Origin of the sequence: Streptomyces sp. NBC_00459, assembly GCF_036013955.1 — a bacterium.
Lineage (GTDB): Bacteria > Actinomycetota > Actinomycetes > Streptomycetales > Streptomycetaceae > Streptomyces.
Map to the genome: position 1 here is coordinate 3490513 of NZ_CP107903.1, position 115343 is coordinate 3605855.

Below are 115343 nucleotides of genomic sequence, written 5' to 3' on the forward strand. Positions count from 1 at the left end.
GAGCTGCTCCTCGTACGCCTTGCGGATGTCGGCCAAGGAGGCGCCGGGGGTGGTGAGTTGGTCGGTGCCGACACCGCAGGCGATGAGCCCGCCCACCGACTTGGCCTCGGCGGCCGACCGGCGGATCAGCTCGGCCGCGCCCGCCCAGTCGAGGCCCATGCCGCGCTGGGCGGTGTCCATGGCCTCCGCGACACCGAGGCCGTGGGACCAGAGGTGGCGACGGAAGGCGAGGGTCGAGTCCCAGTCGACGGCGGCCGGGGAGTCCGGGGAGACGTCGGCGTACGGGTCGGCGACGACGTGGGCCGCCGAGTAGACCGTACGGGAGGTGAAGGGGGTGCCGGGGCTGAGGGCGAGAGGGGTGGCGCGTGGCTCGTACACCGTCAACGTTCCTGTGGCGTCCGGGAGTTGGATGGTCACAGCGAGATCTCCGGAACGTCGAGACGGACGCCCTCCGCCGAGGACTTCAGGCCCAGTTCGGCGAGCTGGACACCGCGGGCGCCGGCCAGCAGGTCCCACTGGTAGGGCGCGTCGGCGTAGACGTGCTTCAGGAACAGCTCCCACTGGGCCTTGAAGCCGTTGTCGAACTCGGCGTTGTCCGGGATCTCCTGCCACTGGTCGCGGAAGGAGTAGGTCGCCGGGATGTCCGGGTTCCAGACCGGCTTGGGCGTCGAACTGCGGTGCTGGACGCGGCAGTTGCGCAGACCGGCGACGGCCGAGCCCTCCGTGCCGTCGACCTGGAACTCCACCAGCTCGTCGCGGTTGACGCGCACGGTCCAGGAGGAGTTGATCTGGGCGATCGCGCCGCCCTCCAGCTCGAAGATGCCGTAGGCGGCGTCGTCGGCCGTGGCGTCGTACGGCTTGTCGTTCTCGTCCCAGCGCTGCGGGATGTGGGTGGCGGTGAGTGCCTGGACGGACTTCACCCGGCCGAAGAGCTCGTGCAGCACGTACTCCCAGTGCGGGAACATGTCGACAACGATGCCACCGCCGTCCTCGGAGCGGTAGTTCCAGGAAGGACGCTGGGCGGTCTGCCAGTCCCCCTCGAAGACCCAGTAGCCGAACTCGCCCCGGATGGAGAGGATGCGGCCGAAGAAGCCGCCGTCGATGAGCCGCTTGAGCTTCAGCAGGCCCGGGAGGAACAGCTTGTCCTGGACGACGCCGTGGCGCACTCCGGCCGCGTTCGCCAGCCGGGCCAGCTCCAGCGCGCCCTCCAGGCCGGTGGCGGTGGGCTTCTCCGTGTAGATGTGCTTGCCCGCCGCGATCGCCTTCCGGATCGACTCCTCGCGCGCGGAGGTGACCTGGGCGTCGAAGTAGATGTCGACGGTCGGGTCGGCGAGGACCTCGTCCACGTCGGTGGAGATGTTCTGCGGGTCCAGGCCGTGCTGCTCGGCGAGCGCCTTCAGCGCGTGCTCGCGGCGGCCGACCAGGATCGGTTCCGGCCACAGCACGGTGCCGTCGCCGAGGTCGAGACCGCCCTGCTCACGCAGCGCGAGGATCGAGCGGACCAGGTGCTGGCGATAGCCCATGCGCCCGGTCACGCCGTTCATGGCGATACGCACCGTCTTGCGTGTCACGTCTTTCCCTTCGTAGGTGCCACAGGGGCGGGGTACGCGGTATGCGCGCCGCGTACGCCCGGTGGAAGAGCAGCCCCCCGGCAGCCCTACTGGCAAGCGTTACAGCAAGCGCTTTCTATCTAGGGAGAAGCTAGCCTCTGTGCAGCGGTCTGGACAAGAGCACAGAGACGCCGAATTGTTCGAGGGGACGAACAAGAGGGGCCGAAGAGCGGTCGTGGGGCGGCCGAAGGTCATAGGGTCTGCATCGGTATGGACGCGAAGACGCAAAATACGACAACTTACAGCGACGCGATAGACGACAAGTCGACAGACGACGAGTCGCGCGACCGGAGGACGACGAGATGACGGTGACCCTGGCGGACGTGGCGGCCCGCGCGCAGGTCTCGCCCGCGACGGTGTCGCGCGTACTGAACGGGAACTACCCCGTGGCCGCATCCACCCGTGAGCGGGTGCTGCGGGCTGTGGACGACCTGGACTACGTGCTCAACGGCCCGGCGAGCGCACTCGCCGCGGCCACCTCCGACCTGGTCGGAATTCTGGTCAACGACATCGCCGACCCCTTCTTCGGGATCATGGCGAGCGCGATCCAGTCGGAGGTCTCGGGCCCGGGCGGGCGCGCTGGCGGCGAACGGCTGGCGGTCGTGTGCAACACGGGCGGCTCTCCGGAGCGCGAGCTGACGTACCTCACCCTGCTGCAGCGGCAGCGCGCGGCGGCGGTCGTACTGACCGGCGGCGCGGTGGAGAACCCGCCGCACCTCGCGGCCGTATCGGCGAAGCTGCGGCGGCTCGCGGAGGCGGGGACGAGGGTGGTGCTGTGCGGGCGCCCGCCGGCGCCGGACACGTCCGCCATCGCACTGACGTTCGACAACCGGGGTGGCGGTCAGGAGCTGACCGAGCACCTGATCGGGCTCGGGCACCGGCGGCTGGGATACATCGCGGGGCCGGAGGAGCGGACGACGACCCGGCACCGGCTGGAGGGGCACCGGGCGGCACTGGCGGTCCACGGGATCGAGGAGGACCCCCGGTGGACCGTCTACGGGCGGTACGACCGCCGGTCGGGGTACGAGGCCACGCTGGAGCTGCTGCGCCGGGACCCGTCGCTGACGGCCGTCGTCGCCGCGAACGACTCCGTCGCGATCGGCGCGTGTGCGGCGCTGCGGGAGTCGGGGCGGCGGATCCCGGACGACGTGTCCGTCGCGGGGTTCGACGATCTGCCGTTCAGTGTGGACGCGTGGCCTTCGCTGACGACGGTGCGGTTGCCGTTGTCGGAGGCGGGGGCCCGGGCGGGACGGATCGCCATGGGGCGCGAGGAGCCGCCACCCGGGGGGATCGCGACGGCTCGGGGGGAGCTGATGGTTCGGGGGTCCTCGGGGGTGCCGCGGAGGTAGGGGGTCGCGCGGGCGGGGGCTGTTTCCCGCGTGGGTTCGGGGTGTCGCCGAGTTGGGCCCTCAAAGGGAAACGTCTCGACTCGGCGGCGGGTTGCCGCCTTCCCGAGGCTCCTCGCTCCGCCAGGTGAAGCCGTCCAGAGAGCCACGTGACGTTTCCTCGGCCTTCACCGGCGGATGCCGCCACCACGTGACCAGCGACACCCCCGAGACCAGGATCCAGCCCGCCAGGATCATCACGACCAGGCACCCCAGAACCAGCCCCGCCATCCCCAGGAACCCGAACTTCGCCAGCATCCAGGGGATCTGGTCCTCACCACAGCCACAGGCCAGCCGGCCGTCCGCCAAAGTGGTCGTCATAGGGGCAGCGTGCCCACACCCCCACACCGCGATTACACACGGCGTGGAACCGTCGCCCGACGGTTACGGTTTCGAGATCCCGGGTCCGGGCGATGACCTCTTGGACGTTCCGCTCCGCTCCGGCACGCTGCGCCGGAGCGATCAAACGGCTTGAACAACAGCCCGGCCAAAGGGAGTTGCCGCGCTTCTTCGTCCCGTCGTTCCCCTCCTGCCCGCGCTGTTGTGACACACGGCGGCCGTGTCCTGCAGCGACTCCGGCTCACCCGGGGACGACTGCCACCGAGTGTTCCGCAGGCCCGGCTCCCGACCTGCGTGCCGCCCCGAACCCGAGGACAATGGGCCCCGTCGGTCGGACATCGCCCACACACCGAAAGGTGGCGATCACCATGACTGAGCACCCGCACGCAGCCCTCGTACGCAAGGGGTACGACGCCTTCTCGCGCGGTGACATGGACACCATGCGCACCCTGCTGGCGGGGGACGCCACACACCACGTGCCCGGGAGTCATCCCCTCTCCGGGGACTTCAAGGGGCAGGACGCGATCATCGACCTGTACCGCCGGCTCGGCGAGGAGACGGACGGGACCATGCGCGTCGCGGTGTTGAACGTTCTCGTCGACGGCCGGGGGCACGCGGTTTCCGTGCACCGTTTCACCGCCGAGCGCCAAGGCAGGCTGATCGACGAGACCGGTGGCCTCGTCTTCCGGATCGTCGGGGAGAAGATCACCGACCTCGACGAGTGCGTCGAGGACATCGAGCGCAGCAACGAGTTCTGGGGCTGAGGCACGGCCTCGGGACCGTCCAGATCCTTCCGCGGGGTGCCCCGGGTCGCTCCGGGTACCCCGCGCTTCACACGTCGTCCCCTGTTCGGGCTCGCACCTCGTCGGCATGATCCGAGTGGCCGGCCACAGCCCTGAGCACCGGTCGCGGCCACGCTCACCCAGAAGCGGCGGAAGCCTGCGGAACTGTGTCACTGACGCTGCCTCAGCCCCCTTCGTCGCGCCGGAACCCGGATCCCACGAGCCCGGCCACACTACCAAGCCGCGAAGTTATTGACCGTCAACTTCCTTGCATGACTGCGTAGTTACCGTACGGTTCGGTAATTCCCGGTAGTGACTCCTCGGTAGCGTTTCGTTCATTGAGTCCCTTCGCGCACGATCTTGACGGCCGACCCGCGTGGCTGCATGATCGGCGCTGAACCAGAGCCGAATAGCACCGAAGAAGCCTCCCCGCAGGACTTGACCAGTCCAAAATGCCGCTTCTTCACATCACGAACGGGGCGCGAGGTCTTCGGACGGGGCACCAAAAAAGTGCTGCCCTCCCTCGATGCTGCGCTTCTCCTCTTTCACCCTTCCGTGCGCATACGGAATCACCTCCAAAGACCCCCCACCTTTTTGGAGCCGCACATCACCCGCTCCTGACCTGCGCCTCATTGGCGCCACCTCTTCCTTTTCACCGCTTTCCCTTTCCTTCCCTTTCCTTCCCTCTGCTCATTTTCGCGACCTCTTTTTCACCTTCCTGCTATTTCCATGAAGGGGCGAAAGGGGCGCTCAAGCCTGCCCGAAAACAGAATTCACTTGACATTTAAAGAAGTCACCCTCAAACGGTTCCTGAAGTATTGACTTCACATCCGGACGCCTCCATATTGATTGCCACCACCCCCCAACCTCGAATTCGGATCTCGCTGGAGATCCGTTTTCTTGGACAGTCAGGAGACAAAGTGACAGTCAAACTCCCGTTCACCCGTAAGGCGGTCCTGGCCGCGCTAGTGATCACAGCGGCGGCGACCACCACGGTCACGCTGCCCGGAACGGCGGAAGCCCAGTCGGGCTCCCGTATCTGCGGGAACTACTGGGAAGCCCGGGCCAACGGGAAGACGGTCGGGATCATCGCGAAGGTCCTGGAGGTGCCCAAGGTCGACTTCGGTATCTGCCTCCGCGTCATCGACAAGACGAACAGCATCAACGGCCGGAGCCTGCCTGGCTACAAGGGCACCGTGACGTGGAACCCGCGTCAGGCCATACGGTCCTGGACCTGCGAGGACTTCGGCGATCTGTTCAACGACACGTACGGGAACGACCCCTGCCTCGACATGAACCGGGTGGACCTCATCGGTCAGGTGGCGAACCGCACGCCCCGCGAGTTGTCGCAGGTGTACTGAGCATGCGCAGATCCGCATGGCTCAATCGCGTTCTGATGTGCGGGGCTCTCGCCGTCGCGACGCTGGCCACCACCGAGGGCACGGCGAGCGCCGCCACTCAGTGCTTCACCCAGAGCTATTCCGACGGAGCCAATGTCGTCCCCGGAACCGGCGGCGGAAACGTGACCCGGGCGATCACCCGGCAGCGGGCCGGCAACACCTGGGACGACTGGGTGTGGCGCGGCACCGAATTCCAGTGCCCCCGGGGCCGGACCTGCGAATACGCGTGGGAGAAATCGAAGACGACGACCACCGGCTGGGCCATCGGCGGCGGAACCGACCTCGGTAACGCCAGCTCGCCCTCCAAGAAGTGGTACAACACCGTGCTTTCCTTCGTCGGCGGCTACCAGAAAACCACGCAGCTGACCACTGCGTTCACCTGGACCGTTCATCTCAACGGCGGCGACGTGGCACAGCCCGTCCAGGTAGCGGTCCGCCGCTGGACCCAGGGCGACTTCGCCGGCGGCTGGGTACGGACAAACCGCGGCTGCCAGGGCGGCACCACCTACGAATGGAACGGAAACACCAGGTTCGGCGACTGGACCCGAAACGTCTTCGAGAAGGAAAAGGTCGGCTACGCCGTCAACGGCCGCATGTGACACGGCGCATCGACCTACCGACGTATCGCGTATCTCTCGATGCGCTCAGAGGTCGCTCAGAAGCCACTCAGGGAATTCCCTTTCCAGGAAAGGACACAACCATGCGCAGTAGAACCTGGTTGAATCGCGTTCTGATGTGCGGGGCTCTCGCCGTCGCAACGCTGGCCACTACCGAGGGCACGGCGAGCGCCGCCACTCAGTGCTTCACCCAGAGCTATTCCGACGGAGCCAATGTCGTCCCCGGAACCGGCGGCGGAAACGTGACCCGGGCGATCACCCGGCAGCGGGCCGGCAACACCTGGGACGACTGGGTATGGCGCGGCACCGAATTCCAGTGCCCCCGGGGCCGGACCTGCGACTACGCGTGGACGAAGTCGAAGACGACGACCACCGGGTGGGCCATCGGCGGCGGAGTCGACCTCGGTAACGCCACTTCGCCGTCGAAGAAGTGGTACAACACCGTGGTTTCTCTCGTCGGCGGCTACCAGAAGAGCACCGAGATCAGCACCAACTTCACCTGGACCGTTCATCTCAACGGCGGCGACGTGGCACAGCCCGTCCAGGTCGCCGTCCGCCGCTGGACCCAGGGCGACTTCGCCGGCGGCTGGGTACGGACAAACCGCGGCTGCCAGGGCGGCACCACCTACGAATGGAACGGAAACACCAGGTTCGGCGACTGGACCCGAAACGTCTTCGAGAAGGAAAAGGTCGGCTACGCCGTCAACGGCCGTATGTGACACGGCAGTTCACTCCCCCCACGCACCCCCACTCTCCATCCCCCTTTCTCCCTCTCCCTTTCTCCCTCTCCCCCCGGAGGTACGCATGAAGGTCAAGCTCTTGAAGCGGCGCACGGCGACGATGGTGGCCACCGCCTTCGCGGCCGGAGCACTGTTCGCGGTCGCGGTCCCCGGCACTGCCGAGGCCCAGTCGGGCTCCCGTATCTGCGGGAACTACTGGAAGGGCTACTACAACAACGGCCAGAAGGAAGTCACCTGGTCCCGGGTGATCGAGGTCCCCAAGAGTGACGGCGTCTCCTGCGACGTCGCCATCAACCGGACCGACAGGGTCGGGAACCCTCCGCAGGAGACCGTGAACCTCGGTGTGAAGTGGGGTGCTCGGCAGCGACTGCAGAACGTGACCTGCGAGTACTTCTCCCAGGAGATCCTCGACTCCAAGCACGGTGACGACGTCTGCAACAGCATGCTGCGCGCCGACAACGTGTTCCAGGTCAAGAACCGCACCATAAGCCAGTTCTACGTCAAGGCCTGATCCTGCGGCCCCGGTTGCCCGACTCCCGCCCCACCGGGAGTCGGGCAACCGGCATGCGCATCGGCACGTACGGGACGCCGGAGCCGCGTACTGCCGTCCGGCCGCCGGGTCTTGAGGAACGTGTCGCCGGGGCTCTACCCTCATGACAGCGATATCTCTGACTGAGTCAACTGTCCGCAGTCGCAGTCGCCCCATGAGGTGGTCCATGACCGTGCAGGACATCCGTTCCTTCAACCGCTTCTACACGAACGTCATCGGCGCCCTCGACTACAGCAGCCGCCTCTACGCCCCCTACACCCTCACCGAGGCCCGCGTCCTCTACGAGCTCGCGCACTCCGCCCGTACCGACGCCGCCGATCTCCGTGCCGAACTCACCCTGGATGCCGGGTACTTGAGCCGTATCCTCAACAAGTTCGAGCAGGACGAGCTGATCGAGCGGGCGCCCTCCGAGCGGGATACCCGGCGGCGGCACGTCACGCTCACCGTGCGCGGGCGCGAGACCGCCCACCTGTTGGACGAGCGGTCCACGGAGGCCATCGCCGCCCTGCTCGCCACCGTGCCGGACGCCGACCGGCCCCGGCTCGCGGAGGCGCTGCACACCGTCCGCTCGCTCCTCTCCGACGGTCGGCCACCGCGCCGCGAGGACGTCGTGCTGCGCGAGCCCCACCCCGGCGACCTCGGCTGGATCGTGCAGCGCAACGCGGCGCTGTACGCGGCGGAGTACGGCTTCAACACCGACTACGAGGGGCTGGTGGCAAGGATCGTCGCCGACTTCGGCGAGGACCACGACCCGCACCTCGAACGGGTGTGGATCGCCGAGTTGGACGGGCGGCCCGTCGGGTGCGTGATGTGCGTACGGGACGAGGCGCCGGGGACGGCCCGGCTGCGGCTGCTGCTCGTCGAGCCCCAGGCGCGCGGGCTCGGTGTCGGTGACAGGCTCGTCACGGCCGTCGTCGGCTTCGCGCGCGAGGTCGGCTACCGCGACCTCGTCCTGTGGACCCAGGACCTGCTCACCGCCGCCCGCCACATCTACCGGCGCCACGGCTTCGTCCTCGCCACCGAGAAGCCCCACCGCTCCTTCGGCAAGGACCTGGTCGGTCAGGACTGGCGGCTGGATCTCCACGCGGCGACGGAAACGATGGAAACGACTGAAAGGTGGAGCGACGGATAGGGTCCCTCGTATGAAACTGGCGTTCTCCACCCTCGGCGTGCCCGGTCTCCCCATCCCCGATGTCCTGCGGCTCGCGACCACCCACGGCTATCACGGCGTCGAACTGCGCACGCATCCCGAAGAACCCGTCCACCTCGGTCTCGCCCTCGCCGAACGGGCCGATGTGGCCGCCGAGTTCAAGGCGTCCGGCGTCGAGATCCTCGGCCTCGCCGGGTATGTGCGCGTCGCGGCCCCCGGCGACGACGAGCCCGTGCTCACGGAGTTCCGCGCGCTCCTCGAACTCGCCCGCGACCTGGGCGCCCCCTTCGTCAGGGTTTTCCCGGGCGGAGGCACCGACCAGAGCCCCGAGGAAGCGGACGCGACGGCGGCCCGGAGGCTCGGCAGGGCCGCCGAGTGGGCCGCGGACTACGGCGTACGCATCCTCCTGGAGACCCACGACTCGCATCGCACGGGCGCCGACGCGATCCGCATCCTGGGCCCGGTCGGCCACCGTCAGGCGGGCGCGCTGTGGGACGTCATGCACACCTGGCTCGGCGGTGAGCAGCCGACGGACAGCTTCGCGGCCCTCTCCCCTCACCTCGGATATGTGCAGGTCAAGGACATCGCCTCGATCGAGGACACCACCCCGGTGGCACTGGGCGCCGGGGTTCTGCCGCTCGGCGAGTGCGTCGAGGTCCTCTCCCGGCACAGCTGGGACGGCTGGCTGTGCTGGGAGTACGAGAAGCGGTGGTACGAGGCCGCCGCACCCCTGGAGGGCCTGCTCGGCGCCGGCCGCGAACACCTCGCCCGGCTGCTCAACGAGTCGGCCTAGGCCCTATCCGAGTACGTCCCTCAGCTCTCCGAACGCCTCGTGGAACCCGGGGAACGTCTTCCGTACGCACCCCGGGTCGTCGAAGGTGATCCCGGGGGTGCGCAGGCCGGTCACCGCGAAGGACATGACGATGCGGTGGTCGCCGTACGACTTGATGTCCGTGTCGTGGGCCGGGGCCGTGCCGGGCGGGCAGGGGTGGATCTCGATCCAGTCGGGGCCGGTCTGCACCCGTACTCCCAGCCGCCGGAGGTTCTCCGCGCAGGCGTCGATGCGGTCGCACTCCTTCACGCGGGTGTTGGCCACGTCCTCGATGCGTACGGGGCCGGAGGCGAAGGGGGCGAGGGCCGCCAGGGTGGGCATGGTGTCGGAGATGTCCCGCATGTTGACCGTCAGGCCGCGCAGTTCGCCGGTGCCCGTGACGGTTGTGCGGTCCGCGGCGATCTCCACCCGCGCGCCCATCCGGCGCAGTACGTCGACGAAGCCCAGGTCGCCCTGGAGCGCGCCGGTGCCGAGGCCGGGGACCGTCACCTCGCCGCCGGTGAGGGCCGCCGCCGCGAAGAAGTAGCTCGCGGTGGAGGCGTCGGGCTCTACGGCGTAGGTGGTGGCCCGGTAGCCGCCCGGCGGGACCACGAAGACGTCGCCCTCCTTGCGCACCTCCGCGCCGAACGCCCGCATCATCGCGATGGTGATCTCCACGTAGGGCGCCGAGACGAGGTCGGTGACATGGATGCGCAGGCCCTTGCGTGTGAGGGGGCCCAGGAGGAGCAGTGCGGTGAGGTACTGGGAGGACTGTCCGGCGTCGAGGGTGACGTCACCGCCCTCCACTCCCGCCGCGACGATGCTCAGCGGGTGATGTCCCTCCGCCTCCTCGTGCCGCAGGTCCACGCCCAGGTCGCGCAGGGCCCGGGTGAGGGGGGCGAGGGGGCGGCGGCGCATCTGGGGGGAGGCGTCGAAGCGGTAGGTGCCGTGCCCTGCGGCGGCGAGGGTCGGCAGGAAGCGGGAGGTCGTGGCGCCGTCGCGGCAGTAGATGTCGGCCTCGGTGGCCGCCGGGCCCTGCGGGCGGCCGTCGATCTGCCAGGCGCCGGGGGTCCGTCCGACCCGGTAGCCGAGAGCGACCAGGCCCTCGGCGAAGCCCTCCGAGTCGTCCGAGCGCAGGGGGCGTACGAGGGTGGTGACCCCGTCGGCTGCCGCGGCGAGGAAGAGGGCGCGCGCGGTGATGGACTTGGAACCGGGAATCTCTACGACGGCCATGGCCCTATGCTCGCCCGGCCCGCGACCCACGCGCCGGAACGTCCGCGAAATGGACCGTGAACGCTCAGCGCTCCGCGAGGGGGGCGGTTGTCGGTGTCGGTTGTCGGTGTCGGTTGTCGGTTTGCTGCGGCGCCGTCGTGGCTTGTCGCGCAGTTCCCCGCGCCCCTTGGGGGGCGTTGCCCCATCGTTCACTCCCGTACCAACTTTCCGGAACGGGCCGCTGTCCGGGAACCCACCTCCGCCCCGGCCCGTCCAACCGGCACGACTGCCGGATGAGTCACCGCTGTGCGGTGTCGGCCTCGCTGCTGGCTGCGAACGCTGACCTACCCTCTCCAAACCGCCTGCGGCCGGCAGCGAGCCGTCACCGGTGCGCCCCCCTCCGATGCGCCGGTGACGGCCCCTTTCCGGGGGCATTCGGCCATCTCGCGTTAGCGTGCGCACTCTTGACTGGAAGAAACTTCCCGGTTATTCGTGACTTCTCGGAAGTTTCCTTCACGAGGGAAGGAGCGCACCCGTGCGCGACCAAGCTGAGCAGAACGCCGAGCCGAACGGGACCACTGCCCGCCCTTCCAGACGCGCTCTCCTCGCCGCGACCGCCGGCACCGGTGCGGCGCTCACCCTCGGCGGTGAGGCGCATCCGTCCGACCGTCACGACAGCGACGCGCGACTTCGCCGGATCATCTCCCGTATGACCCTGGAGGAGAAGGTCGGTCAGCTGTTCGTCATGCGGGTGTACGGGCACTCCGCCACCGCGCCCGACCAGGCCGACATCGACGCCAACCTCACGGAGATCGGCGTACGGACGGCGGCCGAACTCGTCGCCAAGTACCGGGTCGGCGGGATCATCTACTTCTCCTGGGCGCACAACACCCGCGATCCGCATCAGATCGCCGACCTCAGCAACGGCATCCAGAAAGCCTCGCTCGCCCTTCCCCGTGGACTGCCGGTCGTCATCGCCACCGACCAGGAGCACGGCATCGTCGCCCGCGTCGGCCGGCCCGCCACTCTCCTGCCCGGGGCCATGGCCCTCGGCGCGAACGGCTCACGCACCGACGCGCTGACCGCCGGCCGTATCGGCGGCGCCGAACTGCGCGCCCTCGGCATCCGCCAGGACTACGCGCCGGTGGCCGACGTGAACGTCAACCCCGCCAATCCGGTGATCGGCGTACGGTCGTTCGGCGCCGATCCGAAGGCCGTCGCGGGGCTGGTCGCCGCGCAGGTCATGGGGTATCAGCGGTCCTCCGTCGCCGCCACCGCCAAGCACTTCCCGGGGCACGGGGACACCGCCGTCGACAGCCACTACGGCTTCCCCGTCATCGAGCACACGCGCGAGCAGTGGAGCAGCATCGACGCGCCGCCGTTCCGCGCCGCGATCCGCGCCGGCATCGACTCGATCATGACGGCGCACATCATGGTCCCGGCCCTCGACGACTCGGGCGACCCCGCCACCCTGTCCCGTCCGATCCTCACCGGGATCCTGCGCGGGGAACTCGGCTACGACGGAGTCGTGGTCACCGACTCGCTGGGCATGCAGGGCGTACGGGAGAAGTACGGCGACGACCGTGTTCCGGTGCTCGCGCTGAAGGCCGGGGTCGACCAGTTGCTCAACCCGCCGTCGCTCGACATCGCCTGGAACGCGGTCCTGACGGCGGTCCGGCAGGGGGAGTTGACCGAGGCGCGGCTCGACACCTCCCTGTTGCGCATCCTCCGGCTCAAGAACCGGCTCGGGCTGCTCGACCGCCCGTACGTCACTCGTGCGGGGGTCGACCGGGCCGTCGGCGTCCGGGGCCACCTCCTGGCCGCCGACCGGATCGCCGAGCGGACCACCACCCTCCTCGTCAACGAGGGGAAGGTGCTGCCCCTTTCCCGGGAGACCCACAAGAGGGTGCTCGTCGTCGGGGCCGATCCCGCGTCGCCGTCCGGGACCACCGGTCCGCCGACCACCGTGCTGGCGAACGCCCTCACCGAACTGGGCTTCACCGCCACCGCCCTGTCGACCGGCACCGCCCCCTCCGCCGCCGTCATCGCCCGGGCCGTCGCCGCCGCCGGCGAGGTGGACGCGGTGCTCGTCGGGACGTACAACCTCGGCGGCACGAGCAGCCAGCGGACCCTCGTCACCCAACTGCTCGCCACCGGGCGGCCCGTGGTGTGCGTCGCCGTCCGCAATCCCTACGATGTGGCCCAACTGCCCGCCGCACAGGCCTACTTGGCCACCTACTCCTGGACCGACGTCGAACTCCGGGCCGCCGCACGGGTGATCGCGGGACGGGTCCGGCCGCGCGGAAAACTGCCGGTGCCGGTGCTGCGCGCGGACGATCCGACGCGGGTTCTGTATCCGATCGGTCACGGACTGTCGTACTAGCGGCGGGAGCCGAGGGGGCGTACACGTCGTACGTCGCACAACCGGCGCACCACCCCCAATAGGCGCAAATCCGCTGAACTTCCGGCGTGGCTCTGGCGTCGCGGGCCACGCTGGGCGCGGGTACTCGGGGGGATGCGATGCGCGAAGTGCGTTCTGTGGGGTCCATGGGGCCCGTGGGAGTGGTGTGCGGGCGGCTGATCACCTGTGCGCTGCTGATACTGGTCGCGGTGTTCACGGCGACCGGGTGCCAGTTGTCGTCGGACGGCCCGGCGGGCGGTTCGGCGGGCGACTCGTCGCAGGGAGCGGCCTCGGGGGCCGCCGAGGGTACGGCTGTCGACCAGCGGCCCGCGGCGCCCCGGCCCACCGGCTACGGCACCGTCTTCCTCTCCATCGACGAGTGCAGTTCCTTCGGCATCACCAGCTTCACCGAGGTGCCCTGCACCAGCGAGCGGGCGGCGGCCCGGGTCGTGGCCCGCTACGACGGCAGGGTGACCGACGGTCCGTCCTGCCCGGCGACCACCGACTTCGTGCTGCACATCAGCGAACAGCGGCCCGCCGCCGACGAGGACGGCGACGGGACCGTCCCACAGGGCTACGCCTGTATGCGCAACCTCCAGGCCCCGCACCCCGGGGACCCGGGCGGCGGCGGAGGCCCGCGCACGATCGTCGGCGACTGTGTGTACAGCGCCGGGCGCGGGGAGGTGCGCGAGACGGCGTGCGACGGGAAGGGGGAGAGGAAGCCGGAGTACCGGGTGACCGAGGCCGTCGGCAAACGCTTCAACTGCCCGACTTCCACCGCCCTTTACGTGCAGTTGGGCGGGGAACGGCCGGTGGGATGCGCCAAACCGGTATGAAGGATTCCATTTCCTCGACTTCATCGGCCGCGTAACGAGTCGTTCCCATTCACCGGAACATCTGTTGTGATGAATTCGTGAATCGGTAGGCTCCCCCCTGTCATGGCGCGGACCACTTATTTTCGGACAGTCCGTCAGCACTCACAGGCCGGGAACCTCTGTGGCACTCCACGCACGCACGGCGCGACAGCCGAAGGACCGGGCTCCGAAGCGCCAGTTGTCCGTACGGACCATGCTCCTTGTCCTGGCTCTGGTGCCCTGTCTGGCCCTGGTCGCTCTGGGCGGTATGGACTCGAACCACCTCTACGGCGACTGGCGGACCGTCCACGACCGCAACGCCGAGGCGAAACGCTTCGGCCCCCCGCTCGTCACCGTCTTCTTCAACCTCCAGGAGGAGCGGCGGCTCAGCGCGGCGATGCTCGCGGACTCCGGGGCCGACCGGTCCGACCTGACGCGTCAGCGTGAACTCACCGACAGGTCCGTACGGAACCTCACCGCGGTCGGCGCCGCCCCGAGCGCTCTTCGCGAGCCCTTCCAGGAGGTCACCCGAGGGCTGAAGAAGCTGCCGGGCTACCGGGACGCCGTGGACCGGCGGTCGACCTACCAGCAGCAGACGTTCGACGCGTACACCGACGTGATCGCGTCGAGCATGGAGCTGTTCGAGAACTTCAGCAACGTCGGCTTCGGCGAGACGGCCGTCCTCACCCGGCCGGCGCTCGACGCCCAGTGGGGCCAGGAGATGATCTCGCGCGAGGACGCGATCATCACCGCCGGAACGGCGGGCGGCAGGCTCACCGGTGAACAGCGCTTCCAGATCGCCGAGATGATCGGCAGCCAGCGGCACATCTACAGCGACAAGGTCGTCCCCCAGCTCTCCGACACCCGGGCCGAGACCTACCGGGCGGTGCTGACCAGCGCCGACTGGAAGCGGAAGACCGCGGTCGAGCAGAGCATCCTCAACACCGAGGGCACCGGCGCCGACGACCGGACCACCGTCTCCGCCTCGCTCGGCAAGAAGTGGCGGCAGAGCATCACGGGGATCACCCCGCAGCTGCTGGGGGCCAGTGACGAGTACTCCGAGGACCTCGTCGCCGCCACCGAGGACGAACTCGACGACCTGATGACCCACATGATCGTCAACAGCGCGGTGAGCACGGCGGCCGTGGCGCTGATGCTGTTCCTCTCCCTGCGCCTGACCGGAACGCTGCGCCGCCGGATCTTCGGCCTGCGTGCCGAGGCCCTCGAACTCCAGGAGCGGCTGCCCGACATCGTGGAGCGGCTACGCAAGGGCGAGAAGGTCGACACCGACGCCGAACTGCCCGAGATCCGCCACGGCGACGACGAACTCGGCCAGCTCGGCCAGGCACTGAACCAGGCCCGCGGCTCGGCACTGGAGACCGCCGTACGGGAGGTCGAGCTGTACCGCGGCTTCGAGCGGCTGCTGCAACGCATCGCCCGGCGCACCCAGTTGCTGATCGGCATGCAGCTGAAACGTCTCGGCGAGATGCAGCGGCGGCACGAGGACCCCGAGGTCCTGGAAGGCCTCTTCGACCTCGACCATCTGGCGGCCCGGCTGCGCCGCTACGAGGAGAACCTGGTGATCCTCGGCAGCGGAACACCGCAACGCCGCTGGCGCAGGCCCGTCCTCCTGCTGGACATCCTGCGCTCCGCCCAGGGCGAGGTGCAGGACTACCGGCGCATCCGGATCGACACCGACGGCGAGACCTGGCTGTCGGAGCGTGCCGTCGGCCCCATGGTCCACCTCCTCGCGGAGCTCATGGAGAACGCGGTGTCCTTCTCCCGGCCGCCGACCCCGGTCGAGGTGACCGCCTCCCAGGTGGGGCGCGGGGTCGCGATCGAGATCGAGGACCGCGGCATGGGCATGGACCCGGAGCAGTACGCCGAGGCCAACGCGCTGATGGCCGCTCCGCCCCGCATGGACGTGATGTCCCGCGCCGACGACGCCCGTCTCGGCCTGTACGTCGTGGCCCGGCTCGCCGCCAACCTGGGTCTCCAGGTCGAGTTGCGGCCCTCGTCGTTCGGGGGCACCCGGGTCGTCGTGCTGGTTCCGGCTGAGCTGATCTCCGCCGGTCAGCCGGTGCAGGGGCAGCCGGTCGCCCTTCCGGCGGCCCCGGAGCACATGACTCCCCCGGCCGCCCCCCTCCCGGACCGGCTCGCGCTGCGCTCGGCGACCTCCCGCACGGGACGGGCGGACACCACTCGCCCGGCATCCCCGGCTGCGCCCGTCCCGGCCCCCCTCACGCCCCGCGCAGCAACGGGCCACGGCGGACCGGCGGACACCGACACCCGCGCCGTACCCCGGTCGCGCGCCGCGCACGCCGCCGACCAGGAGGGGTACGCGCGTCCGCTCATCGGCCCCTGGATCGCACCGTCGACACCGCCGGCCCGCCCGGCCCCCGCACAGGCATCCGCGCCGGCTCCCACCACAAGCCAGAACCCCCTGCCCCGGCGTGTCCGGCAGGCCAGTCTCGCCAGCGAACTCCGGGAGGCTCCCCCCTCGTACGACACCGAACTGCCGCGCGCCGGATCCGGCACCTCGGCTCAGCCGCTCCCCCGCCGGACGGGTGCCCGATCCGGGGCCACCGTCGGTGCTTTCCAGCGCCAGTCCAGGGCCGCCCGGCTCAGGCCCGACGCCGAACACCAGCCCAGCCACCAGCCCACCAATCCCTCACCGGGACCCGACGGGGCCCGGAAGGAAGACGGACGATGACTCTGCGAACCACTGCCACCAACTCCGACCTCGACTGGCTGCTCGACCGCCTGGTCGACCAGGTTCCGGGCACCCGGGCCGCCATCGTGCTGTCCGACGACGGGCTGGTGGTGAGCCAGTCCAGCAGCGTCGCCCGGGTCGACGCGGAACGCCTGGCCGCCATCGCCACCGGTCAGCAGAGCCTGGCCCGTGGAGTGGGCGAGGTCTTCGGTGGCGGGGCCGTACGCCAGGTCATCATCGAGCTCGACGAGCTGTGGCTGTTCGTCAGCACGGCCGGCCGGGGCACGCATCTGGCGGTCGTGGCGGACCAGGAGGTCGACGCCGAGGTGATGGCCGTGGCCATGGACACCCTCGTCCAGCAGGTGGGACAGCGGCTGGGCACCGAGGTACGGGTCCAGCGGCTGGAGGGCGGGGGGCGTGAGTGAGCCACTGGGCGGACGAGTCGCCGGACGACGATGAGGCCGAGGAAAGCCTCGTCAGGCCGTACACGATCACCCATGGACGTACGGCCTCGGTGCGCGACGACCTCACCCTCATCACGGTGATCGTCGCCGTCGCGCCCCACGAACGGCACAGCGACCGGGGTCTGCAGCCCGAGCACCGCGTGATCCTCCGGCAGTGCCGTGCGCCGGTGGCCCTCGCCGAGGTCGCCGCCGGGCTGAACCTGCCCGTGGCGGTGACGAAGATCCTCGTCGGCGATCTCATCGCGCTCGACCGGGTGACGGCCCGGCCGCCGCTCGCGGTCGCGGCCGGCCAGGAACCCGACATGACTCTTCTTCAGGCGGTGAAGGATGCCCTACTCAGACTCTGACGAACAGACCGGGTCACAGGTGTCCGTGGCCGGGACGCCCACCGCGCCCGCCGCGGTCAAGATACTGATCGCGGGCGGCTTCGGCGTCGGCAAGACCACCATGGTCGGCTCCGTGAGCGAGATCCCGCCCCTGCACACCGAGGAGCAGCTGACCGTCGCGGGGCTGGACGTGGACGACCTCGACGGGGTCGAGCGGAAGACCACGACGACCGTGGCACTGGACTTCGGCCGGATCACGGTGAACAGCCGACTCGTCCTGTACCTGTTCGGCACTCCGGGCCAGGAACGCTTCTGGTTCATGTGGAACGACCTGGTGCACGGGGCGCTCGGCGCGGTCGTCCTCGCGGACACCCGGCGGCTGGAGAGCAGTTTCGCGTCGATCGACTTCTTCGAGAGCCGTGGCGTCCCCTTCGTGGTCGGCGTCAACTGCTTCCACGGGCTGCGGGACCGCACGGTGGACGAGGTGCGGGACGCGCTCGATCTCGACCCGAGCATCCCGGTCGTCATGGGCGACCTCCGGGAGCGGCTCGACAGCCGGGACCTGCTGGTGGCTCTGGTCAACCGGCTGATGGCGGACGGTATCTGACATCACGAGGCTGAGGCCCGGTGGCAGCTGCCACCGGGCCTCACCTTGATCAACCACCCATACTCTCCACGGCTGTTACGGCCGCAGGGCGGGCTCCCGCTCGATGTCGCGCTTGTCGAGCCTGGCGTCGTACGTCGCCAGCGGCTTGGCCACCGACGGGTTGGACCGGACGGCGGTCGAGGCGACGCCCGCCCACTCCAGGATGCGGGCCGTGGCGAGCGCCTTCTGCTCGGGGACCAGACCCGCGACGTTCGCGCCGTGGTTCAGGCCGGGGGCGGTGAAGACGTACGAGTCCTTCGCGCCCTTGCCGAGGCGGAACGGCTCGGCACCCCACGGGTCGTTCTGCCCGTACACGAACAGCATGTGCTGGGCACGGTGCTGGACCCAGTTGTCGACGTCACGCATCGCCCGCGGCTGGAACTTCATCGAGATGTCCCGGGGGACGAAGTTGCGCGGCGGCTGGTAGCCGTAGCGGATGTACTTCTTCTCGATGTGCGGGAACTTGATGGTGGGCGCGCCGAGTTGGGTGCCCGCCTGGTAGTAGTACGGCGTGTACGGCTCCAGGCCCTGGTCGGTGTAGTTGACGAACCCGGAGATCGTGTCGATCGAGGTCCAGATGTCGTCGTCGGTCGCGTTCTTCGCGTCCGCCGGGATGGACTCGCAGTCGGCGAGCAGGCTGTACTGCCAGAAGCCCCAGACGTAGTCGAGGACGACGGCCTCGTACGCGCGGTCCAGGCTGCCGATGGTGGTGAAGGTGAAGCCCTCGGCGGCGGCGACCTCCGTGTACCTCTTCTCCAGCGGCTCCCGGCGGACGAGCGCCTCGCGCTGGACGGCGTTCAGCCGGTCGCGGCACTCCTTGGTGCCGACGGTGGCGAAGAACCGGTCGTACGCCGAGTCCTCCTTGTTCACGACGTCGTTGGGGGCGACGTACGCGACGACGCCGTCCATGTCGCGCGGGTAGAAGCGCTCGTAGTACGTGGCGGTCATGCCGCCCTTGGAACCGCCCGTGGACAGCCACTTCTTGGCGTAGATCTTCTTCAGCGCCGTGAAGACGCGGTGCTGGTCACTGGCCGCCTGCCAGATGTCCAGCTTGGACCAGTTGGCCGGGTCGGGCCGGGACGGGGTGAAGAAGCGGTACTCCAGGGAGACCTGGTTGCCGTCGACGATCCGCGTCGGCTCACTGCGACCGGGGTTCGTGTTGACGAAGTACCCGCTGGTGAAGAAGACCGTCGGGCGCGAGACGTCCTTGTGCAGGACGGTGATGCGCTGCTGGAACGTGCCCTTGGACGGGTGCCGGTGGTCGATCGGCTGGGTGTAGTTGAGGACGAAGTACCGGTAGCCGGTGTACGGCTTCTCCTGGATCAGGCTCATGCCCGGTATCGCGAGGAGCTGGTCCTTGATGTCCGAACTGGCAGTGCTGGTACTGCTCCTGGTGCCGGACATGGCTTCCGGCGAAGCGGCGGTCGCCGCCCCCGCCGTACTCGCCGTGCCTATGAGCACGGCCAGCGCGAGCAGCCATCTGAGCGCCTTGCGCATGCACCCTCCCCTATGAAACATCTGTGCGCCGGAAGCTATCGGAGCAACTGGCGACGCACCAGGGGACATAGGGGAATCCCTCGGGCCGGGGATCGGAGAATAGGGTTCGGGAAGGAGTTCGGGAAGGAGTTCGGGAAAGGGCTCAGCACCGAATCCAGCCAGAACTGACCGATCCGCGCCCGACCTCGCCCTCGATCCACACCTGCCGTCGTCCCGCGTGCACGGTCACCGGTCCGGCCCGCTTCGAGAAGTTCCCCGCGTCGACGACCGGCCGCCCGCCCCGCGCCCGTACGCTCACCGACATCCACTGACGGGCGCCCGGCCGCTTGGGCACGGTCACGGCGCAGACGTAGCCGCTGCGCCGGTAGATGCGCACCTCACCGGTGGAGAAGGTCAGCGTGCGCACCTTGCGGCCCGAGCACGCGGTGGCACCGGAGGCCGCCGAGGCCGCGTCGGCCGTACCGGGGCTCGCGAGGGACAGCATCCCGGACGCGGTCAGCACGGCCAGCCCGAGCGCGATCCGTCGCCGTACCGAACCAGCGCTCACCGTCTCCCCTCCCGTTTCCCGTTACCGCGCAATACCGTACTGATGTACGGACGCGCGGCACCTGTCGAACGGTTGCGTGGATTTTCGGCGGGGCGTTCAGGGGCGGGCCGAGGTGACCGGTTCCTCCTGCTCCGGGGCGCCCACGAAGGTCCGCCACAGTTCGGCGTACCGGCCGTCCAGGGCGAGCAGTTCCTCGTGGGTGCCGTCCTCCGCGACCCGGCCGTGGTCCATGAGCACGACCCGGTCGGCGCGGGCCGCCGTGGTCAGCCTGTGGGCGACCACGAGGGTCGTACGGCGGCCCGCGAGGCGGTCGGTGGCCTGGTTGACCTGGGCCTCGGTGGCCAGGTCCAGTGCGGCCGTCGCCTCGTCGAGAAGCAGGATGTCCGGGTCGACCAGTTCCGCGCGGGCCAGTGCGATCAGCTGGCGTTGCCCCGCCGAGAGGTTGCGTCCGCGCTCGGCGACCTCGTGCAGGTAGCCGCCCTCCAGCGTGGCGATCATGTCGTGCGCCCCGACCGCCCGGGCCGCCGCCTCCACCTCGGCGTCGGTGGCGTCCGGCCGCCCGTAGGCGATGGCGTCCCGCACGGTCCCCTGGAACAGGTACGCCTCCTGCGGCACGACCCCGAGGCGATGCCGGTACGAGGTGATGTCGAGGGCGCGCAGATCGGTGCCGTCGACGGTGACCCGGCCGCCGGTCGGGTCGTAGAAGCGGGCGACCAGCTTCACGAGCGTCGACTTGCCGGCGCCCGTCTCCCCGACGAAGGCGACGGTCTGCCCGGCCGGAATCGTCAACCGGACGCCGCTCAGGGCCTCTTCGGCGTCGTCGCCGGACCCGTACGCGAAGTCCACGTCCTCGAAGGCGATGTCCCCGCGCAGGGAGAGCACCTCCAGCGGCTCCTCGGCGGCCTGGGTCGAGGTCCGCTCCTGGAGCAGCTCCTGGATACGGCCGAGCGATACCGTCGCCTGCTGGTACCCGTCGAAGACCTGCGAGAGCTGCTGCACGGGAGCGAAGAACAGGTCGATGTAGAGGAGGTAGGCGACCAGCGCACCGGCCGTCAGCGTCCCGTTCTCGATCCGCCCCGCTCCCACGACCAGTACCGCGGCGGCCGCGACCGAGGCCAGCAGCTGCACGAAGGGGAAGTACACGGAGATCAGCCACTGCCCGCGCACCCGGGCCCGGCGATAACTGTCGCTGCCCTCGGCGAACCGCTCGGCGCCCGTCCGTTCGCCCCGGAAGGCCTGCACGATCCGCAGTCCGGCCACCGACTCCTGGAGGTCGGCGTTGACCACGGACACACGCTCACGGGCGAGTTCGTACGCCTTCACGCTCGCCCGGCGGAAGTAGAACGTGCCGACGACCAGCACCGGGATGGTGACGAAGACGACGAGCGCGAGCTGTACGTCGATCACCAGCAGGGCGACCATGATGCCGAAGAAGGTGACGACGGAGACGAACGCGGTGACCAGTCCGGTCTGCAGGAACGTGGAGAGGGCGTCGACGTCGGTCGTCATCCTCGTCATGATCCGGCCGGTCAATTCCCGTTCGTAGTAGTCGAGTCCGAGGCGTTGCAGCTGGGCGAAGATCTTCAACCGGAGTGCGTACAGCACGCGTTCACCGGTCCGGCCCGTCATCCGCATCTCGCCGATCTGCGCCGCCCACTGGACGACGACGGACACCAGGGCGAGTCCGGCGGCCACCCACACGGCGCCCAGGGCGAGTTGGGAGACACCCGAGTCGATGCCGTGCCGGATCAGGATCGGCAGGAGCAGCCCCATCCCGGCGTCGACGGCGACCAGCCCGAGGCTCAACAGCAGCGGCTTCCCGAAGCCGCGCAGCAGCCGCTTCAGGCCGTACGACTCCTCGGGCGTGACCGCGCGTGCCTCGTCGATGCCCGGGGTGTCGGCGGCCGGGGGCAACGCCTCGACCTGGGCGAGGAGTTCGGGCGTGGCGGGCATCCCGGCGAACGCGGTGTCCTTGGGCTCGCGGTCGCCGTTCCACAGCCTGGGCGTGACTCCGCGTTCGGCGTCGAACTCGGCGTCCAGCTCGTCCCGTACGGAGGTGTCCTCGGGCGGACAGGAGGGCAGGGCGCGGCCGGGTGAGACGCCGCCCAGCTCGTCCGGGTCGGTCAGCAGCCGCCGGTACAGGGCGGAACGGGCCTGGAGTTCGTCGTGGGTGCCGAGGTCGGCGAGGCGTCCGCCGTCGAGGACGGCGATGCGGTCGGCGAGGCCGAGGGTGGAGCGGCGGTGGGCGATGAGGAGAGTCGTCCGGCCCTCCATGACGTGCTTCAGCGCCTCGTGGATCTCGTGCTCGACGCGCGCGTCCACGGCGGAGGTGGCGTCGTCGAGGACGAGGAGCCGGGGGTCGGTGAGAATCGCGCGGGCGAGCGCGACGCGCTGCCGCTGGCCGCCGGAGAGGGTGAGGCCGTGCTCACCGACCTTGGTGTCGTAGCCGTTCGGCAGCTCGGCGATGAAACGGTCCGCCTGGGCGGCGCGCGCGGCGGTGAGGATCTGTTCGTCGGTGGCGTCCGGGCGACCGTACGCGATGTTGTTGCGGACGGTGTCGGAGAAGAGGAACGAGTCCTCGGGGACGAGCCCGATCGCGGACCGGAGCGAGTCGAGGGTCAGTTCGCGGACATCGTGCCCGCCGATCAGCACGGCCCCGCGCGTCACGTCGTAGAAGCGCGGCAGGAGGAGGGAGACGGTCGACTTGCCGGACCCGGAGGAGCCGACGACGGCGAGGGTCTCGCCGGGCCGGATCTCGAAGCTGAGCCCGGAGAGTACGGGCCGGTCCTCGTCGTACCCGAAGGAGACGTCGTCGAACTCGACGGTGGCGGGGGCGTCGGCGGGCAGGTCCTTGTGGCCGTCGGCGAGGGAGGGCCGGGTGTCGATGAGCTCCAGGACGCGCTCGGTGCCTGCCCGCGCCTGCTGCCCGACGGTCAGCACCATGGCGAGCATGCGGACAGGGCCGACGAGCTGGGCGAGATAGGTGGAGAAGGCGACGAACGTACCGAGCGTGATGTGCCCGCCCACGGCCAGCCAGCCGCCCACGGCGAGCATGGCGACCTGCCCGAGCACGGGCACGGCCTGCAGTACCGGGGTGTAGACGGAGTTGAACCGGATGGTCCGCAGCCGCCCCGCGAAGAGCCGCCGCCCGACCTCCCGGAGCTTCCCGGTCTCCTGCTCCTCCTGCCCGAACCCCTTCACCACGCGTACGCCGGTCACGGCGCCGTCCACGACACCGGCGACGGCGGCGGCCTGGGCCTGCGCGTACCAGGTGGCCGGGTGGAGCTTCGTACGGCTGCGCTTGGCGATGATCCAGAGGGCGGGGGCGACGGCGAGGGCGACCAGGGTGAGCGGGAGCGACAGCCAGGCCATGATCGCCAGGGAGATCACGAAGAGCAGCACGTTCCCGAGGGTCATCGGGAGCATGTAGAAGAGGCTCTGGATCAGCTGGAGGTCGCTGGTGGCCCGCCCGACGATCTGGCCGGTCGACAGCTCGTCCTGGCGGCGCCCGTCGAGCCGGGTGATCGTCTCGAACATCTCCGTCCGCAGGTCGTACTGGACGTCGAGGGCGAGCCGTCCGCCGTAGTAGCGGCGGATGTAGGTGAGGACGTAGACGAGGACGGCCGCGACGACGAGCGCGCCCGCCCAGGGGGCCATGGAGCGGCTCTTGTCGCCGATGACGTCGTCGATGATCACCTTGGTGATCAGCGGGACCAGCGCCATGAGGGCCATACCGCCGAGGGACGCGCCCAGGGACAGCACGACGTCCTTCGGATACCGCCAGGCGTATCCGACCAGCCGCCGCGCCCATCCCGATACAGGTACCGGTACCTCTTCCACCTCTTCCGGTACCGGTACCTGTTCCGGTTCGTGTCCCGGCTTCCGCCCCCGCTGCTCTGCCACTCCGGCGCCTTCCGTAGATCCGCACTCCGCCGGTAAGCACCAACACGGGCGGAAGGGGATTTCATCCCTCCGCAACAACTCCGGCTACGCCTGGCTACGGCGTCCGGACCCGCAGGAAGTAGAGGCGGGTCGTCTGTACGGCGTTCTGGTTGTCGTCGCTGACCAGCAGGACACGCAGGCCCCCGTGGGTACGGCCGGTGACGACCATGCCCTCGATGTTGTCGAGGAGGGGGTTGGGCTGGGGCTGCTTGGCGGTCGCTCCCAGTGACGGGCAGTTCACGATGTCGGCGAGGAGGGTCTTCCTGACCAGGCGTACGCCGCCCTGCCCGGTGAGGTTCTCGACGCCGCTCGTGTCGGTGGCGCGGCGCGGGTCGGCCAGGTAGAGGCGGACGGTGTTGCCGACGCCGGCGGTGAAACCGCGCTCCAGGACGAGGAGGCGTCCGTCGGGGGTGGCCGCGACCTCGGGGACGCCGAGGTCGGTGTCGGTCCGGTAGGCGTACTGGGCGCCGAGGACGAAGGGGCTGGAGTGGCCGCCCTTCCGCTCCCAGGTCTGCCAGCGGACGATGCCCGTGGAGTCGCCGGAGATCGCGTACTCCATGGAGGCGAGGAGCGTACGGCCGCCGGGGAGGAGGGTGAGCCCCTCGAAGGTCTGGTTGGCGGTGGCGCGACCGGCCGGGGTGACCCTGAGCGCGTCCGGCACCGGGAGACGGTCGAGGATGCGTCCGTCGCGGGAGTAGCGGCGTACGGAGGGTTCGGTCTCGGAGGTGACGAGGCGGGTGCCGTCCCGGTCGACGACCAGGCCCTCGGAGTCGAGCGCGGCGCCGGTCTCGTCGGCGAGGGGGACGACGCTCGTCGGGCTCAGGGTCCGCCGGTCCAGGGTGAACAGGGACGAGCGGTCGGAGAGGGCGGCGAGGTCGCCGTCGCGGTCCACGGCGAGCGCGGAGAGGTTGCCGACGAAGGTGCCGTCGTACGTCGTCTTGTCGAGCGCGTCGGAGAAGCGGGCGAGGGAGACGGTGGGGGAACAGGCGTTGCCGGCGGCGGCACCGACGGAACCGGCGTCACGCGCAAGGGAGTTGGCGTTCGCCGGACCGGCAGCGGTCAGACAGCCGGCCGCCGCCAGGCAGGCGGTGACGGTGGTGAGCAGGGTTCGCAGAGGTCGCAGGCGCATGGCCGTCACCGTAGATCGGGTCGGTGACGGCCGGGAGGCGCTGCGGTGAAGTCGGCTCGCGGTCGGCCGGAGATCTGGCGGCGATCAGCTCGCGGCGAGGTCCCGGTGGACGACCTTGGCGACACCCTCGATGGTCGCGATGCCGTAGTTCCAGGTGCTGTTGCCCTGCGTGAGCACCGTGATCATGTAGTCGTGGCCGCCGCCATTGAACGTGCCGACGCTGTGCACGCGCCAGCCGTTCGTCGCGCGTTCCAGCCAGCCGTTCTTGACGTGGACCGAGACACCCGAGGGCGCGCCCTTCGGTGTGCCCCAGCGCTGGGAAGCGATGACCTGGCTCATCAACAGCTGTATGTACGCACGGGAGTTGTCGGTCAGGATCGTGTTGGTGATGGTGGTGAGCGCAAGGAGCTTCTGCTCGTCGCGGGCGGTGATCTGGGTGAGACCCCAGTAGCCGTTCGCACCGGGTTTGGTCTGCGTCATGCCGGCGGCCGCGACGAAGGCCTTGATCTTCGTCAGGCCCAGCTGGTTCCACAGCTTCGTGGTCGACGCGTTGTCCGACTTGGTGATCATGGCCTTCGCGAGACTCTTCTCGGTGGCCGTCAGGGCGCGCTGGGTCTTCTGGGCGTCCCAGAGCAGCGTCGCCAGAACGGTCACCTTGACGACGCTCGCGGAGTCGTAGGCGGTCTGCGCCCGGTACACACAGGTCGTCTTCGTGGACCGGTCGAAGACACCGACGCTGATGGAGCCTCGACGTCCGGAGAGGGCCGTGGTGATGTCCCGCTTCAGCTTGGTGGCGAGGGCCGGCTTGGCGGACGTACAACTGACTGCCGCCGCAGCCGCACTGGCGGGCGTGGCGGTGGCCACGAGCGACAGCACGATCGCGGCGCAGACGGCGGCGCCGCCGAGTACGCGGGTGCGCGCGAATCTGGATATGTGGTGAGTCATGGAGGTTTCCCATCCCCGTGAAGGACATCAACGCGCCCCCGGCACGCTGGTGTTCTTCTGACTCACATGTACATGCGAATGGTTGTACGTCGGTCGCACTTTTTTTCGAGAATTTGTTGGAGGCCCATACGGAGGCTTGCGGGGAGGCCTGCTTGGGGGAAGCCCGTGCCGCGCGTAACGCACTGTTGCCCTGATTCACAGCTGGCCCCCAGTCGCGCCACAGCGCGCACCCACCCCCCGTCCGGACGATTCGATGGTGACATCTGCCACCGACCCGAACCCCCACGCCCCGGAGACCCCCGCCGCCGCCGATCCCGCGGCCCCCGAGGCTCCACCGGCCCCCGCAGCTTCAGGCACGCCCGAGAAGGCGCCGCGCTGGTCGCTGCCCGCGCTGCTCGCGATCATGTTGCTGGCCGGGGTCCTGTACTCCTGGAACCTCTCCTCCTCCAGCCTCAACAGCTTCTACAGCGCGGCGATCTACAGCGGTACACAGAGCTGGAAGGCCTGGTTCTTCGGCTCGCTCGACGCGGGCAACTTCATCACCGTCGACAAGCCACCGTTCGCGATGATGCTCATGGGCCTGTCGTGCCGTGTCTTCGGCTTCGGGACCTGGCAGATGATGGTGCCCGAGGTCGCGGCCGGCGTCGGCACGATCTGGATCCTGCACTCCTCCGTGAAGCGGGTCTTCGGGCACGTGGCCGCCACGATCGCCGCGCTCGTCCTCGCGCTCACCCCGATCACCGTCGCGATCAACCGCGACAACAACCCCGACACCATCCTCGTCCTGCTGATGGTCGGCGGTGCGGCCCTCGCCCTGCGCGCGGTGCACAACGACAAGCTGCTGTCGCTCATCGGCTCCGCGGTCCTCTTCGGGCTCGCCTTCAACACCAAGATGCTCCAGGGCTACATCGCCCTGCCCGCCGTCTTCGCCGTGTACGTGTACGCGTCCAAGCTCGGCTGGAAGAAGAAGGTCGTCAACCTGGCCCTGGCCGCGGTCGCCCTGGCCGTCTCCAGTTTCTGGTGGGCCACGGCGGTCTCGCTCGTCCCGGCCGACGACCGCCCGTACATCGGCGGCTCGACCGACGGCTCCGCCTGGAACCTGATCATGGGCTACAACGGCCTCGGCCGCGTCCTCGGCGGCGAGGGCAACGGCGGAGGCGGCGGAGGCGGGGGCGGCACCTTCGCCGGCACCGCGGGCATCGGCCGGATGTTCAACGACGTTCTCGGCGGCCAGATCTCCTGGCTGATCCCCTTCGCGTTCCTCGCGCTCGCCGCCGGCCTGGTGCTGTGCGGACGGGCCCCGCGCACCGACGTGACGCGCGCCGCGCTCGTCCTGTGGGGCGGCTGGCTGGCGCTGCACTACGTGACCTTCGCCATGGCCGAGGGCACCATGCACCCGTACTACACAACCGCGCTCGCCCCCGGCATCGCGGCGCTGACCGGCGCCGGCGGTGTCATGCTGTGGCGCGCCTTCCGCAGCGGTGACGCCCGCTGGTCCTGGGTCCTGCCGGCCGGCCTCGCGGTCACCGGTGTCTGGGCGATCGTGGTGCTGCGCCGGGCAACCGGCTGGAACACCTGGCTGTGGCCGACGGTCGCCGTACTCATGCTCCTCGCGATCGCGGGCCTGTTCGTCCTGCGGACCGCGAGCTCCGGTACGAGGGTCCGGCTGCTGGGCGCCTCCGTTGTCGCGGCGACAGTGGCGGCCCTCGCGGGTCCGACGGCCTACGCCGTCTCGCCCGCCTTCTCCTCCAGCGGCGGCGGCATGAGCGGCGTCAACCCGACCGCGGGTCCGTCGAGCGGCGGCGGTATGGGCGGTCCCGGCGGCGGAGGCCGGGGCGGCTTCGGCGGCAACGGCGGCGGCCCCGGGGCCGGGCAGGGCGGTACGCAGCAAGGCGGCCAGGCGAGCGGGGAACTCCCCGGCGGCGGTAACGGCCAGATGCAGCCGGGTGGCGGCAACGGTGAGCTCCCGCAGGGCGGCGGCGCACCCGGCGGCACGAACGGAGGGTTCCCGGGCGGCGGCACGGCTCCCGGCGGCGGGACCACCGGCCAGAACGGTGGGACCGGTACGGCTCCCGGCGGCAACGGCGGCACGAGCGGCGGCCCCGGTGGCGGTATGGGCGGTGGCGGCGGTATGGGCGGTGGCGGCGGTATGGGCGGCAGCGTCAGCAACGAGCTGATCTCGTACCTGGAGAAGCACCAGGACGGCGCCAAGTGGCTGCTCGCGGTGTCCAACTCGCAGGGCGCCGGCCAGATGATCCTCAGCACCGGCAAGCCCGTCATCTCGATGTTCGGCTTCACCGGTCAGGACAAGGCGATGACCTTGGCCAGGCTCAAGGAGTTGGTGAAGAAGGGCGAGCTGCACTACATCCAGCTCGGCGGTGGCATGGGCGGCGGTATGGGTGGCGGCGACCAGGAACTCACCACCTGGGTGCAGAAGTACGGCACGGCGGTCAAGGAGAGCGAGTACAGCAGCAGCGCGGCGACGGAGTCCGCCAACTCGTCCGGCTCATCCGACTCGACGGCGGAGGAGAGCGGTTCGAGCACATCGAGCACACAGTCCACGTCGACGATCTACCGTCTGGACGCGTCGGACGTCAGCTGAGCCCGACCGGCACCGGTTGACACCGAGTGGCCCCCGACCGGAACGCGGAACGCCGGTCGGGGGCCACGCCCGTTTCCAGACCACCTCATGGCCTCCTCTTGGCTCTACGCGCGTCAAATCACGCCGAAATCAACCAAGTTGCCGGTTTAAGTCACCCAACAGACACGCGCAGTTCATTGCCTGAAACGCATGTCCATGTCACGCTCCCGGATGTCTCCCCCATTCGACACGCGTAGAACGGACACCCCCGATGCCCGCGACGCTGATACGCACCCGCCGTTGGAAGACCGTGGCGCTCGCCACGTCGACCGTCCTGGCGGCCCTCGCCATCCCCACGATGACCGCCACCCCGGCCGGCGCGACCACGACCGCGTACGACGCCACGTACTACAAGAACGCGGTCGGCAAGACGGGTACGAGCCTCAAGTCCTCGCTGCACACCATCATCAGCAGCCAGACGAAGATCTCGTACTCCGCGGTCTGGAACGCGCTCAAGGTCACCGACCAGGACCCGAACAACAGCAGCAACGTGATCCTGCTGTACAGCGGCGTCTCGCGCAGCAAGACCCTCAACGGCGGTGACGTCGGCGACTGGAACCGCGAGCACACGTGGGCCAAGTCCCACGGCGACTTCGGCGAGGCGATCGGCCCCGGCACCGACCTGCACCACCTGCGCGCCTGCGACGTCCAGGTCAACAGCACCCGCGGCAACCTGGACTTCGACAACGGCGGCAGCACGGTCACCAACGGCGGCGGCAGCACCGTCGACTCCGACTCGTTCGCGCCGCGCGCCGCGGACCGGGGCGACGTGGCCCGCATGATCCTCTACATGGCCGTGCGCTACGAGGGTGACGACGGCTGGGCCGACCTGGAGCCCAACGAGAAGGTCGGCAACGGCAGCAACCCGTACATGGGCAAGCTCGCCGTCCTGAAGGCGTGGAACGAGGCGGACCCGCCCAACGCCTTCGAGGAGCGCCGCAACGACCTCATCTACACCAACTACCAGGGCAACCGGAACCCGTTCATCGACCACCCGGAGTGGGTCGAGGCGATCTGGTAGCAGGTCCGGCAGCGGGCGCACGTTCTGCCCTGCCCTGAACTCCCCGTGATTTTAAGGGAGTTCAGGGCATCTGCTATTTCCGGCGGAGATTCGCGGCGATAGCCAGGAAGAGATGGAGATTCGCGACGCCACTGACCGCGACGTTGGACCAGGGAGGACCGGACTCGCCGGCCTTCCTGACGTAGACGCGACCGCCCCTGACGTCGATCTCCTGGACCTCGGACCACGGAAGAACACGTTTCCCGGTACCGGTCACGCCGTTGCCGGAGACCGAGAGAGCGCCGAAGTCGACCGTCCCGCCCTCCAGCACCGCTTCCATGACCTTCTGCCCCTGGGCACGGAGTACCGCCTCCTGCATCCAGGGACCCCACGTCTCAGGTCTCTCGTAGAACTCGGTGACCTCGGCACCACCGAAGCTCGGGGCGACCACGGAGTAGACGTACTTGGCGGGGGTGGGGGAACCGTTGACGATCAGCTGGGTGATGTCCTGGTACACCCTCGCGGAGTCCCAGCGGAAGGCGGTCATGCCGTCCCCGGACTGCGGTTGCACGATCATCCCGTGCTCGAACAGATGGAGGCGCTTGGCGGCCTGCTTCCTGCTGAAGTTGGGGAAGCGCCGCAGCCACCAGAAGAACAGCACCCCGGGAACCAGAAAGAACGCCGAGAGAACGAAGACCGCGTGGAGGTAGACGAGGAACATCGGTACGCCGAGCCGCTTGGGAGCGAACGAGCCCTCAAGCGCGCCGAGTTGGTGACGTACGGCAAGCGCGGCGGCCTCGGGCGACGGGGGCACGGGTGTGGTCATGGGCCTCTGCTTCACGAAGGAGTGACGGGGATCGGGCGAGCTACTGCCTTGTCCGGGCGACGAGTTCAGCTAGCAGTCGGGTACGGGGCACCATCGTTGCGATCATGACATGCTCGGTGTCCGCATGGGCGCCCCTGCCGACGCCGCCCAGACCGTCCAGTGTCGGACAGCCCACGGCAGCCGTGTAGTTGCCGTCCGAGGCGCCGCCGACGGCGACCCCGTGCAGCGGTTCCTGGCCCAGGTCCGACGCGATGCGGGAGGCCAGGGCGAACAGTCCGGCGGAGGAACCGGGCTCCATGGGCGGCCGTTTCCTCCCGCCCAGTACGGTCAGCCGGGCGCCCGGTGTCCGGGCGGTGAGCCCGCGCATGAGCTCGTCGGTACGGTCCTGCGCCGCCAGGGTCGGTACGCGTACGTCCACCGCGATCCTCGCCTGCGCGGGCACGGTGTTGAGCGTGCTGCCGGCCGACAGCAGGGTGGGCGTGACGGTCGGGGCTCCCAGCACCGAAGGGGTTCCACCGACGACTCCGCCGGCACCGAGCGAGGCCCCGAGACCGACGATGGCCAGCACCTGGTGAGCGGCCTCGACCGCGGCGTTGATCCCCCGGTGCGGTTCCAGTCCCGCGTGGGCGGCCTTGCCGTGCACCACGACCTCGTACCGTGAGGTGCCCTTGCGGGCGGTCTTGAGTGCGCCCGTCTCGTCCGCGGACGCCTCCAGCACAAAGGCGGCGGCGAGACCGCGCGCCGCCTCCTCGATCAGTTCCCGGGAGGTGGGGGAACCGACCTCCTCGTCCCCGGTGACCAGCACGCACACACCGTCCCTGGACGGCAGCGACGCCAGCGCGTGGAACATCTGCACCAGCCCGGCCTTCATGTCCAGGACCCCGGGTCCACGGGCGATCCCGTCGGCCACCGACCAGGGGTGGGTCTCCAGCGAACCCCCGGGCCACACCGTGTCGTGGTGACCCACCAGCAGGACACGCGGTGTGCCGAAGGTCCACCGCAGATGGGTCACACCGTCGACCACGATCGTCTCCGGGACCGCGCCCAACAGCCGCGCGCCGAGGGCGCCGACCACCTGGGCGCTGCGGGCCACGGCGGCATGGTCGGCGGAGAAGGACTCGCAGAGGACGAGTTCCTCAAGATCGGTGAGCATCTCGGGCAGAGCGATCACGGTTCCCCCTCGGGTTGCGGATGGCGAGGTGCGGGTCGCGGGTTGCGGATCGGCGACATCAAGAGACGTTACGAAGAGGCTGGACATTCCACCAGCGACTGGATTGCATGGAACCCATGCACTGAAGGAATGCGAGTGGAGGGGAATGTGTTCGAGACCGACGCACTGCGTCTGCTGGTGACCGTGGCCGACACGGGGTCGTTCACCGCTGCGGCGATCCAGCTCAACTACACGCAGTCGGCGGTGTCCCGGCGGATCGCCACCCTCGAACAGCAGGCAGGCGGCCCGCTGTTCGAACGGCTCCCTCGGGGAGTACGCCTGAACCCGGCCGGCCATGCGCTGCACCGCCACGCCGTGGACGTACTGGAACGCCTGTCGCGGGCGGAGCAGGAGCTGACCGTGATCCACGCGGGCCACGGCGGCATGCTCCGCGTCGGAGCTTTCGCGACCGCCAACATCTCACTGGTACCGGCCGCCCTGCGGGAGTTCAGACGGGCCAGACCGGACGTGGAGATCGTCGCCGTGGAGGGCCGGAGCGCCATGCTGATGGAGCGCCTCGCGGCGGGCGCGCTCGACCTGGCCGTGGTCAGCGACTACCCGTCGGGCCTCCCCTCGGCCGACGGCACCACGACGACCGTACTGCTGGAGGACGAGCTGTTCGTGGCCCTCCACCGCGAACACCCCCTGGCCGAAGCCGGGTCGATCGACCTGCGCGACCTGCGCGAGGAGGCCTGGCTCCAGGACGCGTACGGCGACCGCCCGACCATGCTCGCCGACGCCTGCGCCCGGGCCGGCTTCGCCCCACGCAAGATCATCAGAATCGCGGAGTGGACCGGCAAGTTCGGCTACGTCGCCGCCGGCCTGGGCGTGGCCCTGGTCCCGTCCCTGGCCACCTGGGCGATCCCGGCCGAGCTGGCCCTGTGCCGCGTGGCCGACCCGGCCCTGCGCCGGACGGTCCATCTGGCGCTGCCCGCCACACCGCTTCCGGCAGCACTGAAGCTGGGGGACCTGTTGCGCGGTGACGTTGGCTGAACCGGCCTGTGCTGCGGTCGGGCAGGAATGACAGTGCGGGTGTGCCCGGAAATCCGGGCACACCCGCTACCGCCGCGCCTGTGCCGACGCGCACAGTGGTGAGCGGCCGGAGCGCTGAGACCTGACGGGGCTAGACCTTCTGCAGCCGCAGCTGCATCTGGCAGCCGCCGGAGCGCCCGTCGGTGTCGATGCCGATGGTCACCGGTGAGCCCGCGAACGCCGTGTGGTTCTGGTCCGAGGGCAGGGAGTTCAGGCACTGACTGCCGTCACCGTCCGCGAAGTACCTCACTTCGAGGATGACGTCGGAGCGGCCCGAGACGGTGAAGGTGAGGTTGCAGAAGCCCGGCCGATTGTCGGTGTCGACCCGGACCTGGGACCCGAAGGTCCGGAACCGCTGGATCGGCATCTGGTACGTGCCCGGGTTTCCGCACTGCCCCGCGTCGCCACCGGCACTGGCCCGGAAGCCGTAGGTGATGGACGCGCCCGAGAGCGTGTTGTTCGGGTCGAAGATGCCGAAGGACAACTGACAGCCGCCCGAACGGTTGTCGGTGTCGAACCGGATCGCCCGGGTGAAGTCCGGGTCGACGCCCCACTGCTGCCCCGACAGGCCACCGCACTGCCCGGCATCGCCGTCCGGGTTGAACCGGATACCGATCTCCGCCGGGGCCGCGGTCACGGCGTTCTCCGATGCCTGCGCCGTCGAACCGGACAGACCGGCGATGAGCGCGCCGGCGGCAAGGACACCGGAGAGCGCTCTCAGGCGTGAGTTCCTCATACTGTTTCCCCTCCCAGGGCATCGTGGGCACACGTCGGCCACAAAGTGGCGTGAGTGAACGCGATGGCCGCGTGAACCTCGGCGGCGCCTGGTCAGTGGCGCCGCGTTTCCTGCGTTGCGTTGCGGTTCAGGACGTAACAAGAGCCCCCGTTGTTGCGCGGACTCAGTATGAGTTACCCAAGGCCAAAGCAGCACTGACAGTAACGAGCCAATCTGCGGAGCGTGAGCACCGAACGGGCCAAACCGGTCGGCTGGTACGTCAGCTCTGCGGCGTACTGGCAGCTCAGAGCCCACAGGTAGCGCACGGTCAACTTTCGTACAGCGGCGCCATATTCGTCCGGCACAGTCCATTCACCACCCCAAGCGGGAAGCGAAAGGGCTTGCACTGATCTTGACGGCCTGGCCGACAGTCCATGGGCCGGTCGACCACGATCGGACCCAGGATTCCCACGGGTACGCGTGTACGCCGGTACGTGCGCGAGTCAACCGGCTCGTACGCCACGCCGCACCCCGGCATCCCCCGAGTGCGCACGCCGAAGGGGACGAGCAGACGGGCAGACGGGCAGACGAATGACCTCAACTCGTCGACCGAGGCCGGATAGTGGCCCTATGACGGCTGCGCGGACGACCGAGCCGCGCCCTGAGCTGCTCGCCGTCGGCTCCGGCGTCGGCTAAACGGCGACGAGACGCACCCTGTCGCCACAGAGCTTCGCCATGTCGTCAGTGTCCGAGGTGAGCATGACGACCGGACGGCGCTGCCGCAGCGCCATCTCGGCCACGGCGGCGTCGATGGCGTGTTTGTGGCCATGAAGCCCAGCATTGATCAGCATGGCCGAGGCAGCCTTGGCCTCCTCGTCACCGACGTGCACGATCCGCACACCGGACAGGACCCAGGCGAGCCGCGCCTTGTCGGTCCGGCGATGCACCGCTTCGATGATGGTGAGCGCGCCGATGACGACTTCCATGCCCCGCCTGCGGGCTTCCGCGACAAGGGCGACGACAGGCTCATGATCACTGACGAACTTCGCCAGGCCCTCACAGTCGAGTACGAGGGTGCCTTCGTGGCTCACCTTGCGGCGGGCCACTGCCCCTCCTCGGCGAACACCTCGTCGAAGACCTGGCGTGCCCGCTCCTGCTCCTGCTCGGAGATCGGTCCCTGGCGCCGTTCGTAGTCGGCCAGGTACTCGTCCAGGATCTGGCCGCGCAGCTCACGCTCGACCGCTGAGGTGATGAACGCGGAGAACTCACGCTTGCCGACCCGCCGACGGATCGCCTCCGCCGTCCCCTCGGGAAGGGAGAGGCTGACCCTGGTGGCCGGCCCCTCGCCGACGCTGTACGGAATCTCGCCCATGGGACCGATATTATCAAACAAGTAGGAATCGAGCCTGAGTGCCCGCGCGAGCATCACCCCGCCGAGGATGTCCATCTGCCACAACTGCATCGGCGCATCCCGCTGCCAGCGCTTGCAGTCCGACCGCTTCCGGCGCCGCACCCCGGCTCCACGAGCCCATGACGGACTGGATCCGATACACCGTCATCCGCGACGGCACCGACGTCACCGCCCCGGACCGCTCCAGCACATGAGCGATCCGCCGCAGACCCCACATCGGATGCTTACGCCGCAGCTCGCACACGGCCGCCTCCACCTCGCCAGACGCCTGATGCGGACACGACGCAGGCCTACGCGAACGGTCCGCCAGTCCCGCCAGGCCCGAGGCCTCATAGCGCGACTTCCACCCGCTCACCGTCTGCCGCGACACCCCGAGCGACGCAGCCACCTCGGTCACCCCGCGCCCGCCAGCACCGCCCGGTATCTCTGCTCGACAACCGACAACTCCACCAGAGCCAATCCCGGCCTCCCGCCACACGCCGCAACGACGCGCACAGCAAAGCCGATCACGGCCACCGTCAACCATCAGCTGGGATCGAACTGTCAGGCATCTACCGGGATCGGACACTGGTCTAGAGGCAGTCGCAACAGTTCTCCGCCTACCCCTTCCATCATCTTCACAGCAGAGTCGGGATTGACTTCGTCGTCACCGCAGCGCTCAAGGAACCAAGCGACGTCGACGACCAGCCCGGCGAGGGCTGGCACAAGCGGATCCCTGGCAGTCATCCCCGCAACCTAGCCGACCCCTCCGGCAGAGATGCCGGTTGCGTCCAGGGAAGTGGTGTACGGGTTCGACCTGATCCGGGGGTTTGCTCCGGCTTCTGGCTGATGCCCGCATAGATGAACGGCCACCGGCTGATCTTCGAAGTGTCGAAGCCTCGAAGGAGATCAGCACGATGACCGCACCTGACAGTCTGCCCCTGCACGCCCTCGCCGAGGACAATCTCGCCGCGGCGAGTCCCGATCTGCTGCGCGCGATGGTCAAGACGTTCGCCGACGCACTCATGTCCGCGGAGGCCGACGCCCTCTGCAATGCCGAATACGGGCAGGTCAGCGACGAACGCGTCAACCACCGCAACGGCTACCGCCCACGCGAGTGGGACACGAGGGCCGGCACCGTCGAACTGGCCGTCCCCAAACTGCGGCAAGGCAGTTACTTCCCGCACTGGCTCCTGGAACGCCGCCGCCGGGCCGAGCAGGCCCTGATCTCGGTGGTCGCGACCGCCTATCTGCTGGGCGTCTCCACGCGCCGGGTCGAGAAGCTCGCCGAGTCCCTCGGGGTCACCCAGCTGTCGAAGTCCCAGGTCAGTGCGATGGCCAAGCACCTGGACGAGCAGGTCGCCGCGTTCCGCAACCGGCCGCTCGACGCCGGGCCTTATGCGTTCGTCTGGGTCGACGCACTGACCCAGAAGGTCCGCGAGGGCGGCCGGATCATCAACGTCCACGCGCTGATCGCGGTCGGCGTGAACGCCGACGGGCACCGCGAGATCCTCGGCATCGACATCGCCACCTGCGAGGACGGCGCCGGCTGGCTCGCCTTCCTGCGCTCGCTGACCGCCCGCGGCCTGTCCGGGGTTCAGCTGGTCGTCTCCGACGCGCACACCGGCCTGGTGAACGCGATCGGTGCGGTCCTGCCCGGGGCTTCGTGGCAGCGATGCCGCACGCATTACGCCCGAAATCTGCTCTGCCAGGTCCCGAAATCGGCCCAGCCGTGGGTGGCCACGCTGCTGCGGACCGTCTTCGAACAGCCCGACAGCAATGCTGTCCAGGCCCAGATGCGGCACGTCCTGGACGCATTGGAAGCCAAGTTCCCCAAGGCCGCAGCCCACTTGGACGCCGCCCAGCACGAACTGCTGGCGTTCACCGCGTTCCCGCGCGAGATCTGGCGGCAGATCTGGTCGAACAACCCGCAGGAACGCCTGAACAAGGAGATCCGCCGCCGCACCGACGTGGTCGGGATCTTCCCCGACCGCACCGCCCTGATCCGGCTGGTCGGCGCGGTGCTGGCCGAGCAGAACGACGAATGGACCGAAGCCCGCCGCTACATGGGACTCGACCTGCTGGCCAAGGCCCGCCTCCACCCGATCGAGTCAGAAAACGACGAGACCGCCCTGCCCACCGAACTCACCGCATAGCCTCAAAAACGAGATCACCGAGTGGCCGTCAATACACCACTCCAGCGGACGTGACCGGGATCTACCACCGCAACCCGCAGAGGCCGAGCCCTGTCGGCCTCTGCGGGTTGCGGTGGAGGGGATCGTGGGTGTAGCTGGGGTGATCAGGGCTGAACCGCCGGCGTCGCACCGTTCAGCTCTCTGGTTCCGGCTTCCACCACCAGCCGGGAGTTCTGCGGCGTTGTTCCCAGACCGATGGAGCCTCGTGCAGGCTGCTCCCGAGACTCTCGCTCAGTCGCGATACCGCCCCCCGTAGGCGTTCAAGCTCTCCGGGGATTTTCTCTTCATACATCCATGCGAACTTCTGTGCATGCTCGGCCTCTTCGTCGCTTCGTGAGGAAAGGCGCCGGTGAAGGGACTGGCGGGACACCTCACGGCGACCGGCCATGGCGTCCCATGACATGCCAGCCTGACGCAGGACAGCACAAGCGAGTGCTTCCAATCGGGCGGATCGATAGGCCATCCCTGAGCCGTAGTTGAGGACGTATGACGGCCCGTGCAGTGGATCGGCAACGGCTACCGCGTCCTCTGCCAGCTCCAGGGCTGCGTGGGCTAGGGCCACGAGAAGATTGCGCATGCGTTCGTCAGAAGGTGACTGCATACCAGTATGTTGCCTGCTCCTTGTCAGCAAAGTGCTGACAAACGGTTAGGCCCCCGAAGCTCATCCTGGAAGCGAGAAGGGCGGCTGCCTGTTTGCCCAGGAGCCGCCCATAGCCATCGTGTCCAGAGGAGACCCAGTGACCAACACCAAGGCTACCGAACCCGGGGTGATCGACCAGAAGGGCGGAAGGGCGGCACAACCCAAGAGGCGGCGCAAAGTCATCCCCTTCCAGAGCTGGGGGATCGTAGTGATCGCCGTCGCTGTCGTGATCAAGGTTCCCGCAGATCAGCTACCGGCAGCCCTGCCCAGCCTGGCGGGACTGGTGGCCCTGCTCATGGGAGGTAGCAGTACGGCGACGAGGTACAGCAACCGCGTGAACCGCAGGTGACCTTTCGTACCCGTCGACGACTTGGTAACCGAGCGCAGAGATTTCAGCGACTGTCCTGCCCGTAATTCGCATCGAGGAGCGCAACCAACAAGGGGTTGACGCGAGCCGAAGAAGCGCACGCGTGGGCGGCTCGCGCGACTGTGGTGGTGCCCCTGATGTTGGCGCTCAGTCTCAACGGCAGTCTCATCCGTGGCAGTTCGCGCACGTTCAGAGCCGTGTCAGCAGAAGGCGGCACGCAGGATCTGAACGGCCCTGAACCACCAGGAACGGCGACCAGCAGAGTTGGAAAGCGTGTTGGGGCATTGGGGTTGACTGTACGGCGCACCAAAGCTGGCGCCGCGTGATCAGCTTGGGGTGTGGAGACCATCATCGCCAGCGCCATAGCCGTTCTGGGAACTCTGCTCGGTTCGGGGGTCACTCTGGCGTTCCAGCAGCGCACCACCGACAGGAGCCACCAGTTCACTCGACGCGAGAAGCTCCGACAGGAGCGACTCGACGCCTACTCCGCTTACGCCGGCACGTTGATCAACTATCGCCGCTGCCTGGTCCACCTCTGGTTTTGCGAACACGAGCAGCCGCCACCGGAAGATGCCGACACGGTGCGTATCCGAGCCTACGACTTGCGCTCCAGCGCCCAGGAGGCCCTGTTCCGGGTGCAGATGCTCACGGATGACGAGAGGTTGAGCCGGACCGCGGAGGAAGTGCTTGCCAACATCACGACGCTGCCCAAGGCCAGCAGCAGAGTCGAGCTCGACACTCTCAGAGTGCAGACTCGTGACGACATCAGCCAGCTGGTCAGCACGGGCAAGCAGCACCTCTGAGCCGCTTGCAGAGGCACTGGCCTGCAGGGCCACCAGACCGACCCGAACGCCAACGATGACCGCACCATAAGCGCACCAGTTGGAGCGGGGAACAGCGGGGAATCACGGTGAAAGCCAGCGAGCCCGTCGAGGCCGCGTCCCGACCGTTCGCCCAGGTCAGCAACCGAACCAACCGCAAATGCCCGCAGCTTCCCAAGCTGGTGGCTTGGGAAGCGCACTTCAGGCAGGCCAACGCGACTGATGACAGCCGACAGCGTGGCCGAGACCGACGGAAGTGCACCGAGGCGAACTCGAGGTCGGTCGGGGCCCTCCGTCAGCCAGCCTGCAGACCAGGACAGTCCTCACGCCCGCAACGCCAGGCGTCTTCGCGGAGCGGCGAATCCTGCGCTTCAACCAGGGCTACGAGCCCTCGACCGCGAACCGTTCCACCCCAGCGAGAAACGACAGCCATGCCACGGCCCCGACAGCAACGGCAGTGCCAGGCAGGTTCTTCGAGTCTCGGATGTCGATACCGGCCGTCCGGAGGCGGACTTCTACGCATTCGCCGTTCTGCTGGCTGTAGCTGCTCTTGAACCACTCGGATGCAAGCGACGACGGCATCTGCTCTCTTTCTTAGACGCGGGCCAACCCCCTAGCCGCCCGCATGATGGCCGACTCCGACTCCAGTGGACTCAGCGCTGTGGCCCGGACGTGGTCGAAGACGCTGTTGTAGTGCGTCGTGTCCTCGGCTGATTCCAGGTACGCGTGGCTCGTGAAGTTCTCCAGGAGAACCACTTCCAACTCCGCGGGAGCCGGGAAGCTGTAGAGCAGGAAGGGGAGCATCCCGCCCTTGCAAGCTCCTGCTGTGAAGGGTAGTACCTGCAGAGTTACGTTCGGAAGCTGTGCCAACTCGGCAAGATGTAGCAACTGGTCGCGCAACACATCGGCTCCGCCGATGCACTGCCGTAGCGCCGCCTCCCCCAGGACCATCCAGACGTCCAGAGGGGCCGGTTCCTGACGCGTCAACGCCTTCTGCCGCTCAAGCCGGATCCGGACCTTGGTCTTTTGCTCCTCGGTCAACGAGCCGGCCAGGCCGCCCTGAATGACCGCGGTCGCGTACGCCTCGGTCTGGAACAGACCGGGGACGATGCTGGGCTGAAACCCACGGCACCGGGAGACGTCCTCCTCCAGGCCGATCAAGTCGAGGAAATCACGCGGAAGTTGATCCTCCAACGCCCGCCACCACCGCTGCCGGCGCGCCTCCCGGGCCAACGAGAGCCATCCTTCGCGTTCAGCGGAGTCGCGGATTCCGTAGAGGTCGAGGAGCACCCTCAAGTCGAGTTGGCGGATGCCACTGCGCCCCGCCTCGATCCGGCTGACCTTCGCGGCGTGGCAACTCAGGTGCTCCGCAGCGTCTTCAAGCAGGAGCCCCTGTTTCTCCCGCAGCCGCCGCAGATTGGCGCCCAACACACGGCGCCGCACCGTCGGATGCTGTTCAACCGCCATTCCTGACCCCTTGGTCGTGAGCTGTGAGACACCCACAGTAGCCAGCCATGACACGGTGCACTGAACTTTAAGTGTTTCACTTGCACTATCGACAAGATGCACCTCAAGCTACAGAGAGCGAGGTGATGCACACGCATCGCACTTGAGGAAGCGAGGGACCTCATGCCCGAAAGCACCCCCAACTCCCCTGCCACCGAAGCCACCTGGCAGCTCCCCCACACCCCGCGCAGCGCCCCCCGAGCCCGCGAACTGCTCCGCACCCAGCTCTCCGACTGGAAGATCGACGGCGAAGTGGCCGAAACGGCGGAACTGTTGCTCTCAGAGCTGGTCACCAACTCCCTGCGGCACGCCTCCACCCCGCCCGGCCGGGAGATCGGCCTGCGCTTCGCCACGTACGACGGACGCCTGCGCGTGGAGGTCGCCGACGCGAACACCCGTCGGCCCGCGCCCCGACAAGCCAGCCCCGAGGACGAGGGCGGCCGCGGCCTCACCCTCGTACAGGCCCTCGCGGAACGCTGGGGCTGCTGCCCCCGCCGGCACGGCATCGGAAAGGCGACATGGGTGGAACTGGCGCTTCCGCGATGAGCGCCGCCCGTGCGACGGGCGTGCCAGAATCGCCCCCCACCACACACACATCACACCGGACAGCGCACCCGAGGAGATGCCCCGTGACCGTCACCGTCGGGTTCCCAGGAAGCGAAGCCCAAGTCTTACGTACCTTGGCGCTCTTGGAAGGGCGCACCCTGGAAGAAGTGGCGCTCGATCGCATGGTGCGAGGCATTTCGCTGTCCTTCTCGACCCCCCTGAGCGAAGACTCCTAGGCGATGGCCGCGCTCGCGCGTGCGATGTTCGACGGGCCCTCCGACCTGGCATCCAGCGCCCGGTAGCGCCTGCCCGTCACCCCAAATGCGTCGCAGCGAACATCCGCAGCACCACCGGAAGCACCACCACCGACGGCCCCGGCTCCCCCAGCGCCTTCGCGAGGTCCGTCTCCAGCGTCTCCGCCGACGTCCGCACCCCCGGCACCCCGAACGACTCCGCCAGCGCCACGAAATCCGGTCGCGCCAGCTCCGTCCCCGTAGCCGCTCCGAACGCGTCCGTCATGTACTCGCGCAGGATGCCGTAACCCCCGTCGTCGACGATCAGCCACGTCACGTTCAGGTCGTACTGCCGGGCCGTCGCCAGTTCCGCGATGCCGTACAACGCACCCCCGTCGCCCGAGACCGCGAGGACCGGGTACGTCGGGTCGGCCACCGCCGCTCCCAGGGCCGCCGGGAAGGCGTAGCCGAGGCCGCCCGCGCCCTGGGCCGAGTGCATGGTGTTGGCGCCGCGCGGGTCGAAGGCCGACCATGCCCAGTAGGACAGGATCGTCATGTCCCAGAAGGAGGGGGAACGGGAGGGAAGCGCCGCCCGGATCGAGCCCAAGATGCCCTGTTCCAGATCGAGTTGCTGCACATCGAGGCGCTCCCGCACCCGGTCCAGCACCCCTCGGACCCGGTCCCCCGCCGTCTCGTCCTCCCTCGCCGTCGGCACCGTCTCCAGCAGCGCCTGCAGCGCCAACCGTGCGTCCGCGTGGATGCCCAGCGCCGGGTGGTTGGACTCCAACTTGCCCAGGTCCGCCTCGACTTGGATGACCCGGCCGCGCGGCTTGAACGTGTGGTAGTTGGAGGAGAGTTCGCCCAGGCCCGAGCCGACCACCAACAACACGTCCGCGTCCTCCAGGAAGTCGGTCATGTGCCGGTCCTCCAGCCAGGACTGGAGCGAGAGCGGGTGCGTCCACGGGAACGCGCCCTTTCCGCCGTACGTCGTCACCACCGGCGCCTGGAGACGCTCCGCCAGCGCCCTCAGCTTGCCCGACGCGTCCGACCGTACGACTCCGCCGCCCGCGATGATCGCCGGGCGCTCGGCGTTCGACAGCAAGTGGGCTGCCAGCGCCGTCAGTTCGGGGCGCGGGAGCAGTTCCTCGGGGAAGGCGTCGCCGACCGTCACCACGGGAATCGGGGTTTCCGCCATCAGTACGTCCTGCGGGATCTCCACCCACACCGGGCCGTGCGGGGCCGTGAGCGCCGACTTCCAGGCGTCGGCGATCGCCGAGGGGATCTGGGACTGCGTACGGACCGTGTGGACCGACTTGACCACACCCCTGAACGACGCCTGCTGGTCCGGGAGTTCGTGGAGGTAGCCGTGTCGGCCGCCGCCCAGTCCGGCAGTTGGGATCTGGCTGCTGATCGCGAGTACCGGGGCCGAGGCCGCCGCCGCCTCCTGGAGCGCCGCCAGTGACGTCAGCGCGCCCGGGCCCGTCGACAGCAGCAGTGGCGCCGCCTCGCCCGTCATCCTGCCGTACGCGTCCGCCGCGAAACCCGCGTTGTTCTCCACCCGGAGGCCGATGTACCGGAGGTCCGAGCGGCGCAGGGCGTCGAACATGCCCAGGGCGTGCTGGCCGGGCAGGCCGAAGACCGTCGTCGTGCCGAGGCCGGCCAGGGTCTCCACGACCAGGTCTCCGCCGTTGCGGCCGGGGGGCGGATTGAGCGCGGCCTCCGTCTGAGCGGTGGTCGGCTTCAGCACCAGGTCGTGGTCGTGGGTCACTTCGCTGCCTTTTCCTGCTTCTTCTGTGCGATCTGGCGGGACATGATCGTCGTCAGTTCGTACGCCGTGTGCGACGCCGCGACCGACGTGATCTCGGCGTGATCGTACGCGGGGGCGACTTCCACGACGTCCGCCGAGACCAGGTTGCAGGACGCCAGGCCCCGCAGGATCTCCAGCAGTTCGCGCGATGTCATGCCGCCGGCCTCGGGCGTGCCCGTGCCGGGGGCGAACGCCGGGTCGAGGCAGTCGATGTCGATGGAGATGTAGAGCGGGCGGTCGCCGATGCGCTGGCGGAGCTGGTCGGCGACCTCGTCGACACCGCGCCGCATCACGTCCGCCGACGTCACGATGCCGAAGCCCATCTTCGCGTCGTCGTCCAGGTCCTGCTTGCCGTACAGCGGGCCGCGCGTGCCGACGTGCGAGAGGGCGGAGGTGTCCAGGATGCCTTCCTCCACCGCCCGCCGGAACGGCGTCCCGTGCGTGTACTCGGCGCCGAAGTAGGTGTCCCAGGTGTCGAGGTGCGCGTCGAAGTGGAGCAGGGCCACCGGGCCGTGCTTCTTCGCCACCGACCGGAGCAGGGGCAGCGCGATCGTGTGGTCGCCGCCGAGGGTCATCAACCTCGCCCCCGTGCCCAGCAGTTCGTCGGCTGCCGCCTCCACCGTCTCCACGGCCTCGTTGATGTCGAACGGGTTGACGGCGATGTCTCCGGCGTCCGCGACCTGGGCGAGTGCGAACGGGGACGCGTCCTGCGCCGGGTTGTACGGCCGCAGCAGCCGCGACGCCTCACGGATCGCGTTGCCGCCGAAGCGGGCGCCCGGCCGGTACGAGACACCCGAGTCGAACGGCACCCCGACGACCGCGACATCCGCACGTCCGCCGACCTCGTCGAGGCGCGGCAGCCGCGCGAAGGTCGCGGGACCGGCGTACCTCGGAATGCGCGACGAGTCGACGGGGCCGCGAGGCGTCTCGAACGCCTCGTAACTGCTGGTCATACCGTTCCGCCCTCTCTCTGCGCCGGGTGTGACCGGCGAGCCGCTCGCGCCAGACTAGGTGGCCGGAACGGACCCGAGAAGTGTACTTTTCATCCATCCTCAGCGCCTCATACGGATGGAACATCCACCATGTCCATCGTGTCCGCCATGCCGGAGCCCTCCGTGCCGCCCGCACTTCCCGCCCCGCCCACTCCCCCGGTACCGCTCTCCGCCCTTCTCGCCGATGAGGACCTGGGCCTGCGCCGGATCGCGGGTCCGACCGCACCCGATCCGGCGATCCACTGGGCGCATGTGTCGGAGATGGCGGACCCGTACCCGTATCTGCTCGGCGGTGAGCTGCTGCTGACCGCCGGGTTGCACATCCCGGAGGCGGCCGGCTCGGAGACGGATGCGGATGCGTACTTCGACGGCTATGTGGCCCGGATCGTGGCGGGCGGCGGCTCGGCGCTCGGTTTCGGGGTGGCGCCGGTGCACGACAGGGTGCCGCGGGCGCTGGTCGCGGCCTGCGATGCGCAGGGACTGCCGCTCGTCGAGGTCCCGCCGCGGACCACGTTCTCGGGCGTGGCCCGTGCGGTCTGGCAGCTCATGGCCGAGGCCCGGCTGGCCGAGCTCCGCCGGGTGACGGAGGCCCAGCAGAGCCTGGCCGCCGCCGCTTCCCGCCCGGACCCGGTACCGTCCGTGCTGCGCCGGCTGGCCCAGCGGGTGGGCGGCCGGGCGGTGCTGTACGGGCCGGACGGGACGGAGATCGCGGCGGCGGGGCGGGAGACGGGCGCCCACGAGTCGCTGGCCGCGCTCGCGGCCGTCGTCCGGGCCGACCCCGGCCCGGCCTCCGCCGCCGACGCCACCGCCGGCGTCCACCTCGCCGCCTACGCGCTCGGCCCCGGCCGGGGCTTCACGCTCGGCGTCGCGACTCCCGAACGTACGTCCGGCGATCACACGATCGCCTCCGTGGCGGCCGTGCTCCTCACCCTCCTCACCGGCGAACACCAGAGCGGCTCGGGCGCCGCCCGCTCCTCGGCCCTCGTACGGCTGCTGCTGGGGGCCGCCCCGGAGACGGTCGCGCCACTGCTGGGCGGGGGCGGGAGCGGGGACGAGCGCTGGGCGGTGCTGCACGCGCGGCCTGAGGCGCCCGACGGGCCGGCGCCCGATCCGGTGGCGGCCTCGGCGCTCGCCACGGCGTTCGGTTCACCGCTGGTCGACATCGACGAGGACGTCGTACGGATCCTGCTGCCCGCCGATCGCGAAGTCACCCCGCAACCCGGCTGGACCTGCGGGATGAGCGCCCCGGCCGGTCCGCGCGAGTGGCCGGCCGCCGACGTCCAGGCCGCCCGCGCACTGGCCCGCGCCCGGGCCACCCGCAGCCCGCTGGTCCGCCACGGCGAGCGGCCCGCGCTGTCGGACCTCGTCCCCGAGGCGGACGCGACGGCCCACTCCCGTGCGCTCCTCGCACCGATCGCCGCGACACCGGCGCTGGTCGAGACGTTGCGCACCTGGCTCTCCCTGCACGGGAGTTGGGACCGTACGGCGGTCGCCCTGGCCGTGCACCGCAACACCGTGCGGCAACGGATCGCGCGCTGCGCGACCCTGCTCGCCACGGACCTCGACGATCCGGACGTACGGATGGAGTTGTGGTTCGCGCTGAAGCAGGAGTGAAGGAGCGCTGACGCAGTACTGAGGTGGTAGTCCCCGATGGTCAGGCGGCGTGACCTGCGTCCCAGCGGTCGGGACGTCCGGGTGCTCGCGGTGTCGCCTGCCTCACAATGGGAGGCATGCCGATACCCGGGATTCCCAGCCGCGCCGAGCTTGTCGATCACCTTGTGAGAACCCGCATCGCGGGTGATGTCGCCACGCCCCGCGAGAACAACCTCTCCCACTACCGCAAGCTGGCGAACGGCGAACGGCACTACTGGCTCGGGCTGGAGCTGGGCGACCGCTGGGCCGACGAGCAGGACGTGCTCGCGGTGATGGCCGAACGGGTCGGCGTGAACGACGATCCCGAACACCGGTACGGCCAGGACACCATCGACCCCGAACTGACGGTCGCCGCGCTGGAGCGGCTGGCGGCCCGGCTGCGCAAGGCGGCCGACGGGCAGCAGCGGGTGCTGTTCGCGACCGGCCACCCGGGCGGCCTGCTCGACGTGCACCGCGCCACCGCCGACGCGTTGCGGGCCGCCGGCTGCGAGATCGTCGTCATCCCGGACGGTCTGACGACGGACGAGGGGTACGTGTTCCAGTTCGCGGACGTGGCGGTGCTGGAGCACGGGGCCTCGCTGTGGCACACGCACTCCGGCGAGCCGATGCGGGCGATCCTGACGGGCCTTGAGCGCGCGGGCCGCCCGCTGCCCGACCTGGTCGTCGCCGACCACGGCTGGGCGGGGTACGCGGCGCAGCACGGCATCGACTCCGTCGGTTACGCCGACTGCAACGACCCGGCGCTGTTCCTGGCCGAGGCGGAAGGCACCCTCCAGGTGGCCGTTCCGCTCGACGACCATGTGACGAGCCCGCGCTTCTACGATCCGCTGACGGCGTTCCTGCTGAACGAGGCCGAACTTCTCGGCGAGTAAAAAAGATGAAACTCCTGATCAGGGCGTGCGGGGGACCCTGATCACGCCCTCCTGGATGACCGTGATGGCCAGCCGCCCGTCCTGTGTGTAGATGCGGCCCTGGCCGAGGCCGCGCCCGCCGGACGCCGACGGCGACTCCTGGTCGTACAGCAGCCATTCGTCGGCGCGGAACGGGCGGTGGAACCACATCGCGTGGTCCAGGGACGCGCCGACCACGTCGCCCACGGCCCAGCCGCCCCTTCCGTGCGCGAGCAGGATGGAGTCGAGCAGCGTCATGTCGGAGACGTATGTGGCGAGGCAGACATGGAGCAGCGGTTCGTCTACGGCGCCGCCGAGCTTGCCGTTCGTACGGAACCAGACCTGGGAGCGCGGTTCGCGGGGCTCGCCGAACCTGCCGTAGGGCGGGTCGTCGACGTAGCGGAGGTCGACGGCTTCGCGGGACTGGAGGAACTTCTCGACGACCGCCGGGTTCAGATGCGTGTACCGCGGGAGCTGTTCCTCGGCCGTGGGGACGGTCGCCGGGTCGGGGGCGGCGGGCATCGGGGCCTGGTGGTCGAGGCCCTCCTCGTGCCGCTGGAAGGACGCGGAGAGGTGGAAGATCGGCTGCCCGTGCTGGACCGCGACGACGCGGCGGGTGGTGAAGGAACGGCCGTCCCGGATGCGGTCGACGGTGTAGACGATCGGCACACCGGGGTCGCCGGGGCGCAGGAAGTACGAGTGGAGCGAGTGGGCGGGGCGGTCCGCGGGGACCGTCCGCCCTGCGGCGACGAGCGCCTGGGCCGCGACCTGCCCGCCGAAGACGCGCGGGACGATGGCGGGCCGGGACCGGCCGCGGAAGATGTTCTCCTCGATCTGCTCAAGGTCGAGCAGATCGAGGAGAGACTGAAGTGCCTGACTCATACAGTCATTTCTACGGAACAGTAATTTCCGGGACCTTGCGGGCCCATGTCCTTACGAACCCAGGTCCTTACAGGCCCATGTCCTTCGCGATGATCGACTTCATGATCTCGCTGGTGCCGCCGTAGATCCGGTTGACGCGGTTGTCGGCGTACAGGCGGGCGATCGGGTACTCGTTCATGAAGCCGTAGCCGCCGTGCAGCTGGAGGCAGCGGTCGATGACGCGGTGCGCGACCTCGGTGCAGAACAGCTTGGCGCTGGCGGCCTCGGCCGGGGTCAGCTCGCCGGCGTCCAGCGCCTCCGTGGCGCGGTCGGCCACGGCCTCGGCGGCGTCCACCTCGGCCTTGCAGGCGGCCAGCTCGAACTTGGTGTTCTGGAAGTGCGCGACCGGCTTGCCGAAGACGACGCGCTCCTGGACGTACTGCTGGGCGAACCGGACGGCCGCCTTGGCCTGCGCGTACGCGCCGTAGGCGATGCCCCAGCGCTCGGAGGCGAGGTTGTGGCCGAGGTAGTAGAAGCCCTTGTTCTCCTCACCGAGGAGGTTCTCGACGGGCACCTTGACGTCGACGAACGCCAGCTCGGCGGTGTCGGAGGTCTTCAGGCCGAGCTTGTCCAGCTTGCGGCCGATGGAGTAGCCCTCGGACTTGGTGTCCACCACGAGCAGGGATATGCCGTGGCGGCGGTCCTCGGCGCTGGGCGCGTCGGTGCGGGCACAGACGATCATCTGGTCGGCGTGGACACCACCGGTGATGAAGGTCTTGGAGCCGTTGAGGACGTAGTGCGTGCCGTCCTCGCTCAGCTTGGCGGTGGTCTTCATGCCCGCGAGGTCGGAGCCGGTGCCCGGCTCGGTCATCGCGATCGCCCACATCTCCTCACCGGAGACGAACTTCGGCAGGTAACGCTTCTTCTGCTCGTCGGTGGCGAGCAGCTTCACGTACGGCAGACCGAGCAGCACGTGCACACCGGAGCCGCCGAAGGAGACACCCGCGCGCGCGGTCTCCTCGTACAGGATGGCCTCGAACTTGTACGAGTCGATGCCGGCGCCGCCGTACTCCTCGTCGACGCGGATGCCGAAGACGCCCAGCTCGGCGAGCTTGTAGTAGAACTCGCGCGGCGCCTGGCCGGCGGCGAACCACTCGTCGTAGACGGGAACGACCTCGGCCTCGATGAAGGCGCGAATGGTCTCCCGGAACGCCTCGTGGTCCTCGTTGAACACAGTACGGCGCACCGCCGCCTCCTCGACTCGAACACCTAAGCGCTTGCTCAGATCAACCGTACCGGCGAGTACGAAGCCGCGTCCAGTGGAGTTGGGCCGTAACGCTCGTCACGCTCCCGGCTCACCCGCCGCCGCGAAGGCGCCCCTCGCCATCCGGTGCAACAGGCCTGCCGTGACACCCCGGCCCGGCAGCGCGCCCGGGCGGCCCAGGTGCGGGGTCGAGTTCAGGAGGCCGAAGACGGAGTGGACGGCCGAGCGCGCGGTCGGTTCCGTCAGCTCCGGGTAGACCTCCCGGACCACCTCCACCCACAGCTCGACGTACTGCCGCTGGAGCTGGCGCACCAGCTTGCGGTCGCTGTCGCGCAGGCGGTCCAGTTCGCGGTCGTGGAGGGTGATCAGTGGACGGTCGTCGAGGGCGAAGTCGATGTGCCCCTCGATGAGGGAGTCGAGGAGCGCCTCCGGGTTCCCGTCCGCCTCCGACACCCGCCGCTTGCCGCCGGTCAGGAGCTGGCCGCTGATGCCCACCAGCAGCTCGGCGAGCATCGCGTCCTTGCCCGGGAAGTGGCGGTAGAGGCCGGGGCCACTGATGCCCACGGCCGCCCCTATCTCGTCCACGCCCACGCCGTGGAAACCGCGCTCGGCGAACAGCCTCGCGGCCTCCTTGAGGATCTGCTCGCGGCGGGTCGGGGCGTCGGTTCTGGTGGCCATGCAAATGATTCTAGACAGGGACGTTAGCGGTCGTTAACCTGAGGGAAATACGTTAACGCTCATTAACCGGTCGACCGTCGCCTGATCACTGGACGACCACTGGCCGACCACTGGGTTAGGGGACCGCAGAATGCAGGAGGCACCGGAGCTCCACAGCGCGGCGGACCCCGCGTCGGAGGCCTGGCGGACCAACGAGGCGGCCCATCGCGCGCTGGTCGGGGAACTGCACGACAAGCTGGCCGCGGCTCGGCTGGGCGGGGGCGAGAAGGCCCGGCAGAGGCACACCGCGCGCGGGAAGCTGCTTCCCCGGGAGCGCGTCGACCGGCTCCTCGACCCCGGGTCGCCCTTCCTGGAGATCGCCCCCCTCGCCGCCGACGGGATGTACGAGGGGCAGGCGCCGGCCGCCGGTGTCATCGCCGGGATCGGGCGGGTCAGCGGGCGTGAGTGCGTGATCGTCGCCAACGACGCCACCGTCAAGGGCGGCACGTACTACCCGATGACCGTCAAGAAGCATCTGCGCGCACAGGAGATCGCCCTCGACAACCGGCTTCCGTGCGTCTACCTGGTGGACTCCGGGGGCGCCTTCCTGCCCATGCAGGACGAGGTCTTCCCCGACCGTGACCACTTCGGGCGGATCTTCTTCAACCAGGCGCGGATGTCCGGCGCCGGGATCCCGCAGATCGCCGCCGTGCTCGGATCGTGCACCGCGGGCGGCGCCTACGTCCCGGCCATGAGCGACGAGGCCGTCATCGTCCGCAACCAGGGGACCATCTTCCTGGGCGGCCCCCCGCTGGTGAAGGCCGCCACGGGTGAGGTCGTGACCGCCGAGGAACTGGGCGGAGGGGACGTCCACGCGCGCGTGTCGGGCGTCACCGACCACCTCGCCGAGGACGACGCGCACGCCCTGCGCATCGTCCGCAACATCGCCGCCACCCTCCCCGCGCGCGGGCCGCTGCCCTGGGACGTCCAGCCCTCCGTCGAGCCCAAGGTCGACCCCCACGGGCTCTACGGCGCGGTACCCGTCGACTCCCGCACCCCCTATGACGTACGGGAGATCATCGCGCGCGTGGTCGACGGCTCCCGGTTCTCGGAGTTCAAGGCCGAGTTCGGGCAGACCCTGGTCACCGGCTTCGCCCGCATCCACGGCCACCCGGTCGGGATCATCGGCAACAACGGCATCCTGTTCTCCGAATCCGCCCAGAAGGGCGCCCACTTCATCGAACTCTGCGACCAGCGCGGCATCCCTCTCCTGTTCCTCCAGAACATCTCCGGCTTCATGGTGGGCCGGGACTACGAGGCGGGTGGCATCGCCAAGCACGGCGCCAAGATGGTCACGGCCGTGGCCTGCACGCGCGTGCCCAAGCTGACGGTCGTGGTCGGCGGGTCCTACGGCGCGGGGAACTACTCGATGTGCGGCCGGGCGTATTCGCCGCGGTTCCTGTGGATGTGGCCCGGCGCCAAGATCTCGGTCATGGGCGGCGAGCAGGCGGCCTCCGTCCTCGCGACCGTCAAGCGGGACCAGCTTGAGGGGCGTGGGGAGTCCTGGCCGGCGGCGGACGAGGACGCCTTCAAGGACCCGATCCGCGCGCAGTACGAGCGCCAGGGCAACGCCTACTACGCGACCGCCCGACTCTGGGACGACGGGGTCATCGACCCCCTCGAAACCCGCCAGGTCCTCGGTCTCGCGCTCACCGCCTGCGCCAACGCGCCACTGGGCGAACCCCAGTTCGGCGTCTTCCGGATGTGAGGGGCTGGACGATGACGGGCTCCAAGACGATGAGGGGCTTCACCACGATGTTCGACACAGTCCTTGTGGCCAACCGGGGCGAGATCGCCGTACGTGTCATCCGTACGCTGCGCTCCCTCGGTGTGCGCTCGGTCGCCGTGTACTCCGACGCCGACGCGGACGCCAGGCACGTCCGGGAGGCCGACACGGCGGTACGGATCGGACCGGCGGCAGCGGCGGAGAGCTATCTGTCCGTCCCCCGCATCCTCGAAGCCGCCGCCCGCACGGGCGCGCAGGCGGTGCACCCCGGGTACGGCTTCCTCGCCGAGAACGCGTCCTTCGCGCGCGCGTGCACCGAGGCGGGGCTGGCGTTCATCGGCCCCCCGGCGGACGCGATCTCCCTCATGGGCGACAAGATCCGCGCCAAGGAGACGGTCCGCGCGGCCGGTGTCCCGGTGGTCCCCGGGTCGAGCGGCAGCGGGCTCACCGACGCGGAACTGGCCCACGCGGCACGGGAGATCGGCATGCCGGTGCTGCTCAAGCCGAGCGCGGGCGGGGGCGGCAAGGGCATGCGGCTGGTGCGGGACGAGGCCGATCTGGCGGAGGAGATCGCCGCCGCGCGGCGCGAGGCCCGCGCCTCCTTCGGCGACGACACACTCCTCGTCGAACGGTGGGTCGACCGGCCTCGGCACATCGAGATCCAGGTCCTGGCCGACGCCCACGGCAACGTCGTACACCTGGGCGAGCGCGAGTGTTCGCTCCAGCGGCGCCACCAGAAGCTCATCGAGGAGGCGCCCAGCGTGCTCCTCGACGAGCGGACCCGGGCCGCGATGGGCGAGGCGGCGGTCCAGGCGGCACGCTCCTGCGGCTACGAGGGCGCTGGCACTGTCGAGTTCATCGTCCCGGGCGGCGACCCGTCCTCGTACTACTTCATGGAGATGAACACCCGCCTCCAGGTGGAGCACCCGGTGACGGAGCTGGTCACCGGCCTCGACCTGGTGGAGTGGCAGCTGCGGGTGGCGGCGGGCGAGCCGCTCGGCTTCGGCCAGGAGGACGTGCGGCTGACCGGGCACGCGGTCGAGGCCCGTATCTGCGCGGAGACGGTGTCCGTGCGGGCGGGTGCGCGCGGGTTCCTGCCGTCCGGCGGCACGGTGCTCGCCCTGCGCGAGCCCTCCGGTGACGGCGTACGCACCGACTCGGGGCTGACCGAGGGCACGGAGGTCGGTTCGCTGTACGACCCGATGCTGTCCAAGGTGATCGCGTACGGCCCGGACCGCCCGACCGCGCTCAGGAAGCTCCGGGCGGCCCTCGCGGAGACGGTCACGCTGGGCGTGCCGACCAACGCGGGGTTCCTGCGTCGGCTGCTGGCCCATCCGGCAGTCGTGGCGGGCGAGTTGGACACAGGACTGGTGGAACGCGAGGTCGACTCCCTCGTACCCGACGGGGTGCCGGAGGAGGTCTACGAGGCGGCGGCGGCCGTACGGCTGGAGGCGCTGCGGCCGAGGGCCGAGGCGGAGGGCGGCTGGACGGATCCCTTCTCCGTGCCCAGCGGTTGGCGGCTGGGAGGCACACCGAAGCCACTGCCCTTCGACCTACGGGTGACGGGACTCGACCCCGTCACCCACTTCCTCCAGGGCACGCACACGGTCACCGACGACCAGGTGTCCGTGGTCGTCGACGGCGTCCGCCACACCTTCCACCGCGCCGACGACTGGCTGGGCCGCGACGGCGACGCCTGGCAGGTGCGCGACCACGACCCGGTGGCGGCCTCCCTCACCGGCGCCGGCTCGGGGGGCGCCGGTTCCCTCACCGCGCCGATGCCCGGCACGGTGACCGTGGTGAAGGTGGCCGTCGGCGACGAAGTGGCCGCCGGTCAGAGCCTGTTGGTGGTCGAGGCGATGAAGATGGAGCACGTCATCGCCGCCCCGCACGCGGGCACGGTCGCCGAGCTGGACGTCACCCCGGGGACGACGGTCGCCATGGACCAGGTGCTCGCCGTGATCGCACCGCTCGAGAAGGACACGGAGGCGACGGGATGACGGTTCAAGGGCTGCCGATGGCCGTACCGGCGGCGAATCTGCCCGCGCGGGTGCGGATCCACGAGGTCGGCGCGCGGGACGGCCTCCAGAACGAGAAGACGACCGTCCCGACGGCGGTGAAGGCGGAGTTCATCCGCCGACTGGCCGCCGCCGGCCTCACGACGATCGAGGCGACCAGCTTCGTCCACCCCAAGTGGGTGCCCCAACTCGCGGACGCCGAGGCCCTGTTCCCCCAGGTCAGCGATCTTCCCGTACGACTGCCGGTGCTGGTGCCGAACGAGCGCGGCCTGGACCGCGCCCTGGCGCTCGGCGCACGGCAGGTCGCCGTCTTCGCCAGCGCGACCGAGTCGTTCGCCAAGGCCAACCTCAACCGGACGGTCGACGAGGCCCTGGCGATGTTCGAGCCGGTGGTGTCCCGGGCGAAGGCGGCAGACGCTTCGGTCCGCGGGTATCTCTCCATGTGCTTCGGCGACCCGTGGGAGGGCCCGGTCCCGGTCGGGCAGGTCGTCCGGGTGTGCAGGGCGCTACTGGACATGGGCTGCGACGAGTTGAGCCTGGGCGACACGATCGGCGTCGCGACACCGGGTCATGTGCGGCGCCTGCTCACGGAGTTGAACGAGACGGACGTACCGACGTCGACGCTCGCCGTGCACTTCCACGACACCTACGGCCAGGCACTGGCCAACACGTACGCGGCGCTGGAGCACGGCGTCACGACGGTCGACGCGTCGGCGGGCGGCCTCGGCGGCTGCCCGTTCGCCAAGTCCGCGACCGGCAACCTGGCCACCGAGGATCTGGTGTGGATGCTCCAGGGCCTCGGCATCGAGACCGGGGTCGACCTCGGCAGCCTCGTCGCCACCAGCACGTGGATGGCCGACCAGTTGGGCCGGCCGAGCCCGTCCCGCACCGTACGAGCCCTGTCCCACAAGGATTCCGCGGAATCCACGGAACCTACGGAACCCACGGAATCCCAGGAGCAGTGAAGGACCATGGACCACAAGCTCTCCCCCGAACTGGAAGAACTCCGCCGTACGGTCGAGCAGTTCGCGCACGACGTCGTGGCCCCGAAGATCGGCGACTTCTACGAGCGGCACGAGTTCCCGTACGAGATCGTCCGCGAGATGGGCAGGATGGGCCTGTTCGGACTGCCGTTCTCCGAGGAGTACGGCGGTATGGGCGGCGACTATCTGGCGCTGGGCATCGCACTTGAGGAGTTGGCGCGGGTCGACTCGTCGGTGGCGATCACGCTGGAGGCGGGTGTCTCACTGGGCGCGATGCCCATCCATCTCTTCGGCACGGAGGAGCAGAAGCGGGAGTGGCTTCCGCGGCTGTGCGCCGGCGAGATCCTGGGCGCGTTCGGCCTGACGGAACCGGACGGCGGCTCGGACGCGGGCGCGACGCGAACGACGGCCCGGCTGGACCCCGCCACCGATGAATGGGTGATCAACGGGACGAAGTGCTTCATCACCAACTCGGGTACGGACATCACGGGCTTCGTGACGGTGACGGCCGTGACGGGCCGCAAGGCGGACGGCAGGCCGCTCATCTCCGCGATCCTCGTCCCGTCCGGGACGCCGGGCTTCACGGTCGCGGCACCGTACTCGAAGGTCGGCTGGAACGCCTCGGACACCCGGGAGTTGTCCTTCGCGGACGTACGGGTCCCGGCCGCGAACCTGGTCGGCGAGGAGGGGCGCGGCTACGCCCAGTTCCTCCGCATCCTCGACGAGGGGCGCATCGCGATCGCCGCGCTGGCGACCGGACTTGCCCAGGGCTGCGTGGACGAGTCGGTGAAGTACGCGAAGGAACGGCACGCGTTCGGGCGTCCGATCGGATCGAACCAGGCGATCCAGTTCAAGATCGCGGACATGGAGATGAAGGCCCACACGTCCCGCCTGTCCTGGCGGGACGCGGCCTCCCGCCTCGTGTCGGGCGAGCCCTTCAAGAAGGAAGCTGCCCTGGCCAAGCTGTACTCCTCCACGATCGCGGTGGACAACGCCCGCGACGCGACCCAGATCCACGGCGGCTACGGCTTCATGAACGAGTACCCGGTGGCCCGGATGTGGCGCGACTCGAAGATCCTGGAGATCGGGGAGGGCACGAGCGAGGTGCAACGGATGCTCATCGCGAGGGAGTTGGGGCTGGGGATGGAGATGGGGATGGCGGGCTGAGGAGGCCCACGGACAGGGCTCCCGTGATCGCGGCGGTGTGCCGGTAGGCGACGCGGGCCGCCTCGACGACCTGTTCCTGTACTTCGGGGTCGGGGAGGGCCTTGTCCATCCGGGCGGTGAGGCGGGCCCAGCGGTCGCGGTCGCCGCTGGTGTAGTAGGCGACCCCGTCCGTGCCGGGCAGCCGGTAGGCGGCGGTGACGTACGGGTGCAGGAAGAGGGCGCCGAGCGTCGAGCCCTCCATGACGTAGAGGAACCCGAGGAGGGCCGGAAGGTCGGACTCCTCGGCCCGCTGCCGTATCTCCGCGGCGAACGCTTCCCCTTCCTCGACCGCCCACGGGCCGGGCACGGTGCCGAGGCTCGCGAAGTAGGCCAAGTCGCGCTCGATGAAGGGGAGTTTGCCGAGGTCCGCAGACCACACCGGGTCGGTGGAGGAGTCCCTTACGCGCGAGAGTTCATCTTCGAGTGCCGCCAACACCACCCGATAGGCGGCGAGTTGGCCGACAAACCGCTCTACGGGAAGCGTCCCGGCGATCATCGCGCTCGCGAAGGGGGTCGCCTCCAGGGCGTCGTGCCAGTCACGGGTGCCCGTACGCAACCGCTCAACCACCGTGGCCGGGACCGATGCCGGGATCGGGGCGGCCGTCACGCGCCGCTCCGCTGCTGGAGCGTCTCAAGGAGACGGTCGATGAGGTGACCCTTGCGTTCGATGGTGAGGTCGAAGTAGGCGGCGCTGCGGTCGGACCGGCACACCCGGTACACGCTCTCCTTGGCATCGCGCTTCAGCCGGACGGCTTCGGCGGCGAGCGCGAGGAGGGTGGGCTCAAGTTTCGGATGCCCGAGGACGTACGACTTGAGCGCCTCCCCGGAGAGTGACAGCTGGGACGACTCCGGGTCGAGCAGTTCGAGGAAGACACGGTTGCTGAGCCCGTCGTAGTCCTCGTGGATCCTGCCGCCGCCGAACTCGGGGACGAAGTCGGTGAGGTCGTTGAACAGCTGGCTGGCCAGGCCGAGTTGGCGCATGGCGGCGTCCAGGACGTACTGCTCGTCGTCGACGACACGCAGTCCTGCGAGCGCCGAGTCGAGCGGCATCCGGAAGAGTGTGCCGGTCTTGAGGGCGGCCAGCGACTCCCAGTAGGCCACGCGCTCTTCGAGGGGCGCGGCCAGCAACTCGGCGCGGGTCTCGGCCGTACGCGTGGACAGGTCGACGGCCTGCCCGGTGAAGCCGCTCTCGACGGCTCGCGCGAGGCTTTCCACGACAGCGGGGTCGGCCGCGTGGCGCAGGACGGCCGCGATCAGCCAGGAACCGGTGTTGAGCGCGAGGGGCACGCCGTGGGTGACGTGGAGCGCGGGTTCGCCGTAGCGGACGTCGCTGCCGTCCTGGATGTCGTCGATCGCGACGAAAGCTTTCAGCATGACCCGTACGGCCACTGCGGCCCGCCGGATCACGGCCATGTCCGCCGAGAGCGCCTCGCTCCCGGTCTCGTGGGGGAACCCCCGGTAGTTGCGGTAGGCCCAGTACACCATCGACGGCCGCAGCGGGGCCCGGTCGCCACCGGGCGCCCCGGCGGTCGGGGGCAGCGCTTCCTGACCCACCTTCGACCCGACGGCGTCGGCGACGGGCTCGTAGAGGGAGCGCCTCAGCGCGGACTCGTACACGGACTGCGGGGCAACCGCACCAGGAGCGGTCAACGAGCCGAGAAACTCGGCCAGGTCGTCCTCCAGCAGAGCCGCATCGCCCCGCACCACCGCCGCAACCCCGTCCAACGCTTCCCCAGCCGCGTCAACGACCCTCTCCGTGGCACCCATACCCGCCCCAGCCTCCGCTTCCGACTCCCGCCCCCGACCCCCGTCGACACGCAGAAGCGTGATCGCAACTGGCATATTTCGCAAGGGAGTTCGAGGAAAGCGTGGGAGTGGACGGGGCGGAATCCAGCCCTACGACATCGTTTGTGATGGTGGTCAACCCACCCGCAGACGCACCCCGGTGTCCTGCTAAAACAGCAATCATGACGCTCAGATTCACTGCTCGCGCAGTAGTGGCAGAGATCGACCCCGAAAATGACGTGATGCGGGCGGGCATTGCCGAGGACGAGGCCGGTGAGGGGTTCTTTCTCCTGTTCACGAGCAACATCGGCGAGCCGTCCCGTCAGAACAAGTCGCTCGGGCTCGACAGCCACTGCATCGTGACGCAAGCCCAGGGAACGGCCTATGGCTGCGTCCGGGCGATCGCGTTGTCGGGCAGACGGCTCACGATGTCACTGGATCCCGCCTCGCTGGACGATCTGGGGCTGGAAGACCCCGAGATCGAGGCAGAACTCGACGTGCCGGACGAGGACATCGAGCGGATGCGGGAGGTACTCGCGCAAGTGCTGGCGTTCGGACGGGCAGACGCCCACCCTCGGCGCGTCGACCTGTAGTTGCGCGTGCCCGGCTGCATCCGCCGGTGGCCGATGAGGATGACAGGGACGCCCACGAGGGCAAGGAATTGCTCGGTTTTTCGCTCGCCGCGGTGGTGCAGGCGTCCCCGCGCCGCCGGAACGCGGGGCGCCGAACGGTGCCTTGTAGCGTGGTTGGACCGCCCGAGATGTTGCCGGGGGGGTCATGCCTCTATGCGCAGCCATGTGTTGCCTGCGCGGAGCCAGAGGAAGCCGTCACGGCCTTGGCCACAGTGCATGACGACTCGACCAGGCAGCCACAGTCGACGGCGGCTGGTCACTGCCCAGGTGGTGCCGTCGAGTTCGGCACGTATGAGTTCAACGGACCGCTTGTTGTGGTCGCGGCGGGTGAGTACTGCCCTGTTGTCGTAGACCGCGAATCCGTCCGGGGCGGGGACGGGGCTGAGGTAGCTGGCAACGTCGCCGGTGGAAGGAGTGATCCGTGTCAGGAAGGTACCGCCTCTGCCACTGCCGGAGTACCAGACGAGCCATACCTGTTCGTTCTCGGTCGCGGCGGTGCAGCCTTCCAGCGGGTGATCGGGCAGCCGCCCCTTGGGAGCCCACGAGGTCCGGCCTTGTGTGTCCCAGCCCGCGAGACCCGCTCCCGACTCGGGGTGGCCACCGTAGATGCCCTCATCGCCGTAAGCCGTCCAGATGCCTCCGTGGACATCGGTGACCAAGGCAGGAATGTCATCACCGACGCAGAACTCGGACTCAGGTATCCCAGACGGGGAGAACACCACAGCGTTGGACACCCAAGACCCCTCGTTCGAGTTGCGGAACGTGCGCCCGCTCACCAGCAGGAATCGAGAATCCGGAAGCAGGGCCAAATGACTGGGCCGAATCCGGATGTCTTCCACCAGGATGCGCCGCTCCTCCTGTCCCGTAACAATGACCAGCTCACCCGTGAACGGAAGTTCCGGGCCCCACCCGATCCACCCCTTGATGTAGCGGGTGTGATTCAGATATCGCCGGTGGACCAACAGGACCGCAAGCTCCCCAGCAGGCCCGACGCTCCACCAAAGGGCTCGGCGCCCCCGTATCGCATCAGCAGCAGGAAGCCGCCACACGTTGTGTAGCGCGGCATCGGAACTAGCAGCCAGAGTACGGAGATTCATTGGCAGTCACTTCCCGGCGTCGCGTGAATGAGAGATGATATCCCGCCGAGTGGTGTAACAGCGATCATCTCTGCTACCCCGTCTGCACCACGATGTTGGTCGGCGACCTGCCCGTGAGCGCCAAGATCGGCCCGTTATGCCAATGCGGGGGGCGCAACCTGAATAAAGCCCTGGGACAGTGGATTGGGGTGCGGTTGAATGGCGCATGCCTGCCGTTGGCAACGCTTCCACGCTGCGGGCAGCGCAAAGAGTCCCCACCCATTCCCCACCCCTGATTTATGTGATCTTTACGAGCCCCCATATCCAACACAGTTGATCGAGAACGGTCAAGCAATTTCAAAGTGAACACATCGACGCCGCAGATGCGCGAGCCGAGCGCCAACTCACCTTCCATGGCCGCACATAGAGGCTCGAAATCGACGTTTCCCCGGGCGCACCATCCGCCAAAATAGCGTTCACCACGCCACGCTCACGCACAAGGGCGAGCGCAGATGGCTTAAACCCGACTATTAACTCAGCGCACAGCAAAGCAATCTCGACCAAGCAAAGAAAGGGCCCCGCAAGGCCCTTTCCACACCACCGCGCCCCGTTTCCGAGTTCACGCCCCAGCAGCCGCACCCCCCGAAGCCGGCCAGATCTTTCGCAGCGCGTACCCCATGAACGCCGCGTTGGCCAGAGCCGCCGCCGCGATGCCCACGAGGTAGAGGGCCAGGAACGCTCCGTCGCCCGTGCCGTTCAGCGTGCCCTCGGGGAGGAGTGTGTAGAGGAGGCTCAGCGGAGCGGTCAGGACCCACGGCACCACGCCCGACATGGAGGCGTCGGCGTGGAAGACGAAGAAGGTGTCGACGAGGAAGAAGCCCGTCGCGGCGACGACCACGGCCAGGTAGGCGCGGGAGAGCCAGTTGTCCGTGGCCAGAACGAGCAGGGTGCGGGGGCGGCGGTTGCCGTTCATCGTGTCCTCCGGTGAGTGCGCCGCGCCGTGCTGCGCGATGCCTCAACAGTGGCCCGCGCACCGCCGACCGGGCATGAGTACGCCTACTCATCCGTAACCAAGCTTCCTCGGCGCCGAGTTGACCCTCACCCCACCCTTCATCATCACGGTACAGCCATCGCCGTCACGCATGAATAGTCACCCGGATGAGCACCCAGCCTTCAATACACAGGCTTTCCACAGAAACCAGCACACCCCGGCACCGGGCCGCCCCGGTCGCCCCACTCCTCCGACCCACCCCCTGGACACCAGATAAAGTTAGGCTAACCTAACCTTCGAATTGTCCGGCGGGCCGAACCGCCCCGTTCGAAAGCAGCCATCTCATGTCCAACGCCCGTGCCATCCACCTCTCCCGCCGCGGCATGCTCGCCGCAGGCGGCGCCCTCGGCCTCGGGGCCGTCCTCGCCGCCTGTGGGGACGAAGACGCGAAAAGCGGTGGCTCGGACGCGGACGCGTCGAAGGCCGCCGCCGCTCCCGCCGGGCCCTGGACGTTCAAGGACGACCGCGGCCAGACCGCCAAGGCCGACAAGGTGCCCTCCAGCATCGTCGCCTTCACCGGTGTCGCCGCCGCGCTCCACGACTACGGTGTCGAGGTCAAGGGCGTCTTCGGCCCGACGACGACCAAGGACGGCAAGGCGGACGTCCAGGCCGGTGACCTGGACGTCACCAAGGTGACCGTCCTCGGCAACGAGTGGGGCCAGTTCAACATCGAGAAGTACGCGGCCCTAGCCCCGGACCTCCTCGTCACCACGATGTTCGACAGCGCCGGCACCCTCTGGTACGTCCCGGAGGAGTCCAAGGAGAAGATCCTCGCCGTCGGCGCCCCGACCGTCGGCATCTCCGTGTTCGACATCCAGCTGGACCAGCCGCTGCAGCGCATGCTGGAGCTGGCCAAGACCCTCGGCGCGGACACCGCCTCCGCCAAGGTGACCGCCGCGAAGAAGGCCTTCGAGGACGCCGCCGTCCGACTGCGCGCGGCCACCAAGGCCAAGCCGAACATCAAGGTGCTGGTGGGTTCCGCGAGCCAGGACATCTTCTACGTCTCCGGCTCCAACCTCTCCGTCGACCTGGAGTACTTCAAGGCCCTCGGCGTGAACTTCGTCGAGCCCTCCGCCGACGCGCTGAAGGCGAGCGGCGGCTGGTACGAGAACCTGAGCTGGGAGAACGTCGACAAGTACAAGGCCGACGTGATCATGATGGACAACCGTACGTCGGCGATCCAGCCCGGCGACATCACCGAGGCGACCTGGAAGCAGTTGCCCGCGGTGAAGGCGGGGCAGGTCATCGCCCGTAATCCCGAGCCGATTCTGTCGTACGACAAGTGCGTGCCGCTTCTCACGAGCCTTGCGGAGGCCATCGAGAACGCGAAGAAGGTCAGCTGACTCAGGCGCCCCAACTCGCGCCGTGAGTCGACTTGTTCGTGGGGAGCTGCGGGCCCGTCATGGCTGGTCGCGCAGTTCCCCGCGCCCCTTCGGGGGCGCGTCATCGCGTCCCCTGACATTCATCAGGAGTCCGAATGACAACCACCGTGGCCGCCGTTCCCTTCCGGTTCTTCGCCCTCCACGTCGTGCGGACCGCGCGGCTCGGGCCCTCGCTCGTGCGTGTCACCTTCGCCGGGGACGATCTGGCCGCCTTCCGCTCCGACGGGCTCGACCAGAGCCTCTCCCTCTTCCTCCCCCATCCGGGGCAGGACGCCCCCGCCGTGCCCGTCGAGCTGGGCGACGGATGGTGGCAGGGATGGCGTGAACTCCCGGACGACGTACGGGCGGTGATGCGCTCGTACACGCTCCGCGCGCTGCGCGCCGACGCCCACGGCCGTACGACGGAGATCGACATCGACTTCGTCCTGCACGGTGTCGAGCCGGGTGCCCTCGCCCCCGCCGGGCCAGCCTCCCTGTGGGCCTCCCGCGCCGGTGCCAGTGATCGTGTCCTTCTGCTCGGACCGGCGATCGCCGACAACCGCGCGATCCGCTTCCGCCCGCCGACCGGCACCGACCTCGTCGTCATCTGGGCCGACGAGACCGCCGTACCGGCCGCCTCCGCGATCCTCGAACAGCTCCCCGCCGGCACCCGGGCCCAGGTCTGGCTGGAGGCCGGGCACGCCGGTGACATCCAGGACCTGGAGACCGCCGCCGACGCGGAGATCACATGGCTCGTGCGCGGCGCGACCACAGCCACGGCCACGGGCGCAACCACAGGCGCAGTCGTCGGCACCGGCACCGGAACCGCCGCGCCCACCGCTCTGGAAGCCGTCCGGGGCGCCCAACTCCCCTCCGCCGAGCGGCCGTACGCCTGGATCGCGGGTGAGTCGTCCGCCGTGAAGGAGCTGCGTCGGCATCTCGTGGGTGAGCGCGGGATCGACCGCCGAGCCGTCACCTTCGTCGGCTACTGGCGGCGCGGGCTCAGCGAGGAGCAGCTGCGCGAGCAGTCCGAATGACGGCGCGGAGGCCTGGATCGCATGGATCACAGCTTGTGACTGGTGGGGCAGGAGTACCTCACAGGAACTTAGGTTAGGCTAACCTAAGTTTACCCCGTTCGACATGGCGAACACGAACCTGCCCTCTCTGTCCCCCCCGGAGGCTCCCCCGATGCGCTCGCACCTGCTCAATGACACGACAGCGGAGCGGTACCGCCGCTCCGTGACCGAAGGAGTCGAGCGGGTGGCGGCCAAACTCGCCACCACCAACCGTCCGTTCACCGGCGTCACGGTCGACGCCCTCGCCCCCCGCATCGACCGGATCGACCTGGACCGGCCCCTCCTCGACGAGGCCGCCGCCCTCGACGAGCTCGAAGAGGTCTATCTGCGCGACGCGATCTACTTCCACCACCCGCGCTACCTCGCCCACCTCAACTGCCCGGTGGTCATACCCGCGGTGCTCGGCGAGGCGATCCTCTCCGCCGTCAACTCCTCCCTCGACACCTGGGACCAGTCGGCCGGCGGCACCCTCATCGAGCGCAAACTGATCGACTGGACCAACGAGCGCATCGGCCTCGGCGCCGCCGCCGACGGCATCTTCACCAGCGGCGGCAGCCAGTCCAACCTCCAGGCGCTGCTGCTCGCCCGGGAGGAGGCCAAGAGCGAGTCCGCCGCCGACCTGCGTATCTTCGCCTCCGAGGTCAGCCACTTCAGCGTGAAGAAGTCCGCGAAGCTCCTCGGGCTGAGCCCCGACTCGGTCGTCTCCATCCCCGTCGACCACGACAAGCGGATGCGGACCGTCGCCCTGGCCCACGAGTTGGAGCGCTGCGAGCGCGACGGGCTGGTGCCCATGGCCGTCGTCGCCACCGCCGGCACCACCGACTTCGGCTCGATCGACCCGCTGCCCGAGATCGCCGAACTCTGCGCCCAATACGGCACCTGGCTGCACGTCGACGCCGCCTACGGCTGCGGACTGCTCGCCTCGGTCAGGCGCCGCGGCCTCCTCACCGGCATCGAGCGCGCCGACTCGGTCACCGTCGACTACCACAAGTCCTTCTTCCAGCCGGTGAGTTCGAGCGCCCTGCTGGTCCGGGACGCGGCCACGCTCCGCCACGCGACCTATCACGCCGAGTACCTCAACCCGCGCCGCATGGTGCTGGAGCGCATCCCCAACCAGGTCGACAAGTCCCTCCAGACGACCCGCCGTTTCGATGCTCTCAAGCTGTGGATGACCCTGCGCGTGATGGGTGCCGACGGCATCGGCGAACTCTTCGACGAGGTCTGCGACCTGGCCCAGGAGGGCTGGGAGCTGCTCGCCGCCGACCCGCGCTACGACGTCGTCGTCGAGCCCTCGCTCTCCACCCTCGTCTTCCGCTACATCCCCGCCGCCGTCACCGACCCCGCGGAGATCGACCGCGCCAACCTGTACGCCCGCAAGGCCCTGTTCGCCTCCGGTGCGGCCGTGGTCGCGGGGACGAAGGTCGGCGGACGCCACTACCTCAAGTTCACCCTGCTCAACCCCGAGACCACGACGGACGACATCACCGCCGTACTCGACCTCATCGCCGGCCATGCCGAGCAGTACCTGGGAGAGTCCGCCGACCGCGTCCCGTCCGTCACACCCGTCACGCCCGTCCCGTCCGTCACCTCCGTCGCTTCCTGAAGCCGAAGCCCTGAACAGGACCGAAGCAGTGAACAAGACCTACGACTTCATCGGGATCGGTCTCGGCCCCTTCAACCTCGGCCTCGCCTGCCTCACCGAGCCGATCGACGAACTCGACGGCGTCTTCCTGGAGTCGAAGCCCGACTTCGAGTGGCACTCGGGGATGTTCCTCGAAGGCGCCCATCTCCAGACGCCGTTCATGTCGGACCTCGTCACCCTCGCCGACCCGACCTCCCCGTACTCCTTCCTCAACTACCTGAAGGAATCGGGCCGGTTGTACTCGTTCTACATCCGCGAGAACTTCTATCCCCTGCGTGTCGAGTACGACGACTACTGCCGCTGGGCCGCGAACAAACTGCGCAGCGTCCGCTTCAACACCACGGTCGCCGAGGTGACTTACGAGTACGAGGACGAGCTGTACGTGGTCCGTACGGCCACCGGTGACCTCTACCGGGCGCGCAGGCTGGTCCTCGGCACCGGCACTCCCCCGTACATCCCGGACGCGTGTGCGGACCTGGCCGGGGACTTCATCCACAACTCCCGGTACATGCGGCACAAGCGGGAGTTGCAGGCGAAGGAGTCGATCACGCTCGTCGGCAGTGGCCAGTCCGCCGCCGAGATCTACCACGACCTCCTCAGCGAGATCGACGTCCACGGCTACCGGCTCAACTGGGTGACGCGCTCGCCGCGTTTCTTCCCGCTCGAATACACCAAGCTGACGCTGGAGATGACCTCCCCGGAGTACATCGACTACTTCCGCGCGCTGCCCGAGCGGACCCGATACCGCCTCACACAGGACCAGAAGGGCCTGTTCAAGGGCATCGACGGCGAGCTGATCAACGAGATCTTCGACCTGCTCTACCGGAAGAACCTCGGCGGCCCGGTCCCCACCCGGCTGCTCACCAACTCCGCGCTGAACACGGTGACTTACGAGGCCGGGAGCGGGACGTACACGCTCGGGCTGCGCCAGGAGGAGCAGGACAAGGAGTACACCCTGGACACCCAGGGCCTGATCCTCGCCACCGGCTACAAGTACGCCGAGCCGGAGTTCCTCAAGCCCGTCCGCGACCGCCTGCGCTACGACACCCAGGGCAACTTCGACATCGCCCGCAACTACTCGATCGACACGACCGGCCGCGGGGTCTTCCTGCAGAACGCCGGCGTCCACACCCACTCGATCACCTCGCCCGACCTGGGCATGGGCGCGTACCGCAACAGCTTCATCATCGGCGAGCTGCTCGGCAGCGAGTACTACCCGGTCGAGAAGACCATCGCCTTCCAGGAGTTCGCCGTATGACCTCCGTAACCCCCACGACCCCCACCACCTCCATGACCTTCACCCTCCGTCCGCTCGACCCCCTGAACGACGCCGAGCTGCTGCACAGTTGGCTCACGCATCCCAAGGCGGCCTACTGGATGATGCAGGACGCCCGGCTCGAAGACGTCGAGCGCGCCTACATGGAGGTGGCCGCCGACCAGCACCAGGACGCCCTCCTAGGCCTCCTCGACGGCGTGCCCGCCTTCCTGATGGAGCAGTACGACCCGGTCCACCGCGAGCTGGTCGGCCTGTACGAGCCGCAGCCCGGTGATGTCGGCATGCACTTCCTGGTGCCGGCGACCGACACACCGGTGTCCGGGTTCACCAGGTCTGTCATCACTGCCGTGATGACCCACCTCTTCGAGGACCCGCGCACCGCCCGCGTCGTCGTCGAGCCGGACGTCGGCAACAAGGCGGTGCACGCCCTGAACGAAGCCGTCGGGTTCGTGCCCGAGCGAGAGATACAGAAGCCGGAGAAGAAGGCGTTGCTGAGTTTCTGCACCCGCGAGCAGTTCGAGAGGGCGATGTCCGTATGAGCCTCACCGACGCCACCGCCCACCTCTCCCCCGAGCGCTGGGAACAGGCCAACCGCCTCCTGATCCGCAAGGCCCTCGCCGAGTTCGCCCACGAACGCCTCATCACTCCCGAGGCGGCCGACGAGAACGACAGCGATCGGTACGTCGTACTCGGCGACGACGGTCTGACCCGCTACCGATTCAGCGCCACCCGCCACGCCCTCGACCACTGGCAGGTCGACGCCGAGTCGATCACCAGGCACCGCGGCGGGTCCGAACTCCCGCTCTCCGCCCTCGACTTCTTCATCGAGCTGAAGAAATCGCTCGGCCTGAGCGACGAGGTCCTGCCCGTCTACCTGGAGGAGATCTCCTCCACCCTCTCCGGCACCTGCTACAAGCTCACCAAGCCGCAGATCCCCGTCGCCGAACTCGTAAACAGCGGCTTCCAGGCGATCGAGACCGGGATGACCGAGGGCCACCCCTGCTTCGTCGCCAACAACGGACGGCTCGGGTTCGGCGTGCACGAGTACCTCTCGTACGCGCCCGAGACCGCGAGCCCGGTCCGGCTGGTGTGGCTGGCCGCGCACCGCTCGCGCGCCGCGTTCACGGCGGGCGTCGGGATCGAGTACGAGGCCTTCCTGCGCGCGGAGTTGGGGCAGGAGACGGTCGTCCGCTTCCGTACGAAACTGTCCGACCAGGGTCTCGACCCCACCGAGTACCTCTTCATCCCGGTGCACCCCTGGCAGTGGTGGAACAAGCTCACCGTCACCTTCGCCGCCGAGATCGCCCAGCGGCACCTGGTCTGCCTGGGCGAGGGCGACGACGAGTATCTCGCCCAGCAGTCCATCCGTACCTTCTTCAACCGGACCGACCCCGAGAAGCACTACGTCAAGACGGCTCTGTCGGTCCTCAACATGGGCTTCATGCGCGGGCTTTCGGCCGCCTACATGGAGGCGACCCCTGCCATCAACGACTGGCTCGCCCAACTCATCGACAACGACCCGGTGTTGAAGTCGACAGGCCTGTCGATCATCCGCGAGCGGGCGGCCGTCGGTTACCGCCACCTGGAGTACGAGGCCGCCACCGACCGCTACTCCCCGTACCGCAAGATGCTGGCCGCGCTCTGGCGCGAGAGCCCGGTGTCGTCCCTCGAAGACGGCGAGTCGCTGGCCACCATGGCCTCACTCGTCCATGTCGACCACGAGGGGCGCTCCTTCGCCTCCGCGCTCGTCGAGCAGTCGGGCCTGCCCCCGAAGGAGTGGCTGCGCGGCTATCTGAACGCCTACTTCACCCCTCTCCTGCACAGCTTCTACGCCTACGACCTGGTCTACATGCCGCACGGCGAGAACGTGATCCTCGTCCTCAGGGACGGCACGGTCCAGCGCGCGATCTACAAGGACATCGCCGAGGAGATCGCCGTCCTGGACCCGGACGCGGTACTGCCGCCGACGGTCGAGCGGCTGCGCGTGGACGTACCGGAGGAGAAGAAGCTCCTGTCCGTCTTCACGGACGTCTTCGACTGCTTCTTCCGCTTCCTGGCCGCGAACCTCGCCACCGAAGGCGTCCTGGCGGAGGACGACTTCTGGCGGACGGTCGCCGAGGTCACCCGCGCCTACCAGGAGGCGAACCCCCAACTGGCCGACAAATTCCGCCAGTACGACATGTTCGCCCCCGAGTTCGCCCTGTCCTGCCTCAACCGGCTGCAACTGCGTAACAACAAGCAGATGGTGGATCTGGCGGACCCGGCGGGCGCCCTCCAGCTGATCGGCACCCTGAAAAATCCCGTCGCAGGGTTCTGATCAAGGCAGACGGGCTCCCCGAGTACGGTCCTCGGGGAGCCCGTCACCGTCCGCGTCGACGCCTTCGCCCTCCGTACCGCTTCCGTGTACGCGACACGGGTGCGTGAACGCACAGCTCCCGCACAGAATGCGGCACTACGGTCCTGGCCTTGCCGTGCCCGCTCCGTGGGGAGTCGAGATTCATGACCGAGCACCACGCACAGCAAGTCCCGCACCACCAGCCGTCCGTGCCCGGCGTCCCGCCGGAACACGCCCCGGCCGTCCATGCGTACGCGAACGTCTTCTGTACGAAGCCGCGCGACGCCACCGACCTGGCCGTCCAGGTGCTCGCCCGCGGCTCGCGGCAGCACGGACCCGCCCTGCGCACCGCTCTCCTCGCCGACGTGCGGCGCACCGCCGACAGTTGGCTGCGCGACGGACGGCACGGGCTGCTGCGATCGGAGTTCCGTGACTGGTCGAAACGGGCCGCCGACACCTTCGGCCCCGTCGACACACTGCACCGGGCGGAACGCGGCTCGGTTCTGCTGGCCGCCTTCGAGCAACTGCCCGACCAGCAACGGGCCGCGCTGTGGCTGTGCCTGGCCGAGCCGGAGGAAACGGCGTCGGCGGCCAGGATCCTGAACACGACCGTGGAGTTCGCCGACTCCCTGGCCCAGTCGGCCCGCAGCCGCCTGGTCGACACCTTCCTGCGCGTACGCGCCGGACGCACCGCCGACCCGCAGTGCCTCCGCTACGGCGGCATGCTCGGCGCCATCGCCCGCGGCACCCATCGTGAGGCGCCCGCGGACCTCCAACAGCACCTGGGCACCTGCCACTTCTGCTCCGTGGACCTGACGCTGCTGCGCACGCTCGCGTCGGGTGATGCCGACGACGTACGGCGGCTGCTGGTCGACCAGGTGCTGGTGTGGGGCGGGCCGGCGTACCGCAAGGCGCGCTCGGGAGACCTGACGCCGAGCGGCGAGCCCGCCACGCCGTCCGCACCGCCCCCGCCGGCCAGCGACAGGGTCAGGCGCCACAGGTCCGAGGGCCTCCGGCACAGACGGCCGGTGCTCGTGGTGGCGGTCACCGTGGCCGTCACGGCCGCTCTGACCACCGCGGTGCTGCGCCTGCTGGCCGGGTCCGGCTCCGCCGAGGGAGCCGAGCGTCCCCAGTCCGTGGCGAGCCCCTCCATCGCACCGTCCTCCGTGGCCGCCGCCACCACCGACACGATCACTCTGAAGAGCGTGTCCACCGGACGCTGCGTCACCGGCCCGGCCGTGAACGCCAGCAACGCCTCACCGGTTCCCGGGCCGCCCGTCGCCGATCCCGTCCTGGCGGCCTGCGACGGCGGACGGACGCAGGAGTGGCAGGTCGTCCCCCTGACCGAGGGGGCGGTCGCCCTGGTGAACGTCGAGTCGAGGTTCTGCCTGGACATCGCCGGCTACCGGGCCGCCGGTGACGGGATGCAGCAGCGGCCGTGCGCCTATGAGCAGGGTGCGTCCGCGCCGTTCCCGGAGGACCAGGCGTTCCTGCCGAGGGCCGCGGCCGGGGAGTCGTTCGTCCTCGTCTGTCAGGACAACCCGGACATCGCCCTCGGGGTGCGCGCCGGCAAGCTGTCGATGCGCACAACCACCTTGACCGAAAAGGCAGTTCGGTTCGCCCTGGACGACGAGGCCGCGAACGCGCTGGGGTTGTGACGGCCCGGTGCCAGAATCTCCCCATGGCGGAAATCATCCAGAAGGACGGCACATGGGTCTTCGACGGTGACGCCCTCCGGCTCACCCCGGGGCGTGACAGGAACGTCAGCCTGCTCCGCAAGGAACTGGGCGAACTCGCCGTCCCTCTGCACGCGTTGGCCGGTGTCTCGTTCGAGCAGGGCAGAAAGTCGGGGCGTCTCAGGCTGCGGCTGCGCGACGGTGCCGACCCCCTGCTCCAGGCCACCCGCGGCAAGCTGGCGGAGCCCGACGACCCGTATCAGCTGAACGTCGAGTCGGACCGGTACGGCGTCGCCGAGTACCTCGTGGACGCGGTTCGCAATGCCCTGCTGCTCGACGAGGTGCCGTCCGGTGCCGTCGACAGCTATCTGCTGCCCGGGCCCGCCGTACCGCTGTCCGTGTCGGCCGGGGACGGCACCGCGACCTTCGACGGTGAGCACATCCGGCTGGAGTGGAACTGGAAGACCGAGGACGCGAAGGCCGCCGCCGGCCCCCGTTCCCTGGCCGTCGGCGACGTCGCGGCCGTGGAGTGGCATCCGGCGGTGGGCCTGGAGAACGGCTATCTGCGCTTCGGTGTGCGGCACGCGCCGACCAAGGCCCCGCCGAAGTACGACCCCAACTCCGTCGAACTGTGGGGATTCAAGAAGGACCCGCTGATGGCGTTGGTGGCGGCGGCCGTCCAGGCCCGTCTGCCGCATCCGGCGGCGTCCGTGACGGACGTACCGCCGCGAACGCCGAAGGAGATCGCCGCACCGGCCGCCGACGGCACACCCGCCGAACACGACCACGACGCCCAGCTCCGCCGCCTGCGCGAGCTCGGTGAGCTGCACCGGACCGGCGTGCTCACGGACGACGAGTTCGCGCTCGCCAAACAGGCGGTCCTCAAGCGCATGTAGGAACACGCGCCGGAGAACCGCCTGTCGGTGTCGCTCGTACGCCCTGCCTTCGGGGCATACGCGCACGCTCAGCGTACGCGGCGCGCGACCGTGAAGCGGTCGACCTCCTCGCCGGTCTCCGCGATACCGCGCACGGTCAGGGTCGCGAGGCGGCCCTTGGCGGCGGGGGTGACGTCGACGCGGAGGAACGAGTAGTCGAGGTAGCGCACGCGCGACCAGGTGACCGTCTCGTTGACCTTGCCGTCCTTGGTGTTGATGAAGGAGGCGACGGAGTCGACCTCGTTCTCGTGGCCCTCGTAGGACAGTGGGGCGGTGAACGCGTACAGGCTGCGGCCGGCCGCGCCCGCCGTCACGTAGACGACACCCTCGGTCTCGGGGTACGAAGTCCCGCCGATCGGGAGCTTCTTGGTGACCGCGCCGCCCTTGATGACGTCGGTGCGCTCGTACTGGTGGTTGTGGCCGTTGATGACCAGGTCGACCGTGTACTTCTCGAACAGCGGCACCCACTCCTGGCGTACGCCACCCTCCGAGGCGTGCGCGGTGGAGGTGCAGTAGGCGCAGTGGTGGAAGAAGACGACGACGAAGTCGACGTTCTTCGAGGCGCGGAACTTCTTGAGCTGCGCCTCCAGCCACTTGGTCTGCGTACCGCCGGAGATCCCCAGGTTGGCCGGGATCTCGAAGGAGATGTCGTTGGCGTCCAGCGAGATGACCGCCGTGTTGCCGTAGACGAAGGAGTAGACGCCGGGGAGGTTCTTCTTGTCCGGGCCGTTGTCGGGGAGGTTCCAGCGGGCGTCCTCGCCGCCGTAGCCGTTGGGCGAGTACCAGGCCTCCATGTCGTGGTTGCCGTAGGCCGGCATCCACGGGACCGACTTGGCGACGGACTCGGTCTGCGCGAGGAACTGGTCCCACACCCGGGAGTCGAAGCCGGTGTCGGCGGTCTTGCCCGCGCCGGCCGGGTCGGCGTACGCGATGTCGCCGGCGTGCAGGTGGAAGGCCGGGTTCTGGCCGAGCAACAGGGCGTTGTTGGCGAGGCCGTGGTAGCTGACGCCCTCGTCGCCGAAGGCCGTGAAGGTGAACGGCTTCTTGTGGTCGGGGGCGGTGGTGAAGGTGCCGAGCGTGCCCAGCAGATGCGCCTCGGCCGGGTCGAAGCCGGCGTGGCCGACGCCGTAGTAGTACGTCCGGCCCGGGCGCAGGTGGGTGAGCTTGGCGTGCAGGTAGTACTGGGTGTGGTCGCCGCTGGCACCGACACCGGCCGGGGTGTACAGCGTCCGCACCTCGGCCTCGATCTTGCGGGAGAGGTCCCAGGGGTGGGCGCCGATCCGGATGAAGGGCTTCTTCACCGCGACCGGGACCTGCCAGGAGACGGTGATCTCCGTGCGGGGGTCGTTGCCCCAGGCGAGGTGACGGCCGAAGGGGGCGACGAGCGCGCCGTCGACCTTCTCGGCCTGCGAGTACGTCCGCGGCGGTACGGAGGTCCGCGTGGCGGCCTGGGCGACCGTGCCCGGCACGAACGCGCCGCCTGCGACGGCACCGACGGTGACGGCACCGCTTCTGATCATCGTGCGCCGCGAGAACTTGGCGCGAAGGTACTCGTGCTGCTCGGCCATGCTCATGCGCTCTGCGAGCTGCTCGGGTACGCCCATGCGAGGAGTGTCCATGGCTGAAAACGGTGCTGTGGACAGCCATCGCCACGCAGGACACAGGGTGAACAGGCCCCGAACAGGGTCCCATAAGAGTTTCAACAGACCGTTGCCCGATATCGGGCAGGATTCTTGCGATTGCCAGCGCTTTACCTCAGGATCGTCGGGTGCACGACGAACTCGTTGATCATCTGATGCGTACCACGCCCCTGGCACGGGGCGAGGCACTGCGGGTGATTCAGGACGTTCTCGCCTACTTCGACGAGACAACCGAGGATTATGTCCGTCGCCGCCACCGCGAACTCCAGGGCCAGGGCCTGGTGAACGCGACGATCTTCGACCGGATCGAGGCGGATCTGAAATACCGCGCGGTCGCACCACCGGAGCTCACCCTCCGGCAGCTGCGCCGCATCGTCTACGGCTAGGGACCAGGTACTCATACATGTGCGGAATCGTCGGATACATCGGCAGGCGTGACGTGGCGCCGCTGCTCCTCGAAGGCCTCCAGCGCCTGGAGTACCGCGGCTACGACTCGGCGGGCATCGTCGTGACCTCGCCGAAGGCGACAGGCCTGAAGATGGTCAAGGCCAAGGGCCGCGTCCGGGACCTGGAGGCCAAGGTCCCCAAGCGCTTCGCCGGCACCACCGGCATCGCCCACACCCGCTGGGCCACGCACGGCGCCCCCTCCGACCACAACGCCCACCCGCACATGTCGGCCGACAACAAGGTCGCCGTCGTCCACAACGGGATCATCGACAACGCCTCCGAGCTGCGCAAGAAGCTCGAAGCCGACGGTGTCGAGTTCCTCTCCGAGACGGACACCGAGGTCCTCACCCACCTCATCGCCCGCTCCCAGGCGGAGACCCTGGAGGAGAAGGTCCGCCAGTCGCTGCGCCTGATCGAGGGCACATACGGCATCGCGGTCATGCACGCCGACTTCCCCGACCGGATCGTGGCGGCCCGCAACGGCTCCCCGGTCGTCCTGGGCATCGGCGAGAAGGAGATGTTCGTCGCCTCGGACATCGCCGCGCTGGTCACCCACACGCGGCAGATAGTGACGCTGGACGACGGCGAGATGGCCACCCTCAAGGCCGACGACTTCCGCACGTACACGACGGAGGGCACCCGCACCACGGCCGAGCCCACCACCGTGGAGTGGGAGGCCGCCTCGTACGACATGGGCGGCCACGACACGTACATGCACAAGGAGATCCACGAGCAGCCCGAGGCCGTCGACCGCGTCCTGCGCGGCCGGATCGACGACCGCTTCTCCACGGTCCACCTCGGTGGCCTCAACCTGGACGCCCGCGAGGCGCGTGCCGTGCGGCGCGTGAAGATCCTCGGCTGCGGCACCTCGTACCACGCGGGCATGATCGGCGCCCAGATGATCGAGGAGCTGGCCCGCATCCCGGCCGACGCCGAGCCCGCCTCCGAGTTCCGCTACCGCAACGCGGTCGTCGACCCCGACACCCTGTACGTGGCCGTCTCCCAGTCCGGTGAGACGTACGACGTGCTGGCCGCCGTACAGGAGCTGAAGCGCAAGGGCGCGCGGGTGCTGGGCATCGTCAACGTGGTCGGTTCGGCCATCGCCCGCGAGGCGGACGGCGGCATGTACGTGCACGCGGGCCCCGAGGTCTGCGTCGTCTCGACGAAGTGCTTCACCAACACCACGGTCGCCTTCGCCCTCCTCGCCCTGCACCTGGGCCGCACCCGAGACCTGTCGGTCCGCGACGGCAAGCGGATCATCGAGGGCCTGCGCCGGCTGCCCGGGCAGATCTCCGAGATCCTGGAGCAGGAGGAGGAGATCAAGAAGCTGGCCGAGCAGTACGCCGAGGCCCGCTCGATGCTCTTCATCGGCCGTGTCCGGGGCTATCCGGTGGCCCGCGAGGCCTCCCTGAAGCTCAAGGAGGTCTCGTACATCCACGCCGAGGCCTATCCCGCCTCGGAGTTGAAGCACGGCCCGCTGGCCCTCATCGAGCCCGCCCTCCCCACGGTCGCGATCGTCCCGAACGACGACCTCCTGGAGAAGAACCGCGCCGCCCTGGAGGAGATCAAGGCCCGCAGCGGCCGCATCCTCGCGGTGGCCCACCAGAACCAGGAGAAGGCCGACGAGACGATCGTGGTCCCGAAGAACGAGGACGAGCTGGACCCGATCCTGATGGGCATCCCCCTCCAACTCCTCGCGTACCACACGGCGTTGGCCCTGGGCCGGGACATCGACAAGCCGAGGAACCTGGCGAAGTCGGTAACGGTGGAGTAGCCGGCCTCCTGGAGGGCCGCCCCGAAGGGGCGCCCGCCAGGGGCGCGGGGAACTGCGCGACCAGCCCCCACGCACCCGCAGAGGCCAACGAACAGAAGCGGACCCCCCGTGTTGCCACCAGACACGAGGGGTCCGCTCATATCGCCGGGGATCGCCCAAACCCCCAGCCTGCGCAGCTAACCGGTGGCCGTCACGCCCCGGCCGGCAGCACGTCGTGGAAGAACCGTCGGCCAGTGGGCCAGCGCCGCCGTAGCCGCGTACCAGGCCACGAGACCGCCCGCCGCGGCGAACCAGCCACCGACCTTGGCCAGACCGCCGCTCTCGCCGAACGCGGAGATGGCGAGCAGCAGCATCGCCACGAACAACAGCCCGTACGCACCCCGCGTGAGCGGAGCCGCCGCGGACGCGCCGAGCGTCAGACTGAGCGCGACGAGCGCGAACAACAGCAGGAACAGCCCTGCCGCGTTGGCCGAGACCGGGGTGTCGGCTCCGACGCCCCAGGTGAACCAGAACGCCCCGAGCGCGGCGAAGGCCGTACCGGTGAACGTGTCACGGTCGCGGAAGGCGAGCAGCCCGGCGATGAAGAGGGCGAGGCCGCCGACATAGGTGGCGAGTGAGACCGCGCTCGCGGCCGTCACTCCGTCGATCACCTCGGTGTGCCCGAGGCCGAAGGCCAACAGGGTGAGTCCGAGCGCGAGATGGCCGAGGATCGTGGTGGCGCTTCCCGCGGAGACGTCATTGTCCACGGCGGGCTCCCTTCGTGCATGTGCCCGTACAGCTTGTGCGGTGACCGATATATGCCCTTCACAAGCGCACAAACACCTCTACGCGCAAGTAGGTTTGCCCAGCGCAAAAAGGCACGCCACAAGGCGGTTCGGCGGTGCCCCGCCGGTCATCTCGCGCAGGAGAAGGGGGAGTTACGGAATGACAACGACCGGACGCTGGGCGCGCTTGGCGAGCCGCCCGGCCACCGACCCGAAGATGCGCCCGACGAGGCCGTGGGTCGAGCCGACGACGATCGCGTCGGCCTCGTACTCCCGCCCCACCTCTTCGAGTTCGTGGCAGATGTCGCCGCCGCGCTCGACGAGGATCCAGGGCACCTCGGCCAGATAGTCCGCGCACGCGAGTTCGAGCCCGAGGACCTCGGTTCTGTGGTCCGGCACGTCGACGAAGACGGGTGGCTCGCAGCCGGCCCACACCGTGGTGGGCAGCCGGTTGGCGACATGCACGATGATCAGACCCGAACCGGAGCGGTGGGCCATGCCGATGGCGTACGCGAGGGCGCGCTCACTCGACGTCGAGCCGTCGAAACCGACGACGACACCGTGCTTGAACGCGGGGTCGCAGGACTGACGTGATTCTTCCGCCGCCAAGGGCTCGGCCGCCGTGTGATCGGCGACGGGGCGCTTGCGGTCCGCGGGTTCCAGGAATTCGTGACCGGCCATGGGATTCTCGGCGTTTTGATCCTCGTGGTGGGACAACGTGATGTGGGACGACAGTGTGCGGCGGAGCTGTGTCCGGGAATCATCTTCCCAACCCCATACCCCCAAGGGTACGGCGGCACGCCTCCGTAGCCCATAGCCCGCACGTGCTCCGGACGGGTTCCAGGGAGCATGCACGAGGGGGCGCCCGTAACGCAATGGTTGCTGCCACGTACAGGCTGTTTCCACAGGGTTCGCCTACATCTCGCCTACGTCGATCACGTCTGCGCACATCTTCCGGACATCCTGGCCAGTGACCGACCGCTCGAACACGCGTTGAACCCCGTGACCCTTCGTCACAGGGAGCAGCCATGACCTCACCGAGCCAGGACTCCGCGAGCGACCTCGTCCGCTGGGCGGCCTTCAGCTGCGTTCTGGTCCCCGTGGTGCTCGTCCTGTACGGCACCTCACTCGGGGGCGCGGCCGGTACGGCACTGGGGCTGGCGGCGGTGACAGGGGTGTGCCGGGTGCTGCTGCGGCAGTCCGAGCGCGGCGCCGCCCGGCTGCCGGCCGAGGAGAGCGCCCCGCCCCGGGGACGGCACGGCAGGACCCCTTCCGGCACCTCTTCCGGCGCACATTCCGCCACCCATCGGGGCGGTCGGCACTGCGGCGGAACTACACCGGTCGACTGACCTGTTTTAGCGCACGCGCCCGATGCTTTTCAGCCAACTTCCGGCTACCGTGCACCCCTTGGCCGAACAACCCCCAAACCCCTGTTCCACCTGCACTGAAAGGGTCCCGACAGGTCCGCGCACCCTACGCGGATTGGCCACTGCGACGAGGCGCACTTCCCTGCACGCCCCACGAGTGCAACGCTTCGTGATCGAATGCTTTACGCCAAGTTGCCAAGTCGACAATCCGTCGGGTGACCAACTGGTCACCTCGGCATCATGGGACACAGTAGATTCGATCTTGACTGTCTACGGCGGGGGACTCGTGCAGGACCGAGGGGAAACGTGCAGGAGCGACACAACCGAGGAGCCGCGACCACCGAGGGGGGCTTAGCAGTATGAGCCACGACTCCACTGCCGCGCCGGAAGCCGCGGCCCGGAAACTTTCCGGGCGACGCCGCAAGGAGATCGTCGCGGTGCTGCTGTTCAGCGGCGGCCCCATCTTCGAGAGTTCCATACCACTTTCGGTGTTCGGTATCGACCGCCAGGACGCCGGAGTGCCGCGCTACCGACTGTTGGTGTGCGGAGGCGAAGAGGGACCGCTGCGGACTACCGGCGGGCTGGAACTGACCGCACCGAACGGCCTGGAGGCGATCGCACGGGCAGGCACCGTTGTCGTGCCCGCCTGGCGTTCGATCACCGCGCCGCCACCGGAAGAGGCGCTCGACGCACTGCGTCGGGCCCATGAAGAGGGTGCGCGGATCGTCGGCCTGTGCACAGGCGCGTTCGTCCTCGCGGCGGCGGGCCTGCTGGACGGCCGTCCGGCGACAACACACTGGATGTACGCACCGACGCTGGCGAAGCGCTATCCGTCGGTCCACGTCGACCCACGGGAACTCTTCGTGGACGACGGCGACGTACTGACATCCGCGGGCACGGCTGCGGGCATCGACCTGTGCCTGCACATCGTGCGGACGGACCACGGCAACGAGGCGGCCGGTGCGCTGGCCCGCCGACTGGTGGTCCCCCCGCGCCGATCGGGCGGCCAGGAGCGCTACCTCGATCGATCTTTACCAGAGGAGATCGGCGCCGACCCGCTCGCCGAGGTCGTCGCCTGGGCGCTGGAGCACCTCCACGAGCAGTTCGACGTGGAGACGCTGGCGGCACGCGCGTACATGTCACGTCGTACGTTCGACCGCCGCTTCCGCTCGCTCACGGGAAGCGCGCCACTGCAGTGGCTGATCACGCAACGCGTCCTGCAGGCCCAGCGTCTCCTGGAGACGTCGGACTACTCGGTGGACGAGGTCGCGGGTCGCTGCGGCTTCCGTTCCCCGGTGGCTCTGCGTGGCCACTTCCGCCGCCAGCTGGGCTCGTCCCCGGCCGCGTACCGCGCGGCCTACCGGGCACGCAGGCCGCAGAGTGAGCGGGTGCCGGAGCAGGACGGGTCGGTGACCGGGGCGCAGGGCGGCCCCGGCGGCATGGGTACGCCGACCACGGCGGGCCAGGGACACGGACACCACGGCCAGGGTGGCCACGACCGCACCCTCCACCAGGAGAGCCCGGTCCCGATCCAGGCCCGGCGCACGGCGAACTCGGTCGGCCTGTCGGCGGAGCATGCGCGGGACCCGTACGTCGGGAGCCGCGCGAGCCTGCCCGGGCAGCGGAGCGGTGCGTAGTTCTCGAATCATCGGACGGGCCGGGCGTACGTCGCCCGGCCCGTCCGGCGTTGACGGGCGAGGGCCGATACCGCCCAGGCCTTGTTTCCCACTGCACCCACCCGTTTCCGGTCCGTTTGCCCCGCACCCCCGAACGGCGGGCCCGCACCACTGGTTCGCCCCGCGCCACCTGCCCGTAAGGTGAGACGCATGAACGATCGCATGGTGTGGATCGACTGCGAGATGACCGGTCTCTCGTTGTCCGACGACGCTCTCATCGAGGTGGCCGCACTGGTCACCGACTCCGAGCTGAACGTACTCGGCGAGGGGGTGGACATCGTCATCCGTCCGCCCGACTCGGCGCTGGAGACGATGCCGGAGGTGGTGCGGCAGATGCACACCTCGTCCGGACTCCTCGACGAGCTGGCCGGCGGTACGACGCTGGCCGACGCCGAGGCACAGGTCCTGGCGTATGTGCGCGAGCACGTCAAGGAACCGGGCAAGGCCCCGCTGTGCGGCAACACGGTCGGCACGGACCGCGGCTTCCTGCTCCGCGACATGGGCACCCTGGAGGCGTACCTCCACTACCGGATCGTGGACGTCAGTTCGGTGAAGGAGCTGGCCCGGCGCTGGTTCCCGAGGGCGTACTTCAACAGCCCGGACAAAAACGGCAACCACCGCGCCCTCGCCGACATCCGCGAGTCGATCGCCGAGCTGCGCTACTACCGCGAGGCGATCTTCGTACCGCAGCCCGGCCCGGACTCGGAGACGGCCCGCACGATCGCGGCGAAGCACGTCGTGCCTGCGGCGCAGTAGCCCGTACGACTGTCGCACGACGGCCGTACGACAGTTGCGGGAAAGCCCTTGCGGCGGCCCCGAGGAAAGCCGGGCGCGAGCACCCCTTCGGACCCTGTACACTTTTTCTCGGCCGGTCAGGAAGACCACTCGGACTTCCCAAGCCGGTCATGGTGGGTGTAGCTCAGCTGGTAGAGCACCTGGTTGTGGTCCAGGATGCCGCGGGTTCAAGTCCCGTCACTCACCCTGATCGATCAAGGGCTGATCCGTGAGAACGGGTCAGCCCTTAGTCGTGTCCCGCCTCTCCCTCGGCTGCACCCCACCGACCGCCCGCCAGGCCCCCACGAACTCCCGCACCCCCGCGAACCGTTCCCCCGGATCGTGCCGGGTCGCCCGTTCCACCACGGCCAACTGCCCCGCCGTACCCCGCCATCGGCGCTCGTCGTCACCGGCGTCGAGCAGGAGGCGGGCAGCGCGGCCGAGGACGTACACGGTCGTACGGACGTCGATGACAGCGCCCCGTCGCCGCTCCTCCGGAGCCATGAACCGGGTGGACCCCGGGAGCCGGTCCTCCTGGAGCACGAACGGCCCCGGACGGTACTCGTCCAGGTCGACCAGTTGGACGGCGTCGCCCTCGAAGTCGTACAGGAACGCGCCGTCGTAGAGGTCGACGGCGACCTGGCCGGCGGCCTCCACGGCGAGATGGGCGTCCAGGATGCGGTCGACCACCCGGAGGACGGTCGGGACGGGCAGCGCGCGGAAGCGGGTCATGGGGGCGTCCGGGCCCGTCCGGCGCCCCTGGTACAGCACCTCGCCCGGCCGCCAGGGCAGCACCGCCGCGGTACGGCCGTCCCGCACCGCGAACCGGTGCACCTGCGGGACGATCACCGGATGGCGCACCCGGTTGTGGAACGCCCAGGCGCGGTCCAGGGAGCCCTGGGCACGTGCGGTGAGCGCCACCTTGACGAACCAGCGTTCTCCGTCCGGGAGTCGCACCCCGTAGCCGACGCACCCGGAGTCCTGGTCCCCGAACACGCGGAACACCTCCCCCGCCTTCCGCAGGTAGGGCTCGATCTCGGCGACCTCGACGGCGGACAGCAGCGGGTGGGAGTCCATTGGGCCAGGGTGGACTCTTCCGGAGGGTGCGGGCCAGAGGGCGGGCGTACCGTCGGACTGTGGGCCGCGCACAAGCAACGGCATCCGCAGTTCCAGGGGTGGGCCCGCGACACTCCGCCGCCGCCGCGTCGGCCGGCCGCCTCACGTGCTCGGCGGTTTCCCCTGTGGCGGCCTCTGACCTGGGTGATCCTGCTCTTCGACGCGCTCGTGCTGCTGTGGCTGGTCGTCGGCGTCAACGCCGCCGACAACGCCGGCGAGGACTGTCGGGGCGAGGAGCTGTGTGAGAACGCGAACGATCTCGGCACGGCCCTCGGCGCCGGATTCGTCGTCTTCCTGTGGGCCGCCGGCGCCGTGATCCTCGGTGTCGTCCGGCTCGTCGCCAACCGCTCCGGGCCTCGGCCACCGGGGCCCCGGACCCGCCCCCGCCCCGCTGGTGACCTCCGCCCGCCGTCGTCCGTTCTCCGTCCTCAGGAGGACGTGCGGGTCATCAGTTCCGTGGGGAGTACCACCCGGCGTCGCTCCAGGACCCTGGATGCCGTCGGGCGGCGGTCGGCGACCTCCTCCAGGAGGAGGTCGATCATCGCCCGGCCCATTTCCACGATCGGCTGGCGGACGCTCGTCAGTGGTGGGTCCATGTGGCGGGCTATGGCCGAGTCGTCGTAGCCGACGAGGGCCACGTCGTCGGGTATGCGGCGGCCCTGTTCGCGCAGGACCTGGCGGGCGCCCGCCGCCGTCACGTCCGAGCCGGCGAAGACCGCGTCCAGGTCGGGGCAGCGGGACAGGAGGCGGGTCATCGCCCGGCGACCGCCCTCCTCGGTGAAGTCGCCCGGTTCGATCAGGGCCTCGTCCACCTCGTAGCCGGCCGCCTCCAGTGCCTCGCGGTAGCCGTCGACGCGGCGCTGGGCGCCGTACACGTCCAGGCGGCCCGTGATGTGGGCTATCTTGCGGCGGCCCCGGGAGAGGAGGTGTTCGGCCGCCTGCCGGCCGCCGCCGTAGTTGTCGGAGTCCACCGAGGTGAGGGTCTCCGCCGCGGACCTCGGGCCGCTGATCACCGCCGGTATCTCCAGCTGGGCCAGCAGGTCGGGGAGCGGGTCGTCGGCGTGGGTCGAGACCAGCAGGACGCCGTCGACCCGGTGGGCGGCCAGGTACTGGGCGAGGCGTTCGCGTTCCCTGTCGCTGCCCGCGAAGATCAGCAGGAGCTGCATCTCCGTGTCCGAGATCGCACTCCCGACACCGCGCAGCATGTCCGAGAAGTACGGTTCCGCGAAGAAGCGGGTCTCCGGCTCGGGGACGACCAGCGCGATCGCGTCCGTGCGGTTCGCGGCGAGGGCGCGGGCCGCGGTGTTCGGGACGTAGCCGAGTTCCGCGACCGCCGCCTCGACCGCCGCGCGGGTCACGTCGCTGACCCTCGGAGAGCCGTTGATCACCCGGGAGACCGTGCCTCGGCCCACTCCGGCGCGCGCGGCAACCTCCTCCAAGGTCGGCCGGCCACCGCTGCGGCCCCGCGCTCCGTGGCTTGCCATCTGGCTCCGCCCTTCCGCTGTCATCACCCTGGCCTGGAATCTAACAGTCCCGCCCGAGTGCACCGGCCACCACCGGGGACGTCCGGGCCGCCCCGGAAGCCGGCCACCCCCGGGAGTCGCCGGGCAGGCCCCGGCGCCGGCCCGGGCCCGGCTCCCGCCCGACTCCGCACTGGCCGATCTTCACCGGTTCGCGTCCCGTTCGTACCGTCCCGCCGAATTAGTTAACAGGCAGATAACTGAAGGCACCTCCTCCCGTCATCGCCCTTGACACCCCCGCCCGGACCGACGAACCTTCAACACATCACCGATGGGAGCGCTCCCACGGTACCTGACACATACACATCCCGCACGTTCCCCGCCCGAGCCGCAGCGCTGAATCAAGACGAACTAACGGGCCCAACAATGCAGTTGGCCGGGGGGTCGGCACGTCAGGGCAACAGGAGGACGTAATGCGAGCACGTACCCGAACCGCCCGTCAGGCGGTGGTCCTCGCGGCCGTAGCATCGCTGGGCGCCGGGCTGCTGGCCGGCTGTGCCGACGACGGCAACAGCGCTTCGCCGTCGGAGAGTGGCGGTGGCGGTGGCAAGACCACCATCACCCTCGGTCTCTTCGGCACCATGGGCTTCAAAGAGGCCGGTCTCTACACCGAGTACGAGAAGCTGAACCCGAAGATCAAGATCGCCGAGAACGTCATCGAGCGGAACGAGAACTACTACCCCGCTCTCCTCAACCACCTCACCACCAACAGTGGTCTGCAGGACATCCAGGCCGTCGAGGTCGGCAACATCGCCGAGATCGTGTCCACGCAGGCGGACAAGCTCGAAGACCTCTCCAAGGCTCCCGGTGTGGACAAGAGCGCCTTCCTGGACTGGAAGTGGGCCCAGGCCACCACCGCGGACGACAAGACCATCGCGCTCGGTACGGACGTCGGTCCGATGGCCATCTGCTACCGCAAGGACATGTTCGAGGCGGCCGGGCTTCCCTCCGACCGTGACGCGGTCGGCAAGCTGTGGGCCGGGGACTGGAACAAGTTCGTCAGCGTCGGCCAGCAGTACAAGGCGAAGGCGCCCAAGGGCACCACGTTCATGGACTCCCCCGGCGGCCTCCTCAACGCGATCCTCAGCAGTGAGAAGGAGAAGTTCTACGACTCCTCGGGCGAGATCATCTACAAGACGAACCCGGCGATCAAGGCCGGCTTCGACCTGACCGCGAAGGCCGCGAAGGACGGCCTGGTCGGCGCCCAGACACAGTTCCAGGCGTCATGGGACACGACGATCGCCAACAGCAAGTTCGCCGCGATGGCCTGCCCGCCGTGGATGCTCGGCTACATCAAGGGCAAGTCGAAGCCCGAGTCGGCGGGCAAGTGGGACGTGGCCGTGGCCCCCAAGTCCGGCAACTGGGGCGGCTCCTTCCTCGCCGTGCCGAAGAGCGCCAAGCACGCGAAGGAGGCCCAGGCGCTGGCCGCCTGGCTGACCGCGCCCGCCCAGCAGGCCAAGCTGTTCGCCGTCCAGGGCAGCTTCCCGAGTGCGCAGGCCGCGTACACCTCGCCCGAGGTCACCGGCGCCAAGAACGACATGACCGGCTCCGCGCCGATCGGTGAGATCTTCGCCGAGGCCGCCAAGTCCAGCCCCGTCCAGGTGATCGGCCCGAAGGACCAGATCATCCAGCAGGGTCTGACCGACAACGGCGTCATCCTGGTGACGAAGGGCAAGTCGGCCAAGGAAGCCTGGGAGACGGCGACCAAGACCATCGACAACAACCTGGAGAAGTGACCGGTATGTCCACCCGGCACGACACCGCCGCGCCCCCCGAGAAAGAGGGGGGCGCGGCCCCGGCCGCCCGAGGCGGGGCGGCTCCGCCCACGGAGGCGGAAACCCGCCGCCGGCTCCGGCAGTCCCGCCGTTGGCAGCGGGACGTGCGCTGGAGTCCGTACGCGTTCGTCTCGCCCTTCTTCGTGCTGTTCATCGCGTTCGGTCTGTTCCCGCTGATCTACACCGGCTGGGCCTCGCTGCACACCGTGGAGCTGACCGCGCCGACCGACATGGACTGGGTGGGGCTGCGCAACTACACGCGCATCTTCGACGACGACTTCTTCTGGAACGCGGCGAAGAACACCCTGACCATCGGCATCATCTCGACGGTTCCGCAGCTGCTGATGGCGATGGGCCTCGCGCACATCCTCAACTACAAGCTGCGTGCATCGACCTTCTACCGGGTCGCGATGCTCGCGCCCTACGCCACCTCGATCGCCGCCGCCTCGCTCGTCTTCGTGCTGCTCTTCGGGCGCGACTACGGCATGATCAACTGGGCGCTCGACGCCGTCGGCATCAACCCGGTCGACTGGCAGAACGACAAGTGGCCGTCCCAGATCGCCGTTTCGTCGATCATCATCTGGCGGTGGACCGGCTACAACACGCTGATCTACCTCGCCGCGATGCAGGCCATCCCGCAGGACCTGTACGAGTCGGCGGCCCTCGACGGGGCCAGCCGCTGGCAGCAGTTCCTCCATGTCACGCTGCCGTCGCTGCGTCCGACGATCCTGTTCACCGTCGTCGTCTCCACCATCGGGGCGAGCCAGGTCTTCGGTGAGCCACTGCTGTTCGACGCCAACAAGGGCGCGTCCGGCGGCGCCGAGCACCAGTTCCAGACGCTCGGCCTCTATCTGTACGAGCAGGGCTGGATCAACCAGCACCTCGGCCGGGCCTCCGCCATCGCCTGGACCATGTTCCTGATCCTCATCATCATCGGGATCGTCAACTACGTCATCTCGCGCCGGCTGCGCGCCAGCAGTTAGGAGCCCGTCGTGACGACGACCTTGACGAAACCCCCCGCCGACGCCGTGCCCGAGCCCTCAAAGCGCTCCCGGCTGCCCAAGTCGGCGCGTGCCGGCGGGACTCTGCACGCCGGGCCCATCGCGTACATCATCCTCGCGCTGTTCACCATCGGCTCGCTGTTCCCACTGGTGTGGACCGCGATCGCCGCCTCGCGCGACAACAACCGGCTGGCGCAGACACCGCCGCCGTTCTGGTTCGGCTCGAACCTGTTCAACAACCTGGAGATCGCCTGGAAGGACGCCAACCTGGGCGAGGCGTTCTTCAACACCACGTTCGTGGCGGGGGTTTCGGCGGCCACCGTCGTCATCCTGTCGACGATCGCCGGGTTCGCCTTCGCCAAACTGCGGTTCCGCGGCCGGGGCGCGCTGATGCTGCTCGTCATCGGCACGATGATGGTGCCGCCGCAGCTGAGCGTGATCCCGCTGTACATGATGGTCGCCAAGCTCGACTGGACCGACCAGCTCCAGGCAGTGATCCTGCCGTCGCTGGTGAGCGCGTTCGGTGTGTTCTTCATGCGCCAGTACCTGATCCAGGCGCTGCCGGACGAGATCATCGAGGCGGCACGGGTGGACGGCGCGAGCAGTTGGCGCGTGGTGTGGCACATCGTGTTCCCGGCGGCCCGGCCCGCGATGGCGGTCCTGGGCATGCTGACGTTCGTACAGACCTGGAACGACTTCCTGTGGCCGTTCCTCGTCCTCACCCAGACCGGCAACCCGACCGTGCAGGTCGCGGTGGCGGGCCTGGGCCGCGGCTACACGCCCGACCAGTCGCTGATCATGGCGGGCGCGCTGCTCGGCACGCTGCCGCTGCTGATCGTCTTCGCGATCTTCGGCAAGCAGATCGTGGGCGGGATCATGCAGGGCGCCGTCAAGGGCTGAGCCGCTGCCCCGCTCATGCGCTGCTCCGCTGATGCGCCGCCCCGTTGACGCGCCGACTCGCTGACGCGCACAAGGACTTCTCCACGGGAACTTCTCTGGGGGCCGGGTCACCGCCGCCTCGGCCCCCTCGTACGTCCCCCCACTTCCCTTCCTCCTCACCCGTCGGCTCCACGACTTCCTATGGGAGCGCTTCCATGCCTGAATCCGTTACCCCTGTGACCTTTCCTCCCGCCTTCCTCTGGGGCGCGGCGACCTCCGCGTACCAGATCGAGGGGGCGGTGCGGGAGGACGGCCGCACCCCCTCGATCTGGGACACGTTCAGTCATACGCCGGGCAAGACGGCCGGCGGCGACCACGGTGACATCGCTGTCGACCACTTCCACCGCTACCGCGACGACGTGCAGATGATGGCCGACCTGGGCCTCACCGCGTATCGCTTCTCCGTCTCCTGGTCGCGGGTGCAGCCGACGGGCCGGGGGCCGGCGGTCCAGCGCGGTCTGGACTTCTACCGGCGCCTCGTCGACGATCTGCTCGCGCACAACATCAAGCCCTCGCTCACCCTCTACCACTGGGACCTGCCACAGGAGCTGGAGGACGCGGGCGGCTGGCCGGAGCGGGAGACCGCGCTGCGTTTCGCCGAGTACGCCCAGATCATGGGCGAGGCGCTGGGCGACCGTGTCGAGCAGTGGACCACGCTCAACGAGCCCTGGTGCAGCGCGTTCCTGGGCTACGCCTCGGGTGTGCACGCCCCCGGCCGGACCGAGCCGCTGGCCTCGCTGCGGGCGGCGCATCACCTCAACCTGGCGCACGGGCTGGGCACTTCGGCCCTGCGCGCGGCGATGCCGGCCCGCAACACGGTCGCGGTGAGCCTCAACTCCTCGGTGGTCAGGCCGCTTTCGCAGACCCCCGAGGACCTGGCGGCGGTCCGGAAGATCGACGACCTGGCCAACGGCGTCTTCCACGGCCCGATGCTGCACGGCGCCTACCCGGAGACCCTGTTCGCCGCGACCTCGTCGGTCACCGACTGGTCGTTCGTCCTCGACGGCGACCTTCCGCTGATCAACCAGCCGCTGGACGCGCTGGGCCTCAACTACTACACCCCGGCGCTGGTGTCGGCTGCCGCGGAGAAGCCGAGCGGTCCGCGCGCCGACGGTCACGGGGCGAGCGACTTCTCGCCGTGGCCGGGGGCGGACGAGGTCCTCTTCCACCAGTCGCCGGGCGAGCGCACGGAGATGGGCTGGTCGATCGACCCGACGGGCCTGCACGACCTGATCATGCGGTACACGAAGGAGGCTCCGGGTCTGCCGATCTACATCACCGAGAACGGCGCCGCCTACGACGACAAGCCCGAGTCCGACGGCAGCGTCCACGACCCCGAGCGGATCGCCTACCTGCACGGCCATCTGCGGGCGGTCCGGCGCGCGATCGCCGAGGGCGCGGACGTCCGCGGCTACTACCTGTGGTCCCTGATGGACAACTTCGAGTGGGCCTACGGCTACAGCAAGCGCTTCGGCGCGGTGTACGTCGACTACGCGACCCTGACCCGCACCCCGAAGTCGAGCGCCCTCTGGTACGGCCGCGCGGCCCGCAGCGGGAGCCTGCCGGCGGCCAACTCGGAATGAGCGGTTCCCTGACGGGGCGCGGCACCTGACGGGGCGCGGCACCTGAGGGGGGTGCCGCGCCCCGGCGGTCGTGTGCGTTGTCGGGTGCGGGTGCGGGTGGGGGGCTGGTCGCGCCCACGCGGCGGAGCCGCACATGTCACAGCCCCGCGCCCCTGAAGGGCAGGGGCTGCGCCCTCTGCCTTTCGGCCCGCAGGGCCGGGTCTTTCAGGGGCGCGGGGAACTGCGCGAGAAGCCCCACCGGGCGGCACCCGACAACGAACCCGGCCAGGGACCCCCCGCTCTGCGGTCCCGGTGGCCCCGCCGAACCGGCGCTCCGCCGTCCAGCTGGATCCAGATCCGTATCTCCGTCCCGCCGAGCACCGACGAGCCGATCCGTACGTCTCCGCCCGTCGACTCCGCGAGCCGGCGCACGATGTCCAGGCCGAGGCCGGTAGACCCCGCGCTGCCCGAGCCGCGCCCCCTGGCCATGGCGGCCTCGGGATCGGCGATCCCTGGCCCCGCGTCCGACACCAGCACGATCACCGCGTCGTCGCCGTTGTGCACGTCGACCGCGAAGGCGGTGCCCTCCGGGGTGTGCCGGAACACGTTGCCGAGCAGGGCGTCGAGGGCGGCGGCCAGGTCGGCGCGGGCCACGGGTATGCGCACCGGCCGTTCCACACCGGCCACCCGCACCTTCCTCCCCTCGTCCTCCGCGAGCGCCGACCAGAAGGCCATCCGCTCGCGCACGACCTCGGCCGCGTCACAGCCGGCGCCCGGTCCGGGAGCCGTCGTCCGTGGCTTGGCCTCCCGGGCGGTACGGATGATCGTGTCGACCTCCTGCTCCAGCTGGGCGACCGCGGCCCGGGTCTGCTCGGCGGCCGGCCCGTCTCCGAGCGAGGCGGCGTTCAGCCGCAGCACGGTCAGTGGCGTACGCAGCCGGTGGGACAGATCGGCGGCCAACTCCCTTTCGTTTGCGAGCAGTTGTACGACCTGGTCGGCCATCGAGTTGAACGCGACCGCCGCCAGGCGCAGTTCGGCCGGTCCTTCCTCGGGCACTCTGGCGCCCAGCTTCCCCTCCCCCAGTTCCTGCGCGCCCTCGACGAGGCGTCGGGCGGGCAGCACCATGCGTACGCCCAGCCGGTCGGCGACGGCGACCGAACCGACGACGAGGATCGCCCCGACGCCGGCGAGGACCGCCCAGGCGAGGCCGATGCCGTTGGTGACCTCGGCCTCGGGGACGTACACCTCGACGACGGCTATCTCGCCGGAGCCGATCGCGACGGGCTGAAGGAGGGTGGATCCACCGGACACCTCGGTGGTGGAGGCGCGCCCGAGCCTGCGGACCGCCTCGATGTCGGCGTCGGCGGCACGCTGGCGTCCGAGGTCGACCGCGCTCGTACCGCCGCTCGCGGGGATGTGCACGGACAGGCCCGCGTCCGATCCGGCGGAGGCGACGACGCGTTCCAGCTGGTCGCGGTCGGTGGTGATGGAGAGGGCGGGGGCGACGGCCGCGGCCTCCCGTTCGGCGTTGGAGAAGGCGCGGTCGCGGGCCATCTCCCTGATGACCAGGCCGAGCGGCACGGCGAAGGCCACCACGACCATCGTCGTGACCGCCACGCACACCTTGACCAGCGCCCACCTCATGGTGTCCACCTCACAGCGGCGGCTCCGCTCCGGGCGGCACCAACTTCACGCCGACGCCCCGCAGGGTGTGCAGATAGCGGGGTCGGGCCGCTGTCTCGCCCAGCTTCCGCCGCAACCACGACAGATGGACGTCGATGGTCTGGTCGTCGCCGTAGGACTGCTGCCACACCTCCGCGAGCAGTTCCCGGCGCGCGACGACGACACCGGGCCGACCGGCGAGGAAGGCGAGCAGGTCGAACTCGCGGCGGGTCAGGTCCAGCCGTACGCCGTCCAGTTCGGCCTGTCGGCGCAGTGGGTCGATGGCCAGTCCGCCGACGCGGAGGACCGTGGAGGGCGGGGTGTCCGCGGGTGCGGTGCGGGTCCGGCGCAGTACGGCGGCGATGCGGGCCGACAGGTGTTCGACCGAGAACGGTTTGGTGAGGTAGTCGTCCGCGCCCGCGTTCAGCAGCCGGACGATCTCCGTCTCCTCGTCGCGTGCGGTGGCGACGATCACGGGCACGTCCGTGATTCCGCGCAGCATCTTGAGGGCCTCGGACCCGTCGAGATCGGGCAGACCGAGGTCCAGGATCACCACGTCGAAACGGAAGTGGGCGACCTCGCGCAGCGCCTCAAGGGCGGTGCCGACACTGCGCACGAGGTGCGCGGCATCGGTCAGATGCCGGATGAGGGCGGAGCGCACGAACTGGTCGTCCTCGACCACGAGCACACTTGCCATGCGCCGCACCGTACGCCAATCCGACGAGTCGGGTCCGGCGCCTGTGGACAACTCCAGGACGATCGGGCCCGGACGGCGACAGGCGACACCGATGGGGCGCGTGAGGCAGTATGACCGGCGATGCGCAGAGGCCTCGTACATCTTCTGGCGTGGACGCTGGCCACGGGCGCGGCGGCCACGATGACGTGGTGGGGTGTCCACACGGTGATGGCGGGAACGGCGTACGACCCGCCCCGCGCACTCCCCATCACGGTGGCCGACACGGCCGGGCAGCAGTCGCCGGCACCGGAACCAGAACCGAAGCCGCGCGCCACGACGGCGAGCCCGGAGCCCACCCGTCCGACCCCGACCCCGGATCCGTCGCCCACCCCGGCCCCGTCATCCACGTCGGCATCCACCCCGAGTACGGCCCCCTCGAACCCCCCGTCCACGGTGAAGGCGTACGACACCGACGGCGGGCGGGCGGTCTTCGACCTCGGTTCGGACTACGCGACGCTCGTGTCGGCGACGCCCGGGGCGGGCTGGTCGATGCAGGTGTGGAAGACGGAGACGTGGATCCGGGTGGAGTTCGGCGCCGGCGCGGACCGGGTGACGGTGTTCTGTACCTGGCACGACGGCCCGCCGCACGTACAGGTCCTCAACTACTGAGATCGCCGAGGCCGGCGAGACCACTGACCAGCCGCCGGGGTCAGCGGAACACCGACGGCGGTGGTGCCGGTGAGGCGACCGCCGCCGCGTCCATGACCGGTACGGCTCCGCCGGTGAAGTCCTTGAGGGCGCGGCCGTGTTCGAGGCGGGCGGGGTGCGGGTCGGAGGCGGTCCGGCGGGTCAGCTCGGCGATGGGCAGCGGATGCGCGGAGCCGACGAGCACCGCGTTGCCGAACCGTTTCCCCCGCAGCACGGTCGGGTCGGCGATCAGGGCCAGCTCGGGGAAGACCGCCCCCGCGGTGGCGATCTGGCCGCGGAGATGGGCGAGCGGCGGCCCGTCGGCGAGGTTGGCGGCGTAGCAGCCGGCGTCGTTCACGACCCTGCGCACGTCCGTCAGGAACTCGACCGATGTCAGATGGGCCGGGGTGCGCGCCCCGCTGAACACATCGGCGATGACGAGGTCGGCCCAGCCGTCGGGGACCTTGGCGAGTCCTTCGCGGGCGTCGGTGGAGCGCACCCGGATACGGGCGTTCGGGTCCAGGGGAAGCTCGCGGCGGACCAGTTGGACGAGGGCGGCGTCCCGTTCGACGGCCTGCTGGGTGGACCGGGGTCGGGTCGCGGCGACATACCGGGCGAGGGTGAGGGCGCCGCCGCCGAGGTGCACGACCTGCACGGGCTTGCCGGGCGGGGCGACGAGGTCGATCACATGGCCGAGGCGGCGCTGGTACTCGAACGAGAGGTACGCCGGGTCGTCGAGGTCGACGTGGGACTGCGGGGCGCCGTCGATGAGCAGTGTCCAGGCGCGCGCCCGGTCCCGGTCGGGGAGCAGCTCGGCGAGCCCGCCGTCGACCGTCTCGACGACGGCCTCGGAGGCCGGCTGTCCGCGCCGCGCGTTCTTGGACTTTCCCATTCCCCCATTATCGGGGTGGGCGAACCCTTGGGGCGTACGACGGTCGTGCCAGGTCAGCGACGGTTGTCTGCGGCCTCGATCAGCCGGGCGGCCTCGCCGAGGGCCGCGCGGAGCACCGCCGGATCGGTGGCCAGGTCCGCGTCTCCGGGCGGGAGCAGCCAGTCCGAGCCCTCGACCGGGGGTACAGGATCGGGGACCGCGAGGCTCAGACCACGCCCGTTGGTCTCCGTGCAGGTGCTGCCCGGGACGTCCCAGGCGGCGGCGGTGCCCGGCGGCACCAGGAAGCCCAGGGTGTCGCAGCCGTCGTCGTGCAGTACGGGGCCGACCGCGTCGCCGGCACCCCGGCGCAGGATGTCGACCGCCTCCAGCCCCTGCCGCGCCGGAACCGTCACCAGATCGCAGATGTGCGCTGCGTTTGACGCGGACGATGCGGGCAACGCGGGTGATGTGTGCGCTCCGAACTGCGCACAAGGATCGGCGCTCTGACTGATCTCCATCCCGGCCTCCACGACGGAACCCCTCCTGAAACGAACGGGTCGGGAGTTCGGGTGGCTCTCCCGGTCCACCGGGTTCAACGCGCCAGAGCGTCAACGGCTACGGCGCAAGACCGCTGCAAAGGATGGCAGTTCATGGCAGATCGTGGATGAGATATCCGGTTTGTAGCCAAACCCCGCATGGCGGGTCGTGCACACCGGGTACGTTCTTGCCCGCCGGAAACAGGACGTCCGATGGATAACTGTTCCAACTCGTCAGGAATCCGGCACGGTTCGACGGTTCGCAGAGAGGGCCCGGCCATGACGTCGTCAACAGTGACCTCGTCGCAGTCCCCCCGGCCGCCACGGCCGAACCTCGCCTTTCGGCAGTTGCGCGGACAGCGCTCTCCGGGCGAGTTCGCCGCGGCGGTACGGCGGGCCGCCCGCGACATCGGGGAGCGGGTCAGCTGTGACGCGCGTTACGTCGGTCGGGTCGAGGCGGGTGAGATCCGCTGTCCCAACTACGCGTACGAGCGGGTGTTCCTGCACATGTTCCCCGGCCGGACACTGGCCGACCTGGGGTTCGCGCCCCGCTCGTCGGTACGCGGACGCGGGGCGCGCGAAACGGAGGACGCGCCCCCTTCGCACACCGCGGTCCCGACGTACGGCAGCGGTGAGACGCCGGGGGCGTACGAGCCGTATGAGATGCAGGACGCGCAGGACCCGTACGAAACGCACGACAACTACGAGGAGAGCGACGTGCTGCGTCGCGCATTCATGACGGGCGGTGCCACCGCGGCAGCCGTCTCCCTGAGCCCCTTCGGGTTCACGTATGAGGCTTCGGCCACGGACCGTCCCGTGCGCCGCGTCGGAGCCGGTGAGGCGGGGGCGCTGGAAGAGGCCGTCCGCCGCATCAGACTGCTCGACGACCGGCACGGCGCCGACGGCCTCTACCGGCGCGCGGCGGCACCGCTGCGGGCCGCCTACGAGCTGCTCGACGCGGGCGTCGTACGGCAGACCATCGCGGACCGCCTGCACGCGGGCGCCGGTGAACTCGCCATCTCCGTGGGCTGGCTGGCGCACGACTCGGGCCGCTTCGACGACGCGCGCTCGCACTACGCGGAGGCGCTGGCGACCGCCCGGGTGTCCGGGGACGCGGCCCTGGAGGCGCATGCCTTCTGCAACACCGCGTTCCTCGCACGCGACTCGGGGCGCCCGCGCGAGGCGGTCAGAGCGGCGCAGGCCGCGCAACGCGTGGCCCGGCCCCTGGGTTCACCCCGGCTGATGTCGCTGCTCGCGCTGCGCGAGGCGGGCGGCTGGGCCGGCCTCGCCGACCGCGCCGGCTGCGAACAGGCGCTGGCACGGGCCCAGTCGCTGTACGAACGCGGCCCCTCGGAGGCCGACCCCGAGTGGATGAGCTTCTACGGCGAGGCCGAGCTGGAGGGCCTGGAGGCGCAGTGCTGGTCGACGCTGGGCGACTGGCCCCGCGCGGCCCGGCACGCCCGCCGCGCGGCCCACCTCCAGAACCCGCACTTCACCAGGAACATCGCCCTCTACACGGCCGAACTCACCGATGACCTGGCCCGCGGCGGCCACCCGGACGAGGCGGCGGTGGCGGGCATGCGGGTACTGGATCTACTGGACGAGGTCCAGTCCTCCCGTATCCAGACGATGCTGGCGGCTACGGCGCGGGTGCTGTTGCCTCACCGGCGGGCTTCGGGGGTGTCCGCGTTCCTGGAGAGGCACGCGGGTCTGCCTCGAACGGCCTGAGCCTTCGCTGCCGGCTGCGGGCCCGTGGGGGCTGGTCGCGCAGTTCCCCGCGCCCCTGAAAGCCCACCTGACTGCGGGCACCCTGTACAGCGCCGGGCCGGGACTCGCTACCCGGCCAGGTGCCCCAGGTCGTTCCAGCTCTCGATGGCCGGCTCGTCGTAGGCCCATCCCAGGATCGACAGTGACGTCGGGTTCAGTCTGATCCGGGCCGCGAAGTCGATCGGCAGCCCCAGCCAGCGCGCCCCGATCGACCGCAGTATGTGGCCGTGCGCGAACACCAGCACGTCACGATCGGCCGACCGCGCCCACGCGACCACCTCGTCCGCGCGCGCGGTCACCGCTTCCAGGCTCTCGCCCCCCGGGACACCGTCCCGCCAGATCAGCCACCCCGGCCGCACGGCCTGGATCTGCGCCGGGGTCATTCCCTCGTACGTCCCGTAGTCCCACTCCATGAGCGTGTCCCACTCTGCCGCGCGGTCACCGAACCCGGCGATCTCGCACGTCTCACGCGCGCGTGCCAGCGGGCTCGTGCGCACCTCGACCCCGGCGAGCCCGTCGAAGGGCGCCCGGTGCAGCCGTTCCCCGAGCAGCTTGGCGCCGCGCCGCCCCTCGTCGAGGAGGGGTACGTCGGTCCTGCCGGTGTGCTTGCCGGACAGTGACCACTCCGTCTGTCCGTGCCGGGCCAGCAGGATGCGCGATGCCATGAGGACCCCTTCCAGGGGGAGACGGTAAGTGTGGCAAATCAGGTGAGAGGCGAACGAAAGGGAACGACGAAGCGAACCAGGGGTACCGAATGGTGGAAAAGCAAGGCGGAACCCCTCCATCATCGCGCACGCTGTCCGAGGGCAACCGGGGGGTCGATCTTTGCGTCTTGTGTGACGGGGGCGTCTTATGAGGCGTTCGCGTACACCGTAAAATCGGACGAACCGCAGGCCACCGACGACCGGAGGCGCAGCTCAACGGGACACAGAGTGGGAGAGACGATCGGATGCCGCGGACCGATAGTGCACGGACCGGGGCGGCCTCGCCCACCCGTCTTCGCTGGTGGACAGAGCTGCCGCTGCTCCTGCTGGTCTACGCGTGCTATTCGGCCGGACGCCTGCTGGTGCGGGGCGACGAGTCGACCGCCGTGGAGCACGGCCTGTCGATCCTCCGGTTCGAGAAGGCTCTGCGACTGAACGCCGAGCACCCGCTCAACCGCCTGTTCACCCGCGAACCCTGGATAGGCATACCGGCCGACTTCTGGTACGCGTCGCTGCACTACCTCGTCACCCCCGCCATCCTGATCTGGCTCTTCCGGTCCAAGGCCGTCCACTACCGGGCGGCCCGCGCCTGGCTGATGACCTCGACCTTCATCGGCCTCATCGGCTTCACCCTGCTGCCCACCTGCCCGCCCCGTCTGCTCGAAGCCGGCCACGGCTTCGTGGACACGATGGCCCAGTACAGCTCGTACGGCTGGTGGGGCGGCCAGGCCAGCGCCCCGCGAGGGCTCGGCGGCATGACGAACCAGTACGCGGCGATGCCCAGCCTGCACGTCGGCTGGGCCCTGTGGTGCGGAGTGATGCTCTGGCGGTACGGCGGTACGCGCACCACCAAGGTCCTGGGCGTCGCCTACCCGCTGATCACGACGATCGTGGTGATGGGCACCGCCAACCACTACTTCCTCGACGCCGCCGCGGGCGCCGCCGTGATGGGCCTCGGGCTGCTGCTGGCACCGCTCGTCATACGGAACGCGGACCGGGCGAGGGTGTGGATCACGGCTCGTGTCGCGCCCGTCGCAACGCGCTCTCACGGCGCAGAGACCTCAATTGTCAGTGGTGGATGCCAGACTTCCCCGCGTGAGCGAATTCCAAGGCAGCGCGAGTCCGTCTTCGGGCCAGGTCCCGGACCAGGGGCCGAGCCGGGTGCCGCTTCCGCGGACGCGGGGGACGGCGCTGCGGCAGCGGCTCGCTGAGCTGCGCGGTCCCGCGGTCCCGCCGAAGGCGCTGGACGCGCGTGCCCTCGCGGCCCTCGCCGCCAACCCGGGGTGCAGAAGGCGCGCGATCCTGGACGGCGCGGGGGTGAACAAGGCGACGCTGGCGAGCGCCCTGGGCTCACCGTCCGCCTTCGGACAGTCCCAGTTCGCCCTGGCTCGTGGCAACACCTTCGAGGCCCGGGTCAAGGCCGACGGCGGCGCGGAGCTGCTCCGGCTGGTGCACGAGAAGCTGGACCCGGGTGCGGTGGCGCCGACGGAGGCCGAGGTACCCGACCTCACGGCGAGCGGGCCGGAGGGCCGCACCGCACGGACGGCACTGGCCCTGCGGGACGCCACAGCGGCGGCGAGAGCCGGCTCCGGTACCAGCGGCTGGACGCTCCTCGACCACCCCATGCTCGCCCTCGACGTCGCGGGCTCGCCGGCCTTCCTGGAACCGGACGCGGTGGTCGTGCACCCGGACGGCAGCTGGTCGGTCGTGGAGATCAAGTCCTTCCCGATGCTGGACGGCTCGGCGGACCCCGCGAAGGTGGGCGCGGCGGCCCGTCAGGCCGCGGTGTACGTGCTGGCGCTGGAGGAGGTCGCCGCCCGGCTCGTCCAGGACAGCGATCCGGCACCGGTCGTGCGCCACCGCGTACTGCTGGTCTGCCCGAAGGACTTCTCCAACCTCGCGGCGGCGTCCGCAGTCGACGTCCGCAAACAGCGCGCGGTGACCGGCCGCCAGCTGTCCCGGCTGACGCGTATCGAGGACATCGCCGACGCCCTCCCCGAGGGCACCTGCTTCGCCCCGGACCTGCCCACCGCCGAACTGACCGCAGCGGTCGAATCGGTCCCCGCAGAGTACGCGCCGGAGTGCCTGTCCACGTGCGAGCTCGCCTTCCACTGCCGCGACCGTTCCCGCGCGCGGGGCGCGGTGACGTCCCTGGGCCGTTCCGTACGGGCCGAACTGGGTGCCCTGACCACGGTCGACGACGTGTTGTCGGCGGCCCACGGCCGGTCCGGTGACCCCCAGGACCCGACGGTGGCCGCACTGCGCAGAGCCGCGACCCTGCGCGCGGAGGCGCTGCGCGGCGCCGAACCCGCCTCCCCGGAGCCGCAGTTGGACCTGGAGTTCGAACCGGGCGGCGCCGTATGTCGTTGATCGCCACGCTCGCCCGTCTCGAAGCCGTCAGCAGCGGGCGCGCCCAGCCCGCGGCCACCGTCCGGCACCGCCATCTGTCCGAGCGGCCCCTCGTCCTCGTACCGCTCACCACCGCCGGTGAGGCCGGGGCCCCGCTGGGGGCGCTGGTCGGCGACGACCGGGACGCGCCGCGTCTGCTCGTCGTACCGCAGCCGCGCGACCGCGACCTCAGGTTCGCGTTCCTCGCCGAACTGGCCGACGTCGTCCTGCCGTTCATCGACTCCTACGCCGACGCCGTGGAGGCCGCGGAGCGGAGCGAGACCGACCCGGAGACCGGCAAGCGCGTCAAGGTCGAGGTCGAACTGTGCGTGGACGCACCCCAGTTGATCGTCCCGAGCCGTGCCGGCATCGACTTCGTCAGGCTGTTGGGGCGTTCGATGCGCTTCAGGCGTACGGCGGAGCAGGATCCGGAGACGCCGCATCCCGCGCCGCCCCGGGTGCCGTTGCTCGGCCGCTGGTTCACGCACTACGGGGAGCGGGCCCGGGTCCCCGGCTCCGCCCTCCTCCTGGCGCTGACGGACGTGCTGTCGCGGCACTGGGCCACCGGGCAGTCCACGCTGGAGGACCAGCACCTGGGTGCGCTGCTCGCCTGGATCGACCCGCCGGACGGCGTGTCGGGTGCCGAAGCCGCGCTGCGGGCCGAGTTGGCGCGGGACGCGAAGGGCCAGCTGCTGTGGCCGCCGGCCGGTCCGGCGACCGACCCCGCGTTCGACAACAAGCTGCTCGCGCCCGCGATCGAGAACTACAACCGTGCCCGGACCGCGCTCGCCGCCGCCGAGGACGGCGAGTCGGCGGACGACCGGTTGGGTGAGCTCACCGCCGCCGAGCGGGAGATCCGCGCCCTCGTCGAGAGCCGTACGCGGCCCACCTGGGACGCGGTGTGGCACGGCCTCGACCTGCTGCGGGAGCTGCCGGAGGGCGCCCACGCGGGCGACCGGTGGACGCGCGACCGCTGGTCGTTCACCGGCCACCGCGACCGGGTGACCGCGGGCGAGCCACCGCAGCCGCGCCGCGACGACGCGGTGACGGCGGCGAACAAGCTGGCCACGCGCGAGCGCGAACAGGCCCGTCTGGAGGCCCAGGAGGCTCTGGACGACCCGCTGGTGATGGCGGGTCGGCGGCTGTCCGGGGAGGCGTTCGCGGGCGAGGTCACGGACGTCGTCATGACGTACAGCGAGGGCAAGCGCCCGAGCCCGCGCCCATTGGTCACCGTGCGTACGGACGACCGCCCACAGCTCGGCGAGCGGGTGCGGGTGTACCGCTCGCTGGGCGGCAAGCCGCAGGCGGCGGAGTTCGTGGGCCGTGCGGAGAGCCCGGGGGAAGAGGGGAACGGCGACGAGGGGTCCGCGCTGTTCGTGTTGCGGGTGGTCGACAAGATGGGCCGCGGCAAGGAACCCGAGGCCGGGTCGGTGCCCGAGAAGGGGGACCTGGTCTGCTTCACCCTCTTCGAGCACGAGCAGCGGGGCGGCGCCAAGCTCCCCGACGCGGACCAGACACCGTGGACCCACGGCGGGCCACCGGGCGAGGAGACGGCGACGACGGTGCCGGAGGCCGACCCGGTGACCGAGGACGACGTCCTGTGACCGCCGGTGCGCGCAGGGAGATGCCGATCGCCCACGCCCCCGGGGCCCGCCCCTCCCCACGCTTCCGTCCCACCCCCGAGGAAGGCGCCCTGTGAACGCCGCTCACACCCCGCAGGCCGCCTTCGACCCCGGGGCCGCCGCCGGCCGGGCCACCGACGCGATCCTCCACGACACGCTGCACGGCGCCCACCGCGGAGTCGTCGTCGACTCACCGCCCGGGGCCGGGAAGTCCACTCTCGTGGTCCGGGCCGCGCTCGAACTGGCCGCTGCCGGGCGCCCGTTGATGGTCATCGCGCAGACGAACGCCCAGGTCGACGATCTCGTCGTCCGCCTCGCCGAGAAGAACCCCGAGCTGCCGGTGGGCCGCCTGCACAGCAGTGACTCCGACCCGTACGACAAGGCGCTGGACGAGCTGCCGAACGTACGGAAGTCCGCGAAGGCGGGAGAGCTGGCGGGCCTGGACGTGGTGATCTCCACGGCCGCCAAGTGGGCCCACGTCAAGGTCGACGAGCCATGGCGGCACGCGATCGTGGACGAGGCGTACCAGATGCGCTCGGACGCGCTGCTCGCCGTCGCCGGACTGTTCGAGCGGGCCCTGTTCGTGGGCGACCCGGGCCAGCTGGACCCCTTCTCGATCGTCGGCGCGGAGCAGTGGGCGGGACTGTCGTACGACCCGTCGGCCTCGGCGGTCACGACCCTCCTGGCCCACAACCCCGAGCTTCCCCAGCACCGCCTGCCGGTGTCCTGGCGGCTCCCGGCCTCGGCCGCGCCGCTCGTCTCGGCCGCCTTCTACCCGTACACCCCGTTCCGCAGCGGCACCGGCCACGGCGACCGGCGGCTCGCCTTCGCGGTCCCGTCGGACGGCTCGGGCCCCGACCGGGTGCTCGACGAGGCCGCCGAATCGGGCTGGGGCCTGCTGGAGCTCCCCGCCCGCCACACCCCTCGCACGGACCCCGAGGCGGTACGCGCGGTCGCCATGGTCGTCCGCCGCATGCTGGACCGTGGCGGCGCCGCCACGTCGGAACGCGGACCGGACCCGACGCCCCTCACGGCCGACCGGATCGCGGTCGGCACCGCGCACCGGGACCAGGCGGCGGCGGTCCGGGCAGCGCTCGCCGAGCTGGGGGTCGCGGACGTCACCGTGGACACGGCGAACCGGCTCCAGGGGCGGGAGTTCGACGTGACGGTGGTCCTGCACCCCCTCTCGGGCCGCCCCGACGCCACCGCCTTCCACCTGGAGACGGGCCGCCTGTGCGTCCTCGCCTCCAGACACCGGCACGCGTGCGTGGTGGTGTGCCGGGCGGGCGTGACGGACCTCCTGGACGACCATCCGTCGACGGAGCCGGTCCAGCTTGGGGTGACGGTGAAGTTCCCGGACGGGTGGGAGGCGAACCACGCGGTGCTGTCGCATCTGGCGGAGCACCGGGTCGCCTGGCGGCCGTAGGGGCAGATCAGGTGCCCTTGTCGGGCGAACCAGGGGCCCACTTGCGCGGGCAGGGGACAATGGACGGTGGCCCGGCTCGACGGAAGCGGGCCTTTCGACCGTGTGCCGTACATGCCGTGGCGCATGGAGGGTACGTACGAACGGTGCGGACCGTACGAGGAGGAGAAGACATGGCGGAGCCAACGCCGCGTCGCAACGAACCGCGGCTACGCCCCGCGCCCCTGCTCTTCGAGCCCACGCAAGTGGCCGCCGATCCCGAGCACTTCTTCGACCTGGAATCGATCGACGACCCGCGCGCGCTGCTGACCCGCGCCACGGAGCTGACCCTCGCGTTCCGCGCCGCGACCGACCGCGCGGTCGAGTTCCAGGCGATGGCGGCGGCCCAGCTCGCCGACCCGCGCCGCTTCGACCGGCTGACCACGGCCGACATCGCGGAGCAGGCGCAGTGGACCGAGGACTACGCGAAGAAGATGGTCGAGTACGGCCGTGAGCTGCTGCGTGACGGCGGGGAGAACGCCAGCGGCGGAGGCGGCGGGAACGGTAACGGCGGCCACGGTCAGGGGCGCGTCGACCCGGTCTGATCGGCCCGGTCCCACCTGGCCGGATCCGGCCTCGAAAGTCCGTGCGGCATATGCAGGAATGCAAGGTACCCCACCTCGCCCCCTCCTGTCCCGGTTTCCGGCAACCGTCGGAGACCGCGCGGTCACTGCCGGTAGACCTGGATGCATGAGCAGCACACACTCTGACGTCTCGGGAGTCACCGCGGAGGGCGCCGCCTGGCTCGCCTCCGCAGGAACGTATCCGCGCAGCACGCTCTCACTCTGGACCGAGCGGCCCGACGCCCCGCTCGTCCTGCCCTGCGGCACCGTGTTCGACGTCGTCAACGTGCCCGCCGTCTTCGGCCGCAGGATGCTCGACCGCCTCTGGGACGACGGGCCCGGCTCCGGCCCGGTGGCGGCCTACCGGGGCCGGATCCTCCTGTTCGCGGCGCTGGGTACGGCCCAGCGGCTGCCGTCACTGCTGAGGTGGGAGGAGTGGGGCTCGGCCGGCGAGGGAGGCGAGGGCGGTGCCGGGGACTCCGGACGCCGCCACTCGGTCCCGCCGTTCCTCTGCCACGGCCGCGGCGACGCCGTGACGGTCCCCGCCCTGGTGAACGACGACACCGAGTACGGCACGGGACACGGGATCACCGGCGATCCCCGGGCCGAATCCCGCTGGGTCGTCGCCCCCGACACCAGCCATCCGTGGCTTCCGGGCCCGGAAATCCTGCTCTGGGCGGCCGTACGGGCGGCCCGTTCCGCGGTCTCCGGCGGGGTGCGGATATCGATTTTTCCTCCCGCCGATCAGGGTGCTAAGGTCTACGACGTCAGCAGGCGCCGCTAGCTCAGTTGGTTAGAGCAGCTGACTCTTAATCAGCGGGTCCGGGGTTCGAGTCCCTGGCGGCGCACGTTGTCGATTGGCGAGGCTGTTCACCAACAGCCTCGCCAACGTCGTTTCCGGACCCCCTGGCCGAGCCTCTCAGCCGGCCCCCGTGATCTGCACCGTCCACGCTCCCGAGGGCGTACGGCCCTCCACCTCGACGCGGACGTTCTCGCCGGGCACCGTGAAGCTCTCACCGAGGGCGACGGGCGCGTCCGCGAGTGGCGGATAGACGGAGTCCTCCCAGCAGGCCTCGGTACGCGGATGGGCGTCGACCACCTCGACCGGGCCACCACCCGACTCGGCCCCGCCGTGCACCCGGTAGACGAGCACACCCTGCGTACAGGTCGCATTGTCGTTGCCCGCCGTCCCCCGCGCCTCGAAGGCGAGCGCCCGGTCGGCCCCGGTCCGCACGACGGCCAGCTTCACCCCGTCCCCCTGCCCGAAGACCGGCGCACCCGCCCCCGCACCCCCGCCCCCGCCGAACGCATCCGCATCCGCATCCGCATCCGCATCCGTACGGGCGTACGCAGTCGTAGCCGGATGCGCCCCCAGTGACTCCAGGGTCAGCCGGGTCGATCCTCTGCCGCGGACGCACACCACTTGGCGCGGTTCCAGCCACCCGAGTTTCCACTTGTGCCAGGCGAACAGGTCCGGCGCCAGACCGAACTGGCTGCCCATCAGGTCCCAGTCGCCGACATACGTGTCCCAGTCGCCCTTTCCGTCCACGGGCCGGTGGTAGAGATCGGGCAGGTCGAAGACATGACCCGTCTCGTGGGCGAGGACGAGCCGGTCCGGCGGGTGTTTCTCGAAGACGGTGACGACCCGGCGGATGTCCGTGCCGTCGGCACGCAGCGGGACGTCCAGGTTGACGACCTTCGTCGCGTCGGAGTCGACGCCGGGCGCGTCCGGGTCGGCCACGAAGTACACGATGTCGTAGCGCGAGAAGTCGATGTCACGGTCGGCGGCGGCGAGCGCGTCGCGCAGATAGGCGGCCCGGTGGGCGGCGCTCCAGTCCCGCTGTATGGCGTACGAGGTGGACGGCCTCGGCATCCGGATCCAGTTCCGGAGCGGGTGCGGGCGCAGTGTGAACCTGCCGTACGAGGCACGGGCGAAGAAGTCGCTGGTGGCGGGGAAGTGGTCGGCGGCCAGTTCGGCGGGGGTGGTCCGCGGGCGCGCGTCCGGGAAGGAGAGGAACACCATCACGGCGTCGAGGGCGCGGGACGGGCGCGGATAGGCGGCGTTCCAGGTGTCCAGGCCCTCCGAGTGGTGGGCTTCGGTGCGCTGGAGGGCGCAGGACTGTGCCGAGAAGGGTTCGGCGACCGAGGGGCCCGCGATGAGGGAGGTGGCGGCCAGGGCCGTCATGGTGGTGAGAACGGCGGCCGTGCTGCGCAGATGGGGGCGCGCTCCGGCGCACGCGAGCCCCTTGAATCCCGTCAGGGCGTCACGGGTGAGCCCCTTGAGGGGAAGCTGACGCGGCACGCAGACCTCCGGATGCGGTTGGGGGACACCGCAACCCAGCCTGTGTGATCTTGCGTTTGTATGCCCTGTTTGTCTGCACCAGAAGGGTGATTGAGGGGTGATCAGGCGGATGACCAGGGACGATCGAGGGCGCTCCGGTAAACGGCCAAGCATGCGAGGGCTCACCCTTCGTGGAGCGACACCCCGAAACACTCACGGAACGTCACAACCGATCGAGGGCGAAGGAACCCGTCCAGGCGCGGGCAGAAACGATCTGTCAAAACCGCCGGTCGTTCATGGACACTGGACAGTGGCTGGAAGGGCCTGGGACCAGCCTCTATGATCGGCACACTTTCCTGGCACTTCCCTGACACTTTCCTGCACGGACAAGGCCAGGGCGGCGGTTTGCCGCCCGGTCGGCCGCCCGACGGGATCCACATCAAGACCGAGTGCACTGCGGGAGCGAGCGGTGAGCGGAACGTCCCAAGGGCCGGCGCCCTCGGTAGATCTCATCCGGCCGGCCGTCACAGAGAGTAACTCCGGCACGTCTACTACGTCCCCTACCTCGTCCATGTCGTCTTCCCATGCGACCACCGGTACGGCTCTGCTGCGCGGCGCGTTCGCGGCTGCACCACTGGCGATGGCCGTGGTGGACCGCGAGGGCCTGGTCGTCGCGGCGAACGAGTCCCTGGGCGCACTGCTGGGCATCGACCCGGAAGTGCTGGCCGGGAAGGTGGCCGCCGATCTGGTGGACCTCGCGTCCGACACGCGCGCCTGGCACTCGTACCGCGAGGTGTTGCGTGGCCGGCAGGCACGGCTGCGCTGTACACGCCGTCTCAAGCACCCGGACGGGCACTCCCTCTGGGCCCAGGTCACGTTCACACCGCTGCCGACGGAGACGGCGGAGGAGGCGCACGGTTCGAAGGAGGTTCAGGGATACGGGGGCCAGGGCGTTCTGCTGTCCGTGGCCGACATCAGCGCGCGCCGTGAACTCCAGGCGCGGCTGCGGCACTTGCAGATGCATGATCCGGTGACCCGGCTGCCCAACCGCACGCTGTTCTTCGAGCGGCTCTCGGCGGCGCTGGAGGCGGAGTCGTACGAGCAGAGCGGGACCGGCCGGATCGGCCTGTGCTACCTGGACCTCGACGGTTTCAAGGCCATCAACGACACCCTCGGCCACCGCGTCGGTGACCGGCTGCTCGCCGCCGTGGCCGAACGCCTCACGCGCTGTGCGGAGGAGGCGGGCCTGGCCCGCAGGAATCCGGGCGCCGTCGCCCCGCTGGTGGCGAGACTGGGCGGCGACGAGTTCGCGCTGCTGATCGAGGACTCGACAGGCACCGACCAACTCGCCGACCTGGCCGAGTCGGTGCTGAAAGCCCTCCAGCTCCCCTTCGACCTCGCCGGTCAGCGGATGTCCGTCTCCGCCTCCATCGGCGTCGTCGAACGGCACGCGGCGGGCACGACTCCCACGGGTCTGATGCAGGCCGCGGACACGACGCTGTACTGGGCGAAGGCCGACGGGAAGTCCCGGTGGACGCTCTTCGACCCCGAGCGCAACGCCCACCGTATGACCCGCCAGGCCCTGTCCTCCATGCTCCGGCCGGCCATCGAGCGGGGCGAATTCGCCCTGGACTACCAGCCGTTGGTGGGTATGGCGGACGGCCGAGTGCACGGCGTCGAGGCGTTGGTGCGCTGGCATCACCCCCAGTTCGGCACATTGACGCCGAACCGGTTCATCGGACTGGCCGAGGAGGACGGCTCGATCGTGCAGCTGGGGCGCTGGGTCCTCGCCACCGCCTGCCGCCAGGCCCGCCGCTGGCAGCTGGAACGCCCGGACGAGCCACCGATCTTCGTGAGCGTGAACGTCGCCGTACGTCAGGTCTGGGACTCGGATCTGGTGGCGGACGTGGCGGAGATCCTCGCGGAGACCGGCCTGCCGGCGCAGCTGTTGCAGCTGGAGCTGACGGAGTCGGCGGTCATGGGCTCCGCCGGCCGGCCACTTCAGGCACTCCAGGCGCTCAGCGACATGGGTGTGGGCATCGCGATCGACGACTTCGGCACGGGGTACTCGAACCTGGCCTACCTCAGCCGGCTGCCGGTGTCAGTACTGAAACTGGACGGTTCTTTCGTGCGGGGGTTCCAGTACGAGGGTGAGGGCGTCGCGCCGAACCCGGCCGACGAGATCGTCGTCGAGGCGATGATCCAACTTGCGCACCGGCTGGGGCTGACGGTCACCGCCGAGTGCGTGGAGACGGCGGCCCAGGCCGAGCGCCTGCGCCGTATCGGGTGCGACACGGGGCAGGGGTGGCTCTATTCGCGGCCGGTGGGGGCGGATCGGATCTCTTTGCTGATGGGGGGACTGGTTGCTGCCCGTCGAGGAGTGCACACGAGGCCGGAGTAGCTCGATCGGGTGATCGTCCCGCTTGCGTCCCCGGCGTCGAGAACGCCGGGGACCTGGGGTACCCCCTCTGGAGGCGCTCCGTCAGTCCGTGTCGGCGCGGGTGGGCAATCCGTAGGCGTCTGCGACGAGTTCGTACGAGCGCAGGCGCAGGTCGCCCCGGTGCGCGTGGGAGACGAGCATCAACTCGTCGGCTCCCGTGCGCTTTTGCAGGTCGTCCAGGCCCGTGCGGACCTCGTCGGCCGTGCCGTGGATGATGTTCGTCATCCAGGAACTGACGAACTCCCTCTCCATCGGGCTGAATTCGTAGGCCTCCGCCTCCTCCGGGGACGGGAACAGACCGGGGCGGCCGGAGCGCAGGCGGGCCATGTTGAGGCCCATCGCCAGGACCTGGCGGCGGGCCTCGTTCTCGTCGTCGGTGGCGAGGGCGGAGACGCCGATGAGGGCGTAGGGGGCGTCGAGGACGTCCGAGGGCTGGAAGGACTCGCGGTAGAGGTCCAGGGCCGGGACGGTGTTCTGCGCGGAGAAGTGGTGCGCGAAGGCGAAGGGGAGGCCCAGGACGCCGGCCAGACGTGCGCTGAAGCCGGAGGAGCCGAGCAGCCAGACGGGCGGGCGGTGGGCGGACTGGACTCCGCCCGGGGACGTCGACTGGATCGGTCCGGGGATGGCGTGGATGCGGCGGTAGGGGTGGCCGTCGGGGAAGTCGTCGTCCAGGAAGCGGGTCAGCTCGGCGAGTTGCTGGGGGAAGTCGTCGGCGCCTTCGTTGAGGCGCTCCGTGCGGCGGAGGGCCGCTGCGGTGGCGCCGTCCGTGCCCGGGGCCCGGCCTAGGCCCAGGTCGATGCGGCCCGGTGCCATGGCTTCGAGGGTGCCGAACTGTTCCGCGATGACCAGGGGGGCGTGGTTGGGGAGCATGACTCCGCCGGAGCCCAGCCGGATGCGCCGGGTGTGGGCGGCGAGGTGGGCGAGGATCACGGCGGGCGAGGAGGAGGCCACGCCGGGCATGGAGTGGTGTTCGGCGACCCAGTAGCGGTGGAAGCCGCGGGATTCGGCGAGGCGGGAGAGGGCGACACTGGTCCGCAGGGCGTCGGTGGCGGTGTGGCCGGAGCCCACGGTGACCAGGTCGAGGACGGAGAGGGGGACGGGGGCGGTGCCCTGTGTCCTGCCTCGGATCTCGTCTGCCGTCGCGTCTGCGGTCACGGTGGGTGCCTCCTGCTGCTGTTTCGGTGCCGTTCGCTGTCCTCCGGGCTACAACAGGAGGGTGGCTCCGTTTTATTCCGGGGAGTCACTCGCTCCTGCCGCCCCTACCCGTCCCATCCTGGACCTGGGGGCGGCGGACCATGCACACGCCCGTGTTGACGAAGGTGGGCCCAGGTGCGAGCGTGGTCAATCCGCGCACGTCAGACGTCTCGACGCCCGTGAACCCAGCCATCCAGTCTCCTCGATCGGAAACGGCTCCCGATGCCCGCGCTCCCCACGCTCCTCGTCCTGGACGCCGACCCGCCGCCCCGCCTCGGCCGGCTCACCGGACGGGCCCGGATCGTGCACGCCGACGAGACCACCCTCGCCGGGCAGCTCCCTTACGCCGACGTCCTGCTCGTCTGGGACTTCGCCTCGCACGCCGTGCGGGCTGCCTGGCCGGGCGAGGGGGCGCGTCCGCGCTGGGTGCACACCGCGAGTGCTGGGGTCGACCACTTGATGTGTCCCGAACTCGCCGCGTCGGACACCGTGGTGACCAACGCGCGCGGGATCTTCGACCAGCCGATCGCCGAGTACGTCGGCGCCCTCGTCCTCGCCATGGCCAAGGACCTGCCGAGGACCCTGCACCTCCAGGAGCGGCGCGAGTGGCGGCAGCGGGAGTCGCAGCGGGTCGCCGGGACGAAGGCCTGTGTCGTCGGGTCAGGCCCCATCGGGCGGGCGATCGCCCGGTATCTGAAGGCACTTGGGGTGACCACGGCGATCGTCGGGCGCACCCCGCGTACCGGCATCCACGGGCCCGACGACCTCAACCGGCTGATGGCCCGGGCCGACTGGGTGATCGCCGCCGCTCCCCTCACCGCCGACACGCACCACATGTTCGACACCCGCCGCTTCGGCGTCATGCAGCCCTCGGCGCGTTTCGTCAACGTCGGCCGGGGACAGCTCGTCGACGAGACCGCGCTCGCCGAGGCACTGTCGAAGCGGTGGATCGCGGGCGCCGCCCTCGATGTGTTCGAGCACGAGCCGCTCACGTCCGACAGCCCGCTGTGGGAGGTGCCCGGGCTGATCGTCTCCCCGCACATGAGCGGCGACACGGTGGGCTGGCGCGATGAACTCGGCGCGCAGTTCGTCGAGTTGTACGAGCGGTGGGACGCGGGCAACACGCTGACGAACGTCGTCGACAAACAGCGCGGATACGTACCGGGGCACTGACCCGCCATCGGGATATCGACTGCCGTTCCTTGCCTTGCCTCGCCGCTCCGAGAATCCGCCGAAACGTATTCCTCGCATTCCCCGGTGCATAACCCGTGCACTCCCGGGTAGCTGCGGGCCCATGGCTCCATCGATTGCTCCGTCAATTACTCCATCAATCGCATCACCGCCCGCACCACCGCCCACACCACCAGGTATCAGACGCCGGTCGCTGTTCGCGGGGGTGACGGCGCTCGGCACGCTCGGTGCGGTCGGTTCACTCGGCACCGGGTGCAGTCGGGTGTCCGCGGCCTCCGGCGTCGAAGGCGGTGACCTGCTCGAACGGCTTCGGGCGCAGGGCGTCGTACGTCTCGGGATCGCCGGTGAGATCCCGCAGGGATTCATCGACAGGGACGGCGAACTGACGGGTGAGGCGCCCGAATTGGCGCGGGTCATCTTCAAGCGGCTGGGGGTGGGCCGGGTCCAGCCCGTGCCCACCGAGTTCGGATCACTCATTCCGGGACTGAATTCCCAGCAGTTCGATGTCGTGGCCGCCGGGATGTACGTCAATCCGGAACGCTGCGAACAAGTGATCTTCGCCGATCCCGACTACCAGATGCTCGATTCCTTCATTGTCCGCAAGGGAAATCCCAAGGATCTTCACAATTATCGGGATGTTGTCGAGAAAAAGGCCAGACTCGCGACCGGAACCGGATATGCCGAGATCCAGTACGCGGTCGAGGCCGGCTACAAGGAGAGCGACCTGCTCATCGTGCCCGACCAGGTGGCCGGGCTGAACGCCGTCGAGGCCGGTCGCGTCGACGCTTTCGCCGGTACGGCGGTCACCGCCCGTCTGGTGGTGAAGAAGTCCGGCAAGGCGGAGGCCACCAAGGCCTTCGCCCCGCTCGTCGACGGCAAGCCGCATGTCGACGGGGGCGCCTTCGCGTTCCGGCTGCCCGAGACGAGGCTCCGGGACGCCTTCAACGTCGAGTTGCACAAGATGAAGAAGAGCGGCGAGGTGTTCCGCATCCTGCGGCCGTTCGGTTTCACCCGGGCGGAGATGACCGATCTGACCGCGAAGGAGCTGTGCGGCGGATGACTTCCGGACTCTGGGAAACAGTCCTCAGCGGAGTCTGGGTCACGATCCAACTCCTCGTCTTCAGCGCCCTGTTGGGCGGTGTCGTCGCCTTCGTGGTCGGGATCGCGCGGACCCACCGGCGGCGCTCCGTGCGCTTCCTCGCGGGCTGCTACACCGAGGTGTTCCGCGGGACCTCGGCGCTCGTGATGATCTTCTGGGTGTACTTCGTGCTGCCGCCCGCCTTCGGCTGGCAGCTGGTGCCGATGTGGGCGGGCACGCTCGCACTCGGGCTGACCTACGGGGCGTACGGCACGGAGATCGTGCGCGGCGCGCTGAACGCCGTCGAGCCCGCGCAGCGGGAGGGCGGGATCGCGCTCGGGTTCACGCCCTGGCAACGGATGCGGCTGATCCTGCTGCCGCAGGCGGTGCCGGAGATGGTCCCCTCCTTCTGCAACCTGCTGATCGAGCTGCTCAAGGGAACCGCGCTGGTGTCGGTGATGGGCATGGGCGATCTGGCGTTCAGCGGCAATCTCGTGCGGCTCGCGCTGCAGCAGAGCGCGGAGATCTACTCGTACATCCTGGTGATCTACTTCGTGATCGCCTTCCTCCTCACCCGGCTCATGCGCGGGCTGGAGAAGCGGCTGAAGGCGGGTGTCGTATGACGTGGGACTGGGGCGCCGTACGTGATTTCCTGCCTCACCTGTGGGACGGGCTGCTCGTCACCCTTCAGGCGCTGGCCCTCGGGTCGCTGATCTCGTTCACGCTGGGGCTGGTCTGGGCGCTGCTGATGCGGACGCCGACCCGCTGGGTGCGCTGGCCGGTTGGGGTGGTCACCGAGTTCGTGCGGGACACCCCGCTGCTCGTGCAGCTGTTCTTCCTCTTCTATGTGCTCCCCGAGTGGGGTGTCGCCGCCTCCGCGCTGACCACGGGTGTCGTCGCGATCGGGCTGCACTACTCGACGTACACGATGCAGGTCTACCGCGCCGGCATCGATGCCGTGCCGCCGGGCCAGTGGGAGGCGGCCACCGCGCTCAGCCTGCCCGTGCGGCGCACCTGGACGGCGGTGATCCTTCCGCAGGCGGTGCGCCGGGTCGTACCGGCGCTCGGCAACTACGTGATCGCGATGCTCAAGGACACTCCGCTGCTGATGACGATCACCGTGCTGGAGATGCTCGGCGAGGCGCGGCTCTTCTCCCAGGAGCACTTCCAGTTCACCGAGCCGCTGACCGTGATCGGCGTCGCCTTCGTCCTCATCTCCTTTCCCGCCTCCCTCCTCGTACGAGCTCTGGAGCGACGCCTTGCAAGTTGACACCGAAAAGATCTCCGACACCGCCGCGTCCACCCCCGCCCGCGAGCTGGTCCGGCTCGATCAGGTCACCAAGCGGTTCGGTGAGCAGACCGTTCTCGACCGGCTGAGCCTCTCCGTCGAGGCGGGGCGGCATGTCACGCTCATCGGCCCGTCCGGGTCGGGCAAGACGACGATCCTGCGGCTCCTGATGACCCTGGCCAAGCCCGACGAGGGCACGATCACCGTCGACGGGGAGGCACTGTTCCCGGCGCCCGAGAAGCAGGTCCGCGAGGTGCGGAAGAAGATCGGGATGGTGTTCCAGCACTTCAACCTCTTCCCGAACATGAGCGTGCTGCGCAACATCACCGAGGCGCCCGTCACCGTCCTCGGCCTGTCCAAGGAGGAGGCGGAGGCGCGCGGGCGCGATCTGCTGGAGCTGGTGGGCCTCGCGGACAAGTGCGACGTGCGTCCGTCCCGGCTGTCGGGCGGGCAGCAGCAGCGGGTGGCGATCGCCCGGGCGCTGGCCATGCGCCCGCAGGTGCTGCTGCTCGACGAGGTGACCTCGGCGCTCGACCCCGAGCTGGTCGCGGGCGTCCTGGACGTGCTGCGGGACATCGCCCGCAGCACCGACATCACGATGCTCTGTGTCACCCACGAGATGGGATTCGCCCGGGACATCTCCGACCAAGTGCTGATGTTCGATTCCGGCCATGTGATCGAGTCCGGTCCGCCGGAGCAGATCTTCGGCGATCCGGAGCAGGACAGAACACGCGAATTCCTCAGCGCGGTGCTCTGACCGCGCCGGAGAGGGCCCAGAAAGATCCTCGCCATGACAATGGCATATGCCAGGAGAACACTCCGCTGCTGAGAGGCCGCAACCCGGGCGACAATCTCGTCAACGCCCCCTCCACGTAGACCCCTTGGCGGTTATCGTGGAGGGGATTGGCTGTCCGGATCACGGCTAAAAGCAAGCCAGGGGGAACACCGTGGCTCTCAAGCACGAGCCGACCGCGCCGCACCACTCCACCCAGGACGCGCTGCGCGTCCTGGAGACAGTGGCACGGCACTCCGCCGGTGTCACCGACGCCGAAATCGCCCGCCAGACCCACCTCGGCACAGACCGGCTCACCCCCCTCCTGCGCATGCTGCGCCGCGAGGGATACGTCGAACAGGCCGCCGACGGTTCGTATGTCACCGGCACCGCCCTCAGCCGCCTCGGCGCCACGCACGGCCATGACCAGGCCCTGCGCGCCCAGCTCCAGCGCACCCTCGACCGCCTGCGCGACTCGGTGGGCGCGGCCGTCTACATGAGCCGGTACGTCGACGGCGAGATCCATGTCACCCAGTGCGCGGACAGTGCGGCGACGCCCGCGGTCAACGAGTGGGTCGACTTCCGCTCGGCCGCGCACGCCAGCGCGATCGGCAAGAGCCTGCTGGGCCAGCTCGACCACAACAGCCGCCGCGACCATCTCGCCCGCCACAAGCTGGCCCGCCTCACCTCGCACACGATCACCAACGAGCGCCTGCTGCTCTCCCGTCTGGAGACCCAGCCGCCCACGGTGCCGGTCCTGGACCTCCAGGAGTACGCGGTCGGCACGGTCTGCGCGGCGGTCCCGATCACGGCCGGATCCACGGTCGGCTGCCTCGCCCTCTCCCTCCCGCTCCGCCACGCCCACCGCCTGCGCCAGGCGGCGGAACGGCTGAACCGGAGTGCGGGACCGGTGCTGCTGTCGCTGGCCATCTAGCCGCAGCGATCCCTACCGCCACCTGGTCCGGAGCACTCTCTCGGACCAGGTATTATTTTTCTTGTCGCCAGCCGCGAGAGCGGTCGGCGAGAGTCATGCGCCGCTAGCTCAGTTGGTTAGAGCAGCTGACTCTTAATCAGCGGGTCCGGGGTTCGAGTCCCTGGCGGCGCACACAAGGAAAGGGCCTCTCGCAGCTGCGAGAGGCCCTTTCGCTATCTGCTCAGCAGCTCCTCGCGCCCCCGCTCCCGGTATCGCTCCACCAGGCCCGCCACGTCGTCGCCGGTCAGTCTGCGGTACGTCTGCTCGCCCGGTGGGCGCCACCACACCGGGTCCGGGCAGCGGAAGCCCTCGCGTCTGAGTCCCGCCCGGTGGATCTTGTTGGTCGCGGTGACCGGCATCCGCCGTACGACCCGTACGAAGCGGGGCGCCATCTTCGTCCCCAGGTCGGGTTGCGCTGCCAGGAAGGCCGAGAAGGCAGCCGGGTCGAAGGTGCCGGCCAGGGTCGCCATGACCTGGTCGCCGGCCACCGGGTCCGGCACCGCGTACACGGCGACGGCCACCGCGCCCTCGTACCGGGCGAGGATGTTCTCGATCGTAGCGGCGGCCAGGTTCTCGCTGTCGACGCGCAGCCGGTCGTCGGCTCGGCCCGCGAAGTACAGGAAGCCGTCCGGGTCACGGTAGAAGAGGTCGCCCGTCCAGTACCAGCCGTCGCGGCGGCGGGCCGCCTCCGCCTCGGGGTTGCGCCAGTAGCCCTCGAAGGGGTTGGGGCCCCGGTTCACCAACTCCCCTATCGCGGCGGTGCCGTTGAGGAGGCGACCCGAGGCGTCCAGGACGGCCGGCGGGCACTCGGCCCGCGTCTGTGGGTCGACCACCGCGAGGTCGTCGTCCGGTGCCGCCCGCCCGACGGCACCGGCCGGGGTCCCGGGCGTCCACCGCACCGCCGCCCCGCCCTCCGAGGATCCGTACCCCTCCACCAGCCGTACCCCGAACCGCCGTTGGAAGGCCGCCGCGTCCACCGCCCCCGCCTCCGTGCCGAAGCCCAGCCGCAGGGTGTTGTCCCGGTCGTCGGGCCGGGCGGGCGTCGCCAGCAGGTACTGGACGGCGCGGCCCACGTACGTGAAGTAGGTCGCCCGGTAGCGGCGTACGTCCGTCAGGAACCCGGAAGCCGAGAAGCGGCGGCGCAGCGCGACCCCGGCGCCCGCCGCCAGGGCCGGGGCCCAGTCCGCGATGACCGCGTTGCCGTGGAACATCGGCATGCAGACGTAGTGCACGTCGTCCGGGCGCACCCCGAAGTTCCCGGCCAGCGTCAGCCCGGCGGCGGCGAGCCTGCCCTGGGTGCAGATCGCGGCCTTGGGGGCGCCGGTCGAGCCCGAGGTGAAGTAGAGGAGGAGACGGTCTGCGGGGGTGGCGCGGGTGGGGTCCGGTTCGGCGTCCGCGTAGGGGGCCAGGAGATCCTCGTACTCCTGGGTGTCGGTCAACAGGAGCCGCACGCCGGGGAGTTCGAGGTCGGCGAGGAGCGGGAGGTGGGTGCGTGCGGTGATCAGGACCGGGCACTCGGTGTGCAGGATGTCGCGGGCCAGTTCGGGGCCCCGGCGGGTGGGGTTGATCCCCGCGACGGCGGCACCGGCGAGGGCCGCCGCGCTCAACCACAGGGGATATTCAGGGGTGTTGTCGAGCAGGACCCCGACGTGCGGTTCGGCGCCGGGCGGCAGCAGGTCGGCCAGCAGCGCGGCCCTCGCCGCCGCGCCCGCGGCCATCTCGTGATGCGTCAGGGTCCGGTCCTCGCACCACAGCCCCGGCCGGTGGTCGCCCCACCGCGCCGCCACGAGTTCCGCGACCGTGCGCCTGCCCGATCCGTTGGGTTCCGTGAACTCCATGGGCGCGCACGGTAATTGACATGTCGTCAGATGTGGAGAGTTACGGCGCGCCCGTAGTCTCGAACCAGTCCGCCGGGAAGGTCTCGCCGGTGTCCTCGTCGACCACGTATCCGCTGTCGGTCCGGGAGAACATGTCGCCGAACGGTTCGAACACCTGGCTGTAGGTCACCATGAACCCGACAAGGAACACCGCCACCACTCCGAGGAACCCCAGGACGACGACCAGGCCGAGCCCGTTGCGGACCGTCGGGCGGTGTGCCGTGGCGTTGATCTGCTCGCCCTCGCTGTAGAAGACGGTGACGTAGTCGCCCTCGATGATCGCGCCCGAGCCGTGCCCCTCCTCGAAGCGGACAGTGCGGCCGTCGCGTGCGGTGAACTCGTAGACGTGGTGCAGCGTCGTGCTCACGCTGGAGTCACCAGAGCCGCCACTCGTGGTCGTGTACGTCCGGAGGCAGCGCGCCTCGGCAGTCAGGCCACTGTTCCAGGCTCGGCGAATCCGAAGCGCCCGGCGGCTCACGGCCACCGCCATCGCGACGATCACCACAAGCATGAGTGTCGGCACCCCGTAGAACACGATGTCCATGGCCGTTCCCCCGGTATCTCGTTCAGTACGGCTCCCCGTACACCGCCTCACCTGGTCCTGGGGGCGTACGGGGAACCTACCCGTGGGGGGTCGCGGATTTACTCAAGGAATGCTCAGAACCTGACGTCCGAGCAGGCGTAGAACGCGTTGGCCGTGTCCGCGATCGTCCACACCGCGACGATCACATGCCGGCCGCTGAGCCCGGACGGCAGTGAACCCGTGTGGGAGAGCGTGGCCGGCGGGCGCTGGCCGTTGTAGGGGACGGTGAGGAACGGGGTGAGGTTGAGGTCCGAACGGGCGAGGGCGTGGTTCTGGTTCCAGCCCGGCTTCGTGACGTAGTACTTGAAGTCGGTCGTGGCGTGCATGGCGGTGAACTGCCAGCGGAAGGTGTAGCTCCCGCCGCTCGTCACCGCGGTCGCCGGCCAGGTGCCGCCGGACGGGGTCCTCGGCTGGTTGAGCGCGCCGAAGTTGCCGTGGTTCGCCGAGCAGATCTGGCCGTCGGCCGGTCCGGCGGCGGGGAAGCCCTTGGGCCCCTCGACGCTCTGCGGCTCCCACTGGATGTCGCCGCAGCCCGTCACTGTGCCGTTCTGACAGAGCTTCTGCCTGCTGACGGGGAGGTCGGTGTAGCCGTGGCCGCTGGCGCCTCCGGTGGTGAGGACGAGGGCGCCGGTGGTGGCCAGGCCGACCACCGAGGCGCACAACTTGGTCTTTTTGCGCATGCTGCCGCTCCTGCTGAACGTGGGGGAGGTTCGAGTGAGCCGTGCAGGTCTAGACCAAGCCTCAGATTATTACCGCCTCTTGAGCATGTCCAGACCAATCACGGGCCCGACTCCCCCACCCTCACGCCCCGGACTCGCTCCGCCCCGCGCAGAACGCGACCGTCAGGTCCTTGACCAGTGCCTTGCGTTCGTAGTCGTCCAGTTCGACCAGACCGCGCAGGGTCAGCCGGGTCACCGTGTCCTCCACCGAGTCGACGACGGAGGTGAGCGTGGCGGCCCGGTGCTGGGCGTCCAGGGCGGCGATGCGGCGGCGGGTCATCGCGGCGGCGACCTCGGGGGCGTACTCGACCCGGACCGGCAGTACCGAGAACACCTCCAGGCCGACCGGTGCCGTGTCCGCCGCGACCGCCCGGGTCAGCGCCTCCCCGGCCGCCTCCATCGCCCGCTTTCCCGCGCCCGGCATCTCCACCGGCACCCGGACGAGCGCCGCCTCGACGCACTCGCGCAGATAGGTCTCGTGGTCCTCGACCCCGAGCGTGGCCCGCGCGGTGTCCCGCACCCGCCACACCACCAGGACGACGACCCGCAGCGCGACCCCGCTCGCGTCGGCCGCCGGCATCGGCTCACCACGCCAGTGCCGCAGCCGTACGTCGACCCGGGCACGCAGAAGAAGCGGGTTGACCCACAGCAGGCCGGTGCGCCGGACCGTTCCGCGGTAGCGGCCGAACAGGCCGAGCACCCAGGCCCGTCCGGTCCGCCCGCGCGCCAGCCCACCGAAGCCGAACAGCCCGAGGGCGCCCGCTCCGGCGAACGCCGCCCACTGGGCCGGGCCGAGACCGGCGCCCGCGTACGTCGCCGGGAGCCGCAGCGCCTCCACCGCGAGGTGCGGCAGCGCGCCCGCCCACCAGGAGGTGAGCACGCCCCCGGCCACCCCGGTGGCACCGGCGAGCACGCCCACCGCGCCGGGCAGCACCCGCGCCGGGCGCTCCACCAGGTCCGGGTCGACCGTCAGAACCGCCGGGCGCGGCGCGGCCGGTGCGGGTCTGCGGACGCGCGGCTGCTCGCCCGTACCCTGCCTGCGCCCCACGACGGCGGGCCGCAGCGGCACCGACACCGGGTCGGGTTCGTCGCGGAACAGCAGGTGGACGGGGATCTCGGTGGTCGCCTCGTTCTGGATGAGCCGGGCGGGCCGGGATCCGCTGTCCGGGGGGCCCTCCGGGTCAGGTGTGTGTTCGGTAGTCGTACTCATTTGTGCCTCCAGCCTCCGCGCCAGATGCGTCACAACAGTGGTTACCGGCCAACCGGCGCGTGCCGGGTACGGGCCGGGGTGTGCGTCACGAGGAGAAGAGGCGGCGCCAGGTCTCCGGGCCGGGGTAGCCGTCGGCCGCGCCGCCCCGCCAGCCCTGGGCGCGTTGGAAGGCCTGCACCGCACGGCGGTCCGCCTCGTTCCAGCGTGAGTCGGGACGGGTCGTGTAGTACCGCCCGAACCCCTTCTTCACCAGCTGCTTTCCGAGCTGGGTGACGTGCGGGCTGCTGGAGCCCGGCCGGA

At 69.7% G+C, this 115343-nt stretch carries 103 protein-coding genes, 3 tRNA genes and 1 pseudogene (2 of these 107 only partly in view); 64 read left to right on the forward strand and 43 right to left on the reverse strand.

Going from position 1 to position 115343, the window contains the following annotated elements; translation table 11 throughout:
• Together OHN74_RS14985 and OHN74_RS14990 are read right to left on the reverse strand one after the other, a co-directional pair.
• Positions 1-417: the start of a dihydrodipicolinate synthase family protein gene (locus OHN74_RS14985; RefSeq protein WP_327695066.1), read on the reverse strand. It extends 741 nt beyond the left edge of the window; 417 of the gene's 1158 nt are visible here — the first part of the coding sequence; it begins with the start codon at positions 415-417; the stop codon falls past the left edge of the window.
• A complete protein-coding gene (locus OHN74_RS14990; protein WP_327695067.1) occupies positions 414-1571 on the reverse strand; it encodes a Gfo/Idh/MocA family protein in 1158 nt (385 codons plus the stop codon). Before OHN74_RS14990 ends, OHN74_RS14985 begins: the two co-directional genes overlap by 4 nt.
• 341 nt (positions 1572-1912) lie before the next feature.
• Here OHN74_RS14990 and OHN74_RS14995 point away from each other — a divergent pair, with 341 nt between their 5' ends.
• Positions 1913-2959 (forward strand): LacI family DNA-binding transcriptional regulator, encoded by a 1047-nt coding sequence (locus tag OHN74_RS14995; RefSeq protein ID WP_327695068.1) that lies wholly within the window; start codon positions 1913-1915, stop codon positions 2957-2959.
• 60 nt (positions 2960-3019) lie between these two features.
• Here OHN74_RS14995 and OHN74_RS15000 read toward each other — a convergent pair whose 3' ends face one another.
• A complete protein-coding gene (locus OHN74_RS15000; RefSeq protein WP_327695069.1) occupies positions 3020-3316 on the reverse strand; it encodes a hypothetical protein in 297 nt (98 codons plus the stop codon).
• A 386-nt stretch (positions 3317-3702) separates the two neighbouring features.
• On the opposite strand from OHN74_RS15000, the gene OHN74_RS15005 reads away from it, so the two are divergent.
• The 7 genes from OHN74_RS15005 (at position 3703) to OHN74_RS15035 (ending at position 9366) form a co-directional block, all read left to right on the forward strand.
• Positions 3703-4098: a nuclear transport factor 2 family protein gene (locus OHN74_RS15005; protein WP_327695070.1), complete on the forward strand. Its 396-nt coding sequence runs from the start codon at positions 3703-3705 to the stop codon at positions 4096-4098.
• Between the two features lie 938 nt (positions 4099-5036).
• Entirely contained in the window at positions 5037-5477 is a 441-nt protein-coding gene (locus tag OHN74_RS15010) for a hypothetical protein (protein WP_327695071.1), read from the forward strand.
• Between the two features lie 2 nt (positions 5478-5479).
• Positions 5480-6115, forward strand: coding sequence for a hypothetical protein (locus OHN74_RS15015; protein WP_327695072.1), 636 nt, complete (start codon positions 5480-5482; stop codon positions 6113-6115).
• A gap of 101 nt (positions 6116-6216) precedes the next feature.
• A complete protein-coding gene (locus OHN74_RS15020) occupies positions 6217-6852 on the forward strand; it encodes a hypothetical protein (protein ID WP_327695073.1) in 636 nt (211 codons plus the stop codon).
• A gap of 85 nt (positions 6853-6937) precedes the next feature.
• Positions 6938-7384, forward strand: coding sequence for a hypothetical protein (locus tag OHN74_RS15025; protein ID WP_327695074.1), 447 nt, complete (start codon positions 6938-6940; stop codon positions 7382-7384).
• Between the two features lie 205 nt (positions 7385-7589).
• The gene (locus tag OHN74_RS15030) at positions 7590-8555 is read left to right on the forward strand and encodes a bifunctional helix-turn-helix transcriptional regulator/GNAT family N-acetyltransferase (RefSeq protein WP_327695075.1); all 966 of its coding nucleotides are present in this window, start codon (positions 7590-7592) and stop codon (positions 8553-8555) included.
• Between the two features lie 10 nt (positions 8556-8565).
• A complete protein-coding gene (locus OHN74_RS15035; protein ID WP_327695076.1) occupies positions 8566-9366 on the forward strand; it encodes a sugar phosphate isomerase/epimerase family protein in 801 nt (266 codons plus the stop codon).
• A gap of 3 nt (positions 9367-9369) precedes the next feature.
• Here OHN74_RS15035 and aroA read toward each other — a convergent pair whose 3' ends face one another.
• A complete protein-coding gene (gene aroA, locus OHN74_RS15040) occupies positions 9370-10617 on the reverse strand; it encodes a 3-phosphoshikimate 1-carboxyvinyltransferase (RefSeq protein ID WP_327695077.1) in 1248 nt (415 codons plus the stop codon).
• A 514-nt stretch (positions 10618-11131) separates the two neighbouring features.
• Between aroA and OHN74_RS15045 the strand changes: the two genes are divergently transcribed.
• The 6 genes from OHN74_RS15045 to OHN74_RS15070 all read left to right on the forward strand — a co-directional run bounded on the left by OHN74_RS15045 (position 11132) and on the right by OHN74_RS15070 (position 17961).
• Positions 11132-12979: a glycoside hydrolase family 3 protein gene (locus OHN74_RS15045; RefSeq protein ID WP_327695078.1), complete on the forward strand. Its 1848-nt coding sequence runs from the start codon at positions 11132-11134 to the stop codon at positions 12977-12979.
• Positions 12980-13143: 164 nt separating this feature from the next.
• A complete protein-coding gene (locus OHN74_RS15050) occupies positions 13144-13833 on the forward strand; it encodes a hypothetical protein (RefSeq protein ID WP_327695079.1) in 690 nt (229 codons plus the stop codon).
• 160 nt (positions 13834-13993) lie between these two features.
• The gene (locus tag OHN74_RS15055) at positions 13994-16564 is read left to right on the forward strand and encodes a sensor histidine kinase (RefSeq protein WP_327695080.1); all 2571 of its coding nucleotides are present in this window, start codon (positions 13994-13996) and stop codon (positions 16562-16564) included.
• Positions 16561-16989 (forward strand): roadblock/LC7 domain-containing protein, encoded by a 429-nt coding sequence (locus OHN74_RS15060; protein ID WP_327695081.1) that lies wholly within the window; start codon positions 16561-16563, stop codon positions 16987-16989. Before OHN74_RS15055 ends, OHN74_RS15060 begins: the two co-directional genes overlap by 4 nt.
• Positions 16986-17375 carry a DUF742 domain-containing protein gene (locus OHN74_RS15065; RefSeq protein ID WP_327695082.1) on the forward strand — a complete coding sequence of 130 codons (390 nt, stop codon included), beginning with the start codon at positions 16986-16988 and terminating at the stop codon, positions 17373-17375. The genes OHN74_RS15060 and OHN74_RS15065 overlap by 4 nt, the downstream gene beginning before the upstream one ends.
• Positions 17356-17961: a GTP-binding protein gene (locus OHN74_RS15070; RefSeq protein ID WP_443060393.1), complete on the forward strand. Its 606-nt coding sequence runs from the start codon at positions 17356-17358 to the stop codon at positions 17959-17961. The genes OHN74_RS15065 and OHN74_RS15070 overlap by 20 nt, the downstream gene beginning before the upstream one ends.
• 75 nt (positions 17962-18036) lie before the next feature.
• Here OHN74_RS15070 and OHN74_RS15075 read toward each other — a convergent pair whose 3' ends face one another.
• The 5 genes from OHN74_RS15075 to OHN74_RS15095 all read right to left on the reverse strand — a co-directional run bounded on the left by OHN74_RS15075 (position 18037) and on the right by OHN74_RS15095 (position 26060).
• Positions 18037-19497, reverse strand: coding sequence for a S28 family serine protease (locus OHN74_RS15075; RefSeq protein ID WP_327695084.1), 1461 nt, complete (start codon positions 19495-19497; stop codon positions 18037-18039).
• 142 nt (positions 19498-19639) lie between these two features.
• Positions 19640-20044 (reverse strand): hypothetical protein, encoded by a 405-nt coding sequence (locus OHN74_RS15080; RefSeq protein WP_327695085.1) that lies wholly within the window; start codon positions 20042-20044, stop codon positions 19640-19642.
• A 96-nt stretch (positions 20045-20140) separates the two neighbouring features.
• Entirely contained in the window at positions 20141-23884 is a 3744-nt protein-coding gene (locus tag OHN74_RS15085) for an ABC transporter ATP-binding protein (RefSeq protein WP_327700130.1), read from the reverse strand.
• Positions 23885-24041: 157 nt separating this feature from the next.
• Positions 24042-25115 carry an esterase-like activity of phytase family protein gene (locus OHN74_RS15090; protein WP_327695086.1) on the reverse strand — a complete coding sequence of 358 codons (1074 nt, stop codon included), beginning with the start codon at positions 25113-25115 and terminating at the stop codon, positions 24042-24044.
• Positions 25116-25199: 84 nt separating this feature from the next.
• Positions 25200-26060: a serine hydrolase gene (locus OHN74_RS15095; protein WP_327695087.1), complete on the reverse strand. Its 861-nt coding sequence runs from the start codon at positions 26058-26060 to the stop codon at positions 25200-25202.
• A 256-nt stretch (positions 26061-26316) separates the two neighbouring features.
• Here OHN74_RS15095 and OHN74_RS15100 point away from each other — a divergent pair, with 256 nt between their 5' ends.
• Together OHN74_RS15100 and OHN74_RS15105 are read left to right on the forward strand one after the other, a co-directional pair.
• Positions 26317-28662 (forward strand): glycosyltransferase family 39 protein, encoded by a 2346-nt coding sequence (locus OHN74_RS15100; protein WP_327700131.1) that lies wholly within the window; start codon positions 26317-26319, stop codon positions 28660-28662.
• Between the two features lie 250 nt (positions 28663-28912).
• Positions 28913-29722 (forward strand): endonuclease I family protein, encoded by an 810-nt coding sequence (locus OHN74_RS15105; RefSeq protein WP_327695088.1) that lies wholly within the window; start codon positions 28913-28915, stop codon positions 29720-29722.
• Between the two features lie 73 nt (positions 29723-29795).
• On the opposite strand, the gene OHN74_RS15110 is transcribed toward OHN74_RS15105, so the two are convergent.
• Positions 29796-30527, reverse strand: coding sequence for a DUF6585 family protein (locus tag OHN74_RS15110; RefSeq protein WP_327695089.1), 732 nt, complete (start codon positions 30525-30527; stop codon positions 29796-29798).
• A 40-nt stretch (positions 30528-30567) separates the two neighbouring features.
• Positions 30568-31680, reverse strand: coding sequence for a M20 family metallopeptidase (locus OHN74_RS15115; RefSeq protein ID WP_327700132.1), 1113 nt, complete (start codon positions 31678-31680; stop codon positions 30568-30570).
• Between the two features lie 165 nt (positions 31681-31845).
• Here OHN74_RS15115 and OHN74_RS15120 point away from each other — a divergent pair, with 165 nt between their 5' ends.
• Positions 31846-32730 (forward strand): LysR family transcriptional regulator, encoded by an 885-nt coding sequence (locus tag OHN74_RS15120; protein WP_327695090.1) that lies wholly within the window; start codon positions 31846-31848, stop codon positions 32728-32730.
• 130 nt (positions 32731-32860) lie between these two features.
• Here OHN74_RS15120 and OHN74_RS15125 read toward each other — a convergent pair whose 3' ends face one another.
• The 4 genes and pseudogenes from OHN74_RS15125 to OHN74_RS15140 form a co-directional block, all read right to left on the reverse strand.
• Positions 32861-33505, reverse strand: a complete 645-nt coding sequence (locus OHN74_RS15125) for a hypothetical protein (protein ID WP_327695091.1) — start codon at positions 33503-33505, stop codon at positions 32861-32863.
• 671 nt (positions 33506-34176) lie between these two features.
• Positions 34177-34590, reverse strand: a complete 414-nt coding sequence (locus OHN74_RS15130) for a DNA-binding protein (RefSeq protein ID WP_327695092.1) — start codon at positions 34588-34590, stop codon at positions 34177-34179.
• Positions 34572-34856 (reverse strand): hypothetical protein, encoded by a 285-nt coding sequence (locus tag OHN74_RS15135; protein WP_327700133.1) that lies wholly within the window; start codon positions 34854-34856, stop codon positions 34572-34574. Before OHN74_RS15135 ends, OHN74_RS15130 begins: the two co-directional genes overlap by 19 nt.
• Positions 34857-34901: 45 nt before the next feature.
• A pseudogene (locus OHN74_RS15140) lies at positions 34902-35339 on the reverse strand (helix-turn-helix domain-containing protein); the annotation flags it as partial.
• A gap of 452 nt (positions 35340-35791) precedes the next feature.
• On the opposite strand from OHN74_RS15140, the gene OHN74_RS15145 reads away from it, so the two are divergent.
• From OHN74_RS15145 to OHN74_RS15155, 3 genes are all read left to right on the forward strand, one after another.
• Positions 35792-37030 carry an IS256 family transposase gene (locus OHN74_RS15145; protein ID WP_327693226.1) on the forward strand — a complete coding sequence of 413 codons (1239 nt, stop codon included), beginning with the start codon at positions 35792-35794 and terminating at the stop codon, positions 37028-37030.
• 776 nt (positions 37031-37806) lie between these two features.
• Positions 37807-38058, forward strand: a complete 252-nt coding sequence (locus OHN74_RS15150; RefSeq protein ID WP_327695093.1) for a hypothetical protein — start codon at positions 37807-37809, stop codon at positions 38056-38058.
• Between the two features lie 356 nt (positions 38059-38414).
• The gene (locus OHN74_RS15155; RefSeq protein WP_327695094.1) at positions 38415-38879 is read left to right on the forward strand and encodes a hypothetical protein; all 465 of its coding nucleotides are present in this window, start codon (positions 38415-38417) and stop codon (positions 38877-38879) included.
• A gap of 399 nt (positions 38880-39278) precedes the next feature.
• Here OHN74_RS15155 and OHN74_RS15160 read toward each other — a convergent pair whose 3' ends face one another.
• Together OHN74_RS15160 and OHN74_RS15165 are read right to left on the reverse strand one after the other, a co-directional pair.
• Entirely contained in the window at positions 39279-39479 is a 201-nt protein-coding gene (locus tag OHN74_RS15160; RefSeq protein ID WP_327695095.1) for a DUF397 domain-containing protein, read from the reverse strand.
• A 12-nt stretch (positions 39480-39491) separates the two neighbouring features.
• Positions 39492-40364 (reverse strand): helix-turn-helix domain-containing protein, encoded by an 873-nt coding sequence (locus OHN74_RS15165; RefSeq protein WP_327695096.1) that lies wholly within the window; start codon positions 40362-40364, stop codon positions 39492-39494.
• Between the two features lie 162 nt (positions 40365-40526).
• Here OHN74_RS15165 and OHN74_RS15170 point away from each other — a divergent pair, with 162 nt between their 5' ends.
• Positions 40527-40949 carry an ATP-binding protein gene (locus OHN74_RS15170; protein ID WP_327695097.1) on the forward strand — a complete coding sequence of 141 codons (423 nt, stop codon included), beginning with the start codon at positions 40527-40529 and terminating at the stop codon, positions 40947-40949.
• Positions 40950-41032: 83 nt separating this feature from the next.
• The gene (locus tag OHN74_RS15175) at positions 41033-41185 is read left to right on the forward strand and encodes a hypothetical protein (protein ID WP_327695098.1); all 153 of its coding nucleotides are present in this window, start codon (positions 41033-41035) and stop codon (positions 41183-41185) included.
• Between the two features lie 76 nt (positions 41186-41261).
• On the opposite strand, the gene OHN74_RS15180 is transcribed toward OHN74_RS15175, so the two are convergent.
• On the reverse strand, positions 41262-42950 hold the full coding sequence (locus OHN74_RS15180; RefSeq protein ID WP_327695099.1) for a thiamine pyrophosphate-binding protein: 1689 nt from the start codon (positions 42948-42950) through the stop codon (positions 41262-41264).
• A complete protein-coding gene (gene speB / locus OHN74_RS15185; protein WP_327695100.1) occupies positions 42947-43942 on the reverse strand; it encodes an agmatinase in 996 nt (331 codons plus the stop codon). Before speB ends, OHN74_RS15180 begins: the two co-directional genes overlap by 4 nt.
• Positions 43943-44089: 147 nt before the next feature.
• Here speB and OHN74_RS15190 point away from each other — a divergent pair, with 147 nt between their 5' ends.
• Positions 44090-45595: a PucR family transcriptional regulator gene (locus OHN74_RS15190; protein ID WP_327700134.1), complete on the forward strand. Its 1506-nt coding sequence runs from the start codon at positions 44090-44092 to the stop codon at positions 45593-45595.
• Positions 45596-45711: 116 nt separating this feature from the next.
• Positions 45712-46506, forward strand: coding sequence for a phosphatase (locus tag OHN74_RS15195; protein WP_327695101.1), 795 nt, complete (start codon positions 45712-45714; stop codon positions 46504-46506).
• A gap of 18 nt (positions 46507-46524) precedes the next feature.
• On the opposite strand, the gene tesB is transcribed toward OHN74_RS15195, so the two are convergent.
• From tesB to OHN74_RS15210, 3 genes are all read right to left on the reverse strand, one after another.
• A complete protein-coding gene (gene tesB, locus OHN74_RS15200) occupies positions 46525-47406 on the reverse strand; it encodes an acyl-CoA thioesterase II (RefSeq protein WP_327695102.1) in 882 nt (293 codons plus the stop codon).
• Between the two features lie 67 nt (positions 47407-47473).
• Positions 47474-48631, reverse strand: coding sequence for an acyl-CoA dehydrogenase family protein (locus tag OHN74_RS15205; protein ID WP_327695103.1), 1158 nt, complete (start codon positions 48629-48631; stop codon positions 47474-47476).
• A gap of 96 nt (positions 48632-48727) precedes the next feature.
• Entirely contained in the window at positions 48728-49327 is a 600-nt protein-coding gene (locus OHN74_RS15210; RefSeq protein ID WP_327695104.1) for an SACE_7040 family transcriptional regulator, read from the reverse strand.
• A 130-nt stretch (positions 49328-49457) separates the two neighbouring features.
• On the opposite strand from OHN74_RS15210, the gene OHN74_RS15215 reads away from it, so the two are divergent.
• The 4 genes from OHN74_RS15215 to OHN74_RS15230 are packed head-to-tail and all read left to right on the forward strand — an operon-like array spanning position 49458 to position 55260.
• Positions 49458-51074, forward strand: a complete 1617-nt coding sequence (locus OHN74_RS15215) for a carboxyl transferase domain-containing protein (RefSeq protein WP_327695105.1) — start codon at positions 49458-49460, stop codon at positions 51072-51074.
• Positions 51075-51121: 47 nt separating this feature from the next.
• Complete coding sequence (locus OHN74_RS15220) at positions 51122-53092, forward strand: acetyl/propionyl/methylcrotonyl-CoA carboxylase subunit alpha (protein ID WP_327700135.1); 1971 nt, start codon at positions 51122-51124, stop codon at positions 53090-53092.
• Positions 53089-54075, forward strand: a complete 987-nt coding sequence (locus OHN74_RS15225; RefSeq protein ID WP_327695106.1) for a hydroxymethylglutaryl-CoA lyase — start codon at positions 53089-53091, stop codon at positions 54073-54075. Before OHN74_RS15220 ends, OHN74_RS15225 begins: the two co-directional genes overlap by 4 nt.
• A gap of 6 nt (positions 54076-54081) precedes the next feature.
• Positions 54082-55260 (forward strand): acyl-CoA dehydrogenase family protein, encoded by a 1179-nt coding sequence (locus OHN74_RS15230; protein WP_327695107.1) that lies wholly within the window; start codon positions 54082-54084, stop codon positions 55258-55260.
• Here OHN74_RS15230 and OHN74_RS15235 read toward each other — a convergent pair.
• Together OHN74_RS15235 and OHN74_RS15240 are read right to left on the reverse strand one after the other, a co-directional pair.
• Complete coding sequence (locus tag OHN74_RS15235; RefSeq protein ID WP_327695108.1) at positions 55211-55906, reverse strand: biliverdin-producing heme oxygenase; 696 nt, start codon at positions 55904-55906, stop codon at positions 55211-55213. The genes OHN74_RS15230 and OHN74_RS15235 overlap by 50 nt on opposite strands.
• Positions 55903-57024, reverse strand: coding sequence for a polyprenyl synthetase family protein (locus OHN74_RS15240; protein WP_327695109.1), 1122 nt, complete (start codon positions 57022-57024; stop codon positions 55903-55905). The genes OHN74_RS15235 and OHN74_RS15240 overlap by 4 nt, the downstream gene beginning before the upstream one ends.
• Positions 57025-57296: 272 nt before the next feature.
• Here OHN74_RS15240 and OHN74_RS15245 point away from each other — a divergent pair, with 272 nt between their 5' ends.
• A complete protein-coding gene (locus OHN74_RS15245; RefSeq protein WP_327695110.1) occupies positions 57297-57677 on the forward strand; it encodes an Imm10 family immunity protein in 381 nt (126 codons plus the stop codon).
• A gap of 182 nt (positions 57678-57859) precedes the next feature.
• On the opposite strand, the gene OHN74_RS15250 is transcribed toward OHN74_RS15245, so the two are convergent.
• Positions 57860-58375, reverse strand: coding sequence for a hypothetical protein (locus tag OHN74_RS15250; protein WP_327695111.1), 516 nt, complete (start codon positions 58373-58375; stop codon positions 57860-57862).
• 1036 nt (positions 58376-59411) lie between these two features.
• Positions 59412-59765 carry an SCO4225 family membrane protein gene (locus OHN74_RS15255; RefSeq protein ID WP_327695112.1) on the reverse strand — a complete coding sequence of 118 codons (354 nt, stop codon included), beginning with the start codon at positions 59763-59765 and terminating at the stop codon, positions 59412-59414.
• A 362-nt stretch (positions 59766-60127) separates the two neighbouring features.
• Here OHN74_RS15255 and OHN74_RS15260 point away from each other — a divergent pair, with 362 nt between their 5' ends.
• The 8 genes from OHN74_RS15260 (at position 60128) to OHN74_RS15295 (ending at position 70105) form a co-directional block, all read left to right on the forward strand.
• A complete protein-coding gene (locus tag OHN74_RS15260; protein WP_327695113.1) occupies positions 60128-61186 on the forward strand; it encodes an ABC transporter substrate-binding protein in 1059 nt (352 codons plus the stop codon).
• A 134-nt stretch (positions 61187-61320) separates the two neighbouring features.
• Entirely contained in the window at positions 61321-62241 is a 921-nt protein-coding gene (locus OHN74_RS15265; protein ID WP_327695114.1) for a siderophore-interacting protein, read from the forward strand.
• A gap of 151 nt (positions 62242-62392) precedes the next feature.
• Positions 62393-63883, forward strand: coding sequence for a lysine decarboxylase DesA (gene desA, locus OHN74_RS15270; protein ID WP_327700136.1), 1491 nt, complete (start codon positions 62393-62395; stop codon positions 63881-63883).
• Between the two features lie 28 nt (positions 63884-63911).
• Positions 63912-65180: a lysine N(6)-hydroxylase/L-ornithine N(5)-oxygenase family protein gene (locus OHN74_RS15275; RefSeq protein ID WP_327695115.1), complete on the forward strand. Its 1269-nt coding sequence runs from the start codon at positions 63912-63914 to the stop codon at positions 65178-65180.
• A 32-nt stretch (positions 65181-65212) separates the two neighbouring features.
• Positions 65213-65737, forward strand: a complete 525-nt coding sequence (locus OHN74_RS15280; protein ID WP_327700137.1) for a GNAT family N-acetyltransferase — start codon at positions 65213-65215, stop codon at positions 65735-65737.
• Positions 65734-67515, forward strand: a complete 1782-nt coding sequence (locus OHN74_RS15285) for an IucA/IucC family protein (protein ID WP_327695116.1) — start codon at positions 65734-65736, stop codon at positions 67513-67515. Before OHN74_RS15280 ends, OHN74_RS15285 begins: the two co-directional genes overlap by 4 nt.
• A gap of 182 nt (positions 67516-67697) precedes the next feature.
• Positions 67698-69191, forward strand: a complete 1494-nt coding sequence (locus OHN74_RS15290) for an RICIN domain-containing protein (protein WP_327695117.1) — start codon at positions 67698-67700, stop codon at positions 69189-69191.
• 23 nt (positions 69192-69214) lie between these two features.
• Positions 69215-70105 (forward strand): DUF4429 domain-containing protein, encoded by an 891-nt coding sequence (locus tag OHN74_RS15295; protein WP_327695118.1) that lies wholly within the window; start codon positions 69215-69217, stop codon positions 70103-70105.
• 68 nt (positions 70106-70173) lie between these two features.
• Here the strand turns inward: OHN74_RS15295 and OHN74_RS15300 are convergent, their stop codons facing one another.
• Positions 70174-71748: a purple acid phosphatase family protein gene (locus tag OHN74_RS15300; RefSeq protein WP_327700138.1), complete on the reverse strand. Its 1575-nt coding sequence runs from the start codon at positions 71746-71748 to the stop codon at positions 70174-70176.
• Positions 71749-71912: 164 nt separating this feature from the next.
• Here OHN74_RS15300 and OHN74_RS15305 point away from each other — a divergent pair, with 164 nt between their 5' ends.
• The gene (locus OHN74_RS15305) at positions 71913-72170 is read left to right on the forward strand and encodes a hypothetical protein (protein ID WP_327695119.1); all 258 of its coding nucleotides are present in this window, start codon (positions 71913-71915) and stop codon (positions 72168-72170) included.
• A gap of 17 nt (positions 72171-72187) precedes the next feature.
• Complete coding sequence (glmS, locus tag OHN74_RS15310; RefSeq protein ID WP_327695120.1) at positions 72188-74005, forward strand: glutamine--fructose-6-phosphate transaminase (isomerizing); 1818 nt, start codon at positions 72188-72190, stop codon at positions 74003-74005.
• Between the two features lie 176 nt (positions 74006-74181).
• Here the strand turns inward: glmS and OHN74_RS15315 are convergent, their stop codons facing one another.
• Positions 74182-74751 (reverse strand): GPR1/FUN34/YaaH family transporter, encoded by a 570-nt coding sequence (locus OHN74_RS15315; protein WP_327695121.1) that lies wholly within the window; start codon positions 74749-74751, stop codon positions 74182-74184.
• 171 nt (positions 74752-74922) lie between these two features.
• A complete protein-coding gene (locus tag OHN74_RS15320) occupies positions 74923-75450 on the reverse strand; it encodes a universal stress protein (protein ID WP_327695122.1) in 528 nt (175 codons plus the stop codon).
• Positions 75451-75797: 347 nt separating this feature from the next.
• On the opposite strand from OHN74_RS15320, the gene OHN74_RS15325 reads away from it, so the two are divergent.
• From OHN74_RS15325 to OHN74_RS15340, 4 genes are all read left to right on the forward strand, one after another.
• The gene (locus OHN74_RS15325; protein ID WP_327695123.1) at positions 75798-76118 is read left to right on the forward strand and encodes a hypothetical protein; all 321 of its coding nucleotides are present in this window, start codon (positions 75798-75800) and stop codon (positions 76116-76118) included.
• Between the two features lie 377 nt (positions 76119-76495).
• Positions 76496-77773, forward strand: a complete 1278-nt coding sequence (locus tag OHN74_RS15330) for a helix-turn-helix domain-containing protein (RefSeq protein ID WP_327695124.1) — start codon at positions 76496-76498, stop codon at positions 77771-77773.
• A gap of 189 nt (positions 77774-77962) precedes the next feature.
• The gene (gene orn, locus OHN74_RS15335; RefSeq protein ID WP_327695125.1) at positions 77963-78568 is read left to right on the forward strand and encodes an oligoribonuclease; all 606 of its coding nucleotides are present in this window, start codon (positions 77963-77965) and stop codon (positions 78566-78568) included.
• Between the two features lie 152 nt (positions 78569-78720).
• A tRNA-His gene (locus OHN74_RS15340) sits at positions 78721-78793 on the forward strand.
• 33 nt (positions 78794-78826) lie between these two features.
• On the opposite strand, the gene OHN74_RS15345 is transcribed toward OHN74_RS15340, so the two are convergent.
• Together OHN74_RS15345 and OHN74_RS15350 are read right to left on the reverse strand one after the other, a co-directional pair.
• A complete protein-coding gene (locus tag OHN74_RS15345) occupies positions 78827-79663 on the reverse strand; it encodes a serine/threonine protein kinase (RefSeq protein WP_327695126.1) in 837 nt (278 codons plus the stop codon).
• A 467-nt stretch (positions 79664-80130) separates the two neighbouring features.
• A complete protein-coding gene (locus tag OHN74_RS15350; RefSeq protein WP_327695127.1) occupies positions 80131-81186 on the reverse strand; it encodes a LacI family DNA-binding transcriptional regulator in 1056 nt (351 codons plus the stop codon).
• A 449-nt stretch (positions 81187-81635) separates the two neighbouring features.
• Here OHN74_RS15350 and OHN74_RS15355 point away from each other — a divergent pair, with 449 nt between their 5' ends.
• The 4 genes from OHN74_RS15355 to OHN74_RS15370 all read left to right on the forward strand — a co-directional run bounded on the left by OHN74_RS15355 (position 81636) and on the right by OHN74_RS15370 (position 86520).
• Positions 81636-82958, forward strand: a complete 1323-nt coding sequence (locus OHN74_RS15355) for an ABC transporter substrate-binding protein (protein ID WP_327695128.1) — start codon at positions 81636-81638, stop codon at positions 82956-82958.
• A 5-nt stretch (positions 82959-82963) separates the two neighbouring features.
• Entirely contained in the window at positions 82964-83980 is a 1017-nt protein-coding gene (locus OHN74_RS15360; RefSeq protein ID WP_327695129.1) for a carbohydrate ABC transporter permease, read from the forward strand.
• Positions 83981-83989: 9 nt separating this feature from the next.
• Entirely contained in the window at positions 83990-84898 is a 909-nt protein-coding gene (locus OHN74_RS15365) for a carbohydrate ABC transporter permease (RefSeq protein WP_327695130.1), read from the forward strand.
• Between the two features lie 194 nt (positions 84899-85092).
• Positions 85093-86520, forward strand: a complete 1428-nt coding sequence (locus tag OHN74_RS15370) for a GH1 family beta-glucosidase (RefSeq protein WP_327695131.1) — start codon at positions 85093-85095, stop codon at positions 86518-86520.
• Between the two features lie 204 nt (positions 86521-86724).
• Here the strand turns inward: OHN74_RS15370 and OHN74_RS15375 are convergent, their stop codons facing one another.
• Entirely contained in the window at positions 86725-88143 is a 1419-nt protein-coding gene (locus OHN74_RS15375; protein ID WP_327695132.1) for a sensor histidine kinase, read from the reverse strand.
• A gap of 10 nt (positions 88144-88153) precedes the next feature.
• Positions 88154-88858 (reverse strand): response regulator transcription factor, encoded by a 705-nt coding sequence (locus OHN74_RS15380; protein WP_327695133.1) that lies wholly within the window; start codon positions 88856-88858, stop codon positions 88154-88156.
• A gap of 120 nt (positions 88859-88978) precedes the next feature.
• On the opposite strand from OHN74_RS15380, the gene OHN74_RS15385 reads away from it, so the two are divergent.
• Positions 88979-89506, forward strand: a complete 528-nt coding sequence (locus OHN74_RS15385) for a hypothetical protein (protein WP_327695134.1) — start codon at positions 88979-88981, stop codon at positions 89504-89506.
• Positions 89507-89546: 40 nt separating this feature from the next.
• Here OHN74_RS15385 and OHN74_RS15390 read toward each other — a convergent pair whose 3' ends face one another.
• The gene (locus OHN74_RS15390) at positions 89547-90416 is read right to left on the reverse strand and encodes a spermidine synthase (RefSeq protein ID WP_327695135.1); all 870 of its coding nucleotides are present in this window, start codon (positions 90414-90416) and stop codon (positions 89547-89549) included.
• 53 nt (positions 90417-90469) lie between these two features.
• A complete protein-coding gene (locus OHN74_RS15395) occupies positions 90470-90913 on the reverse strand; it encodes a hypothetical protein (protein WP_327695136.1) in 444 nt (147 codons plus the stop codon).
• 297 nt (positions 90914-91210) lie between these two features.
• Between OHN74_RS15395 and OHN74_RS15400 the strand changes: the two genes are divergently transcribed.
• Positions 91211-92659, forward strand: a complete 1449-nt coding sequence (locus tag OHN74_RS15400) for a hypothetical protein (protein ID WP_327695137.1) — start codon at positions 91211-91213, stop codon at positions 92657-92659.
• Positions 92660-92766: 107 nt separating this feature from the next.
• Here the strand turns inward: OHN74_RS15400 and OHN74_RS15405 are convergent, their stop codons facing one another.
• Positions 92767-93363, reverse strand: coding sequence for a histidine phosphatase family protein (locus OHN74_RS15405; RefSeq protein ID WP_327695138.1), 597 nt, complete (start codon positions 93361-93363; stop codon positions 92767-92769).
• Positions 93364-93647: 284 nt separating this feature from the next.
• On the opposite strand from OHN74_RS15405, the gene OHN74_RS15410 reads away from it, so the two are divergent.
• The 7 genes from OHN74_RS15410 to OHN74_RS15440 all read left to right on the forward strand — a co-directional run bounded on the left by OHN74_RS15410 (position 93648) and on the right by OHN74_RS15440 (position 100285).
• On the forward strand, positions 93648-94613 hold the full coding sequence (locus tag OHN74_RS15410) for a phosphatase PAP2 family protein (RefSeq protein WP_327695139.1): 966 nt from the start codon (positions 93648-93650) through the stop codon (positions 94611-94613).
• Positions 94564-95772, forward strand: coding sequence for a hypothetical protein (locus OHN74_RS15415; protein ID WP_327700139.1), 1209 nt, complete (start codon positions 94564-94566; stop codon positions 95770-95772). Before OHN74_RS15410 ends, OHN74_RS15415 begins: the two co-directional genes overlap by 50 nt.
• A complete protein-coding gene (locus tag OHN74_RS15420) occupies positions 95763-97394 on the forward strand; it encodes a hypothetical protein (RefSeq protein ID WP_327695140.1) in 1632 nt (543 codons plus the stop codon). The genes OHN74_RS15415 and OHN74_RS15420 overlap by 10 nt, the downstream gene beginning before the upstream one ends.
• A 91-nt stretch (positions 97395-97485) precedes the next feature.
• Entirely contained in the window at positions 97486-98838 is a 1353-nt protein-coding gene (locus OHN74_RS15425) for an AAA domain-containing protein (protein WP_327695141.1), read from the forward strand.
• 170 nt (positions 98839-99008) lie between these two features.
• On the forward strand, positions 99009-99419 hold the full coding sequence (locus OHN74_RS15430) for a hypothetical protein (RefSeq protein WP_327695142.1): 411 nt from the start codon (positions 99009-99011) through the stop codon (positions 99417-99419).
• Between the two features lie 145 nt (positions 99420-99564).
• Positions 99565-100221, forward strand: a complete 657-nt coding sequence (locus tag OHN74_RS15435; RefSeq protein WP_327695143.1) for a bifunctional DNA primase/polymerase — start codon at positions 99565-99567, stop codon at positions 100219-100221.
• Positions 100212-100285: transfer RNA gene (locus tag OHN74_RS15440), tRNA-Lys, on the forward strand. Before OHN74_RS15435 ends, OHN74_RS15440 begins: the two co-directional genes overlap by 10 nt.
• Positions 100286-100356: 71 nt before the next feature.
• On the opposite strand, the gene OHN74_RS15445 is transcribed toward OHN74_RS15440, so the two are convergent.
• Positions 100357-101739 carry a M6 family metalloprotease domain-containing protein gene (locus OHN74_RS15445; RefSeq protein ID WP_327695144.1) on the reverse strand — a complete coding sequence of 461 codons (1383 nt, stop codon included), beginning with the start codon at positions 101737-101739 and terminating at the stop codon, positions 100357-100359.
• A gap of 448 nt (positions 101740-102187) precedes the next feature.
• On the opposite strand from OHN74_RS15445, the gene OHN74_RS15450 reads away from it, so the two are divergent.
• On the forward strand, positions 102188-104119 hold the full coding sequence (locus tag OHN74_RS15450) for a putative bifunctional diguanylate cyclase/phosphodiesterase (protein ID WP_327695145.1): 1932 nt from the start codon (positions 102188-102190) through the stop codon (positions 104117-104119).
• An 81-nt stretch (positions 104120-104200) separates the two neighbouring features.
• On the opposite strand, the gene OHN74_RS15455 is transcribed toward OHN74_RS15450, so the two are convergent.
• Positions 104201-105313, reverse strand: a complete 1113-nt coding sequence (locus tag OHN74_RS15455) for an LLM class flavin-dependent oxidoreductase (protein WP_327695146.1) — start codon at positions 105311-105313, stop codon at positions 104201-104203.
• Positions 105314-105574: 261 nt separating this feature from the next.
• Here OHN74_RS15455 and OHN74_RS15460 point away from each other — a divergent pair, with 261 nt between their 5' ends.
• The 7 genes from OHN74_RS15460 to OHN74_RS15490 all read left to right on the forward strand — a co-directional run bounded on the left by OHN74_RS15460 (position 105575) and on the right by OHN74_RS15490 (position 110786).
• The gene (locus tag OHN74_RS15460) at positions 105575-106525 is read left to right on the forward strand and encodes a D-2-hydroxyacid dehydrogenase (RefSeq protein WP_327695147.1); all 951 of its coding nucleotides are present in this window, start codon (positions 105575-105577) and stop codon (positions 106523-106525) included.
• 121 nt (positions 106526-106646) lie between these two features.
• Positions 106647-107603, forward strand: coding sequence for an ectoine/hydroxyectoine ABC transporter substrate-binding protein EhuB (gene ehuB / locus OHN74_RS15465; protein ID WP_327695148.1), 957 nt, complete (start codon positions 106647-106649; stop codon positions 107601-107603).
• Entirely contained in the window at positions 107600-108244 is a 645-nt protein-coding gene (gene ehuC, locus OHN74_RS15470; protein WP_327695149.1) for an ectoine/hydroxyectoine ABC transporter permease subunit EhuC, read from the forward strand. The genes ehuB and ehuC overlap by 4 nt, the downstream gene beginning before the upstream one ends.
• The gene (ehuD, locus tag OHN74_RS15475) at positions 108241-108891 is read left to right on the forward strand and encodes an ectoine/hydroxyectoine ABC transporter permease subunit EhuD (protein WP_327695150.1); all 651 of its coding nucleotides are present in this window, start codon (positions 108241-108243) and stop codon (positions 108889-108891) included. The genes ehuC and ehuD overlap by 4 nt, the downstream gene beginning before the upstream one ends.
• Positions 108881-109666, forward strand: a complete 786-nt coding sequence (ehuA, locus tag OHN74_RS15480; protein ID WP_327695151.1) for an ectoine/hydroxyectoine ABC transporter ATP-binding protein EhuA — start codon at positions 108881-108883, stop codon at positions 109664-109666. Before ehuD ends, ehuA begins: the two co-directional genes overlap by 11 nt.
• A 190-nt stretch (positions 109667-109856) precedes the next feature.
• Positions 109857-110615, forward strand: a complete 759-nt coding sequence (locus OHN74_RS15485; RefSeq protein WP_327695152.1) for an IclR family transcriptional regulator — start codon at positions 109857-109859, stop codon at positions 110613-110615.
• Positions 110616-110712: 97 nt separating this feature from the next.
• Positions 110713-110786: transfer RNA gene (locus OHN74_RS15490), tRNA-Lys, on the forward strand.
• Positions 110787-110827: 41 nt separating this feature from the next.
• Here the strand turns inward: OHN74_RS15490 and OHN74_RS15495 are convergent.
• The 5 genes from OHN74_RS15495 to OHN74_RS15515 form a co-directional block, all read right to left on the reverse strand.
• Positions 110828-112492: an AMP-binding protein gene (locus tag OHN74_RS15495; RefSeq protein ID WP_327695153.1), complete on the reverse strand. Its 1665-nt coding sequence runs from the start codon at positions 112490-112492 to the stop codon at positions 110828-110830.
• A 40-nt stretch (positions 112493-112532) separates the two neighbouring features.
• Positions 112533-113075, reverse strand: coding sequence for a DUF3592 domain-containing protein (locus tag OHN74_RS15500; protein ID WP_327695154.1), 543 nt, complete (start codon positions 113073-113075; stop codon positions 112533-112535).
• Between the two features lie 113 nt (positions 113076-113188).
• Positions 113189-113794: a lytic polysaccharide monooxygenase auxiliary activity family 9 protein gene (locus OHN74_RS15505; RefSeq protein WP_327695155.1), complete on the reverse strand. Its 606-nt coding sequence runs from the start codon at positions 113792-113794 to the stop codon at positions 113189-113191.
• Between the two features lie 121 nt (positions 113795-113915).
• Positions 113916-115043 carry an SPFH domain-containing protein gene (locus OHN74_RS15510; protein WP_327695156.1) on the reverse strand — a complete coding sequence of 376 codons (1128 nt, stop codon included), beginning with the start codon at positions 115041-115043 and terminating at the stop codon, positions 113916-113918.
• Positions 115044-115128: 85 nt separating this feature from the next.
• Positions 115129-115343: the 3' portion of a peptidoglycan-binding protein gene (locus OHN74_RS15515; protein ID WP_327695157.1), read on the reverse strand. 1231 nt of this gene lie beyond the right edge of the window; only the last 215 of its 1446 coding nucleotides appear in the window; its start codon lies beyond the right edge, outside the window; it ends in the stop codon at positions 115129-115131.

What these genes read in the sequence shown, in the direction of transcription:
- OHN74_RS14995 (WP_327695068.1), top strand. Translation starts at nt 1,913, where the DNA reads ATGACGGTGACCCTGGCGGACGTGGCGGCCCGCGCGCAGGTCTCGCCC.
- OHN74_RS15000 (WP_327695069.1), bottom strand. Translation starts at nt 3,316, where the DNA reads ATGACGACCACTTTGGCGGACGGCCGGCTGGCCTGTGGCTGTGGTGAG.
- OHN74_RS15005 (WP_327695070.1), top strand. Translation starts at nt 3,703, where the DNA reads ATGACTGAGCACCCGCACGCAGCCCTCGTACGCAAGGGGTACGACGCC.
- OHN74_RS15015 (WP_327695072.1), top strand. Translation starts at nt 5,480, where the DNA reads ATGCGCAGATCCGCATGGCTCAATCGCGTTCTGATGTGCGGGGCTCTC.
- OHN74_RS15020 (WP_327695073.1), top strand. Translation starts at nt 6,217, where the DNA reads ATGCGCAGTAGAACCTGGTTGAATCGCGTTCTGATGTGCGGGGCTCTC.
- OHN74_RS15025 (WP_327695074.1), top strand. Translation starts at nt 6,938, where the DNA reads ATGAAGGTCAAGCTCTTGAAGCGGCGCACGGCGACGATGGTGGCCACC.
- OHN74_RS15030 (WP_327695075.1), top strand. Translation starts at nt 7,590, where the DNA reads ATGACCGTGCAGGACATCCGTTCCTTCAACCGCTTCTACACGAACGTC.
- OHN74_RS15035 (WP_327695076.1), top strand. Translation starts at nt 8,566, where the DNA reads ATGAAACTGGCGTTCTCCACCCTCGGCGTGCCCGGTCTCCCCATCCCC.
- aroA (WP_327695077.1), bottom strand. Translation starts at nt 10,617, where the DNA reads ATGGCCGTCGTAGAGATTCCCGGTTCCAAGTCCATCACCGCGCGCGCC.
- OHN74_RS15050 (WP_327695079.1), top strand. Translation starts at nt 13,144, where the DNA reads ATGGGGCCCGTGGGAGTGGTGTGCGGGCGGCTGATCACCTGTGCGCTG.
- OHN74_RS15060 (WP_327695081.1), top strand. Translation starts at nt 16,561, where the DNA reads ATGACTCTGCGAACCACTGCCACCAACTCCGACCTCGACTGGCTGCTC.
- OHN74_RS15070 (WP_443060393.1), top strand. Translation starts at nt 17,356, where the DNA reads ATGCCCTACTCAGACTCTGACGAACAGACCGGGTCACAGGTGTCCGTG.
- OHN74_RS15075 (WP_327695084.1), bottom strand. Translation starts at nt 19,497, where the DNA reads ATGCGCAAGGCGCTCAGATGGCTGCTCGCGCTGGCCGTGCTCATAGGC.
- OHN74_RS15090 (WP_327695086.1), bottom strand. Translation starts at nt 25,115, where the DNA reads ATGCGCCTGCGACCTCTGCGAACCCTGCTCACCACCGTCACCGCCTGC.
- OHN74_RS15095 (WP_327695087.1), bottom strand. Translation starts at nt 26,060, where the DNA reads ATGACTCACCACATATCCAGATTCGCGCGCACCCGCGTACTCGGCGGC.
- OHN74_RS15105 (WP_327695088.1), top strand. Translation starts at nt 28,913, where the DNA reads ATGCCCGCGACGCTGATACGCACCCGCCGTTGGAAGACCGTGGCGCTC.
- OHN74_RS15110 (WP_327695089.1), bottom strand. Translation starts at nt 30,527, where the DNA reads ATGACCACACCCGTGCCCCCGTCGCCCGAGGCCGCCGCGCTTGCCGTA.
- OHN74_RS15115 (WP_327700132.1), bottom strand. Translation starts at nt 31,680, where the DNA reads ATGCTCACCGATCTTGAGGAACTCGTCCTCTGCGAGTCCTTCTCCGCC.
- OHN74_RS15125 (WP_327695091.1), bottom strand. Translation starts at nt 33,505, where the DNA reads ATGAGGAACTCACGCCTGAGAGCGCTCTCCGGTGTCCTTGCCGCCGGC.
- OHN74_RS15135 (WP_327700133.1), bottom strand. Translation starts at nt 34,856, where the DNA reads ATGGGCGAGATTCCGTACAGCGTCGGCGAGGGGCCGGCCACCAGGGTC.
- OHN74_RS15145 (WP_327693226.1), top strand. Translation starts at nt 35,792, where the DNA reads ATGACCGCACCTGACAGTCTGCCCCTGCACGCCCTCGCCGAGGACAAT.
- OHN74_RS15160 (WP_327695095.1), bottom strand. Translation starts at nt 39,479, where the DNA reads ATGCCGTCGTCGCTTGCATCCGAGTGGTTCAAGAGCAGCTACAGCCAG.
- OHN74_RS15165 (WP_327695096.1), bottom strand. Translation starts at nt 40,364, where the DNA reads ATGGCGGTTGAACAGCATCCGACGGTGCGGCGCCGTGTGTTGGGCGCC.
- OHN74_RS15170 (WP_327695097.1), top strand. Translation starts at nt 40,527, where the DNA reads ATGCCCGAAAGCACCCCCAACTCCCCTGCCACCGAAGCCACCTGGCAG.
- speB (WP_327695100.1), bottom strand. Translation starts at nt 43,942, where the DNA reads ATGACCAGCAGTTACGAGGCGTTCGAGACGCCTCGCGGCCCCGTCGAC.
- OHN74_RS15190 (WP_327700134.1), top strand. Translation starts at nt 44,090, where the DNA reads ATGCCGGAGCCCTCCGTGCCGCCCGCACTTCCCGCCCCGCCCACTCCC.
- OHN74_RS15195 (WP_327695101.1), top strand. Translation starts at nt 45,712, where the DNA reads ATGCCGATACCCGGGATTCCCAGCCGCGCCGAGCTTGTCGATCACCTT.
- tesB (WP_327695102.1), bottom strand. Translation starts at nt 47,406, where the DNA reads ATGAGTCAGGCACTTCAGTCTCTCCTCGATCTGCTCGACCTTGAGCAG.
- OHN74_RS15210 (WP_327695104.1), bottom strand. Translation starts at nt 49,327, where the DNA reads ATGGCCACCAGAACCGACGCCCCGACCCGCCGCGAGCAGATCCTCAAG.
- OHN74_RS15215 (WP_327695105.1), top strand. Translation starts at nt 49,458, where the DNA reads ATGCAGGAGGCACCGGAGCTCCACAGCGCGGCGGACCCCGCGTCGGAG.
- OHN74_RS15220 (WP_327700135.1), top strand. Translation starts at nt 51,122, where the DNA reads ATGTTCGACACAGTCCTTGTGGCCAACCGGGGCGAGATCGCCGTACGT.
- OHN74_RS15225 (WP_327695106.1), top strand. Translation starts at nt 53,089, where the DNA reads ATGACGGTTCAAGGGCTGCCGATGGCCGTACCGGCGGCGAATCTGCCC.
- OHN74_RS15230 (WP_327695107.1), top strand. Translation starts at nt 54,082, where the DNA reads ATGGACCACAAGCTCTCCCCCGAACTGGAAGAACTCCGCCGTACGGTC.
- OHN74_RS15255 (WP_327695112.1), bottom strand. Translation starts at nt 59,765, where the DNA reads ATGAACGGCAACCGCCGCCCCCGCACCCTGCTCGTTCTGGCCACGGAC.
- OHN74_RS15260 (WP_327695113.1), top strand. Translation starts at nt 60,128, where the DNA reads ATGTCCAACGCCCGTGCCATCCACCTCTCCCGCCGCGGCATGCTCGCC.
- OHN74_RS15265 (WP_327695114.1), top strand. Translation starts at nt 61,321, where the DNA reads ATGACAACCACCGTGGCCGCCGTTCCCTTCCGGTTCTTCGCCCTCCAC.
- desA (WP_327700136.1), top strand. Translation starts at nt 62,393, where the DNA reads ATGCGCTCGCACCTGCTCAATGACACGACAGCGGAGCGGTACCGCCGC.
- OHN74_RS15280 (WP_327700137.1), top strand. Translation starts at nt 65,213, where the DNA reads ATGACCTTCACCCTCCGTCCGCTCGACCCCCTGAACGACGCCGAGCTG.
- OHN74_RS15285 (WP_327695116.1), top strand. Translation starts at nt 65,734, where the DNA reads ATGAGCCTCACCGACGCCACCGCCCACCTCTCCCCCGAGCGCTGGGAA.
- OHN74_RS15290 (WP_327695117.1), top strand. Translation starts at nt 67,698, where the DNA reads ATGACCGAGCACCACGCACAGCAAGTCCCGCACCACCAGCCGTCCGTG.
- OHN74_RS15295 (WP_327695118.1), top strand. Translation starts at nt 69,215, where the DNA reads ATGGCGGAAATCATCCAGAAGGACGGCACATGGGTCTTCGACGGTGAC.
- OHN74_RS15300 (WP_327700138.1), bottom strand. Translation starts at nt 71,748, where the DNA reads ATGGGCGTACCCGAGCAGCTCGCAGAGCGCATGAGCATGGCCGAGCAG.
- glmS (WP_327695120.1), top strand. Translation starts at nt 72,188, where the DNA reads ATGTGCGGAATCGTCGGATACATCGGCAGGCGTGACGTGGCGCCGCTG.
- OHN74_RS15320 (WP_327695122.1), bottom strand. Translation starts at nt 75,450, where the DNA reads ATGGCCGGTCACGAATTCCTGGAACCCGCGGACCGCAAGCGCCCCGTC.
- OHN74_RS15325 (WP_327695123.1), top strand. Translation starts at nt 75,798, where the DNA reads ATGACCTCACCGAGCCAGGACTCCGCGAGCGACCTCGTCCGCTGGGCG.
- OHN74_RS15330 (WP_327695124.1), top strand. Translation starts at nt 76,496, where the DNA reads ATGAGCCACGACTCCACTGCCGCGCCGGAAGCCGCGGCCCGGAAACTT.
- orn (WP_327695125.1), top strand. Translation starts at nt 77,963, where the DNA reads ATGAACGATCGCATGGTGTGGATCGACTGCGAGATGACCGGTCTCTCG.
- OHN74_RS15345 (WP_327695126.1), bottom strand. Translation starts at nt 79,663, where the DNA reads ATGGACTCCCACCCGCTGCTGTCCGCCGTCGAGGTCGCCGAGATCGAG.
- OHN74_RS15350 (WP_327695127.1), bottom strand. Translation starts at nt 81,186, where the DNA reads ATGGCAAGCCACGGAGCGCGGGGCCGCAGCGGTGGCCGGCCGACCTTG.
- OHN74_RS15355 (WP_327695128.1), top strand. Translation starts at nt 81,636, where the DNA reads ATGCGAGCACGTACCCGAACCGCCCGTCAGGCGGTGGTCCTCGCGGCC.
- OHN74_RS15360 (WP_327695129.1), top strand. Translation starts at nt 82,964, where the DNA reads ATGTCCACCCGGCACGACACCGCCGCGCCCCCCGAGAAAGAGGGGGGC.
- OHN74_RS15370 (WP_327695131.1), top strand. Translation starts at nt 85,093, where the DNA reads ATGCCTGAATCCGTTACCCCTGTGACCTTTCCTCCCGCCTTCCTCTGG.
- OHN74_RS15375 (WP_327695132.1), bottom strand. Translation starts at nt 88,143, where the DNA reads ATGAGGTGGGCGCTGGTCAAGGTGTGCGTGGCGGTCACGACGATGGTC.
- OHN74_RS15380 (WP_327695133.1), bottom strand. Translation starts at nt 88,858, where the DNA reads ATGGCAAGTGTGCTCGTGGTCGAGGACGACCAGTTCGTGCGCTCCGCC.
- OHN74_RS15385 (WP_327695134.1), top strand. Translation starts at nt 88,979, where the DNA reads ATGCGCAGAGGCCTCGTACATCTTCTGGCGTGGACGCTGGCCACGGGC.
- OHN74_RS15390 (WP_327695135.1), bottom strand. Translation starts at nt 90,416, where the DNA reads ATGGGAAAGTCCAAGAACGCGCGGCGCGGACAGCCGGCCTCCGAGGCC.
- OHN74_RS15395 (WP_327695136.1), bottom strand. Translation starts at nt 90,913, where the DNA reads ATGGAGATCAGTCAGAGCGCCGATCCTTGTGCGCAGTTCGGAGCGCAC.
- OHN74_RS15400 (WP_327695137.1), top strand. Translation starts at nt 91,211, where the DNA reads ATGACGTCGTCAACAGTGACCTCGTCGCAGTCCCCCCGGCCGCCACGG.
- OHN74_RS15405 (WP_327695138.1), bottom strand. Translation starts at nt 93,363, where the DNA reads ATGGCATCGCGCATCCTGCTGGCCCGGCACGGACAGACGGAGTGGTCA.
- OHN74_RS15410 (WP_327695139.1), top strand. Translation starts at nt 93,648, where the DNA reads ATGCCGCGGACCGATAGTGCACGGACCGGGGCGGCCTCGCCCACCCGT.
- OHN74_RS15420 (WP_327695140.1), top strand. Translation starts at nt 95,763, where the DNA reads ATGTCGTTGATCGCCACGCTCGCCCGTCTCGAAGCCGTCAGCAGCGGG.
- OHN74_RS15430 (WP_327695142.1), top strand. Translation starts at nt 99,009, where the DNA reads ATGGCGGAGCCAACGCCGCGTCGCAACGAACCGCGGCTACGCCCCGCG.
- OHN74_RS15435 (WP_327695143.1), top strand. Translation starts at nt 99,565, where the DNA reads ATGAGCAGCACACACTCTGACGTCTCGGGAGTCACCGCGGAGGGCGCC.
- OHN74_RS15460 (WP_327695147.1), top strand. Translation starts at nt 105,575, where the DNA reads ATGCCCGCGCTCCCCACGCTCCTCGTCCTGGACGCCGACCCGCCGCCC.
- ehuB (WP_327695148.1), top strand. Translation starts at nt 106,647, where the DNA reads ATGGCTCCATCGATTGCTCCGTCAATTACTCCATCAATCGCATCACCG.
- ehuC (WP_327695149.1), top strand. Translation starts at nt 107,600, where the DNA reads ATGACTTCCGGACTCTGGGAAACAGTCCTCAGCGGAGTCTGGGTCACG.
- ehuD (WP_327695150.1), top strand. Translation starts at nt 108,241, where the DNA reads ATGACGTGGGACTGGGGCGCCGTACGTGATTTCCTGCCTCACCTGTGG.
- OHN74_RS15495 (WP_327695153.1), bottom strand. Translation starts at nt 112,492, where the DNA reads ATGGAGTTCACGGAACCCAACGGATCGGGCAGGCGCACGGTCGCGGAA.
- OHN74_RS15500 (WP_327695154.1), bottom strand. Translation starts at nt 113,075, where the DNA reads ATGGACATCGTGTTCTACGGGGTGCCGACACTCATGCTTGTGGTGATC.
- OHN74_RS15505 (WP_327695155.1), bottom strand. Translation starts at nt 113,794, where the DNA reads ATGCGCAAAAAGACCAAGTTGTGCGCCTCGGTGGTCGGCCTGGCCACC.
- OHN74_RS15510 (WP_327695156.1), bottom strand. Translation starts at nt 115,043, where the DNA reads ATGAGTACGACTACCGAACACACACCTGACCCGGAGGGCCCCCCGGAC.